The sequence below is a fragment of the Klebsiella sp. 2680 genome (genome assembly GCF_900198535.1).
Classification (GTDB): Bacteria; Pseudomonadota; Gammaproteobacteria; order Enterobacterales; family Enterobacteriaceae; genus Klebsiella; species Klebsiella indica.
Genome location: NZ_FZNJ01000003.1, coordinates 691,228 through 805,473 on the forward strand (window position 1 = coordinate 691,228; position 114,246 = coordinate 805,473).

Below are 114,246 nucleotides of genomic sequence, written 5' to 3' on the forward strand. Positions count from 1 at the left end.
CCTGGCGGATCTCCGGCAGTTTGTGCGAGATAAAAACGATACCGACGCCGAGATCCTGTAAGGAACGGATCTGGCGAAACAGACGTTCCGTTTCGCCAGGCGTTAACGAAGCGGTCGGTTCATCAAGGATCAGGATCTGCGCGTCGCGCATCAGCCCGCGCAGGATCTCTACCATTTGCTGATCGGCAACTTCCAGAGTGCTGGCCGTCGCATCAAGGGGAAGCTGGCAGTTGAGCTGCTGCAGTTTTTCCTGCAGGTAAACCTCGCTATCCACGCGTTTTGGTAAACGGAACAAAATATTTTCCCGCACCGTCAGATTGGGGAATAACATCGGTTCCTGCGGCACCAGATAAATACCCTGCTGATGGGCCTGTGCGGGATTGAGGCGCGCAAACGTGCGTCCGCCGAGAATTAGCTCGCCGCTGTCGGGCGTTTCCACCCCCGCGATGATTTTCATCAGCGTCGATTTCCCGGCTCCGTTGCCACCCATTAGCGCATGCACTTGTCCAGAAAGCAGCGTGAAATCAATACGCTTTAGCACGGTAACGCCGGAGAATTGTTTGCAAATTTGACGGGCTTCAAGCAGTGGCTTCATTATCGCGCCTCATTTTGAACAAAAGATTTTTTAAATTAATAATGTTCAAAAGCGTAGACGGTGAACTATATTTACAACCGTGCAAGGATCACAGTTTTATGCTTTAGATCGTTTGAATAAAAACGGAGCACAATGAAAGATCGGTTTTGCCAGTCGGTTCACATTTTCCGACCAGGCAAAAACGAACATATGATCTAAATTTTTATAAGAGTTCACTATATGAGCGAAAAACGCATTACGGAAGAGAGTCGCTACGCCGGTCTGGCGTTAGCCGAGGAAGAGCTGGTGGCGCGGGTGGCATGGTGTTACTACCACGATGGGCTGACGCAGAACGACATCGGCGAGCGTTTAGGGCTGCCACGGTTAAAGATCTCTCGTCTGCTGGAAAAAGGACGTCAGTCCGGGGTAATCAGGGTACAGATTAACTCGCGCTATGAAGGCTGCCTGGCGCTGGAAACTGAACTTCAGCAGCGTTTCGCCCTGAAAATCGCCCGCGTGCTGCCCGCGCTGAATACGCCGCCGATGAATACCCGTCTGGGGATCGGCGCGGCGCAATCGTTAATGGGCGTACTCGCGCCTGGGCAGTTGCTGGCAGTGGGCTTTGGCGAGGCGACCATGAGCTGTCTGCAACATCTGAGCGGATTTATCGGATCGCAGCAAATACGACTGGTCACGCTTTCCGGCGGCGTCGGCCCCTATATGACCGGTATTGGCCAACTGGATGCTGCCTGTAGCGTCAGCATGATCCCCGCGCCGTTGAGGGTGTCGTCTGCCGATGTCGCGGAGATCTTGCGTCGGGAATCGAGCGTACGCGACGTGATTCTGGCCGCCATGGCGGCAGACGCGGCAGTGGTAGGTATCGGCGCAATTGACCAGCGCCGCGACGCCACCATCCTGCGTTCCGGCTATATCAGCGAGGGCGAACAGCTAATGTATGCCCGCAAAGGCGCAGTGGGTGACATTTTGGGTTATTTCCTGCAGGCCGATGGCAAGCCCGTCGAAGGGCTGGAGATCCATCGGGAACTGCTGGGGGTGACCCTTGATGAACTGGCGCAATTGCCGACTATCGTTGGCGTCGCCGGAGGCACTGAAAAAGCGCAGGCGATTTACGCGGCCCTTATCGGCAAGCGGATTAATGGCCTGGTAACGGAAGAGACAACAGCACGCGCGGTGCTCACGCTGGCCTCATAACGGCCATGCGCCGCGCAACAATAGCGAGGCGCATGTCATGAGTTACCTGTTAGCGTTAGATGCCGGGACCGGCAGCATTCGGGCAGTGGTTTTCGATCTCAACGGACGCCAAATTGCGGTCGGTCAGGCCGAATGGAAACACCTGAGCGTGGACAATGTCCCAGGCTCAATGGAGTTCGATCTTAACACCAACTGGCTGCTGGCCTGCCAGTGTATCCGCCAGGCGCTGGCCGCCGCTCACCTCTCTTCGGTGGATATTCAGTCCGTTGCCTGCTGTTCGATGCGTGAGGGCATCGTGCTTTATGACCGCAACGGCGAGGCCATCTGGGCCTGCGCGAATGTTGATGCCCGCGCCAGCCGCGAAGTGGCGGAGCTAAAAGAGATCCACGACTACCGTTTCGAATCCGAAGTGTACAGCGTTTCCGGGCAGACCCTGGCGCTAAGCGCTATGCCGCGCCTGCTGTGGCTGGCTCACCACCGCCCGGATATCTACCGTAAAGCGGCAACCATCACGATGATCAGTGACTGGCTGGCGGCAAAACTTTCCGGCGAGCTGGCAGTGGATCCCTCTAACGCCGGAACGACCGGAATGCTCGACCTGTTCAGTCGCGACTGGCGTCCGGCGCTACTGGATATGGCCGGTCTGCGCGCCGATATTCTCTCGCCGGTAAAAGAGACCGGCACCTTGCTGGGCGTGGTCACCGATGGGGCGGCACAGCAGAGCGGTTTGCGGGCGGGCACGCCGGTAGTGATGGGAGGCGGCGATGTGCAACTCGGCTGTCTTGGGCTGGGAGTGGTGCGAGCCGGGCAGACTGCAGTGCTCGGCGGTACTTTCTGGCAACAGGTCGTTAATCTGCCGGAAGTCCGCACCGATCCAGAGATGAATATCCGCGTTAATCCACACGTCATCCCCGGCATGGCGCAAGCAGAGTCCATCAGCTTCTTTACCGGTCTGACAATGCGCTGGTTCCGCGACGCCTTCTGCGCGGAAGAGAAACTGATTGCCGAACGACTCGGCGTTGATGCTTATACTCTGCTGGAAGAGATGGCCAGCCGCGTTCCGGCAGGTTCTCACGGCGTGATGCCCATTTTCTCCGACGCGATGCATTTTAAGCAGTGGTACCACGCCGCGCCATCGTTTATTAACCTCTCCATCGACCCGGAAAAATGCAATAAAGCCACGCTCTTTCGCGCGCTGGAAGAAAATGCAGCCATTGTTTCCGCCTGCAATCTGGTGCAGATTTCACAATTTTCCGGGGTACAGTTCGATAGTCTGGTGTTTGCTGGCGGTGGTTCGAAGGGCGCGCTATGGAGCCAGATCCTGAGCGATGTGACCGGCTTACCGGTACGAGTGCCGGAAGTTCGTGAAGCGACCGCTTTAGGTTGCGCTATCGCCGCCGGGACCGGTGCCGGATTGTATAGCGATATGGCGACGACGGGCGAGAAGCTGGTGAGCTGGCATCGGGTGTTTACACCCAATCCAGCGCATCAAGAGCTGTATCAGGAGATGATGGCAAAATGGCAGTCAGTGTACGCCGAGCAGCTTGGTCTGGTCGATAGCGGGTTGACGACATCGATGTGGCAGGCGCCGGGGCTGGCGCGCCGTGCGCCTGTTGTCCCCTAACCCTCTCCCCGGAGGGGAGAGAGGATAGTCCAGTTCCGCTTTTTAATTCGAAGCACAGACTCGCCTTTCTCCTCTCCTTTGGGAGAGGGCCAGGGTGAGGGGAACCTTCCGCCGCCGTTCTTTGAATCCCATCACAATCATCGCATTCCCCTTTTCCCTTTTACGCCGTGACGGCTAAATTAGTAACTCATCCGACCACATAACAATAATTTTACATACTGGACACACTTATGAGCTATCCGTCGCTTTTCGCCCCGCTCGATCTGGGCTTTACACGGCTTAAAAACCGTGTGTTGATGGGCTCGATGCATACGGGCCTGGAGGAGCGCCCGGACGGTGCGGAGAGACTGGCGGCCTTTTACGCCGAGCGCGCCCGCCACGGGGTGGCGCTGATCGTCACCGGTGGTATTGCGCCTGCGGCTTCCGGCGTCACCATGGCGGGCGGCGCGCTGCTTAACGACGCCAGTCAACTGGCTCACCACCGCCACATTACCGACGCGGTGCATCGGGAAGGCGGCAAAATCGCGCTGCAAATTCTGCACACCGGTCGCTACAGCTACCAGCCAAAACTGGTCGCGCCTTCCGCACGCCAGGCGCCGATCAACCCCTTTACGCCGCATGAGCTGACCCATGACGAGATCTTGCAGCTGATCAAAAATTTCGCCCACTGTGCCCAGCTGGCGCGGGAAGCGGGTTACGACGGCGTCGAGGTGATGGGTTCGGAAGGCTATCTGATCAACGAATTTCTTACCGTGCGCACGAACCAGCGCGACGATGAATGGGGCGGCGATTACGCCAGGCGTATGCGCTTCGCGGTGGAAGTGGTGCGGGCGGTACGCCAGCGCGTGGGCAGCGATTTTATCATTATCTACCGCCTGTCGATGCTCGACCTGGTGGAAAACGGCGGGACGTTCGACGAAACCGTACAGCTGGCGCAGGCCATTGAAGCGGCTGGCGCGACGATCATCAACACCGGTATTGGCTGGCACGAAGCGCGTATCCCGACGATCGCCACGCCGGTTCCGCGCGGCGCCTTTAGCTGGGTAACGCGCAAACTGAAAGGCCACGTCACCGTTCCGCTGGTCACGACCAACCGGATCAACGATCCGCAAGTAGCAAACGATATTCTGGCGCGCGGCGATGCGGATATGGTGTCGATGGCGCGCCCGTTCCTGGCGGATGCCGAGCTGCTGTCGAAAGCGCAATCAGGGCGGGCGGATGAGATCAACACCTGTATCGGCTGCAACCAGGCCTGTCTGGATCAGATCTTCGTGGGTAAAGTCACCTCTTGCCTGGTGAATCCACGCGCCTGTCACGAAACCAAAATGCCGATAGTTCCGGCTGAGCATAAGAAAAGCCTGGCCGTCGTCGGCGCAGGCCCGGCGGGTCTCGCATTTGCCATTAACGCGGCGGCGCGCGGGCACGACGTTACGCTGTTTGATGCCCTGGCCGAGATCGGCGGGCAGTTCAACATCGCTAAACAGATCCCCGGCAAAGAAGAATTTTATGAAACGCTGCGCTATTACCGCCGGATGATCGAAGTGACCGGCGTGACACTGAAGCTCAACCGGTTTGTCACCGCAGACGATCTGCAACCGTTTGATGAAGCGATCCTCGCTTGCGGGATCGAGCCGCGTAAACCGTCGATCGAGGGCATCGATCACCCGAAAGTGCTGACCTATCTTGAGGTGCTGCGCGATAAAACTCCCGTCGGGAAACGTGTCGCGATTATCGGCTGCGGCGGGATTGGTTTTGATACCGCGATGTACCTCAGCCAGCCAGGCGATCCCAGCAGCCAGAGCATTGCCGAGTTCTGCGTGGAATGGGGGATCGACACCAGCCTGCAACAGCCCGGCGGGTTACGCCCGGAAGGGCCGCATCTGTCTCGCAGCCCACGTCAGATTGTGATGCTACAGCGTAAAGCCAGTAAACCCGGTCAGGGGCTGGGAAAAACCACCGGCTGGGTCCATCGCGCAACGCTGTTGTCCCGCGGCGTAAAAATGATCCCGGCGGTCAGTTATCAGAAGATCGACGATGACGGATTGCACGTATTGATCAACGGCGAACCGCAGCTTCTGAACGTCGATCATGTCGTGATCTGCGCGGGGCAGGAGCCACGGCGCGAACTGGCGGAGCCGCTGCGCGCGTCAGGGAAAACGGTACACCTGATTGGCGGATGCGACGTGGCGATGGAGCTGGATGCGCGGCGGGCAATTGCGCAGGGGACAACATTGGCGCTGGCGATTTAAGGGCATTGCCTGATGGCGCTACGCTTATCAGGCCTACGGGGTAGCACGTTGTAGGCCGGATAAGGCGTTAGCCGTCATCCGGCACACGCTATTAGCGGCGGCGACCGGTTTTGACCGCTTTCAACACCACGAATTTGTTACTGGTGGCGATGGTGGTGCAGTTACCGAAAATCTTCTTCAGCTTGTGAAAATAATCCAGGTGACGGTTAGCCACAATGTACAGCTCGCCGTTGATCTTCAGGCAACGGCGCGCATGGTGGAACATCTCCCAGGCAACGTTATCCGTCAGCGCATGTTTCTGATGGAACGGCGGGTTGCACAGCACGGCGTTAAAGCGGAAAGGTTCCACGCCGGACAAAGCGTTGTTAATCATAAACTCGCAGCGATCCAACGCTTCCGGCATGTTGGTTTCCACATTCAAACGGCTGGACGCGACCGCCATCGGCGATTCATCGACAAACACGACGCTCGCCTGAGGGTTCTTCGCCAGCAGCGTCAGGCCAATCACGCCATTGCCGCAGCCGAGATCGACGATCTCCCCTTCCAGATTTTCCGGTAAATGCTGCATAAAGAAGCGCGCGCCGATATCCAGGCCGGTACGCGAGAAAACGTTCGCATGATTGTGGATAGTCCAGTCGGTGCCGTCCAGTTTCCAGCTCAGCGTCTGCGGCGCATCCGCCAGTTCAGGCTTACTGAAGGTACAGTTGATCAGGCGCGCCTTTTTCCAGGCCAGCGTCGTGGTCGTGGGGCCGAGCACTTTTTCGAACAGTTCCAGCGTGGAGGTATGAATGTCACGCGCCTTTGCTCCCGCAATAATACGGGTCTGCGGAGTCACGACCTGGCGCAACGCGCGCAATTGTTGCTCCAGCAGCGCCAGCGTTTTCGGCACCTTAATCAACACGACGCCCGGCGCTGGCGGGTACGCGGCGGTGCTGTCGAGAAACTTCACGCTGGATTCGGCGATATCGTTGTGGCGTAAATTTTCGCGCGTCGCCAGCTCGCTTAAATACGAGTCGCCGATGCTGTATGGTGTATGCTCAGCCAGCGCGCAGCTTAATGCGCCAAAGGCATCATTCAGGATCAGCAGCGGGCCGCTGATTTCCGTGTCGTCTAACTGTTGCAGCAGATATTCATCCGCCGCTTCCCACGCCTGAAGCGGGTTAACGTCATCCGTTTCCGGGAAACGTTTCAGTGTCAGTGAACGGAAACCGTTGTCTACGTGGCTCATCGGCCCTCCTGAATGGTAAAATTTCGCTGTTATCCCTGAAAGGGTGCGTGAGTATACTCTTTTTTTAGATTTAATTTGGGGCTTTGATGGGTCAACTTACTTATCTCCACGGCTACCCGGAGAATTTACTGTCTCAGGTACGCACGCTTATTGCTGAACAGCGTCTGGGCGCAGTGCTGGAAAAACGCTATCCGGGAACGCATGATTTCACGACCGATAAAGCGCTCTGGCAGTATACCCAGGATCTGAAAAACCAGTTTCTGCGTAACGCCCCGCCGATCAACAAAGTGATGTATGACAACAAGATCCATGTGCTGAACAATGCACTGGGGCTGCATACCGCCGTTTCGCGCGTACAGGGCGGCAAGCTGAAGGCCAAAGCCGAGATCCGCGTCGCCACCGTCTTTCGTGATGCGCCGGAACCTTTTCTGCGAATGATCGTGGTTCACGAACTGGCGCATCTGAAGGAAAAAGAACACAACAAAGCGTTTTATCAGTTGTGCTGTTACATGGAACCGCAATACCACCAGCTTGAGTTTGATACCCGCCTGTGGCTGACGCAGCTTTCGTTAAACCGTTCTGCGCAGTAGCGCACTGGTTTTGTTATGATGGCGTGTTACAGTGACGAAAGATCCCTTTTTATGGAGTTCGTCAACGTTTATGATACGTTTCGCAGTTGTTGGCACAAACTGGATCACTAAGCAGTTTGTCGATGCCGCCCATGAAACCGGCAAATATAAACTTACCGCCATTTACTCCCGCAGCCTTGAACAAGCCCAGGCTTTCGCCAACGATTATCCCGTCGAACATCTGTTCACTTCACTGGAAGCGCTGGCGCAAAGCGCCGATGTTGACGCCGTCTATATCGCCAGCCCTAACGCGTTGCACTTCCCGCAAACGCGCCTGTTTCTGAGCCATAAAAAGCATGTGATTTGCGAAAAACCGCTGGCATCAAATCTGCAGGAAGTGGAAGCCGCCATAAAGGTGGCGCGGGAACATAACGTGGTGCTTTTCGAAGCGTTCAAGACCGCCAGCCTGCCAAATTTCCTGCTGCTGAAGCAGTCGCTGGATAAAATCGGTAAGCTGCGCAAAGCCTTTATTAACTACTGCCAGTATTCTTCGCGCTACCAGCGCTATCTGGATGGTGAAAACCCCAATACCTTTAATCCGGCCTTCTCGAATGGCTCGATTATGGATATCGGTTTTTACTGTCTGGCGTCGGCGGTTGCGCTGTGGGGCGAACCGCGCGCAGTCCACGCCAGCGCCAGCCTGCTGGAGAGCGGGGTCGATGGTCAGGGGACCGTCGTGCTGAGCTACGGTGATTTTGATGTCACTCTGCATCATTCGAAAGTGAGTGATTCCGCGATCCCGAGCGAAATTCAGGGCGAATCTGGCGCGTTGGTTATTGAGAAAATATCTGAATGCCAGAAGATCTGCCTGGTGCCGCGCGGCGGCAAAGCCCAGGATCTGAGTCAACCGCAGCATATTAATACAATGCTGTATGAAGCGGAGACATTTGCTGGTCTGGTTGAAAGCAATGCGGTTGTTCATCCGGCTCTGGAAGTTAGCCGTATCACGGCAAAACTGCTGAGCGAGATTCGTCGCCAGACCGGCGTGGTCTTCCCGGCGGATAGCCAGTCGGTGGCGTAAAGGAGTGTAAAGGGACCACCAGACGCCATTGACCCTATTTATAAGTTGTAATAGTTTGTGACACGCAAAGGGGAGTAACTTCCTTGCCGGTCGATCGTCATTACGATGCGTGAAAAACCGCATCCGGTCGCCGGGCAACAAGCTTCTTGTTGTAAGTGAGACCTTGCCGGAAGGCGAGGTCTCTGCATAAAAGCGCAGCGGCTGCCGTCTTCCGACGTCAGCCGTTTTGTTTTTATGTAAGGAATATCGTAATGAATAGTGTCGGCACACCGTTGTTATGGGGCGGATTCGCCGTGGTGGTGGTCATCATGCTGGCTATCGATCTGCTGCTGCAAGGACGGCGCGGCGCGCATAGCATGACCATGAAGCAAGCTGCAGGCTGGTCTGTTCTCTGGGTTACCCTCTCACTGCTGTTTAACGCCGCTTTCTGGTGGTATCTGGTGCAGACCGAAGGTCGCGCTGTAGCCGACCCGCAAGCGCTGGCGTTCCTTACCGGTTATCTCATTGAGAAAGCACTGGCTGTGGATAATGTCTTCGTCTGGCTGATGCTGTTCAGCTACTTTTCCGTCCCGCCTGCGCTACAGCGCCGGGTGCTGGTCTATGGCGTGTTAGGCGCGATCGTGCTGCGTACGATTATGATCTTCACCGGTAGCTGGCTGATCTCCCAGTTCGAATGGCTGCTCTACGTCTTCGGCGCGTTCCTGCTGTTTACCGGCGTGAAAATGGCGCTGGCGAAAGAAGATGAGTCCGGTATCGGCGACAAACCGCTGGTGCGCTGGCTCCGCAATCATCTGCGCATGACGGATAAGATCGAGGGCGAGCGCTTCTTTATCCGCCAGAATAGCGCGCTTTACGCTACGCCGCTGCTGTTGGTGCTGATCCTCGTCGAACTGAGCGATGTTATCTTCGCCGTTGACAGTATTCCGGCCATTTTCGCCGTCACCACCGATCCCTTTATCGTGCTGACCTCAAATCTGTTCGCTATCCTCGGCCTGCGCGCAATGTATTTCCTGCTGGCAGGCGTCGCCGAGCGTTTCTCCATGCTGAAGTATGGCCTGTCGGTCATTCTGGTGTTTATCGGTATCAAGATGTTGATTGTCGATTTCTTCCACATACCAATCGGGTTCTCGCTTGGCATCGTGGGCGGCATTCTGGTATTGACGTTAATTATTAATGCCTGGGTCAATCAGCAACACGACAAGAAAAAACGGCTGCCATAAGTCATAGCTGACCGGGTGAAATCCCCTTTCATCCGGTCAACAACATGCCCTACGCTATATAAGCGTTAACACAATGCTAAAAATATGTTCTTAGCACCAAAAACGATATTTTACCCTTTCCCAATGCCAATCTTTCCGTATACTCAACCAGGCAAACATCTATTTACATCCGGACATAAACGTTACAAATAATACGTAGCCGGAACAGATCGCGACTTCACTGGAAGGAATAAACATGGTAAGCCAATCACCCCGTTCAACCCTGCTGCGCCGCATGGCTCAGGGTAGTCTGGTCAAACAAATTTTAATCGGTCTGGTACTCGGCGTACTGCTGGCGATGGTTTCAAAACCCGCCGCAATCGCCGTGGGACTGTTGGGAACGCTATTCGTCGGCGCGCTGAAAGCGGTCGCGCCGGTGCTGGTTCTGATGCTGGTGATGGCCTCAATCGCTAACCATCAGCAGGGGCAAAAGACCCGTATCCGCCCGATTCTGTTCCTCTACCTGCTGGGTACGTTTAGTGCGGCGTTAACCGCCGTGCTGTTTAGCTTTATCTTCCCCTCAACGCTGCACCTTACCTCGGCGGCAGACAGCATCACGCCACCGTCGGGGATTGTCGAAGTCCTGCGCGGACTATTGATGAGCATGGTTTCCAATCCGATTAACGCTCTGCTGAACGCCAATTATATCGGCATTCTGGTGTGGGCCGTGGGTCTTGGGTTCGCGCTGCGTCACGGAAACGAAACCACCAAAAACCTGATTAACGACGTTTCCCATGCGGTGACTTTTATCGTTAAAGTGGTAATCCGCTTCGCGCCGCTGGGGATCTTTGGCCTGGTCTCCTCAACGCTGGCGACCACCGGTTTTGAAACCCTTTGGAGCTACGCCCATCTGCTTCTGGTGCTGGTTGGCTGTATGCTGCTGGTGGCGCTGGTCATTAACCCGCTGCTGGTGTTCTGGAAAATTCGCCGCAACCCCTATCCGCTGGTGCTACTCTGCCTGCGCGAAAGCGGCGTTTACGCCTTTTTTACCCGCAGCTCCGCCGCCAATATTCCGGTGAATATGGCGCTGAGTGAAAAGCTGAATCTGGATCGCGATACTTACTCGGTGTCTATTCCGCTGGGGGCGACCATCAATATGGCCGGTGCGGCGATCACCATTACGGTACTCACCCTGGCAGCCGTCCATACGCTGAATATCCCGGTTGACCTGCTGACCGCGCTGCTGCTTAGCGTCGTGGCGTCGCTGTGCGCCTGCGGCGCTTCCGGCGTGGCGGGCGGTTCACTGCTGTTAATTCCGCTGGCCTGTAATATGTTTGGCATCCCGAACGATGTTGCCATGCAGGTGGTGGCCGTTGGCTTTATCATCGGCGTCTTGCAGGACTCCTGCGAAACCGCGCTGAACTCTTCTACCGACGTTCTCTTTACTGCGGCAGCCTGTATGGCCGAAGACCAGCAGCTGGCGAAAGAGCCGCTGCGCAGCTAATCCTCCCCCTCCGCTAACCTGCGGAGGGGTTCTCTTTCTGTATCCTCTTTTCCATTTTAAACGGGTCAATACCACGCTTTTGCATCCGCCGAAAGCGGATAATGTTCAGACCATTCATCACCAGAAAGCTGCCTTCAATCATCGTGCCGCCAATCGATCCCAGCCAGAAGTTGTGGATCACCCAGCAGGCTGTCGCACACCACATCACGCAGCGAACGGTTAATCCCGTGCAGCGAAATAGCGCCCAGGTGCTGGCCAGGGTGCCAACAATCGGCAGCAGTTCCATGGCATGCTGCAGCTTCGCCAGTCCCAGCACCAGCGTAAGCACAATAAACACGGTCATCACCCAGAGCTTGCGGGTACGCATTGAGATAAGGGTTCGTACGGTATTCAGCTCGGCGCTCATTCCCGCCGGATACGCCCCCATCAAAAAAAAGTGCACGCCAATGGTGGCGCTATAGACGGCAAGCTGCAGCCTGAAGCGGCGCTCGTCCCGGTTGATAAAAGTGGTAATGCCGATCAGAAAGGCGAGAACACCAACGCCCTGGGCAAGCCAATACGCGGTCATGGGGAGTCCTTATAAAACAAAACGGCGCATCATACTCTGAAACGCCGTTTTTGAAACGCCTTCCTTTTATAACTCACCAGATTTCACGCCACAGCAAGGCGGCAAGCTCAGACATCCCCGGTAGCTTACTGAAGTAAGTCACCGGGATGATGTGGTGTGAAAAATGACGGGTAATTAAAGGGTAACGCCGCTTTTGAATATAGCCAGTTCGCGGAAATCATTACGTTCGTTACAGGTCTGCTTGCCGTTAGCAAACGCCACAATGGTATCGACAAACTCTTCCAGTAATTGCGGCATCGCTTTACCGTGAATCAGTTGCCCGGCATCAAAGTCGATCCAGTGTTTTTTCCTGGTCGCCAGCTCGCTGTTGGTGGCAATTTTCACCGTGGGAACAAAACCGCCGTAGGGCGTGCCACGGCCGGTGCTGAACAGCACCATATGGCAGCCCGCCCCGGCCAGCGCACTGGTTGCCACCGCGTCGTTACCCGGAGCACTCAGCAGGTTAAGACCGCGAACTTTCAGGCGCTCGCCGTAACGTAGCACGTCAACTACCTGACTGGATCCCGCTTTCTGCGTACAGCCCAGCGACTTATCTTCCAGCGTTGTAATACCGCCCGCTTTGTTGCCCGGCGATGGATTCTCATAAATCGGCTGGTTGTGGGCGATAAAGTACTGTTTGAAATCATTGACCATCGTTACCAGCTTGCCGAAAGTTTCTTCGTCACGACAGTGGCTCATCAGCAGTCGCTCAGCACCGAACATTTCCGGTACTTCAGTCAGTACCGTGGTCCCACCGTTGGCAACCAGATAATCCGAGAAGCGGCCCAGCATCGGGTTAGCGGTAATACCGGACAGACCATCAGAACCGCCGCACTCAAGGCCAAATTTCAGTTCGCTTAGTTTTCCCGGTTCACGCCTGTCGTGACGCATTACGTTGTACAACTGGTGGAGATGTTCTATTCCCGCTTCCACTTCGTCATCCTGGTGCTGGCAGACCATAAAATGGACGCGCTCAGGATCGATGTCGCCGAGCGTTTCTCGGAAAGCATCAACCTGATTGTTCTCGCAACCCAGGCCAATCACCAGCACGGCCCCGGCATTCGGGTGACGCACCATATTTTGCAACATGGTTCGGGTGTTGATGTGATCGTCGCCCAACTGTGAACAGCCGTAGGTATGGCTGAAAAGAAAGACGCCGTCTGTGCCTTCAGCCTGATTCGTTTCCTGCAAAAAACGGTTTTGGATCTGGCGCGCAATACCATTGACGCAGCCGACGGTCGGCAGGATCCACAGCTCATTACGCACCCCGACTTCACCGTTAGCGCGACGATAAATTTGCACCGCGCGATCCGCAGGCTGCGCCGCTGGCGCAATCAGATCCGGTTGATAACTATACGCGTCAAGATCGCTTAAGTTAGTGCGCGTATTGTGGAAGTGGATATGTTCCCCCGGCACAATATCCGCCAGCGCATGTCCTATCGGCAGACCATATTTAATGACGTTATTTCCCTTCGCAATGCCGTGTAGCGCAAACTTATGCCCGCGTGCAACATCCTGCATCAACGTGACCGTATCGCCGTCAATGGTGACTACCGTGCCTGCCGCCATATCCGCCAGCGCTACCGCGACGTTATCTTGCGAATGGATTTTAATGTATTGCATATCAACCGACCTCTGGCCTTAGTTCAATTCAATAGCGAAGTAGTCACGCGCATTGTTAAAGCAAATGTTTTTCACCATCTCGCCCAACAGTTGAATATCCTCAGGGGCTTCACCCGCGCTCACCCAACGGCCAATCATCTGGCACAGGATGCGACGGAAGTATTCATGGCGAGTATAGGAGAGGAAGCTACGGCTATCGGTCAGCATACCGATAAAACGGCTCAGCAGACCAAGCTGCGCCAGTTGGGTCATCTGACGTTCCATGCCGTCTTTCTGATCGTTGAACCACCAGCCGGAACCAAACTGCATCTTGCCCGGCATACCTTCGCCCTGGAAGTTGCCAGTCATGGTGCCCAACACTTCGTTGTCGCGCGGATTCAGGCAGTAGAGGATGGTTTTCGGCAGCAGGTTTTCTTCGTTCTGTTTACTGAGCAGTTTGGATAACTCTTCCGCCATCGGGCGGTCGTTGATGGAGTCAAAACCAACATCCGGCCCTAACAGTTTGAACTGACGCAGGTTGTTGTTGCGCAGCGCGCCAATATGATACTGCTGCACCCAGCCGCGACGAGCGTATTCCGCGCCGAGGAAAACCAGAACGGCGGTTTTGAACTGAGCCACTTCATGCTCGCTCAGGGTTTCTCCCCCCAGGCGACGTGCCAGAATGCTATCCAGCTGGCTTTCGTTGGCTTCAGCAAACAGCACCACATCCAGCGCATGGTCAGAAACTTTGCACCCATGAGCGGCGAAATGATCCAGACGTTTAGTCAACGCGGTTTGCAGGTCGGCAAAGCGGCGAATGTCGGTATCCGACACGGCGCCCAGTTTCGCCATGTAGTCGTTGAACGTCGCCTGTTCAATGTTGAAGGCTTTGTCCGGACGCCAGCTCGGCAGCACTTTCACCGGGAAGTCGCGCTCTTTGGCAATAGCAGCGTGATACGCCAGTGAATCGATCGGATCGTCAGTAGTGCCGACCATTTTCACGTTCATCTGCTGCATGATGCCACGGGCGGAAAAGCGATCCTGCGCCAGCAGCTCGTTGCACTGCGCCCAAATTTCATCGGCGGTTGCCGGAGAAAGGAGTTTACCTGTAATACCAAAAGGACGGCGTAATTCAAGATGCGTCCAGTGGTATAACGGGTTGCCAATAGTATGTGGTACGGTGGCCGCCCAGGCGTCAAATTTCTCGCGGTCAGAGGCATCACCCGTACATAAACGCTCGGCCACGCCGTTAGTTCGCATAGCGCGCCATTTATAATGATCGCCTTTCAGCCAGATATCATACAGATTTTTGAAGCGGTAATTGTCAGCAATCTGCTGTGGCGGCAGGTGGCAGTGATAGTCGAAAATCGGCTGATCTTTAGCGTAATCGTGGTACAGACGGCGGGAAAACTCGGTATCAAGCAGAAAATCCTCGGTCATAAACGGTGTCATTTTCGTGTCCTCTTCACCCTTCAGCGGGAGCCCATCAGATGATTGACTGTCATGCCGATAAAGTTATCACACCAATTCGCGCAAGCCGAAGTATTTTTCGTGAGTTAGATCAATAAACGTCGACAAAAAAACCGCCGCTATTAATGTAAACGCCCCTCCAGCGCGCGCCAAATCTGGGCTTCATCGCAGAAAATCATATCCACACAAACTTTCCTCCTTTTGTGACGTCACTCAACTTTTCAAGTTGTATGACAAGTTATCTTGCTCCCGTCGAAACTTATATACCAATGGAATGCATTACCGATGAATTATCACGTCGGATTAACCGGTATGGACACCGAATCAGACACAACAGTTGATGGCAAGGTTCGGACCATATGAGGTTTCCTCTCCTGAACCCTCCGTTTCACCTTCTGCGCTTCAATGACAGAGCCGGAAGATAGCCGCATATGCTGCGGATATATAATAAAACGATGAGGTTTTACATGCGTAAAATTAAAGGGTTACGTTGGTATATGATCGGACTGGTGACACTAGGCACTGTTCTGGGGTACCTGACGCGTAACACGGTGGCGGCAGCCGCACCAACGATAATGGAAGAGTTGCATATCTCCACACAACAATATTCCTATATCATCGCAGCCTATTCCGCTGCTTACACCGTTATGCAACCTGTTGCCGGTTATATCCTTGATATTCTGGGCACCAAAGTCGGTTATGCCTTCTTTGCTGTCACATGGGCGCTCTTCTGTGGTTCTACGGCGCTGGCGGGGAGCTGGGGGGGCCTTGCGCTGGCCCGCGGTGCGGTCGGCGCCGCTGAAGCCGCGATGATCCCCGCCGGTTTGAAGGCCAGTTCTGAATGGTTCCCGGCAAAAGAACGTTCTATTGCCGTTGGCTACTTCAACGTGGGCTCCTCTATTGGCGCGATGATTGCTCCCCCGCTGGTGGTATGGGCTATCGTGATGCACAGCTGGCAAATGGCATTTATCATTTCCGGCGTTCTGAGCTTCATCTGGGCAATGGCGTGGTTAATTTTCTACAAACACCCGCGCGATCAGAAAAAATTAACAGAAGAAGAACGCAACTACATTATTAGTGGCCAGGAATCTCAGCACCAGACCAACAACGGCAAGAAAATGTCGCCGTGGCAAATTCTGCGTAACCGCCAGTTCTGGGGTATTGCTTTGCCGCGTTTTCTTGCGGAACCCGCATGGGGAACGTTCAACGCCTGGATCCCGCTGTTCATGTTTAAAGTCTACGGCTTTAACCTGAAAGAGATTGCCATGTTCGCCTGGATGCCAATGCTGTTCGCGGATCTCGGTTGTATCGTCGGTGGTTATCTGCCGCCGCTGTTCCAGCGCTGGTTTGGCGTGAATCTGATTGTTTCCCGCAAAATGGTGGTGACCATGGGTGCGCTACTGATGATCGGCCCAGGGACGATTGGTTTATTTACAAGCCCGTACGTAGCTATCGCTCTGCTGTGCGTCGGGGGCTTCGCTCACCAGGCGCTGTCCGGCGCGCTGATCACCCTCTCTTCCGACGTATTTGGTCGTAACGAAGTGGCAACGGCAAACGGGATGACCGGGATGGCTGCATGGCTGGCAAGCACCCTCTTTGCTCTGGTGGTCGGTGCGCTGGCGGATACCATCGGCTTCAGCCCGCTGTTCGCCGTGCTGGCGGTATTCGATCTGCTGGGCGCCGTGGTGATCTGGACGGTGCTGAAAAATAAATCGGCGGATGATAACGCTACGCCGGTAAACGCCACCAACCCGGCAACACAAAGCTAGCCGTCTCCGCTCATTGTCATACGAAAGCCGCCCTGGTTAAGGCGGCTTTTTCGTCTCTTCTTGTGGTGGCTGGCGTGTAAAAGTGGTATAACAAATCCAATATTGTCGCCATTTCCCGGGAGCGAATATGGAATTCACTGAATCACGTCGTTTGTATCAGCAGCTTGCCGCGGAGCTGAAGACGCGTATTGAGCAAGGTGTTTACCTTGTGGGCGATAAACTCCCTGCTGAGCGGTTTATTGCTGACGAAAAAAGCGTGAGTCGCACCGTCGTTCGCGAAGCGATCATTATGCTGGAAGTCGAAGGCTACGTTGAAGTTCGCAAAGGCTCTGGCATCCACGTTATTTCCAACCATCCGAAGCATCAGCAAATTCCCGATGAATCCCTGGAGTTCGCCAGCTACGGTCCCTTCGAGCTATTGCAGGCCCGCCAGCTGATAGAAAGCAATATTGCCGAATTCGCAGCGACGCAGGTGACCAAGCAGGACATTATGAAGCTGATGGAAATCCAGGAAAACGCGCGCAAAGAGAAATGCTTCCGCGATTCGGAATGGGATCTGCAGTTTCACGTACAGGTCGCGCTGGCGACGCAAAACAGCGCGTTAGCCGCCATCGTTGAAAAAATGTGGACTCAACGGGTGCATAATCCGTACTGGAAAAAGTTGCATGATCATATCGATCTGCGCACCGTTGATAACTGGTGCGACGATCATGACCAAATTCTTAAGGCGCTGATTCGTAAAGATCCGCATGCGGCAAAACTGGCCATGTGGCAGCATCTGGAAAACACTAAACAGATGTTGTTCAACGAAACCAGCGATGATTTTGAATTCAATGCCGATCGCTATCTGTTTGCCGAAAATCCGGTCGTTCATCTCGATACCGCCGCCAACGGCACAAAATAGACCGTTTTCTTCTCCCCGGGCAGTAACGCCGCCGCTGCCCGCCCCCCCGCAGGGTAAGCAAAGCATATATAATGTCAGCCTGTGTAAATACACTCGCCTCCCTTCTCCACAATCAGCACAATCAGAATGCAACAAACTGCAATTTCTATGACGTAAAGACGGTGGGTTTGTTACAATTAGATGCACTTTGTCGTTCTGAGAGTTTGCTTTGGCTTGCTCCACTTTTAAACAGGGACCCGTTCAGAGCGCAGTAGCGGCCATAATCCAATAAAAAACAATGTCGCCATCTAAACACCGCGTTCAGACGTGCCGTTAACCGATGTACCAGGAACCATGAATGGAACTATTAACCCAATTATTGAATGCGTTATGGGCTCAGGATTACGAAACGCTTGCGAATCCATCCATGATTGGCATGCTGTATTTTGTCTTATTTATGATTTTGTTCCTTGAGAACGGTTTGTTGCCCGCCGCTTTTTTGCCCGGTGACAGCCTGTTAGTGCTGGTTGGCGTCCTGATCGCGAAAGGCGCGATGGGTTTTCCTGAAACGTTATTATTACTCACCGCGGCGGCCAGTCTCGGCTGCTGGCTAAGTTATATTCAGGGCCGTTGGCTCGGCAATACGCGCATCGTACAAAACTGGCTTTCTCATCTTCCGTCACATTACCACCAGCGCGCCCACCATCTGTTTCATAAACACGGGCTTTCCGCGCTGCTGATTGGTCGCTTTATTGCTTTCGTCCGTACGCTGCTGCCGACCATCGCCGGGCTTTCTGGTCTGAGCAGCGCCCGTTTCCAGTTTTTTAACTGGATGAGCGCGCTGTTGTGGGTGCTGATTCTTAGCTCTCTGGGCTACCTGCTGGGAAAAACGCCCGTATTCCTGAAATATGAAGATCAGCTGATGTCCTGCCTGATGCTGCTGCCTGTCGCGCTGCTGGTATTTGGCCTGATAGGCTCGCTGATTGTCCTGTGGAAGAAAAAATACAGAAGCCGGAGCTAACAATGGCGATAACACGATCCTCTCTGCGTCAGACAGGCTGGGTGCTGGGCGGCTCGCTACTCCTGTGCGGTTTATTCTGGCTCTGGATCGCCATGCAACAGCAGGAATCCACCCTGGCTATCCGCCCCATCAATCACGGTGTCAGCATGCCGGACGGCTTTTCCGTCTGGCACCATCTCGACGCCAACGGCATCCGCTTTAAAAGCATTACCCCGCAGAAAGATGGTCTGATCATCAAATTTGATTCCAGCGCTCAGGGCGCGGCGGCAAAAGAAGTGCTGGGCCGCGCCCTGCCGCACGGCTATGTTATCGCTTTACAGGAAGACGATAACTCACCGATCGCGTGGATTGCCCGTCTGCGCGACACCCCGCACAGGTTCGGGTAATCAACGAAAATTCCGAATATTTTCACCCTGTTTGGTGATTTCCCGGTTTACTTACTATGCTTACGTTACGGGAGTCATCGGGCTCTCATTTATCAACTGGATCGGGTATATCCTCAGGTATGCCCTCACACAATGGAAGGTAATATCCATGAAACACCGCGTCGCGTTGATTCTGGTTCTGACGTCACTGAGTGCCAGCGCCTTTGCCATCTCCCCTTGTCAGGAAAAAGAGCAGGATATCCAGCGGGAGATTAGCTACGCAGAAAAACATCATAATCAGAACCGTATTGATGGCCTGAAACGGGCGCTTAGCGAAGTCAGGGCAAACTGTAGCGACAGCAAGCTCAAAGCTGAACATCAACGCAAAATTGCCAAACAACAAGCGGAGATAGCCGAACGGCAGAACGATCTGCGCGAAGCCAAACAGAAAGGCGATGCTGACAAAATCAACAAGCGCCAACGTAAACTTGATGAAGCGCAGCGTGAATTGAAAACGCTGCAATCTCGTGAGTATTAATCTATCGCGCAACCCCATATGGACCACTTTAACAGGAGATAAACATGGCTAAAGATAACGTTGCAGAAGACCTGCGTGCGGAACTGAAGACGCTGGCGGATACCCTGGAAGAAGTGCTGAACTCCTCCGCGTATAAGTCGAAGGAAGAGATTGGTAAATTGCGCAGTAAAGCCGAAAGCGTGCTGAAAGAAAGCCGCGTTCGCATGGGCGAAACCGGCGACGCCATCGTAAAACAAACGCGCGAAACCGCCGCCCGCGCGGATGAATACGTTCGTGAAAACCCGTGGACCGGCGTGGGAATTGGCGCAGCCGTCGGGCTGGTGCTGGGTGTTCTGTTGACACGCCGCTAATTATGGCGAATTCTCAACACACGCAAGGGCCGGGGCAAAGCATTTTCGGCATCGGGCAACGGATCGTTACGCTGTTGGTTGAAATGGTGGAAACGCGCCTTCGCCTGGTGGTCGTGGAGCTGGAAGAGGAAAAAGCCAATCTCTTTCAGCTGTTTCTGATGCTCGGGCTGACCCTGCTGTTTGCCGCGTTCGGCCTGATGAGCCTGTTAGTCCTTATTATCTGGGCTGTCGATGCCCAGTATCGGCTGAACGTGATGATCGCCACCACCGTGACGCTGTTGCTGGCGGCGATTATCGGCGGCATCTGGACGTTACGTAAGGCCCGACGTTCAACATTTCTGCGTCTTACGCGTCAGGAACTGGCTAACGACCGGGCGTTGCTGGAGGACGATAAGTCATGAGCCGCGGCCAACAGGAACGTGAAAGGCAAAAAGCGCGCCTGCTGCGCGAAATCCAACAGCAGCGGCTGGATCTCAACGCCAGCCGCCGGCGCTGGCTGGAAGCGACCGCGCCGATAGACCGCGGCTGGCATACTTTGCTTAACCTGCGTTCATGGGCAATGGTCGGCAGCGGCCTCTTCGCCGTATGGTCAGTGCGTCATCCACGTTTTTTGCTGCGCTGGGCGAAACGCGGCGTGGGTCTCTGGAGCACCTGGCGCATGGCCCGACGGCTGCTGCCTCAGCGCTCATCTCACTGAGGCCGAATTGCGTGGGCAGGTGCACCTTCCGGGTATGACCGACCTGTCTGCCTTGTCTGGGCCTGCAGGCAATCGCGGATTGCGCAGGCCAGCTCTTCTGTTAGTCTCAGGCATATCAGAACCACATCTCAGTTAACCTTCTACGGCCACCGCTATACAACCTGCTATATCGGTTCAGTCATTCATTATCTTTTTCAATTGTTACTCAGAATCTTTGAAAAAGATCTACAGTTTTCCTTGCTAACAATTCCCTCTCAGCCTCGCTAATATTCTCTCCATCGACAGCAACCCCGCGTCATACGCTGGATTGCGCTAAAAACAAAATCGCCGCCCTTTGGGTTTTCTGGAGTAGAAAATGAAAAAATTAGAAGATGTTGGTGTACTGGTAGCGCGCATTCTGATGCCCATTCTGTTTATCACCGCAGGTTGGGGAAAAATCACCGGTTATGCGGGTACTCAACAATATATGGAAGCCATGGGCGTGCCCGGATTCATGTTGCCACTGGTTATTCTGCTTGAGCTTGGCGGTGGTCTGGCTATTCTGTTCGGTTTCCTGACCCGTACTACCGCGCTGTTCACCGCGGGCTTCTCTCTGCTGGCCGCATTCCTGTTCCACAGCAACTTTGCTGAAGGCATGAACTCGCTGATGTTCATGAAAAACCTGACCATCGCAGGCGGCTACCTGCTGCTGGCTATCACCGGCCCGGGCGCATTTAGTCTCGACCGGGTGCTGAATAAAAAGTGGTAAGCTCACTATACTGATACAAAAGCGAGGGGAGATCTCCTCGCTTTTACTATCTGAAGGAGGAGATGATGGGACAATTAATTGACGGCGTCTGGCACGATACCTGGTATGACACCCAATCCACCGGAGGGCGTTTTAAACGTTCTGTTTCCGCGTTTCGCCACTGGATAACCGCCGATGGTACGCCTGGCCCGGGCGGCGAGGGAGGATTCGCAGCAGAAAAAGACCGCTATCATCTGTACGTTTCTCTTGCCTGTCCCTGGGCCCATCGCACTTTAATTTTTCGCAAGATAAAGGGACTGGAACCTTTTATTCCCGTTTCAGTGGTCAATCCCTTAATGTTCGAAAACGGCTGGACCTTTGACGACAGTTTCCCGGCCGCCACGGGCGACACGCTCTATCAGCACGAGTTTCTTTATCAACTGTATCTGCATGCCGATCCGCACTACAGCGGACGCGTCACGGTGCCGGTATTATGGGATAAAAAACAGCAAACCATCGTCAGTAATGAGTCGGCGGAAATCATCCGCATGTTTAATACCGCCTTCGACGCACTGGGCGCCAGGGCCGGCGATTACTACCCGCCAGAACTGCGTGAACAAATTGATGAACTGAATGGCTGGATTTACAACAATGTCAACAACGGCGTCTATAAAGCCGGATTCGCCACCAGCCAGCAGGCCTATGATGAGGCGGTCGAGGCGGTATTTAGCGCCCTGGAACGCCTGGAACAAATCCTGGGTCAACATCGCTTCCTGACCGGTAATCAATTGACGGAAGCGGATATTCGCCTGTGGACCACGCTGGTTCGTTTCGATCCTGTATATGTGACCCACTTTAAATGCGACAAGCGCCGCATCAGCGATTATCTCAACCTTTATGGCTTCCTGCGCGATATCTACCAGATACCGGGCATCGCTGAAACAGTGAACTTTGCCCATATCCGCAACCACTACTACCGTAGCCATAAGACCATTAATCCAACCGGAATTATCTCCGTCGGCCCACATCAGGATCTTAACGAACCGCACGGCCGCGATCTTCGCTTTCGCTAAGAGATTGGGTGCCGTTTCAGGCACCCAACAATTCACATCATAAATATTTACCTGTATTTCATTCACGTCTATTCTTATTAAGATCGCTTTAAAAACAAGTGATTGATGATTAATTGAGGCATAAAAATGGACTGGTACCTTAAAGTCATAAAAAATTATATTGGATTTAGCGGCCGCGCCCGACGCAAAGAGTACTGGATGTTTATTCTGATCAACATCATCCTGACCGTCGTACTCAGCATGATTGATAAAATGCTCGGCTGGCAGCGTGCGGGCGATGAAGGCATTCTGACGACCATTTATGGCGTGCTGGTATTTTTACCCTGGTGGGCAGTACAGTTTCGTCGTCTGCATGACACCGACCGATCGGCATGGTGGCTGTTATTGCTGCTGATACCCGTGATCGGCTGGCTGGTGATCATTATTTTCAATTGTCAGAACGGCACTCCCGGCAATAACCGTTTTGGGCCGGATCCAAAACTGATCTCTGACTAAACAATGTGCCCCTCGTCAAAAAGGGACACATTGTGTTTTATCTACCCATAAACAGCTTCGGGATCTCCCGCAGGCACCATGACTTCGCTTCACCCATGCTGTCGCGACGCCAGGCCATAATAATATCGATCTCGTTGCTGTATTCCGGGCTGACCACCCGTAAGCGTCCTTCGGCAATATCCTGCTCAACCAGCGGATACGGCATCGTGGCGACGCCTAAACCTGCCAGCAGCGCCTGGCGTTTATCTTCAATCGTACTTACCGTTAGTCGCGGCTGTTTGTCGAGCAGTTGCACCGTCAGCACCGGGCGTTCACGGGCGGTATCGGCCACCGCGATGCCGCGATACTTCACGCGGGTCACTTCAGAAAGCGGCTCCGGCTCATGGTGAATCGGATGATCTGGCGCGGCGACATAGACGTTCATCACCGAATAGAGTTTGCGGGAGTTGATTTCCGACGATGAGCGAAAATGCATATCCGGGGCGACGACAATATCCGCCCGCCCCTGTTCAAGACGCTCCCAGGCACCGGCCAGCACTTCGGTAATAATCGATAACTGAGTGTTGGATTTGGTCGCCAGCTTTTCAATTAGCGGAAACAGGTCGGTGGTGGGCACCAGCGCTTCGGTAACAATGGTCAGATGCGTTTCCCAACCGCGCGACAACGCCTCAGCGTCAGTCGTCAGCTTATCTGCCGCTTCAAGCAAAATACGCCCGCGCTCCAGCAGCATTCGGCCAACGTTGGTGAACTTTGTTCGATGGCCTGAGCGGTCAAATAATACGACATCAAGTTCCTCTTCCAGCTTTTGCATGGTATAGCTCAGCGCTGAGGGCACACGACCAAGCTCATCGGCCGCCGCGGCAAAACTTCCGCGGCGATCAATCGCATCCATTACGCGTAACGCCTCCAGCGTTAATGCTCTCTCTTTCGCCATCACAGTCTCATTCAGGAAATTTGAACATACCGGGCAGAATATCTGGCTAACAATACAGCGTCCATACCTTTACCATTGATTTAGTGTAAAGAGAGGTCAAGAAAATGATTACAACCCGAACAGCCAAACAGTGCGGTCAAGCAGACTTCGGCTGGCTGCAGGCCCGCTATACCTTTTCCTTTGGCCACTACTTCGACCCCAAATTGTTAGGTTACGCATCGTTACGCGTGCTTAACCAGGAAGTCCTGGCCCCCGGTGCCTCATTCCAGCCACGCACCTACCCGAAAGTCGATATTCTGAACCTGATTCTGGAAGGTGAAGCAGAGTATCGCGACAGCGACGGCAACCATATCCAGGCAAAAGCCGGCGAGGCGCTACTACTCTCGACGCAAGCCGGCGTCAGCTATAGCGAACACAACCTGAGCAAAGAGACGTCACTGACGCGAATGCAGCTGTGGCTGGACGCCTGTCCGCAGCACGAAAATCCGCTGGTGCAAAAAGTCGCTATCGCCGCCGGAACGCGGCAGCTGCTGGCTTCGCCAGACGGTAGCCAGAATAGTCTCCAGTTGCGCCAGCAGGTATGGATTCACCATATCAACCTGACGAAAGGTGAACAGCTCAATGTACAGCTTCACGGCCCGCGAGCCTACCTGCAGTCGATTCACGGGACGGTACACGCGCTTGCGCATGAAGAAGAGAAACAGTCCCTGACCTGCGGTGATGGTGCATTTATTCGTGATGAAGCTAACATTACCCTTGTCGCCGATACCCCGCTGCGCGCTTTGCTGATAGATTTACCCGTATAATAACGGCAGCAAGGGAGTTTGCCTGTGAGCAAGAAGAAAGCGAAAAAAACGGTGATACCGGCGCAACAACCTCAACCGGAAGACAAGATCGCAGTCAATTTTGGTTATGAAGAGATGTTAAGTGAACTGGAAGCGATCGTTGCGGAAGCTGAGATCCGGCTCCAGGATGAAGAAAGCGTAGCCTGATCCCCACCATGGCCCCTTCCGGGGCCGATGGTCAACTCACTGAATTCCTGGAATGAAATCTTTATCCCCTAAATAATTCACGTTGCAGGGCAATAATGGCAAGTGAACTCGCCCTGATGAACCAGACGCTTAACTGAATTGCCTCATTTGATGGGCCTTTTTCGCAGATCATGCGGTGCGACCAGCCTCATACCCATATTCCCCCTCCCACAACCCGCACATTCCCACGATTTCTGAACAGCGCTTATCATGCCGCCCCGGAAATCAGCAACTCTCATGGATTGATCAAGCCAACTGTAGTATCGGTATGTACCCTGCACCCCACGGATATCACGATGTTCGTCTTTTCCCTGGCGCCTTACGCGCCGAATAAAGCGTGAGATTGTCTATCGATTAACCACTTGATTGATCGTTTTTTACGATCAATAATTAATTTTCAATTAAATTAATCGATCGGTCTAATGTGGCATTCAGGCGTCAGTCCGGGAGCTGAAAAATTAAAGTGGGCAGCCATTCATGTTTAAAATCATGTTATTGATGCTTCTTACATGCGGAATCCCTGCCTGTGCTGATGCGACAGAGAACATTAGCCCGGAAAAGATACAGTCTGAGATTCGCTACGTTGGTTACGAATGCGACAAAGTAGACGATATCAGGCCCTCTTTCTCTGGCAATGAGATTACCGTAACTTGCGACAAAGTATATAAATTCCTTATCAGATATGAACGAGGCGGCGCCACAGTTGATGTCATCAGCTGAAATTCCCGCCTCAGACGGACTCATTCATCCTTCAACGTGCTGTAAACTGACTAGCAGAAAAACGGACAACCGATAAAACAAGAATCGACACAATCAGACTGTGTGCGGGGGAATGTGACAACCGTTGGCGTATCCCATTTGTATCTGAGATACACCAACGTATTGTTTTTAAAGAAGTTGAAGCTGACCGTTAAGCCGGGTTCTGTCGTGGACAGTCATTCATCTAGGCCAGCAATCGCTCACTGGCTCAAGCAGCCTACCCGGGTTCAGTACGGGCCGTACCTTATGAACCCCTATTTGGCCTTGCTCCGGGTGGAGTTTACCGTGCCGCGAACTGTTACCAGACGCGCGGTGCGCTCTTACCGCACCCTTTCACCCTTACCTGATCCTGCTTACGCAGGCCATCGGCGGTTTGCTCTCTGTTGCACTGGTCGTGGGCTTACGCCCCCCAGGCGTTACCTGGCACCCTGCCCTATGGAGCCCGGACTTTCCTCCCCTCCGCCTGTCTCCTCCGAAGAGGACGACGACGAAGCGGCGACTGTCTGGTCAGCTTCGGCGCGCAGTATAGAGGGTTTACCGCCGATTGTCATCCTTCCGTCGCCATCCCGACCTGCAATGTCGCCGCAATATTACGCGACGCATGATAAATGTTATCCGCCGCGCCGCGAAATGCCTCTTCCAGAGTCGTTACGCAAGTCAACACGCTAAATACCGCGTCAATACCATGTTGATGAACCACGCCGACATCGCGAGTCAGACTACCGGCGATGCCGATCACCGGTTTACGATACTTTTTCGCTACGCTCGCAACGCCAACCGGGACTTTACCGTGAATGCTCTGGCTATCCAGTCGGCCTTCTCCGGTGACCACCAGCGAACAATCGAGAATATGTTCTTCCAGATTCAACGCCTGGGTCACGATTTCGATCCCACTGCGCAATTCAGCGTTGAGAAATGCCATTAGCGCCGCGCCCATACCGCCTGCGGCGCCTGCGCCGGCAACCTGCTTAACGTCAACGTGTAAATCAGTTTTGATCACGTCAGCATAATGCTCAAGATTGCGATCCAGTTCGCGGATCATCGCCTCAGTAGCCCCTTTTTGTGGACCAAATATCCGTGAAGCACCGTTGTCGCCGAGCAGCGGATTAGTCACGTCACAAGCCACACGGATAGTACAATCATGCAGGCGCGCATCAAGAGCGGAAATATCGATCGAACTGAGGTTATACAGACAACCGCCGCCGTTGCCGATCTCCGCACCATCGGCATCGCAAAGACGTGCGCCCAGCGCCTGCATCATCCCCGCGCCGCCGTCATTGGTGGCGCTGCCGCCAATACCAATGATGATGTTTTTCGCCCCATGATCCAGCGCGTGTAAAATCAGTTCGCCAGTACCGCGCGATGTGGTCAACAACGGATTGCGCTGTGCAGGCGGCACCAGCCCCAACCCGCTGGCCGCCGCCATCTCAATAAATGCCGTTTTGCCATCACCGGAAAGCCCCCAACTGGCATCAACCGGTACGCCCAGCGGCCCCGTCACACAAACGCTCATCCGGGTTCCCTGCGTCGCGGCAATCATCGCCTCAACGGTACCTTCTCCACCATCGGCGAGCGGGACTTTCACGTAGAGCGCATCGGGGAATATTTCCCGAAAACCTTTTTCTATAGCCTGGGCAACCTCGGTGGCCGAGAGGCTTTCTTTATAAGAGTCTGGGGCGATTACGATTTTCATAGTTATGTAGCCTGACAGTGCCGCGCAAGGCAAGAATGACAGGGCGCATATCCGCGCCCTTCTTGTTAACGTGTGACTTCCACTTTCGCCAGTTTTTCGTAGTAACATGCAAGAGCACTATGGTCGGCAGTCCCCAGACCGTCGGCGCGCAGCGCCTGCATCATTTCCATTACCGCCGCCGTCAACGGCAGCTGTGCGCCCACGCCGTGGGAAGTGTCCAGCGCATTTGCCAGATCTTTGATATGCAGATCGATACGGAAACCCGGTTTGAAGTTACGATCCATCACCATTGGCGCTTTTGCATCCAGCACAGTACTTCCAGCCAGCCCGCCGCGGATTGCCTGATACACCAGATCCGGGTTAACACCGGCTTTGGTCGCCAGGGTCAGTGCTTCAGACATCGCGGCAATATTGAGCGCCACAATGACCTGATTGGCCAGCTTAGTCACGTTACCCGCCCCGATATCACCGGTATGTACCACTGAACCTGCCATTGCTTTCATCAGATCATAATATTTGTCAAAAATCGCTTTATCGCCGCCGACCATTACCGACAGGGTTCCATCAATGGCTTTCGGTTCACCGCCGCTGACCGGCGCGTCCAGCATATCCACGCCTTTTACTTTCAGCGCATCGCTGATTTCACGGCTGGCCAGCGGAGCGATGGAACTCATGTCGATCAGAACAGTTCCCGGCTTCGCACCTTCAATGATGCCGCCTTCACCCAACGCGACCTCTTTCACATGCGGAGAGTTCGGCAACATGGTGATGATCACCTCACACTGTTCGGCGATCTCTTTCGCCGAAGTGGCCTTTTCAGCGCCTGCGGCGACCACTTCTGCAACCGCTTCCGGGTTACGGTCAGTAACCACCAACGAGTAACCTGCCTTGAGGAGGTTTTTACTCATTGGTTTACCCATGATACCGAGGCCAATAAAACCAACTTTCACTGTCATGTCTTTATCTCTCTAGTTTCGGTGGTGGTTATACCCTTCACCTTTCAAGCAGCCTCTTCGTTGGCGGCCTTTGCTCATCCCAGTCTTACTCATGTGAGATCCTGGGGATTGGCTTAGTTGCCGCCTTGATGCAGCTCGAAATTTATTGGGCATTATTTCTTAAAGGAATCAGCCAGTTTTTGCGTAGCAGAACGGAATACCCCCAGGTCGCTGCCGACGGCGACAAAGGTCGCCCCCCATTCCAGATAGCGACGCGCATCCGCTTCTACAGGCGCCAGAATACCGCTCGGCTTACCGTGCTTTTTGGCGCTCGCAAAGATGTACTGGATAGCTTTCTGCACTTCCGGGTGAGATGCGTTGCCAAGATGGCCTAAGGAGGCAGCCAGATCGCTTGGACCGACAAAAATACCGTCAACGCCTTCCGTGGCCGCAATCGCCTCGACGTTATCTACGCCCTGCTGACTTTCGATTTGCACCAGGATGGTGATATTTTTGTTGGACTGGGCGAAATAATCCGCTACGGTGCCAAACATATTGGCGCGGTGCGACACGGAAACCCCGCGAATGCCTTCTGGGGGATAACGTGTTGATGCTACAGCATTAACCGCTTCTTTTTCAGTCTCCACAAATGGGATCAGGAAGTTATAGAAGCCGATATCCAGCAGGCGCTTAATGATCACCGGCTCATTGGTTGGCACACGCACTACCGGTGCGCTGGCGCTCCCTTTCAGCGCCATCAGTTGCGGGATAAAGGTGGAAATATCGTTCGGCGCATGTTCACCGTCCAGCACCAGCCAGTCGAAACCCGCGAGGCCTAGAACTTCAGTGCTAATAGGGCTGGCCAGCGCTGACCAGCAGCCAATCTGAACCTGATGAGCCGCCAGGGCCGCCTTAAATTTATTCGGGAAGATATCGTTTTTCATTACTTATACCTTGTCACTTAGCCGTGAGTTATTTCTGCAGTTCCATACGTTTGATGTCGCCGACGACGAACAGATAGCAAATCATCGCCATCAGAGCCGAGCACCCAACGAAGACCAGGGCTGCATTGAATGAATGCAGTTCGCTCACCAGGTAACCAATCACCAGCGGCGTTACGATGGAAGCGACATTACCAAATACATTGAATACACCGCCGCACAGGCCAACAATCTCTTTCGGCGCGGTATCGGAAATCACCGACCAGCCCAGTGCGCCAAAACCTTTACCGAAAAAGGCCAATGCCATCAGCATCACCACCAGCGTGGTATTATTGGTGTAGTTGCACAGAATGATGGTCGATGCGAGCAGCATTCCGAGAACAATCGGCAGTTTGCGCGCCACCGTGATTGAAAGGCCGCGTTTAATCAGAGAGTCCGAAAACACGCCGCCCAGAACGCCGCCGGCAAAACCGCACAGCGCCGGAATCGAGGCCATCAGACCCACTTTCAGAATCGACATCCCCTTTTCCTGCACCAGATAAATCGGGAACCAGGTCAGGAAAAACCAGGTAATGGTATTGATAAAATATTGGCCGAAGAACACGCCAAGCATCATGCGATTAGTCAACAGCTGTTTGATATAGTTAAGTTTAGGACCCCTGGCCGCTGTACTGCCCGGCTTTTTATGGTCCATATCGACCACCGCGCCGTTCGCGGAGATAAACGTCAACTCTTCTTTGCTCATACGCGGATGGTCGGTCGGGTTATGAATCAGTTTGATCCACACGCCGGTCAGAATAAAACCAATCACCCCCATCACGGTAAAAACGTGTTCCCAGCCCCAGGCGAAGGTCAGCCAGCCCAGGAGAGGAGAAAACAGCGCGAGAGAGAAATACTGTGCGGAATTAAAGATAGCTGATGCTGTACCACGCTCTTTGGTCGGGAACCAGGCTGCCACAATACGGGCATTAGCCGGGAAAGAAGGTGCTTCCGAGAAGCCCAGCATGAATCGCATGAAGAACATCGAAATCCCGGCCCAGGCCAGCGGGAACATATCCACAAAGCCTTGCAGGAAAGTAAACAACGACCAGAAAAACAGACTGCATGAGTAGACTTTCTTCGAGCCAAATTTATCGAGCAACCAGCCGCCGGGGATCTGCATCAGCAAATAGGCCCAGCCGAATGCGGAGAAAATATAACCTATTGATACCGCATTCAACTGCAAATCTTTCGCCACTGCCGAACCGGCGATAGAGAGTGTTGCGCGGTCGGCATAGTTAACAGCGGTAACAATAAAAATGAGTAGCAAAATTAAATATCGGGTTGGCACACCTTTTTTGTGTTCTATTTCTTTCTGTTCTATTTCTTCTTTATGTTCTATCGTTACATCCAGACTCATTTTATACTCCTCAGGTACGACACACCCTCTATTTATTTAGGTACGCTTTTAGTTATTCAGAAACCAATATCAGATAGTGTCGATATACTCATCCGGCGCATAGCAAGTAAGATTTAGTATAATCAGCTCACGGCCATTGAGCACTGTGCATATAAACCATAAATAATGTATAAAAATCATTATTAATGTGCATATGCCACAAACAGTGGGCGCTGATGCACAATTCCAGTGATTTCTCTCCTGGGTACGTCCTCTCCCGCCCGATGGGTGATTTAGATCACATTTTTAAATCTGAACACCTGACATTCTTTATTTCACAAAGCTGCACATCATGAATTGAATAACTTATTTTTTATTATTCGCACCTTTCCTGGAGAATACTGGACAATGGCTGACGTTGAAATTAAACAACAATCACCGGCGGCGTTTTATATAAAAGTGCACGAAACAGATAACGTGGCAATTATTGTTAACGATCGGGGTTTAAAAGCCGGTACGCGTTTTCCTGACGGGCTCACGCTCGTCGAACATATTCCACAAGGCCACAAAGTCGCTCTGAGTGATATTCCCGAGCACGGAGAAATTATTCGCTATGGAGAAGTAATTGGCTATGCTGTACGCGATATCCCACAGGGCAGTTGGATTGATGAATCGCTGGTCGAACTGCCAAAAGCACCACCGCTGCATACCTTGCCCCTGGCCACCAAAGTCCCTGCGCCTCTGCCGCCGCTGGAAGGTTATACCTTCGAAGGGTATCGTAATGCCGACGGTAGCGTCGGAACCAAAAATCTGCTCGGGATTAGCACCAGCGTACACTGCGTGGCAGGCGTTGTGGATTATGTGGTTAAAATTATCGGACGTGACCTTCTGCCGAAATACCCTAATGTCGATGGTGTCGTGGGTCTGAACCACCTCTATGGCTGCGGCGTAGCAATTAATGCCCCGGCCGCCGTTGTGCCAATCCGCACGATTCATAACCTTGCGCTTAACCCGAATTTTGGCGGCGAAGTGATGGTTATCGGTCTCGGCTGCGAAAAACTTCAGCCGGAACGCCTGTTAAAAGGCACCGATGATGTGAAAAGCATTCCTGTGGACAGCGCCAGCATCGTCAGTCTGCAGGATGAGAAACACGTCGGTTTTAAATCAATGGTTGAGGACATTCTGCAGGTCGCCGAGCGTCATCTGCAGAAACTGAATCAGCGTCAGCGCGAAACCTGCCCGGCGTCCGAACTGGTCGTCGGTATGCAGTGCGGCGGCAGCGATGCATTTTCTGGCGTAACCGCCAACCCGGCTGTGGGCTACGCGTCCGATCTGCTCGTCCGCTGCGGGGCGACGGTCATGTTCTCAGAGGTAACCGAAGTGCGCGATGCAATCCATCTTCTGACACCGCGCGCCATCAACGAAGAGGTGGGTAAACGCCTGCTGGAAGAGATGGCCTGGTACGATGACTATCTCGATATGGGCAAAACCGATCGCAGCGCCAACCCCTCCCCCGGTAACAAAAAAGGCGGCCTGGCAAACGTGGTGGAGAAAGCGCTGGGGTCCATCGCCAAATCCGGGAAGAGCGCAATTGTTGAGGTGCTCTCCCCAGGACAGCGGCCAACTAAACGCGGCCTGATTTACGCCGCTACGCCAGCCAGCGACTTTGTCTGTGGCACCCAGCAAGTGGCTTCCGGGATCACCGTGCAGGTCTTTACCACCGGCCGCGGTACGCCCTATGGCCTGGCGGCAGTGCCGGTCATTAAAATGGCGACACGTACCGAACTGGCGAATCGCTGGTATGATTTAATGGATATCAACGCCGGAACTATCGCCACCGGTGAAGAGACGATCGAAGAGGTGGGGCTGAAGCTGTTCGAGTTTATTCTTGATGTCGCCAGCGGCCGCAAGAAGACCTTCTCGGATCAATGGGGATTGCACAACCAGCTGTCAGTGTTTAACCCGGCGCCGGTGACGTAATTAATATCAGATCGTCATAATGCCGACCGGGGATGTATGGCCATCCCCGGTTTATACCTCTGCATCGACACCGCAGAAGCGAGGCTGAAAGCCAGGTAACACGCAGTGAAATGCATGCCGGATAAGCTCAGGCAAAAGGCTACGCGGTACCAGCCTTCAACATCCATAATGCCGAAACGATCCAGGCGATCCTTGAAGTATGCAGCGAAATGCAATTGCCGGGACACCCGGCACCTTTAAGCATATTGCCCTAGAAAAGATCTACGCGTTATGTAGCGCCTATTCCGCCAGTTTGCGGCTCGGCAAATAAAATTTTCGCGGACCAGAATTTAGGGTAAAAATCGTCTGAGTTCGCTGGTTTTGGTCAGAGGGCATCCCCTGACCAAACACCCCGGAAAAGATTATATCCGCGATTAACTCCGGCGGATAATAACAGGCGACGCCCGTTCTTACTCCCCCTGCTGCTCCAGCGCATACTTATACAACGCATTTTTCTTCACGCCATGAATCTCCGCAGCCAGCGCCGCAGCTTTTTTCAGCGGTAATTCAGCCTGCAGCAGCGCCAGCGTGCGCAAAGCCATCGCTGGCAACGCCTCTTCCTGCGCTTTAAAACCTTCGACGATCAGCACCATCTCGCCTTTGCGACGGTTTTCATCCTCTTTTACCCATGCCAGCAGCTCGCCAATCGGTGCGCCGTAGATAGATTCCCAGGTTTTCGTCAGCTCACGCGCCAGCACCACGTAGCGGGATTCGCCCAGCACCGTGCAGATATCTTCCAGACTCTCCAGAAGGCGGTGGGTTGACTCATAAAAGATAATTGTGCGCGGCTCTTCTTCCAGCGCCTTCAGCGTATCGCGGCGCCCTTTTGACTTTGCGGGCAAAAAACCTTCGTAGCAGAAACGATCCGAGGGCAGCCCCGCCGCACTCAACGCCGCGATGGCCGCGCAGGGGCCCGGCAGCGGCACCACGCGAATATTGGCCTCCCGACAGGTACGTACCAGATGATAACCGGGATCGTTAATCAGCGGCGTTCCGGCATCGGAAACCAGCGCGATGTTTTGCCCTTCTTTTAACTTTGCTACCAGCGTTTCAGCCTTTTGCTGCTCATTATGGTCATGAAGCGCAAATAAACGGGCGTTAATCGCAAAATGCTGCAACAGCATACCGGTATGGCGAGTGTCTTCCGCTGCAACTAAATCAACGGATTGCAACACTTCCAGCGCACGTTGCGTGATATCAGACAGATTTCCTATCGGAGTGGGCACAATATAGAGTTGCCCCTGAGAATTATCCGCTGATTCGTGTTGTTTCATTGTTTCGTCCGTATTGCCGAATTAATATTGAGCATTGAGCCAAAAAAATATCACTGGACACATATGGTACCGTCAACATTTCTTCGTTCTAAACCCGTGCGTTGTCTGCCCGTATTGCTGGCCGCTCTGATCTTTGCCGGCTGCGGCACCCATACCCCGGACCAAAGCACGGCGTATTTGCAGGGTACGACACAGGCAGACTCCAGTTACTACCTGGAACAGATGCAGCAAAGCTCGAATGATAGCAAGACCAACTGGCAATTACTCGCCATTCGTGCACTGCTTCAGGAAGGGAAGAAGGCGCAGGCTATAGACCTCTTCAATCAATTACCTTCCAGCCTCAACACGATCCAAAGCCGCGAACAATCTCTGCTGGCAGTTGAAGTGAAGCTGGCGCAGAACGATTTCCAGGGCGCGCAGGCGCTGCTGAATAAACTCTCCCCTGCGAGCCTTGAGCAAAATCAGCAGCCGCGCTACTGGCAGGCGCAAATTGACGCCAGCCAGGGGAAGCCATCGCTGAATCTGCTGCGGGCTTTGATTGCCCAACAGCCGTTGCTGGGCCAGGTCCAACAAAAACAGAAAAATATCGACGAGACCTGGAAGGCGCTCACCGCCATGACTCAGGAGCAGGCCAACGCGCTGGTGATCAACGCCGACGAGAACGTTCTGCAGGGCTGGCTGGATCTGCAGCATGTATGGTTTGACCACCGTAACGATCCAACAATGCTCAAAGCGGGTATTAAAGACTGGCAGATCCGTTACCCGCAGAACCCGGGCGCGAAAATGCTACCGACAGCACTGGTTCATATGGAAAATTACCAGGCCGCATCGACCAATAAAATCGCGCTGCTGCTGCCGCTCAACGGTCAGGCGGCGATTTTTGGCCGGACTATCCAGCAGGGCTTTGAAGCGGCGAAAAACGGCGTGCCTGCCGTCGCGGGAAGCGCTGTCCCCGTCCAGGTCGCCCAGGCGACGAATGTGGCTGATAGCGCAGTGGTAAGTCCGTCGCAGGCGGAAGTCACCGATCTCACCGCTACCAACAATGCCCCGGCCACGGCGCAAACATCCGCGCCAGTGACCGCGCCAACAACAGTGCAGGCTGCAACGCCAGAAACCACCAGCACTGACGTGGAAACCACCACCCCGTCGGCCGCGGTTCCACAGACTCAGGCGCTGGCCGCAGCCCCGGCCAACCCTTCCGCTGAACTGAAAATTTACGACACCACAACCCAGCCCATGAGTCAGTTGCTGGCTCAGGTGCAGCAGGACGGCGCAACGATCGTGGTGGGGCCGCTATTGAAAAATAACGTCGAAGAGGTCATCAAGAGCAATACCTCGCTGAACGTGCTGGCGCTCAATCAGCCGGAAAAAGTCGAAAGCCGCGCCAATCTCTGCTATTTCGCCCTCTCCCCGGAAGATGAAGCCCGCGATGCGGCGCATCACATTCACGATCAGGGCAAACAGACGCCGCTGCTCCTGGTCCCACGCGGCGCGCTTGGCGATCGCGTGGTTAACGCCTTTGCCAACGAGTGGCTCAAGCTAGGTGGCGGTACCGTGCTGCAACAGCGTCTGGGCTCAACCGCCGAGCTGCGCGCTAGCGTCAACAGCGGTATCTCGTTAAGCGGTACCCCGGTCTCCACCCTGCCATCAGCGCAGGATAGCGTGCAGCCAGGCCCAGGCGATGTGCCTGTCAGCAGCACAGGCAGCGTCGACGCCGCGTATATCCTGGCGACGCCGGAACAAATCGGATACATCAAGCCAATGATCGCCCTGCGTAACGGCAGCCAGAACGGCGTGACGCTGTACGCCAGTTCCCGTAGTGCCCAGGGAACCTTAGGGCCGGATTTCCGTCTGGAGATGGAAGGCCTGCAATACAGCGAGATCCCGATGCTGGCAGGCAGTAATCCGACGCTGCAACAGCAGGCGCTGGCCGCCGTACATAACGACTATTCGCTGGCGCGGCTGTATGCTATGGGCGCCGATGCCTGGTCGCTGGCCAACCATTTCTCGCAAATGCGTCAGGTTCCAGGTTTTGAGCTCCATGGTAATACCGGCGATCTTACGGCCACGCCGGAGTGCGTGATCAACAGGAAACTGTCATGGCTCAAATACCAGGGCGGGCAAATTGTCGCAGCCAACTAAGTAAGCAGACCGGTAATGCCCGGGAAATCCAGGCTCGCCGCTGGCTGGAGAGTCAGAGTCTGCGTTTTATCGCCGCTAACGTCCACGAGCATGGCGGTGAAATTGACCTCATCATGCGCGACGGGAGCGTCACTGTATTTGTGGAAGTGCGCTATCGTCGCAGCGCAAACTACGGCGATGCCGCCTCCAGCGTCACGCAACAAAAGCAACAAAGACTGCTCAAAGCCGCTCGTGGGTGGCTTTCCCGACATAATGGGAGTTTTGAGACTGTGGATTGCCGTTTCGATGTGGTAGCCTTCACCGGAGACGACATACAATGGCTAAAAAACGCCTTTGGCGAATAGCGTATCCCCAAAATAATTCGAGTTGCAGGACAAGGCACTTGTGCTTTGAACAGCGCTGGCGCTGGCCGGGTAACGCGGCAAGCGAGAAAGTCCCGATGAGCTTACTCAAATACGTGATTCGGGCGAACGAGCGTAGCCAACGCACAAGCAACTTGAAGTATGACGGGTATAAATGAATTAAGGGATCCCGTGCTCGACAGAATTAAAGCCTGCTTCACTGAAAGCATCCAAACCCAAATTGCAGCAGCAGAAGCGCTCCCTGACGCCATCTCCCGTGCCGCGATGACGATCGTGCAATCGCTGTTGAATGGCAACAAAATCCTCTGTTGTGGTAATGGCACTTCTGCCGCCAACGCACAGCATTTTGCTGCCAGCATGATTAATCGTTTTGAAACCGAGCGTCCTGGTTTACCCGCCATTGCACTAAATACCGATAATGTGGTCTTAACCGCAATTGCCAACGATCGCCTGCACGACGAAATTTACGCCAAGCAGGTGCGCGCATTAGGACACGCAGGCGATGTGCTGCTGGCAATTTCTACGCGCGGCAACAGCCGGGATATCGTGAAAGCCGTGGAAGCGGCGGTCACCCGTGATATGACTATCGTGGCGTTAACCGGTTATGACGGCGGTGAACTGGCGGGCCTTTTAGGCCAGCAGGATGTTGAAATCCGCATTCCTTCGCATCGCAGCGCGCGAATTCAGGAGATGCACATGCTCACTGTCAATTGTTTGTGTGATTTAATCGATAACACGCTTTTTCCACACCAGGACGACTAAGGAGAACACATGAAGGCTCTCTCGCCCCTCGCTATTCTGCTGTCTGCGCTACTGCTTCAGGGATGCGTCGCCGCAGCGGTAGTCGGCGCAGCAGCTGTCGGCACAAAAGCCGCGACAGATCCGCGTACCGTGGGAACCCAGGTTGATGACGGCACGCTGGAGCTGCGCGTCAACAACGCCCTGTCGAAAGACGAACAGATTAAGAAACAGGCCCGTATCAATGTTACCGCTTATCAGGGGAAAGTTCTGCTGACCGGGCAGTCCCCAACGTCAGCGCTTTCCGCGCGCGCGAAGCAAATCGCTTTGGGCGTAGAGGGAGCGGCGGAGGTGTATAACGAAGTGCGTCACGGCCAGCCAATCAGCTTAGGTACCGCCTCTTCTGATACCTGGATTACCACGAAGGTCCGTTCCCAACTGTTGGCTTCCGATTTGGTGAAATCATCCAATGTGAAGGTGACAACCGAAAACGGTGAGGTGTTCCTGATGGGGCTGGTAACCGAACGTGAAGGACGCGCGGCGGCGGATATCGCCAGTCGGGTCAGCGGCGTGTCTCGCGTGACGACCGCCTTTACCTATATCAAGTAAATAACTTTCTGCGGCGGCGCTTCGTCGGCCAGGCGAGACATTCAGTTCCTCTGAATGTCTCGCCCCCAACAGACGCACTGCGCCGTTTGCAGGAGGTAATCAGATTAACGCCAGCCCACCAACCACCGCGCCGCACAGCGCAACCAGCGCGCCAGTCAGCCACAGCGCTTTCGCTGGAAACGCTTTTCGCATCATAACCAGTGACGGTACACTGACCGCCGGAAGCGTAATCAGCAGCGCCAGCGCCGGTCCTATGCCCATCCCCGCCAGCATCATGGTCTGAACAATCGGGATCTCCGCCGCTGTCGGAATCACGAACAGACAGCCCGCAATGGCCATAGCAATCACCCAGAACAGCGTATTCGCCACGATGCCATCGGCATGCGGGAATAGCCAGACACGCGCAGCCCCCAACACCAGCACGGCCAGGATATAAACCGGGATGGTATTCCAGAACAGCGTCCACAGCACACGCAGCCAGCGGCGCAAGAAACCGTCCCCTGTCGTCTCCGGGGTAAATTCAGGGATCGCCGTAGACTGCACAGCCGCGTCCTTCACCCATCTCTGCACCAGCGTGGCGACCAGCAGAACGGTTACCAGCCCGGCAAGCAGACGAATCAACGCGAACTGCCAGCCCAGCACAAAGCCCATAAATACCAGGGTTGCCGGATTCAGCAACGGATTCCCCATCCAGAATGCCAGCGCGCCGCCCATCGATACCTGTTGCTTACGCATCCCCACCGCCACCGGCGCGGCGCAGCAGGTACACATCATGCCTGGCAATGAGAAAATAGTACCAAGCAGCGTACCGCGAAAACGCGATTCCCCTAGCGTACGCAGCAGCCAGTCGCGCGGGATCAAAACCTGAATGAGCGATCCGAGCAGCACGCCTAATACCGCCGCTTTCCAGACCGCCAGAAAGTAGACCAGCGCATAGTCCCATGCTGCCTGCAAAGGATGAGTATCACTATCGGCAAGAATAGATTTGCCGATACCGTGCGTCTCAGCGGCGGTAAACGCTTTGCCATAATAAGGCTGCCATTTGACAAACCACAGGCCGATGATAACCACGAGAAAAAAGAGTGCGGGCTTCCACCATTGAAATGGTGATGCCACCTGAGATGAAGACTGACCAGCCATAGCATTCCCCGGAGAGTGTCATGTTAAATTGAGCACATGAATAGTACGCCTTCGGGGAAATTTTGGAAATTGTTAATCCGCCAGCCGCCCCGCCTTTTCGCGTAGCTGCGACGAGCTGAGAATATGTACTCCCTGATGCATCGGTGATAGTGCTTCCGCCAGCAACGCACTTGCCACATCCCGCGCATCAATAGCTTTCCAGCGCCCCGGCAGCAGGCGGAAAAACGGCCCAAAGAGTATTTCGCTCATACGCTGTTGCTCCCGTTTCCCTGTCAGCATAGATGGACGCGCGATCGTCAAACGTGGCCATTGCTGCGCAATAAGCGCCTGTTCCATCTCACCTTTCACACGATGATAGAAAAAGGGGGAACGGGGATCCGCCCCCATCGCACTCACTACCAGCATATGCCGGGCACCCAGTCTTTTTCCCGTCAGGGCGGTATCGACGACCAGCGTATAATCGGCGTGCACGAACGCCTCTTTGCTTCCCGCTTGCCGCCGGGTGGTTCCCAGACAGCAAAACACGATATCTACCGGCTCAATCACCTGTGCCAGAGCATCTGTCAGTTGCGGATCGTGCGGATTAAATACGCCGGAGATATCGGCCAGAGGCCGACGGGTAGGAGCCGTAATGGATTTAATTCCCGGCTCATTAATCAGCATTCGAAGTAAGTGACCACCAACTAACCCGGTGGCGCCTGTTAACAATACCTGACTCATCAACGCTCCTTTACAGAATTTTCTACCTTGCGCTTCCGGCATCATGTTCCAGACTTGATACTCGACGAGGTAATTATCCATCATCAGCAAAGTAATGCCTCATTCCATACCAAAACACGGGAGGAAGAATGAGTAAGAAGATAGCCGTTTTAATTACCGACGACTTTGAAGATTCAGAATTCACTTCCCCTGCTGACGCCTACCGTCTGGCCGGACACAACGTGGTGACGATTGAAAAACAGGCGGGGAAAAAGGTAAAAGGCAAAAAAGGGACAGCCGAAATCGTTATTGATAAAGCCATTGATGACGTCAATCCTGCCGACTTCGACGCCTTACTGCTTCCGGGTGGCTATTCACCCGATTCTCTGCGGGGAGATGAGCGTTTCGTCACTTTTACTCGCGACTTTATCAGTAGCGGTAAACCGGTATTTGCCATCTGTCACGGCCCGCAGTTGTTAATTAGCGCCGATGCGATCCGCGGACGTAAACTCACGGCGGTAAAGCCCATTATTGTCGATGTTAAAAACGCAGGCGGCGAATTCTATGACCAGGAAGTGGTTATCGACAACGAGCAACTGGTGACCAGCAGGACGCCGGACGATCTTCCGGCGTTCAACCGCGAAGCCTTACGCCTGCTCGGCGCATGATTCACGCAGCCAGTGCAGTTTTTTGCCAAAACCCAGCGTGTTATCTGTGAACTTAAGCTCGTCGGGGCGAATTTCCCAGACGGATGCCGAGAGCATACGGGCAACCGGGAAGCGGCGAACGTAGCGTTTGCGCATCGCTGCTTCCTCTTCTCCGGCTAAGCGGCGAATTTCGCCTTTAAACTGTACGCCACGGATCAGCGCCACGCTTTTCGGCTGGCCATTGATCGTCCCGGCAACCTTAGCGCGTTCCCCGGTCATTTGACCATGGCGCGTTTTTTCATCGCTGAGCAGATAGAACGCAACCGCCTCCGGGTCATAAACGTAAAAAGCATTAGCGCACCACAGCTCACCATCGCGGGCAACGCACCAGGTCACGACATGCTGTTTGCTCAGCCAGCGGCTGATAGCAGCGAGCGTCTCCATCTTTACTCTCCAGTATGTTATGGTGCTCACACCTTAACATAGCGACCTTTATACCGTGTGCTGGTTTCTCTATCTGATTCGTACCGCTGATAATCGCCTTTATACGGGAATTACCACCGATGTTCCACGCCGCTTTTGCCAGCATCAGGCGGGGAATGGGGCAAAGGCACTGCGCGGCAAAGGAGAGCTTCAGTTGGCCTTTAGCCATGAAGTTGGTGAACGCTCACTTGCCCTACGACTGGAGTATCGTATTAAGCAACTCACGAAGCGCCAGAAAGAGCGCCTCGTTGCCGGAGACGGTTCGTTTGAAATTCTGCTGGAAAGCCTCAAAAACGATTAAAGTGGTCGCTATACTCGACCAGGCCATGCACGCCTTCCAGCGCATCATCGGCCAGGCGATGAAGCTGGAACGTCTTATCGCTATCCGGCCAACGGCAGCGCAGGTCAAAACGCGACGCCGGTTCAAATCCCAGATGGCCGTAGAAAGCCGGATCGCCAAGCGTGACGACAGCGGCATAGCCAAACTCATTCAGCGAATCCAGACCTTCATAAACCAGCTGACGCCCGATTCCCTGACCGCGATAGCTTTCGTCCACCGCCAGCGGGGCCAGTCCGACCCACTGCAGGTCTTCGCCTTCGATGGAGACCGGACTAAAGGCAACATAGCCAACGACCTGACCTTCGTCATCCGTCGCCACGAGGCCCAGCGTGATCATCCCATCCTCACGCAGACCATGCACCAGTTGCGCTTCCGCATCGCTGCTGAAAGTTCGACGCAGTAACGCATCAATTCCCGGCGCATCAATCCCAATTTCTACTCGAATCAGCATGCCTCACCTACCGATGTCTGTTCAGGTTTCTGCGGGCCTTTCAGACCTGCTTCAACAAAATCCGCCAGTTGCAAAAGCATGATACGCAGCGCGCTGGGCATCTGCTCCAGCTCAATAGCATCCATCAGGTTTTTTACATACAGTCCCAGTTCGGTATCACCCTCAATAATCAGACGGCGCTGGAAGAACAGCGTGTCCGGATCCTGTTTACGCGCCGCAATCATCAACAGATCGCTGGCATCGGCGCTAAAGCTGACGTCTGCGTCGGCCGTTGCGCTAACCACCAGACGGCCATCAACAACCGAGGTATACCACAGCAGGCCAATATCACGCACATTAATACTTAACCAGCGCCCTTCCAGAAAATCCAGTTCCCCCTCCGCCAGTGCCTGGCGAAACTGCCAGCTTAATACTTGTTCCAGCACCTGACGCTTGAGAGCAAAAGGCGCCAGCTTAACCGGCACGCTGATGATTGACGGGCCAAAATGCACCAGTTGGGAACGCAGTTTATCCAACACAAGCTTTACTCCATGAATGCAATCGTTCATCTATTGTGCCATATCAAATAAACGACATAGCGGCGTAAATCAACAAAATCACAACGACGAATACGGGGTATTGCGTCAGTCAATACGCGTTTAACTGCCTTAAATCAAAAATTGTCACCAGAAGGTTAACTAAAATCCCAACTCATTAACTATCCAGCGTCCCTGACAGGTCGCGTTGTTCAGGAAAAATTATGGAGCTGCTCTGCCCAGCCGGTAACCTTCCGGCGCTTAAGGCGGCCATCGAAAACGGCGCCGATGCTGTCTATATCGGGCTAAAAGATGACACGAATGCCCGTCACTTTGCCGGTCTTAACTTCACCGAGAAGAAACTACAGGAAGCCGTCAGCTATGTGCACCAGCATCACCGCAAACTGCATATCGCCATCAATACCTTTGCTCATCCTGAGGGTTATGCCCGCTGGCAGCGGGCGGTCGACATGGCTGCCCAACTGGGCGCCGATGCGCTGATCCTTGCCGATATCGCGATGCTGGAATACGCCGCCGAGCGCTATCCGCATATTGAACGCCATGTTTCCGTCCAGGCTTCAGCCACCAATGAAGAGGCGATCCGTTTTTATCAGCGCAATTTTGACGTTGCCCGCGTGGTCCTGCCGCGCGTCCTGTCGATTCATCAGGTCAAACAACTGGCGCGCGCCACGCCGGTACCGCTGGAGGTCTTCGCCTTCGGCAGCCTCTGCATCATGGCAGAAGGCCGCTGCTATCTCTCCTCTTATTTGACCGGTGAATCGCCAAATACCGTTGGCGCCTGCTCACCTGCGCGTTTCGTTCGCTGGCAGCAAACGCCGCAGGGGCTGGAGTCACGCCTCAATGAGGTGCTGATCGATCGCTATCAGGAAGGGGAAAACGCCGGTTATCCGACGCTATGTAAAGGCCGTTATCTGGTCAATGGCGAGCGCTATCACGCGCTGGAAGAGCCTACCAGTCTGAACACCCTGGAGCTATTGCCGGAACTGATGGCGGCAAACATTGCATCGGTGAAAATTGAAGGCCGTCAACGCAGCCCGGCGTATGTCACCCAGGTGGCGAAAGTCTGGCGTCAGGCAATCGATCGCTGCAAAGCCGACCCGCACAACTTCGTGCCGCAATCCGCGTGGATGGACACCCTCGGTTCCATGTCCGAAGGGACGCAAACCACCCTTGGCGCGTATCACCGTAAATGGCAGTGAGAACAGCAATGAAATATTCATTAGGGCCGGTGCTTTATTACTGGCCAAAAGAGACGCTGGAAGATTTTTACCAGCAGGCGGCGGGCTGTAGCGCGGATACGATTTATCTTGGCGAAGCGGTGTGCAGCAAACGCCGCGCCACCAAAGTCGGCGACTGGCTCGAGATGGCGAAAGCGCTGGCCAGCAGCGGCAAACAGGTGGTGCTTTCCACTCTCGCGCTGGTACAGGCTTCTTCGGAACTGGGCGAGCTGAAGCGCTATGTTGAGAACGGCGAGTTTCTGATTGAAGCCAGCGATTTCGGCGTCGTCAATATGTGCGCAGAGCGTAAACTGCCGTTTGTCGCCGGTCATGCGCTTAACTGCTATAACGCGGTAACGCTGCGTCTGCTGCTTAAACAAGGCATGGTGCGCTGGTGCATGCCGGTCGAGCTTTCCCGCGACTGGTTGGTGAATCTGCTGAACCAGTGCGATGAGCTCGGCATCCGCAATCAGTTTGAAGTGGAAGTGCTGAGCTACGGCCATCTGCCGCTGGCGTACTCCGCCCGCTGCTTTACCGCCCGCTCGGAAGATCGGCCAAAAGACGAGTGTGAAACCTGCTGCATCAAATACCCCAATGGGCGGGACGTGCTCTCGCAGGAAAGTCAGCAGGTGTTCGTTCTCAATGGCATTCAGACCATGAGCGGCTACGTCTATAACCTCGGGAATGAGCTGAGCACCATGCACGGGCTGGTGGATATGGTCCGCTTGTCGCCGCTGGGCAGCGAGACCTTTGCGATGCTGGACGCCTTCCGGGCAAATGAGAACGGCGCAGCGCCGCTACCGCTGACGGCGAACAGCGACTGCAACGGCTACTGGCGGCGGCTGGCCGGACTGGAACTGCAGAGCTGATTAACCGCTCACTTTGTTAATGGCTATCGCTGCTTTTTAATGCACTATTAAAGATGCAGCTTTTCTGGCAGGCGTATCGCGGATGCGCCAGGCTGGAAGAAGACCTTCAATCTGATGACTATGCTGTAGCAAAGTGAGCCTTTATGACTGACAAATCTGTTTCATTCTCGGTGCTCGACCTGGCGCCAATCCCGCAAGGATCTTCCGCAAAGGAAGCTTTCTCCCACTCTTTAGATCTGGCGCAGTTGGCGGAAAAACGCGGTTATCATCGCTACTGGCTGGCCGAGCATCATAATATGGTCGGTATTGCCAGCGCCGCGACCTCGGTGCTGATTGGCTATCTTGCCGCCAATACCACCACCCTGCATCTGGGTTCCGGCGGCGTGATGCTGCCAAACCATTCTCCGCTGGTGATTGCCGAGCAGTTCGGTACGCTGAATACGCTTTATCCTGGACGAATCGATCTCGGACTTGGCCGAGCGCCGGGCAGCGATCAGCCCACTATGCGCGCCCTGCGCCGCCATATGAGCGGCGACGTCGATAACTTCCCGCGAGATGTGGCGGAACTGGTGGACTGGTTTGACGCGCGCGATCCTGAGCCGCACGTACGCCCGGTTCCCGGCTATGGCGAAAGAATCCCGATCTGGCTGCTGGGTTCCAGCCTGTACAGCGCCCAACTGGCGGCGCAGCTTGGGTTACCGTTCGCTTTCGCCTCCCATTTCGCGCCGGATATGCTATTCCAGGCCCTGCATCTCTACCGCACCCATTTCAAACCATCAGAACGGCTGGCAACGCCATATGCCATGGTATGCATTAATATCATCGCCGCCGACAGCAACCGGGATGCCGAGTTCCTGTTTACCTCGATGCAGCAAGCGTTTGTCAAACTGCGTCGCGGCGAAGCCGGGCAACTACCGCCACCGGTGCAAAATATAGACTCACTATGGTCCGCCTCTGAACAGTATGGCGTCCAGCAGGCGCTGCACATGTCGCTGGTCGGCGATAAAGCCAAAGTGCGTCACGGGCTGGAATCCATCCTGCGGGAAACCCAAGCGGACGAGATCATGGTCAACGGGCAGATTTTCGATCATCAGGCGCGGCTGCATTCGTTTGACCTGGCGATGCAGGTGAAAGAAGAGTTGGCGGGCTAGTGCGTTGTTTTGCCCGGTGGCGTTTACCGGGCCTACGAGATCGTTCAGGCCGGATAAGGCGTAGCCGCCATCCGGCGCTAAAAAGTTACTGGTATACAGGTAACAGGTTCACGCTCGACAGAATATGCACCAGCGCGTTGCCGATACCGAATACCAGGATCACCGCAATCATCGGCTTTCCGCCCCAGACGCGGAATTTTGGGCTGCCGAAGCGTTTACGTGATGCCCGAGCCAGCAGCGCCGGTACAATGGCTGCCCAGATAGTTGCCGCCAGCCCCGCGTAGCCGATAGCGTAGAGAAAACCGTTTGGCCACAGCAGGCCTCCCACCATCGGCGGCGAAAAAGTGAGTATCGCGGTTTTAAACCGTCCCGTCGCGGAATCGTCAAAGCCAAACAGATCCGCCAGATAGTCAAACAGGCCGAGCGTCACGCCGAGGAACGAACTGGCCACCGCAAAGTTAGAGAACACAACCAGCAGCAGATCGAGACTGCGACTGTTCAGGACGCCGCTCAGCGCCTGTACCAGCACATCGATATTACCGCCTTTTTGCGCAATACCGATAAACGCTGGCCGCGGGATATTCCCCATCGTTACCAGCAGCCAAACCCCATACAACCCCAGCGCCAGCAGCGTGCCATAGATCAGGCATTTAACGATAGTACGCGGGTCCTTGCCGTAATATTTCATCAGGCTCGGCACATTACCGTGGTAACCAAAGGATGCCAGGCAGAACGGTAGCGTCATCAACAGATACGGCATATACGACGCATTGTGTTCGGCGACGTTAAACAGGGTCGTCGGCTGAACATGCCCCAGCAAGCTGCCAAAGGTCAGGAAAAAGGTAATCACCTTCGCCCCGAGCACAATAGCCGTCATACGACTAACCGCTTTCGTACTCAGCCAGACGATAAATGCCACCAGCAGCGCAAAAGCACATCCTGCTGCCCGTGCCGGAACATGCAGCGACATTTCACCGAAGGTATGGTGCAGGATTGAGCCGCTGGCGGAGATATAAGCGTAGGTAAGAATATAAAGGACAAAAGCAATAGACACGCCATTAATCAGATTCCAGCCCCTGCCAAGCAGATCTTTCGTGATAGTGTCAAAGCTGGCGCCAATCCGGTAATTGAGGTTCGCTTCAAGGATCATTAACCCGGAATGCAACATGCAAAACCAGGTGAAGACCAGCGCCGCCAGCGACCAAAAAAACCACGCGCCGGACATCACCACCGGCAACGAAAACATACCCGCGCCAATGATTGTTCCGCCGATAATCACTACGCCGCCAAATAAGGACGGTCGGGTTGCCGTAGTGGTAAGTGTCGCCATTTGCCGAAATCTCCAGTCAAAAAGACTTTTCTCGTTATTAACGCGATGCACTGTACCAGTACGCGAGTACAAAGAAAATAAAAAAAGCCCCAGTCATTCAGACCGGGGCTGTATCATTTACTTTACGTTAGCGGTAAATATTAATTACGCATCGCCACCGAAACGACGACGGCCTGCAGAATCATCGCGACGCGGCGCAGACGCATCGTCACGGCGCGGCGCGCGGCCACCTTCACGACGTTCACCGCTGAAACGACGACCATCGCTACGGCCAGCTTCGCGGCGCTCACCGCCAAAACCACGGCCGCCTTCACGGCGCTCACCACCAAAACCACGACCACCCTCACGACGCTCGCCACGACGTTCTGGACGCGGCTGAGCATCACCCAACAGTTGCATGTTCATCGGCTTGTTCAGGATACGGGTACGAGTAAAGTGCTGCAGCACTTCGCCCGGCATACCTTTCGGCAGTTCGATGGTTGAGTGAGAAGCGAACAGTTTGATGTTACCGATATAACGGCTGCTGATATCGCCTTCGTTAGCAATCGCGCCAACGATATGACGCACTTCAACGCCATCGTCACGACCCACTTCAATGCGATACAGTTCCATATCGCCAACGTCACGACGCTCACGACGCGGACGATCTTCACGCGGGCCACGATCGTTGCGATCGCGCGGACCACGATCATCACGATCGCGGAACTCACGACGCGGGCGCATCGGCGCATCCGGCGGTACGATCAGCGGACGTTCGCCCTGGGCCATTTTCAGCAGTGCCGCGGCCAGAGTTTCCACATCCAGCTCTTCGCCTTCGGCGGACGGCTGGATTTTCGCCAACAGCGCGCGGTACTGATCCAGATCGCTGCTTTCCAGCTGCTGCTGAACTTTCGCGGCAAATTTCTCCAGGCGACGTTTGCCCAGTAATTCTGCGTTCGGCAGTTCCACTTCCGGAATGGTCAGTTTCATGGTGCGTTCGATGTTACGCAGCAGACGACGCTCGCGGTTCTCAACGAACAGCAGCGCGCGGCCAGCGCGACCCGCACGACCAGTACGACCGATACGGTGAACGTAGGACTCTGAATCCATCGGGATGTCATAGTTAACCACCAGGCTGATACGCTCAACATCCAGACCGCGGGCGGCGACGTCGGTAGCGATCAGGATATCCAGACGGCCGTCTTTCAGACGTTCCAGAGTCTGCTCACGCAGAGACTGGTTCATGTCGCCGTTCAGGGCCGCGCTGTTATACCCGTTACGCTCCAGCGCTTCAGCAACTTCCAGAGTCGCGTTTTTGGTACGAACGAAGATAATCGCCGCATCAAAATCTTCTGCTTCAAGGAAACGCACCAGCGCTTCGTTTTTACGCATACCGTAAGCAGTCCAGTAGCTCTGGCTGATGTCCGGACGCGTGGTTACGCTTGACTGGATGCGGACTTCCTGCGGCTCTTTCATAAAGCGACGGGTAATGCGACGAATCGCTTCCGGCATAGTGGCAGAAAACAGAGCGGTCTGATGACCTTCCGGGATCTGCGCCATAATGGTTTCTACGTCTTCGATAAAGCCCATGCGCAGCATTTCATCAGCTTCATCAAGAACCAGACCGCTCAGTTTAGAGAGATCCAGGGTGCCGCGTTTCAGGTGGTCCAGCAGACGACCCGGAGTACCGACAACGATTTGCGGCCCCTGACGCAGCGCGCGCAGCTGCACGTCATAACGCTGGCCGCCATACAGGGCGACGACGTTTACGCCACGCATATGTTTGGAAAAATCGGTCATCGCTTCAGCAACCTGTACCGCCAGTTCGCGGGTCGGCGCCAGCACCAGAATCTGCGGTGCTCTCAGCTCAGGATCGATATTGTTGAGCAGCGGTAAAGAGAACGCTGCGGTTTTACCGCTACCGGTCTGGGCCATACCCAGAACGTCGCGGCCGCCCAGTAGATGCGGAATGCACTCAGCCTGGATCGGAGATGGTTTTTCGTAACCCAGATCGTTAAGCGCTTCAAGGATGGGAGCCTTCAGGCCCAGATCTGCAAAAGTGGTTTCGAATTCAGCCATGTAGTACGTGTGCCTCAAAATTAATGGCGGCCAGTCTACATAACTCATCGTGAAAATTTACGGTAATTTTCATTGAAAAGTGTGAACCGGCTCAAAGTAGGTGTATTAACGAACAACAACGCCCTCACCCGCAAAGGTGATAGCAAACAAAAAAGGGCTGATGTGTTCGTCAGCTATTGCTGGTCCGATTCTGCCAGGTCATCTTGCTCCTGGCCCAGGAGCGATAATTCCAACAATGCATATCGGTGCTCAACGTAGTTATGAACGTTGTTTGCGACCGCCAGTTTGAACAGTGCCGTAGCGCTGTCCTTGTCCCCCAGACTTAGGTAATACTTACCTAAATAGAAGTTGGTTTCACTGAGATGCTCAGCGAGCGAGGTGTTATCCGTTGCGTCTGCCTTGAGACGGTCCATCAGCTCATTTTCGCTAATGTCCCCAAGGTAGAACTCGACAATGTTCCATCCCCATTGCTCTTTGTCCGACTTGTTGAAGCGCTGTCTCAGTGCTTCAAGCGCCTGTTTCTCATTGAGCTTACGCTCAGCAAGATATAGCCACAGACTGCGGAAAGGATCGTTGGGGTCGTCTTGATAAAACGCCAGCAGATCATCTTGCGCTAACTTAGCACGGCCACCGTAATACAGCGCGATGCCGCGATTTAAGTACGCGTAGTTGTAAGTTGGATCAAGCTCAAGTACAGAATCAAACGCTTCATAGGCAGCATCATAATTGCCTGCCTGCGTTAAATAAATGCCTAAGTAATTGAATACTTCAGGCATATCCGGTCGGATTGCCAGCGCCTGTGAAAAATCATTTCGCGCTAATGCCCTCAGACCGAGACTATCATACAACACTCCGCGCTCATATAAAAGCTGTGCGCGTTCGTCATCGGTTAAAGCCCGACTGGCAAGAATTTGTTCCATGCGCGCCAGAATGACTTCCTGCTGCAAAGTCGGTTGCAATGGCACCGCGAGGACTGCCTCCTTACGCCAGGCAGAGTTGCTGCATCCTGCCAGCGTGAGAGCTGTCGCCACGAAACACCAGCGCAGAAAAGGCTTCATTTCCCACTCCCGAAGACAACGATTGGATGAACGTCCAGTTCCCCGGTTGCAAACACGGCATCCTGCCCGCAATACGCCCTCCGCGATGCGGAGGGCAAACGGCAACCTTACTCGCCCTGCTGCTCAGCGGCCGGCGCTTCCGGCGCAGCCGCAGGCTGAGTCTGTTCAGTTGCTTCTTTGATGCTCAGACGAACGCGGCCCTGACGGTCAACTTCCAGCACTTTAACCGGCACTTCCTGGCCCATCTGCAGATAGTCAGTCACCTTCTCAACGCGCTTATCGGCAATTTGAGAAATATGAACCAGACCTTCTTTACCGCCACCAATGGCAACAAACGCACCAAAGTCAACGATACGGGTCACTTTACCATTATAGATACGACCCACTTCAATCTCAGCGGTGATCTCTTCGATACGACGAATCGCGTGCTGCGCTTTGTCGCCATCGGTTGCTGCAATCTTCACGGTGCCGTCATCTTCGATTTCGATGGTGGTGCCGGTTTCTTCGGTCAGCGCACGAATAACGGAACCGCCTTTACCGATAACGTCTTTAATCTTGTCCGGGCTGATCTTGATGGTATGGATACGCGGCGCGAATTCAGAGATATCGCCGCGCGGCGCGTTGATCGCCTGTTCCATCACACCCAGGATATGCAGACGCGCGCCTTTCGCCTGATTCAGCGCAACCTGCATGATCTCTTTGGTGATACCTTCAATTTTGATATCCATCTGCAGCGCAGAGATACCTTCACGGGAACCCGCGACTTTAAAGTCCATATCGCCAAGGTGATCTTCATCGCCCAGAATGTCAGACAGTACGACAAAGTTGTCGCCTTCTTTCACCAGGCCCATCGCGATACCCGCGACGGCAGCTTTGATCGGCACACCCGCGTCCATCAGCGCCAGAGAAGCGCCACAGACGGAAGCCATAGAGGAAGAACCGTTAGATTCGGTAATCTCCGAAACCACGCGCACGGTGTACGGGAATTCTTCGATAGTCGGCATAACGGCCAGTACGCCACGCTTAGCCAGGCGACCGTGACCAATTTCACGACGTTTCGGCGAACCCACCATTCCAGTTTCACCTACAGAGTACGGAGGGAAGTTGTAGTGGAACAGGAAGGAATCAGTACGCTCGCCCATCAGTTCATCGATGTTCTGCGCATCGCGGGCGGTTCCCAGCGTCGCGGTAACCAGCGCCTGCGTTTCGCCACGGGTAAATAGCGCGGAACCGTGGGTACGCGGCAGCACGCCGGTACGGACGTCCAGCCCACGAATCATGTCTTTTTCGCGGCCATCAATACGCGGTTCACCAGCCAGCACGCGGCTACGCACCACGTTTTTCTCGATCGCGTGCAGGATTTCACCCAGTTCGTTAGCGTCCAGGGCTTCGTCTTCAGCAACCAGCGTGGCAATGGTTTCAGATTTGATCACATCAACCTGAGCATAACGCTCCTGTTTGTCAGTGATGCGGTAAGCATCGCTCAGGCGCGCTTCGGCAAGTTGAGCAACGCGCGCGTTCAGCGCTTCGTTGACGGCTTCCGGATGCCAGTCCCAACGCGGTTTACCGGCTTCTTTGACCAGGTCGTTGATCGCCTGGATAACCACCTGCTGCTGTTCGTGGCCGAACACGACTGCGCCCAGCATCTGGTCTTCACTCAGCAGTGCGGCTTCAGATTCCACCATCAACACAGCAGCCTCGGTACCTGCGACAACCAGGTCCAGCTTGCTGGATTTCAGCTCTTCCTGGGTTGGGTTCAGCACGTACTGGTCATTGATATAACCTACACGCGCGGCGCCGATTGGGCCGTTAAACGGAATACCGGACAGAGACAACGCGGCGGAAGCGCCAATCATAGACACGATATCCGGGTTAACCTGCGGGTTAACGGAAACCACGGTGGCAATAACCTGAACTTCGTTAACGAAACCTTCCGGGAACAGCGGGCGAACCGGACGGTCAATCAGACGCGCAATCAGGGTTTCGCCTTCGCTCGGACGGCCTTCACGACGGAAGAATCCCCCCGGGATTTTACCTGCCGCGTAAGTACGTTCTTGATAGTTAACAGTCAGTGGGAAGAAATCCTGGCCTGGCTTCGCTTTTTTCTGACCAACAACGGTAACGAATACCGCAGTGTCATCCATGCTAACCATAACGGCGGCCGTTGCCTGGCGCGCCATCATGCCGGTTTCCAGCGTTACGGTATGTTGGCCGTACTGGAATTTACGAACGATCGGATTAAGCAAAATTCTGTCCTTATATCTATAGATGATGTCATATCCATGATATGACATCTGATGACCCGATCTTCTGCATCCTCGCGACTAATGACAACCCTAACCCGCCCCTGCGAATCAAGCCTCTCATTAGCCGCGCGAACCTCTGCACGAAGATCATTAATAGCAACAATACATGAGTTTTTAGTGAATTGCTGCCGCCCGGTCGAAAAAAGGGGCCGTGAGGCCCCTTCTTCTGAAACTCGCAGAATTAGCGACGCAGACCCAGACGCTCGATCAGCGAAGAGTAACGTGCAACATCTTTACGTTTCAGGTAGTCGAGCAGTTTACGACGCTGAGAAACCATGCGCAGCAGACCACGACGGCTGTGGTGATCTTTTTTGTGCTCTGCAAAGTGGCCCTGCAGGTGGTTGATCTGCGCAGTCAGCAGTGCGACCTGAACTTCAGTTGAACCGCTGTCGTTTTCGCCACGACCAAACTCAGAAACGATTTTTGCTTTAGCTTCAACGCTTAGAGACATTTTAGAACTCCAAAATTAAAAGAAAGAAAGGGTGCCGATCTCTAATTCAGCAACCCCTGATATAACACCCGAAAATGTTGCAACACTTTAGCGGGCATTAAGCGGCAATATTCTACTCGCAGCGGCCTTTTATCGCAAGAAAAGCACTCATAGCGGGTATTCAACCACCAGACGACGAGGGGCCACACGGCCTTCGTCATCAATTTCCCCCATACCCAGAAACTTACCTTCTTCCCCCTCAGTGACACGAACCAGCCCCTGTAGCGGCGCCCCCGAGGTGCGAACCGGGTTACCATTCTTAAAGTAAACAGCCGAGGTTTGCGGAATATTAATCAGTGGATAATCCGCCGCCGGACTATCCATAGGCATCAGTAATGGATCCAGCAACTGCGCAGCCGGGATATCCAGCACACTGGCTTGCTCAACCAGCGCCTGCAGTTGTTCCAGCGTCACCATCCGTTCAACGGGATACTTACTGACCGCCAGACGGCGCAGGAAAATAACATGCGCTCCACATCCCAGTTTCTCACCTAAGTCATCGATAATCGTACGAATATAGGTGCCCTTAGAACAGTGAATTTCCAGTTCAAGCTCATCGCCTTCATGGCGGATAAACAACAACTCGTAGACCGTAATCGGCCGGGCTTCCCGCGGCACTTCAATCCCCTGACGGGCATATTCGTACAGCTTTTTCCCCTGGTATTTCAGTGCCGAATACATCGACGGCACCTGTTGGGTTTCCCCGCGAAAGCTATCTAACGCCGCGGCCAGTTGCTCCGCGCTAAAGGCCAGAGGACGCTCCTCCACCACGTGCCCGTCGGCATCAGAAGTATCGGTACGCTGGCCAAGTTTGGCTATCACCCGGTAGCGCTTGTCTGAATCCAGCAGATACTGAGAAAACTTCGTCGCTTCTCCCAGGCAAATCGGCAACATGCCCGTCGCCAGCGGATCCAGCGCACCGGTGTGCCCTGCCCGGTTAGCATTATAAATACGTTTAACTTTCTGTAGCACGTCGTTGCTGGATGCATCTTGGGGTTTATCCAGCAACAGAACGCCGTGAACATCGCGACCGCGACGACGAGGACGGCTCATCACTCCTCCTTGCTGTCGTCCGGATTCACGCGACGCTCATCATCATGTTTCACCACGCTGGTCACCAGGTTCGACATACGCATCCCTTCAACCAGTGAGTTATCGTAGAAGAACGTCAGTTCCGGTACGATGCGCAGGCGCATCGCTTTGCCCAACAGCGAACGGATAAAACCAGATGCTTCCTGTAATGCCTTGATGCCCGCTTTCACCGCGGCTTCATCGTTATCGTTCAGAAAAGTCACATACACTTTGGCATAGGCCAGGTCGCGCGACATTTCAACACCGGAAACGGTGGTCATCATTCCCAGACGCGGGTCTTTAATTTCGCGCTGCAGGATGATGGCGATCTCTTTTTGCATCTCCTGAGCCACGCGCTGCGGGCGACCAAATTCTTTCGCCATAATAAATTCTCCAGACAAATAAGGGGGCCACGCGGCCCCCTTTAATTTTGTATTACCGGGTGGCGCTGCGCTTCCCCAGTCTACCAGGCAATTAATCGATGGTACGTTGGATCTCGATAATTTCGAAGACTTCGATCATATCGCCAGCGCGGACATCGTTGTAGTTCTTAACGCCGATACCACACTCCATGCCGTTACGGACTTCGTTAACGTCATCTTTGAAGCGGCGCAGGGACTCCAGCTCACCTTCATAAATCACAACGTTGTCACGCAGAACGCGGATCGGGTTATGGCGTTTAACCACACCTTCGGTAACCATGCAGCCTGCGATAGCACCAAATTTCGGCGATTTGAAGACATCACGAACTTCAGCCAGGCCGATGATCTGCTGTTTCAGTTCCGGAGACAGCATGCCGCTCATTGCCGCCTTCACTTCGTCGATCAGGTTATAAATGACGGAGTAATAGCGCAGATCCAGACTTTCCGCTTCAATCACTTTACGCGCAGAGGCATCGGCACGCACGTTGAAGCCAACCAGGATCGCGTTGGATGCCGCAGCCAGGGTTGCGTCGGTTTCGGTGATACCACCTACGCCGGAACCGATGATCTTCACTTTCACTTCGTCGGTAGAGAGTTTCAGTAAGGAGTCGGAGATCGCTTCCACAGACCCCTGAACGTCCGCTTTGAGTACGATGTTCACTTCATGAACTTCGCCTTCGGTCATATTAGCGAACATGTTCTCAAGTTTAGATTTCTGCTGACGCGCCAGTTTGACTTCACGGAATTTGCCCTGACGATACAGCGCAACTTCACGGGCTTTTTTCTCGTCGCGAACGACGGTCACTTCATCACCGGCAGCCGGCACACCGGACAGGCCAAGGATTTCCACCGGAATGGACGGACCCGCTTCCAGCACTTCCTGACCCAGCTCGTTACGCATCGCACGAACGCGACCATATTCGAAGCCACACAGAACGATATCGCCCTTATGCAGAGTACCTTCGCGAACCAGAACAGTCGCAACCGGACCGCGACCTTTGTCGAGGAAGGATTCGATAACCGCGCCGCTCGCCATACCTTTACGCACCGCTTTCAGCTCCAGGACTTCAGCCTGCAACAGAATGGCGTCCAGCAGGTCATCAATACCGGTACCCGCTTTCGCCGATACGTGGACGAACTGGCTCTCGCCGCCCCACTCTTCCGGCAGGATGCCGTACTGGGACAGTTCGTTCTTAACGCGATCCGGATCGGCTTCCGGCTTATCGATTTTGTTCACTGCAACCACTACCGGCACACCGGCCGCTTTCGCGTGCTGGATAGCTTCAATGGTCTGCGGCATCACGCCGTCGTCAGCAGCAACAACCAGAACAACGATATCCGTTGCCTGCGCGCCACGGGCACGCATGGAGGTAAATGCCGCGTGGCCTGGGGTATCCAGGAAGGTGATCATACCGTTGTCGGTTTCAACGTGGTACGCACCGATATGCTGAGTAATACCGCCTGCTTCGCCGGAAGCGACTTTTGTGGAACGAATGTAGTCCAGCAGAGAGGTTTTACCGTGGTCAACGTGGCCCATGATGGTCACAACCGGCGCACGCGGTTCAGCCGCAGCGCCCGTATCACGGTCGCTCATTACCGCTTCTTCCAGTTCGTTCTCACGACGCAGGATGACTTTGTGGCCCATCTCTTCGGCCACCAGCTGTGCGGTTTCCTGATCGATAACCTGGTTGATGGTCGCCATCGCGCCCATCTTCATCATCGCTTTGATGACCTGAGAGCCTTTGACCGCCATCTTGTTCGCCAGATCGCCCACGGTGATGGTCTCACCGATGATGACATCGCGGTTAACGACCTGAGCAGGCTTCTGGAAGCCTTGCTGCAAGGCTGAACCTTTACGGTGTTTGCCGCCTTTACCGCCGCGAATCGCCGCGCGGGCTTCTTCACGATCGGCTTTTGATTCAGCGTGTTTATTGCCTTTCTTCGCCGGACGAGCGGCTTTGGCGTTACGCCCACGACCACGCCCACCTTCAACTTCACGATCGTTATCATCCTCTGCCTGGCGAGCATGCTGAGAGGTCGTTACATGATAATCGGCGGTTTCTTCTGGAGCTTCTGATGATTCAGTCCAGTTTTTTTCATTTTCTTGAGCCATACGGCGTGCTTCTTCCGCGACGCGACGCGCTTCTTCTTCAAGTTTACGGCGCGCTTCTTCTTCCGCTTTACGCTTCAGTTCTGCTGCTTCTTTCTCGCGGCGGAGCTTTTCAGCCTGGGCGGTTTTGGTCATATCGTCAGTTTGTTGATTGCTCACTTTGTTTTTTTCCGCGGCTTCACGTTTCGCTTTTTCAGCGAGTTCACGTTTAGCTTGTTCTGCGGCCTCACGTTCAGCTTTTAATTGCGCTTCGCGTTTGGCTGCTTCTTCTGCCTCACGTTGCGCCTGCTCTGCCGCTTCACGCTGCGCCTGCTCTTCCGCAGCGAGGCGTTCGGCCTCTTGCGGATCGCGTTTCACAAAAGTGCGTTTCTTGCGGACTTCGATTTGTACCGATTTACTCTTCCCACCGGTACCTGGAATATTTAACGTGCTGCGTGTTTTACGCTGCAGCGTCAACTTGTCGGGCCCTGAGCCGTGTTCACGGTTCAGATGCGTCAACAAGGTTTGCTTCTCTTGCGCGGTCACAGAATCATCAGCCGATTTGCGAATCCCTGCATCAGCAAATTGCTGTATCAGGCGATCCACAGAGGTCTGAATCTCCGAGGCCAGCGCTTTAATAGTCACATCTGTCATGCTGTTCCTTCCTGCTACAGTTTATTACGCTTCGTCGCCGAACCAACAAATATTTCGCGCGGCCATGATCAGCTCACCGGCTTTCTCGTCGGTCAAGCCTTCGATATCAGCCAGCTCATCAATGCCCTGCTCGGCGAGATCTTCCAGCGTACAAACACCACGGGCAGCCAGAGCGAATGCCAGAGTGCGATCCATACCCTGCAGATTCAACAGATCATCAGCAGGTTTGCTGTCCCCCAGGCTTTCTTCTTTGGCCAGCGCCAGCGTGGTCAGCGCGTTTTTCGCACGCTCACGAAGTGCTTCAACGGTGGCTTCATCCAGACCGTCAATTTCCAGCAGCTCTTTCATTGGCACATAGGCCAGTTCTTCCAGCGTCGCGAAACCTTCCTCAACCAGCAGTGTGGCGAAATCTTCATCAATATCAAGATACTTAGTAAACGTATCGATAGCTGCATGGGCTTCAGCCTGATGCTTAGCCTGTAGATCGTCCACGGTCATGACGTTGAGTTCCCAGCCGCTCAGTTGCGAAGCCAGACGCACGTTCTGACCGTTACGACCAATCGCCTGCGCCAGGTTGCCCGCTTCTACCGCAATATCCATCGTGTGTTTGTCTTCATCCACTACGATAGACGCGACGTCAGCCGGCGCCATGGCGTTAATCACGAACTGCGCCGGGTTATCATCCCAAAGAACGATATCAATACGCTCGCCGCCCAGTTCAGTAGAGACGGCCTGCACGCGCGCGCCGCGCATACCGACGCATGCGCCAACCGGGTCAATGCGCTTGTCATTGGTTTTCACGGCGATTTTGGCACGGGAGCCGGGATCGCGAGCCGCCGCTTTAATTTCGATAACTTCTTCGCCAATTTCCGGTACTTCAATACGGAACAGTTCAACCAGCATTTCCGGTTTAGAGCGCGTCACGAACAGTTGAGCGCCACGCGCTTCCGGACGAACGGCATACAGTACACCACGAATGCGATCGCCAGGACGGAAGTTTTCACGCGGCAGCATATCTTCGCGCAGAATAACGGCTTCCGCATTGTTACCAAGATCCAGGGTAATGTTGTCGCGGTTCACTTTCTTCACCACGCCAGTGATAATTTCGCCTTCGTGCTCGCGGAATTGATCAACGACCATGGCGCGCTCGGCTTCACGTACTTTTTGTACGATAACCTGTTTCGCCGTCTGGGTCGTGATACGGTCAAAGGTGACAGATTCAATCTGGTCTTCAACGTAATCGCCAGGATTCATGCTTTCGTCTTCGAAGCGCGCAGCTTCCAGCGTGATTTCACGCGTCGGTTGAGTGACTTCTTCAACGACCAGCCAGCGACGGAAGGTGTCAAAATCACCGCTCTTACGATCGATCTCTACGCGAACGTCGATTTCTTGCTCGTATTTTTTCTTGGTAGCCGTTGCCAGCGCACTTTCCAACGCTTCGAAAATCTTCTCACGCGGCAGCGCCTTTTCGTTGGAAACGGCTTCAACAACAGCCAAAATTTCTTTGTTCATCGGGGCCTTTCACCTCAATCCAGACTGTTAAAAGTGGGGAACCAGGTTCGCCTTCTGGATGTTACTCAGCGCGAACACTTCATCTTTGTCTTCGACGGTTACCGTGATCATCTCACCGTCTACCGCTTTGATAATGCCCTGCCATTTGCGTCGATTTTGTACCGCCATACGCAGAACCAGCGACACTTCCTCACCGATAAAACGCGTATAGTGCTCTGCGGTAAACATAGGACGGTCAAGACCAGGCGAAGACACCTCCAGGTTATAAGCGACGGTAATCGGATCTTCGACATCCATGACAGCACTGACCTGGTGGCTCACATCAGCACAATCATCAACATTGATGCCATCTTCACTATCAATATAGATGCGCAGTGTGGATGTGCGACCGCGAATAAATTCGATGCCGACCAGCTCAAAGCCAAGCGCTTCAACTGGCGCAGTGAGCATCTCTGTCAATTTTTGCTCTAATGTGGACAAACCCACCCCCAAGACATAAAAAAAGGGCGTATAGCCCAGTTATTCTGCAGTCAGATAACAAAAAACCCCGATAAATCGGGGCTTTAGATAACTGAACCCTGAGATCGCAGTCGCGATCTGGAACACTTTCCAGAAGAATTCTTTCAAATTCGGCTACGAAGGACCCGGTCCTCACAGTATATTTGAAAAAGTACTTAATGGGAAAGTGGTTGCGGGGGCCGGATTTGAACCGACGACCTTCGGGTTATGAGCCCGACGAGCTACCAGGCTGCTCCACCCCGCGCCTGAAACAAACGTGGCGCATTCTACTCGTTTTGAGCAAAAAACGCAAATACTGCTGGGATTTGGTACCGAGAGACGGGACATAAAATCGTGGTGTATTGTATTGATACAGCATATATTTTGTCAACATGAATTTCACAGCGCAGGTTTCAGTCACGCGGGTATCTCAGGGGATTTTTAGCAAAAAGATCATCCTCCTCTTCCTGTTGCCAGCAAAAAATGATTAAATGAAAACTCACAATTAATGCATAAAAATGCAATAAAGATTGTTGAGTCGAACTCACCACAGTCTATCTAGCAGGGTTTTATTTTATGACGACGATTCTCAAACATCTCCCGGTTGGCCAACGTATTGGTATCGCTTTTTCTGGTGGACTGGATACCAGCGCCGCCCTGTTGTGGATGCGTAAAAAAGGCGCAGTTCCTTATGCATATACCGCTAATCTGGGCCAGCCGGACGAAGACGATTACGACGCCATTCCTCGTCGCGCCAAAGAGTATGGTGCCGAAGGGGCTCGTCTCATCGACTGCCGTAAGCAACTGGTTGCGGAAGGTATTGCCGCCATCCAATGCGGCGCGTTTCATAACACCACCGGCGGCTTGACTTACTTTAACACCACTCCGCTGGGCCGCGCCGTGACCGGTACCATGCTGGTCGCCGCCATGAAAGAAGATGGTGTCAATATCTGGGGTGATGGCAGTACCTATAAAGGTAACGATATTGAACGTTTCTATCGTTACGGCCTGCTGACTAACGCCGAACTGAAAATTTACAAACCCTGGCTGGATAGCGACTTTATTAACGAGTTAGGCGGCCGTCAGGAAATGTCCGAGTTTATGATTTCCTGCGGATTTGATTACAAAATGTCCGTAGAAAAAGCCTACTCCACCGATTCCAATATGCTCGGCGCGACCCATGAAGCAAAAGATCTGGAATTCCTGAACTCCAGCGTCAAGATTGTGAACCCGATCATGGGCGTCAAATTCTGGGATGAGAACGTCAAAATCCCTGCTGAGGAAGTCACCGTGCGTTTTGAACAGGGTCACCCGGTTGCGCTGAACGGACAAACCTTCAGCGACGACGTTGAGCTGATGATGGAAGCTAACCGCATCGGCGGTCGTCACGGTCTGGGGATGAGCGACCAGATTGAAAACCGTATTATCGAAGCGAAAAGCCGCGGTATTTATGAAGCCCCGGGGATGGCACTGCTGCATATCGCTTACGAACGTCTGCTGACCGGTATTCACAACGAAGATACTATCGAGCAATACCATGCGCATGGCCGCCAGCTTGGGCGTCTGTTGTATCAGGGCCGCTGGTTCGACTCCCAGGCATTAATGCTGCGTGACAGCCTGCAGCGCTGGGTCGCCAGCCAAATCACCGGTGAGGTCACGCTTGAACTGCGTCGCGGCAACGACTACTCCATCCTGAATACCGTCTCTGACAATCTGACCTACAAAGCAGAGCGTCTGACAATGGAGAAAGGTGATTCGATGTTCTCCGCGGAAGACCGTATCGGTCAACTGACCATGCGTAATCTGGATATTACCGATACCCGCGAGAAGCTGTTTGGCTACGCGCAGTCTGGCCTGTTGACCGCCTCTTCCGCCACGGGTTTACCTCAGGTGGAAAATCTGGAAAACAAAGACAAATAACGCTCCGAATAAATCGCAGGCCGCGTAAGCGACCGCGGATTGTGACCCTCGCGTAAAAACGTGAGGGTTTTCTTTTACGGCAAAAACAGATTGCATGAGCGATTTTGCCGATTACCACTCAACGCGATTACCTGACCTTCCTCTCCCCGCCTCAACGCAGATCAAACAAACATAAACATTTGAATTAAAAGTAATTTTTACACATAGTCATCACAGACAACATGTGCAGCCCATCGTTTATTGACGATGTGATCAATCTAAAGGAATTTAAATTTCATTAATATATATAATGAATTAAATATTTCAAAATCAATGCAAGATTTTGTCCTCGCTGTTCGTGGTTCCTGAGCATTAGATCGGTTAAATCTCACTAGAGAGTTTAAAATTAACAAACTGAATTTTAGGAAAAAAAATGAAAACAGCACTACATGGTGTCTCAGTATGGTACAGCAATGCCGTCACCCAGCTAAGCATTGCAAAAGAGAGCGGATTCGATGCGCTGGAGATCCTGCCGGAACATCTTTTTCGTTACCTCGATAATGGCGGGACATTCGAGGCATACCGACATTTGATGCAGCACTATGACATTGAAGTCAGTTGCATTAATGCCCTGAAACGCATCGGGCGGTATCAGCCCGGTGAACGGGAAGAGATGCTGAGGGAGGCCGAAAAAATTAGCCATGCCGCTCAGGAACTGAAATGCCCGGTAGTGCAGATTATGGCGCTGACCGAACTGGATCATCTCAGCGAGGATGAACGTAACGATATCCTGGTCAGGAACATTCGTGATATTGCGGATATTGGTAAACAATACGGTGTCAAATACCAGATTGAGATTGTTGCTTTCACTCGTTTCAATACGCTGCGCCAGGCGCTGGAGATTATTAAACGTGTTGGCCGCGACAATATTGGCCTGGTCATTGACTTCTGGCACCTGCATGCCGGCGGCGGTACGACCCCAGATGAAGTGGCCAACATGGACGTAAATCTTATTTATGGCGTTCATTTCTGCGACGGACGCGCCGCGAAGCCAGGTGAAGCCTGGGACGAGTGGGTGCAACGCGACTACCAGCCAGGCGAAGGCGATGTGGATATTGCCGCATGGATTAAGGCTGTTAAAGCTACCGGCTACAACGGCGTATGGGCGCCAGAGCAATTGAGTCCCACGCACTGGGAGGATGATTTATATCAGATTGGTAAAGATAATTACCAAAGCTTAATTGAATACACGGCATAAGGAAGAAGACCGCTAACAGACGAACCGTGTGTGAAACATATTACTGAATCGTCAGTCAGAGACTGTCATTTAAATTGAGTCATCGGCGTTGTCGTCCGTTTCATTGGCCAACGGCAATCGCATTATCGGTGGTTTAAACGAAAATCTGATTCAGTTTATTCGCTTACTGAGCTGATACGGGCTGAATGAAATATAAAGGATATAACTTTTTATGACTTTCAGCCTCTGAAAAGCCACTGACGAATAACGGACTCACCGCATGGGGGTTGGGCGCATCAAGGAAACCTGGCGAGAACGCAGGCGCGCATCCAGGACGGCGGCCAGAGGGCGGGTCGAGACAGGGACAAAATTGCCGGGAGCAATTTTGAACAGCGCTTGCGCTGGCCCTGGAAGGGCGAGTCCCAGGGATGGGACGAGTAGCGTCGAGTCCCAGGGATGGGACGAGTAGCGTCGAGTCCCAGGGATGGGACGAGTAGCGTCGAGTCCCGCCCGGTCCGCCAGATGAAGCCGGAGTGGAGCGGACCGCGCAGCGGCAGGTTTCCAGCGCAATGCCGGGGGTGCAGGGGGACGGGCGAAACGTCCTCCTGCCCGTTCACACGCTGTGGATATAACGAATATCCGCGTATTTATCGTGAACGGAACAGGCCACGGAATCTGAATGGGCGAAAATAAAAAATGCGCCATTTTCGCCAGAACCACCGATTAACGGAACCGCGCAGCCAGCCATAAACACGGCTGACCGCCCTCTGACTGACCAGCATTAGGATCATTGCCTGATTTTAAGCTATTCAATCCAGTATCAAAAACAGGTTAATTTTGAGACTGTTATTCCAGCGTATTCTTATAGATGACTCCATCCTTCACTATCAGCTTAAAAGCCTGTTCAGGTTGTGCAATCAGTTGAATATCGTTCAAAGGATCGCCATCAACAAGGAGCAGATCCGCCAGCGCACCCGCTTCTACCACTCCCAGTTTTCCCGGATACGGGTTGCGAGGGCCAGACATGGCACACAGTTCAGCATTGACGCTAGTGGCCATTTTCAAAATTTCCAGGGGGGTATACCAGCGGATAAGCTTAGCCAACTGTGCCCCCTGCCGCGTCGCCAGGCGAGCATCAAACAACGTGTCCGTGCCCCAGGCCGTTTTAATGTTATGCTTCTTCGCCAGTTGATAAGCCGTATCGGTGCCAGCCGACATCAACAATTGCTTGGCCCGCGAGGCGGGGGTAGCCATAGGAACGGCATCCGCATCATCAAGGAAAGGTTGCAGGCACCACCATAGCTTTTTCTCAGCCATGAGCCGCACAGTTTCCTCGTCAACCAGTTGCCCATGTTCGATACACTTCACGCCTCCTTCAATCGCCATCGTGACAGCACGCGCGGTATAGGCATGAACGGTAACATAGGTTCCCCAGTTTTCAGCTGCCGTTACCGCCGCCTGGATTTCGGGCACAGAGCCCTCGGTAACATCAATACCGTCATACATCGACGCCACGCCGCCGCCCGCCATAAATTTGACCTGCGATGCGCCACGCATCAGTTGTTCCCTGGCGCGTAACAACACCTGATCCGGACCATCTGCAATCGCGGTAATGCCGACGCGTTCGATATAACTTAAATTATCAGCAGGCGCGCGAGGAATGTCACTCAGCATACGAAAGTCGCCATGACCGCCAGTTTGCGAGATAAAAGCGCCCGATGGATAAATACGTGGACCGCTGGTGATTTGCTCATCAATGGCGCGTTTAAGGCCGAATACCGGGCCGCCCATATCACGTACTGTCGTAAAACCACGCAGCAATGTCGCCTGTGCCTCGGCAATTGCCAGCGCCTGTATATAATTAAAATCAGACGTCATGGCTGTCATCATCGACGGTCGCGCCATGATCGCGTGCCAATGGGCGTCAATCAACCCCGGCATCAGTACGCCGCCCTTCCCGTCGATAATCACGGCTTCGTCAGGAAAAGCCTGACCTTCCGCCTCAATCGCCTTAATGAGATGTCCTTCGACAATCACCTGCAGGCCATCACGCAGATGATCCGATATACCGTCAAAAATACGGACATTGGTAAATACTTTTACATGAGACGCATTCGCCGTTGCGGTGCCATGCGGTGAGTTCTTTCCAGGAAGCGCTGAAGCCACGGTTGCAGGCGTGATCGGCGGCGCTTTTGCCGCTTCCCGGGTTAACACCGTATTTATCCGAACAAAGGCGGGACTATGGCAGAGACAGGCTTCGGCATGCTCAGGGGGATTCTCACGGATTTGAATTTTATGCTGCATAGAATAAGACTCCATACTTTGCCGGGACATAAACTGTATACCCGGAAAAATTTATGAACTTTATAATTTTTATATTAAATACATTCAGCCCAAAGATATCTTTATGCCCTAAATAATTCGGGTCGCTGGACGAAACGGCTACTCGCTTTTCACTGCGCTTGCGCCGACTCCGAAGAAGTGAGGCCAAAGGCCAAATCACATGGCAAGAGAGTAAATCCCAGGAGTATCAATAGCGAGGTGACTGGGGTGAACACAAATCTGTCAGTCACCGATTTAAACACCGTAAGGCGGCAGCCCGCCGGGGGCGTCCTATGGATGAATCGAACACGCCACGGCCAACGTCCCCGTCACTTGACGTATGAAGAAAACAGATAATCTTACACAACGTATTTAAATCGCGGATAAATACATTTAAAAAATATACACCAGCCCTGTCGAAAATAATATTGAAAGTATCGTAGCAATTAACCCAGGAATAACAAATGGATGATCGATAATCCGATGCCCTATGCGAGTACATCCCGTGTCATCCATAGCGACGGCAGCCAATAACGTTGGATAATTTGGTAGAATAAAAAGCGAGGCAGTAGCCGGAAAACAAGCAATTAATGTAGTTGGCGCAATGCCTATGCTTAATGCCATCGGAAATAAAATTTTCGTTGATGCCGCCTGAGAATAAAGAAAGCAGGATACCAACATAATAATTATTGCCAGTGTCAGCGGCGAGTCTGACAGATACTCGAACACCATATTTTGCAACCAAACTTTATTGCTATCCATAAATGTAGATCCTAACCAGGCAACGCCCAGTATACAGATACAGGAAGTCATTCCCGTTTTAAATACCGTCGTCGAAGGAATATTATGGACATTCACACGACAAAATAAGACAATTAAAAGTGCGACCGCCATCATAACGGAAATACGTACCTGCCCGCTGTTGAGTACAGGATGTTGTATAAAACCAATTCTTGGGCTACTCATGATGGCGTACAAAAGCACTGCAATCAGACCAATAATAAAGAACAGTACGGAACGTTTCGCCTCTGGCGGGACAGTAATTTTATTATCTGTCGATTGAGAATATACTGCAGTGAGGGGTAACTTGTCTGTTTGCCGGGCACGATCCCAGAACAAATAAAATACAGATGTACACATCAATGCCAGAAATGTTGAGGGTATCGTCACTGAAATAAGCTCCAGATACCCCCAGCCTTGGTTATTTTTCTCCAGTATTCCTGAGAAAAAAATGACTGCTGCGGAGATTGGCGAGGCGACAATCCCCAAAAGAGAAGCGGCTACCGAAATAGCCAGGGCTCTTGTTGGGCGAAGTTGATTATCTTTAGCCACACCCACAATCACCGGCATGCATGCAAATGAAACCTGGCCGGTACTCGCCATCATTGTCAACAACCACGTGGACAAAGGTGCAGTAATGACAAGCAAACGAGGATAACTACGTAACATCCTTTCGGTTAACCTGACCAGATAGTCTATGCCTCCGGCCTCCTGCATGGCAGAAATGGCGATAATGACCACCATGATAAAAACAATGACCAGCATCGGTAGATCGCCCGGTGTTGCGCCCATCATGCACAATACGATGACACCGGCACCACCGGAAAATCCCACCCCAATTCCGCCTACCCGCATGCCAAGGAAAATAAATAACAGAACGACGCAAAATTGCAGCAATATCATGTGTGTATCCTCCACTGGTGGGATGTTTCCTTTTGCTGTAGCCGGGTTATATCAGGAACCTCCCGATATTGCCGCGACGGAGGTCGCTATGTTCTCGCTATCCTCGCTTATTACCGGATTCATCAAACAACCTATCTGCGATATTTCGACCTCAACCATATCGCCAGGCCACAGGTAAAGTGGTGGATGTCGTTTTTTCCCAACCCCGCCAGGAGAACCAGTCAGAATGACATCACCGGGAGAAAGTGCACTGAATGTACTGATATAAGAGATTAATTTAGCAATTTTATGGATCATGTTATAAGTATTATCACGCTGAACTTCCCGACCATTAAGGCGTGTAACAATTTCCAGGTTTTGCGGATCGGATATTTCATCAGTCGTAACCAGCCACGGTCCAAATCCCCCCGTTGAAGGCCAGTTTTTCCCGGCGGTAAACCAGGTGTGCTGCCAGTCCCTGACGGAGCCATCCATATAACAACTGTATCCGGCAATATACTGAAGCGCCTGTTCCTCCGGAATATGTGAGCCGTAACGGCCTATCACCAACGCCAGCTCTCCTTCATAGTCGAACTCGTTACTATCCGAAGGTTTAACTAAACCGCACAAATGCCCTGTTTGCGTATCGGCAAAACGAATAAACAGCGTAGGATCCGGATCCTGCTCGTTAAATTCAACTCTTTTTTCCTGATAATTCATACCAGCACAAATAATTTTATTAGGCCGGGTTATAACAGGTAAAAAGGTGACCTGATTAATCTGATAGTCCGCCTTCTTACCCAATAAAATATTATTTTTTAGCTTATTAACATTGGGAAGAAAAGCGCGAAGATCGGGACACTCCGGGAAGAATGACTGTAGATCTATTATCCCATCGGGTGCGACCAGGCCATATTTTTCATTTCCGTCAACAGAAAAACTCAGTAGTTTCATTATTCACCTTCAATCTTCAGTCAGAAATATCACTCCTGAACTGTTGAGACAAAGAGTCTTGTGACTCCTGATTTGTACACGTGGATACGCGCGTTTATGGCGAAAGTTCTTCCAGAATTGCCCCACGGGTTTCAATACCAAAACTCATCGTAATGAGTCCGCCAATCAGTGCCATCGCGGCAAACAAAAAGAAGACATATTCAACCCCTGCGCCTGCGACAATCAACCCAACCAGCAGCGTTCCCAGAGACGATCCCGCTCTCAGCCAGGCGCTACCAAAACCCGTTCCTATCGCCCGTAGTCGTGTCGGGTAAAGTTCAGCAGAATAGAGATAAAGGGAGAAGGTGACGGTTTGCATCACGGCATAAGCGATACTGGCAAAAATAAGCACCATCACCGCACTGGATGCCCCACTTTCCCCCAGAATCAGTAACGCCAGGGATGACAGAATAAAAGCGGTTCCGTACCAGCGTTTTCTGCCCGTTTTGTCAATAAGCAGCGCACAGGCCAGGGATGCGGCGACCCCCGCAGCGGATGTTATCCAGCCATATGCAAGGCTGAGTGGGACTGAAAGATGGAATGCGCTACGATAAAGCGTCGGCAGCCAGGTTATCATGCCGTTATTGACCATATAAGCGCTTATCCATAGCCCCCAGAGCATCAGCGTACGCTTGAGATAAATACCTGAAAACAGTTCACGCCATCCATTTGCCGTCTGGGGAGGGGCCTTAAACGTCTTCACTACGGGCTCTTCAAGGCTACCGCCCCGGCGGATAACCTCATTTTCCAGACTGGAGACGATACGGTTCGCATCTTCCAGGCGTCCTTTGCTAATCAACCAGCGGGGAGATTCCGGCATCAACCAGCGCAGAGGGGCGGCAATCATTGGCGGGATAAGCCCCACCCAGAACATCGCTTTCCAGCCATACTCCGGAACCAGAAAATAACCAATAATACCGGCGAACATCAGTCCCACCGGGAAAATGACTTCGTATAACAGAAAGAAACGACCGCGTTTACGGGAACCAATAAACTCGTTGATATAAGCGCTGGCAACGGGAACCTCCGCACCAATACCGATGCCCTGTAAAAAGCGGATGAGCAATAACGACCATCCATTCCAGGCAAACAGACACGCTGCGCTCATGGTGACAAATATGATTATGGTTATTTTCAGGACCGTCAGACGTCCCTTTTTCTCTGCCAGTGAACCGAAGAATACCGCACCAAAAAGTTGGCCGACATAACTCGCCGCGATAATAAGCCCGACAAACAGCGGCGTCAGGCTCCATTCACTGATTAGTTCTGGCATAGCAAAAGCAATAGCCAGAACGGTGTAGGAATCAAAAAAAGTGGAAATACCTGTTACCAGGCGGATAAATATTAATTTTCGGGTAACAGGAATACGTTCTATACGTGCAACCAGTTCAGCTGAGTTTGTTGTTATACTGGTTGCAGCGTTACTGGCATTCAGAACTAATGTAGTCATGGTATACCATTCCTGAATGGACGGGAGCGGCAGGAGCATTGCTCTCCCGGTTATACAGTAATATTGTCTGAAAATTATTTATTGTTTGTCTGCGGAACCTGGCAATCAAAAATAACACTGCCACCTTAATCGGAAAATAGTGACAGTCACAGGCAAGTGATATTTGAGAACAGAATAACTATCTTAAGAAAGCAGCATCTATCCGCGATGCAGAGATGCTGCCCTTCTTAATAAGTCTTGTTATTTAGTTACGCGGCCCAGTTCAGCAGCACGAATAGCTGCATGAATTTCTTCTTCTGCACCGTGTTCAAGCGGTAACAGAGGAGAACGTACTGTCGCATGTTCCAGAATACCACGGGCAACCAACGCGTGTTTCAGAGCCACGGTACCTTCCATATGGGAACCACGGTGGTAAACGCTTTTGGTTACAGGCATCAGGCGGTCATGTACTTCGCGAGCTTTTTTGTAATCCCCGGCTTTACCCGCATTAATCATTTCAAGCAGTTCTACCGGCGCAATGTTGCCATAACCGACCAGGAAACCGTCTACGTCAAATGCAGTGTGCAACAGGTATTCATCGTGGCAGCTCAGGATCTGCAGGTCAGGACGTTCACGACGGATAACAGGAATCTCAGTGTCCCAACGGCGCATATTACGCACACCATTCTTCATCGCGAAGACACCTGGCTGTGCTGAAATATCCAGCATGGTTTTCAGGTTGTAGGTGGCTTTGGTGACATCCGGATACTGGAACAGGATAAGCGGCAGGCCACTTTCTTCATAGACCACACGATAACGGTCCTGCGGGGCACCGTCCTGATAGCCGAAGCGTAACCAGCCGTGGGACGGATAGAGCAGACCAGCGGAAGCGCCCGCGGCAACGGCCCGTTTGGCTTCAAGGGCTGCAACCTCAGTGCCTTCACCGGTGATACCAGCAATAATAGGCAGTTTGCCGTCTACCGATTTTACAAAAGCGCGGATAACTGCAGCCTGTTCGTCCTGCGTGAGGAAGGTACCTTCACCGGCATGGCCAAGCACAACCAGACCTTTAACACCGTCAATACTGCCCAGCCAGCTTCCCAGACGCTGAATCGCGTCAAAATCAATGCTGCCATCACGGTTAAATGGGGTAACCGGTGCCGGGGTCAAACCTCTCAGGTCGATATTAATCATGACTGTCTCCTTGGTGGACAATAGTCGCTTTCAGCGATGGGTTTTGAAATGATATGAAATCGTTTCTGCAATCGTTTTCACGTGATTAAATTTGGACCTGGCTGGTGAGCAAGTCAACAGGGGTATAATGAGAAATGAAATTGAGGTCACAAAAACAAAGGGGTTATGCCGTATTTATGAGACATATATCGCAAATTACTCGCCGTCATGTCGACCGGGACACCAGTACGGCGAGCAAGGATTAGCGAGGAGAAGACGTGGACTTACGAGGAATGAGGGTTGGACTAACAGTTCGAATCAGGCGGTTTTCATCTGCATTAAGAAGCATGTCAACGGCGTTTGCAGCAATATGTTCAAGCGGCGTACGGACCGACGTCAGGGCGACCGGTAGCCGACTGACCAGTGGAATATCGTTGTATCCTACGAGGGACAAATCCTGCCCGATGACCATTCCCCGGTGGTGCGCTGCAGCCACAATCCCGATAGCCAATTCATCATTGACAGCAAAAATAGCCGTTGGCGGCGTAGAGGAGTTCAATATCTTCATACCGGCCTCCTCTCCGGAACGAATATCAAAGTCTGATGAAGAGCACCAGGAAGGATTAATTTCTAACCCGGCTTCGCTCATTGCCCGTTCAAACCCTTTTCTTCGGTTAAGAGCATTCGATGCAAAATCAGGCCCACCGACCAGACCAATATTTTTGTGCCCCAAATCAATAAGATGACGTGTTGCAAGATACCCCCCCAGTTCATCGTCACTGACTGAAGACAAACTGATTCCGTCAGTTCTTAATACCAGGACGTGCGGTACATCTCTTTTACGCAATTCCCTGGGAAGCGGATCATCAAGCCGGCACGTGGACATAATTAACCCATCCACTCTTCTGTCAAGTAGTGACTCAACTGACTTGCGTTCTTCCAGAGGATCGTCTCCACATGTTGCGACGATCGCAAAATATCCTCGGCGCGCGGCCGCTCTGGCGATTTCCTCAAACAGCATGGCGGTTACCGCATCGGTCAGACGTGGCACAAGCACCCCGAGGGTACCGGTTCCCCCCCGGCGAAGACTGGATGCGACATAGTCGCGTCGATATCCAAGCTCTCGTGCTACCTGACGAACTTTCTCTGCGGATGCGCTTTTTGAGGGAGGGAGCCTTTCATCCAGAATGCGGGAAACCGTCGACACACTCACTCCGGCCGCATTCGCTACGTCACGCATGGTTATCAGTCTTTTTTCCATCTGATCATTTTCTGTATTTTCCTGACCCATGTCTGACTCCGGATATTAAAAATTGATAAAAGTTTCGTTCGCCACAGCTCAAGGGGCACATGGCATCATAGCGGAATGGTACGGTAAATTTCCGTATCCCAAAAGAAAAGGGTTTGTTTTATGTCATCTTACCTGTCTTTAACAGCATGCTTGTCATTACTGGCCTCAGAAGAAAACATTTAATTAACATTTTTATATTCACTGTCAGACTTTCTGATTAGTGTCACATTTTTCCATTTGATTATGCTTGTTATGTGAGCAGGTTAACAATTGTACACCAGCCAGAATTGACTGCACCTGGAATTATGCCAACCATTATCGCGAAGTGAAAACGATTGCAGAAACGTTATCACATTATTTTGTTGAAGCCGATTTGTACCCAGTACCGCAAGTGATCGCCTGCCAGTCTGCTGGTCCGCGGTCAGTAATCTTGCATGTATACCCAAAAACTCAATCAACAGGGTGTCAATATGTCAACTCAGGTTATTACTTCTGGTAATGTCATGACCAGTAACACCGGGATGAAGTCGTCGGAGTTACTGGCAAGGCTCGAAAGGTTGCCCATCACACGTCGACTTCTTGCTATCCGTGTGGTGGTGGGATTGTCTACGTTCTTTGATGCATACACCATCATTGCTATTGCCTTTGCGCTCCCTCAACTCACTCAGGAATGGGGACTCACGCCAACATTCGTTGGTCTCATCATTGCGGCCAGTTATGTGGGTCAACTTTGTGGCGCCTTATTCTTCGGTTCACTGGCGGAAAAGATAGGCCGTATTGGTGTATTACGTATCACTATTATTATGTTTGTCGTCATGGATGCAGCTTGCTTATTTGCATGGAACGGGTGGTCTATTCTTGTCATTCGTTTCCTGCAGGGGCTGGGAATCGGGGCGGAGGTCCCTGTCGCCAGCGCTTATATCAACGAATTTGTTGGTGCAAAAAAACGCGGCCGCTTTTTCTTGTTGTACGAAGTTATCTTCCCAATAGGAATGATGTTTGCTGGTCTCATAGGGTTTTTCCTTGTCCCGATTTATGGCTGGAAGGTGATGTTTTTAATCGGGTTGGTTCCGTCTGCACTGACGGTCCCTCTGCGCTGGTTAATGCCGGAATCGCCCCGCTGGCTGGAATCTAAAGGTCGCCGACAGGAGGCGGAGAAAGTCGTCGCCAAATTTGAAGCTGAAGCTATTCGTCGTGGTATGGAATTGCCTGAGCCAATAATTAAGCCTGTTATTGTGCAACAAACATCAACTAGCGGAGTAAAAGAACTCTTCTCAGGTATGTATAAATCCCGGACATTTATGCTGTGGGGACTTTGGTTGACCGTTTATACCGTGAATAACGGGATGATCACCTGGTTTCCGACAATGTATAAAACCTGGTTTCACCTGCCTCTGGGGACGAGCCTGGCATATGGATGGATTACGTCCTCCTGCGGGGTTGTTGCTTCCATAATTTGTGCTCTTCTGATTGATAAAGTAGGCCGCAAACGTTGGTATTCCTGGGCATTTTTACTGGCTATCGTGCCGCTCATCACGTTGTGCACATTGGGCGCCAAATCTGCGACTGAAGTCTTGATTTTCGGCAGTATGACATACGCTATCCTGCAAACAATTGCATTTTCTCTGTATCTCTACTCAGCGGAACTCTACCCAACCCGACTGCGTGCGATAGGAACAGCATTCTCCAGCGCCTGGCTACGAGCCGGTTCTTCTATCGGACCATTGCTCGTTGGTTTCATTGTCTCTGGATTTGGTGTTCGCTTTGTCTTTATTGTGTTTGCCGTTATCGCCCTGATTGGCGGGCTCATAACACTTCTTTTTGCCATTGAGACAAAAGGGAAATCACTGGAGGAACTGTCGCCTTAGTTAAAACAGGTCTGTCAAACAGACCTTATTTTTAATAATTAAAAGTTTATTTCCAGGCCCTCTCCATAATTTATATTCAGGTTTTTCATAAACCAGCTCATAAATTAATTCTGGAGAGGATGATTTTGTCCAATCTATAAGCACCCTGAAATTCTCAGGCCGGGACAATAAAATGAAATATACAAGGCAAGGTTTGTGTTATTTACTGATGACGGCATGTGTGTCTATCCCTTTACACGCTGCCGAACAACCATTTTCAGCTAACGGGAAATATATGTCAGGCGACTGGGGAGGGCTCAGAAGCGATCTCAAGAAAAAAGGGTACAACTTTACATTAGAATACGGTTCAATAGTCGCGACTAATGTCGCCGGTGGCTATAACAGAAATAAGACAGCCCGCTATAGCGATCAATATACTATTGGCTTCGATTTAGATCTGGAAAAGATCGCCGGTATTACCGATGGTGAATTTAAAGCATCGGTAGTCGATCGTAATGGACGCGATTTGACGAAAGACAGGATTCAGGATCCCCGAGCTCCCATTATTGGTTCAACCGTTAACAGTAACTACGGACGGGGACAAACATGGCATGCTGCCCAATTTTGGTATCGCCAGTCATGGCTGGATAAAATGTTTGATCTCAAAATCGGGCTGATGCCAGTCGGTGAAGATTTTGACAATATTGGTTGTAACTTCCAGAACCTGGCGTTGTGTGGTTCCCTTGCAGGACATGGCGCCGGAGTCTGGTATAACACCCCGATTGGGCAATGGGGAACTCGCATTCGTTATAATATAACACCACAGGTTTATTTTCAGGTTGGTGCATTTATGTATAACCCCAATTATGCGACGCGCAGTGGCAGTTTCAAGTTAGATAATACGGGGCGTACAGGGAATATGTATCTGGCTGAAATGGGGGGCACGCCGACTTTTGGCCAGAATAAACTCCCGGGAAGCTGGAAAATAGGCGCATGGTATAATACCGCAGATGCTAAAGATGTACTCAATGACAGCGATGGTAACGCCTATGTTCTGAGTAAACACACCGCTGAGGTTCACGACGGCCGTTATGGTGGATGGATCTATTTACAGCAACAGATTACTGCCGCAGCAGATAATCCAAAACGTGGATTAGCGCTATTCGGGCATCTGGCTATGAACGACCGCGACACCGCGACAATGGATTACCAAACCCAGATTGGTGCCATTTATAAAGGCCCCTTTGCCAGCCGTGCCCAGGATTCTATAGGACTGGGGTTCAGTAAAATGCATGTAAACAGTAAAGTTGCCGAGCGAGCCCGGTTATCAAATCAGCTTAAAGGTATCGACGATTATGATAATCCATCGTGGACTCCTGTTCGCGGTTCGGAATATGTTGCAGAATTGAATTATAACTATGTTGTAACTCCATGGCTTAAACTTCGCCCCAATGTCCAGCTATTGATTCATCCGGGTGGAGTCAGTGAAATAAAAAATGCGTGGGTTTTCGGTAGTCAGATTAGTATTAGCCTGTAATTAAATATTCAAACTGAAAAGTTATTATGACTCTTCACAAAAGCAGCAACCATCACAGAGCTATTTAAGATCATCTGCACATCACTGCGCGATGTTTCCATCCGGGGACGGTCTGTGTAACGCCTTATTGACCGTCCCTTCACTCAACGGCTTTAATCAGTAAATCAGCCTCTGGTTGTGAGAGCGGCTAAACAGCACTTATCTCAAATAGCGAAAAGATATTCTTCAAGCCTATTCAGAATACGTTCGCGGTGCAACGCTGCATATTTCTTTCTTCCCGCGAGCCTGTCTCTGACGGCTGCTTCAAATGCTTTCTCTGCATCTCGCTCCTGGGATTTTACCATCTCGTTATGCTCTTTTAGCCCTTTGCAGAAATCAGCTTTTGTTCGCTTAGGTTCATCACAGCATTCTGGGGAGAGTGTAAATCGGGGAGCAAGGCGCAGTTACGTGAATTTCAGATACAAAAATGGACGTCTGTTGACGTCCATTGTTTAAATATTGGTACCGAGGACGGGACTTGAACCCGTAAGCCCAATCGGGCACTACCACCTCAAGGTAGCGTGTCTACCAATTCCACCACCTCGGCACGGATACGACTTATTAGTGCGGGATATCGCTGCTCGGCTGCGCCGGCGCTGTCGGCTGAGTTTGCTCGGTTTTCGGCGCGCTCAGGTTATCCCACTCACTTCCTTTATTGGTTTTATTGCTGTTGATATTGCCCAGCGCCAGACTGATGATGAAGAACAGCGCAGCCAGGATACCTGTCATACGGGTCATAAAATTACCCGAACCACTGGAACCAAATAATGTGCCAGAAGCGCCTGCTCCGAAGGAGGCTCCCATATCAGCGCCTTTACCTTGCTGCAGCATAATCAGACCAACAAGGCCTATCGCCACAATAAGGAAAACAACTAAAAGAGCTTCGTACATAATCAACCTGTTCCTTGCGGATTCGCCGCATGCCAAGTGCTTCAACCAATAAAGCGGGACGTTTTAACGTTTCCCACTGAAGCGGGTGTGAATACTAACCAAAGCGAATGACCTTCGCAAGGGCAATTTCAGTCCATTGTATCAAGTGCGGAAAAAAACAGCAAAAATCGATTATTTGTCGATTAAAAAGGCGACAAGCATCGCCTTTTTAATCACTTAGCGGGATGAATTAAACGCTTTTCACGGCATCGGCGATGCGATGGGCGAATTCATGGACCTGTTCTTCATGCTCGCCTTCCACCATAACGCGAATCAGCGGCTCAGTTCCTGATTTACGCAGTAACACTCGCCCCCGATTCCCCAACGCAGTTTCAACTTCCGCCGTGACGGCCTTCACATGTTCATGTTCCAGCGGATCGCCGCTTCCCTCGGTAAAGCGAACGTTGACCAGAATCTGCGGAAACATTTTCATCCCACTGCATAAATCCTGCAGGTTCATATGATTCCGCGCCATCGCGGCCACCACCTGCAGGCTGGCGACAATCCCATCGCCAGTGGTGGTTTTGTCCAGTAAGATCACATGACCGGAATTTTCTGCGCCGATCCGCCAGCCTTTCTCCTGGAGCTTCTCCAGAACATAACGGTCACCAACTTTGGCACGGACAAAAGGAATACCCAATTGTTTGAGCGCCAGCTCCAGACCCATGTTGCTCATCAGTGTGCCAACGGCCCCACCGCGCAACTGTCCCTGGCGTAGCCCCTCACGGGCAATAATATAGAGGATCTGGTCGCCATCAACTTTGTTGCCCTCATGGTCAACCATAATAACCCGATCGCCATCGCCGTCGTAGGCGATCCCCAGGTCAGCTTTTTCCGCCAGTACCCGGGCCTGCAGAGCACGAACGTCGGTCGCACCAACTTCTTCATTAATGTTGAGACCATCGGGCTCGCAGCCCATCGTAATAACCTGCGCCCCCAGTTCGCGGAAAACGCTTGGCGCAATATGATAAGTTGCCCCATGAGCACAATCGACCACGACTTTCAGCGCATTGAGGCTCAGTTCATTCGGGAAAGTGCCTTTGCAAAACTCAATATAGCGACCTGCCGCATCCACAATGCGGCTGGCTTTACCCAGTTCCGCGGAATCAACGCAGGTAAGCGCTTTTTCCATTTCGGCTTCAATGGCCTCTTCAACTTCATCCGGCAATTTAGTGCCTTCAATAGAGAAGAATTTAATGCCATTGTCATAAAAGGGATTATGGGAAGCAGAAATCACAATTCCGGCTTCAGCGCGGAACGTACGAGTCAGATAAGCGATTGCCGGAGTCGGCATTGGCCCGGTAAAAGAGGCTGATAACCCCGCGGCAGCAAGACCGGCCTCAAGCGCGGACTCCAGCATATAGCCAGAAATACGCGTATCTTTACCAATAATAATTTTACGCGACCCATGGCGCGCCAGGACCTTACCAGCCGCCCAACCCAGCTTCAATACAAATTCTGGCGTAATGGGCGCATCACCCACCCGACCACGAATACCATCAGTCCCAAAATATTTGCGGTTACTCATAACGTTTATTTTCCTTAGCGGCCAGAGTCGCTTCCACCACGCGCAGCGCTTCTACCGTTTCTTTAACATCATGGACGCGAATAATCTGCGCGCCCTGCATTGCAGCAATGACTGCGCAAGCCAGGCTGCCATTCAGACGCTCCGTCGGCCCGACGTTAAGCAACTGACCCACCATCGACTTGCGCGACATACCGACCAGCAACGGAAGACCGAAATGGTGAAATTTGCCAAGCTGTGCAAGCAATTCATAATTATGGGAAAGATTTTTACCGAAACCGAACCCCGGGTCGAGCAACAATTTCTCTTTTGCGATGCCTGCCCGTTCGCATCGCGCAATATGGTCGACAAAAAACCTCTCGACATCCGCAACCACATCGGTATACCTCGGTGCCTCCTGCATCGTTTTCGGCTGCCCTTGCATATGCATCAGGCATACAGGTAAGTCGGTTTCAGCCGCGGCTTCCAGCGCGCCCGGCTCAGTAAGCGAACGGATATCATTGATAATATGCGCTCCGACCCGCGCTGATTCGCGGATGACCTCTGGTTTTGAGGTATCTACGGAAATCCACACTTCAAAACGCTGCGCAATCGCTTCTACCGTCGGGATCACCCGCGCCAGTTCCTCCTCAACGCTAACATCCTCTGCCCCCGGGCGCGTCGATTCCCCGCCGATATCGATGATAGTCGCCCCGGCATTGATCATCAGGTTGGCATGTTTAACGGCGTCTACCAGCGTATTGTGAGCCCCGCCGTCAGAAAACGAATCCGGCGTAACGTTAAGAATACCCATCACATGTGGGTGAGAGAGATCGAGGGTTGAGCCCTGGGCTACGAGTTTCATCACTAAATCCCTGAGTCAGAGAAAGATTGAAAAAGAAAAACCCCGGAGCAAGCGCCCTGGGGTTTTAGAAAAATACAACAGCATCAACAACGGCTAACTTATTTGTCGCCCAGTTGTTCTGACATAGTATTACCCGGGTTTGGCGTACGCGGTTCATCGACCGGACGCGGCGCACTCGGCGTACCATTATTGCCAGAATTATTGGTCGAGCCCGGTTCTTCCCAGCCAGCAGGCGGGCGAACGTCGCGTCGTGCCATCAGGTCATCAATCTGCGGCGCATCAATGGTCTCATACTTCATGAGCGCATCTTTCATCGCGTGCAGGATGTCCATGTTGTCGTTCAGCAACTGACGCGCACGATTGTAGTTACGCTCAATCAGGGATTTTACTTCCTGGTCGATAATACGCGCCGTTTCATCAGACATATGCTTCGCTTTCGCGACGCTGCGGCCCAGGAACACTTCCCCCTCTTCCTCTGCATACAGCAGCGGACCGAGTTTGTCGGAGAAGCCCCACTGAGTGACCATGTTACGCGCCAGGTTAGTCGCGACTTTAATGTCGTTCGACGCACCGGTAGAAACATGCTCTACGCCGTAAATGATCTCTTCCGCCAGACGACCGCCGTACAGCGTGGAGATCTGGCTTTCCAGTTTCTGACGGCTGGCGCTGATTGCGTCGCCTTCAGGCAAGAAGAAGGTCACACCCAATGCCCGACCACGCGGAATAATCGTTACTTTGTGTACCGGATCGTGTTCCGGTACCAGGCGGCCAATAATCGCATGGCCTGCTTCGTGGTAAGCGGTAGATTCTTTCTGCGCTTCGGTCATCACCATGGAGCGACGTTCCGCACCCATCATGATTTTGTCTTTCGCCTTCTCGAACTCGACCATCGAAACGACACGCTTGTTGCCACGGGCGGCAAACAGCGCCGCTTCGTTCACCAGGTTCGCCAGGTCGGCGCCTGAAAAGCCTGGCGTACCGCGCGCAATAATTGCCGCATCAATATCCGGCGCCAGCGGTACGCGACGCATATGCACTTTCAGAATCTGCTCGCGACCGCGAACATCCGGCAGCCCAACCACGACCTGACGGTCGAAACGGCCAGGACGCAGCAGCGCCGGGTCAAGTACGTCCGGACGGTTAGTCGCCGCGATAACGATGATACCTTCGTTACCTTCGAAGCCGTCCATTTCAACCAGCATCTGGTTCAGCGTCTGTTCGCGTTCATCATGACCGCCGCCGAGACCCGCGCCACGCTGACGGCCGACAGCATCAATTTCATCGATGAAGATAATGCACGGCGCCGCTTTCTTGGCCTGCTCGAACATGTCACGCACACGAGATGCGCCCACACCGACGAACATTTCCACGAAGTCAGAACCGGAAATGGTAAAGAACGGGACTTTCGCTTCGCCTGCGATAGCTTTCGCCAGCAGGGTTTTACCGGTACCCGGAGGACCGACCATCAGGACGCCTTTCGGTATTTTTCCGCCCAGCTTCTGGAAACGGCTCGGTTCGCGCAGGTATTCAACCAGCTCCCCCACTTCTTCTTTCGCTTCATCGCAACCCGCGACATCAGCAAAAGTGGTTTTAATCTGATCTTCCGTCAGCATGCGCGCTTTGCTCTTACCGAACGACATGGCGCCTTTGCCACCGCCGCCCTGCATCTGGCGCATAAAGAAGATCCAGACCCCGATTAGCAACAGCATCGGGAACCAGGAAATGAAGATAGAAGCCAGCAGGCTCGGTTCTTCCGGCGGCTCGCCAACCACTTTGACGTTTTTCGTCAACAGGTTATCAAGCAGCTTCGGATCATTAACCGGAATGTAAGTCGTGTAACGGTTACTATCTTTCTTGGTAACGTTGATCTCACGTCCGTTGATACGCGCTTCGCGAACCTGGTCCTGATTGACCTCTTGCAGGAAGGTTGAATAATCTACCTTTCGGCCATTAGACTCGCTGGGCCCAAAGCTCTGGAATACTGACATCAGCACAACGGCTATGACCAGCCAGAGTATTAGGTTTTTCGCCATGTCACTCAAGGGATTAACCTCTTATTACAACTGTGTTAAAAACAGCGTCAGGATACTCTATATCCAGCGTCTTTCAAACTTTCGTCTGAAATCTACCGGTTATGGTTTACGCCCGGTCGCTACAATATACACTTCACGCGAACGGGCGCGGGAAGAGTCCGGCTTACGAACTTTGACCTTCGTAAACAGGGAGCGAATCTCTCTTAGATACTCATCGAAACCTTCGCCCTGGAACACCTTCACTACAAAACTACCACCTGGCGCTAATACATCACGAGCCATTTCAAGCGCCAGTTCCACCAGATACATGGCCCGGGGAATATCCACCGCCGGTGTTCCACACATATTTGGCGCCATATCGGACATGACCACTTGTACTTTACTGTCACCGACACGTTCAAGTAACGCTTTCAGGACTAATTCATCACGAAAATCGCCCTGAAGAAAGTCCACTCCAACGATTGGATCCATAGGTAAAAGATCGCAAGCAATAATGCGACCGCTGTTACCGATTTGAGTCACCGCGTATTGCGACCACCCCCCCGGTGCAGCGCCGAGGTCAACAATCGTCATCCCCGGTTTAAAAATTTTGTCACTTTGCTGTATTTCATCAAGTTTAAACCAGGCTCGGGAACGTAGCCCCTTTTTCTGCGCCTGTTGAACATATTTATCGCTAAAGTGTTCCTGAAGCCAGCGACTCGAGCTGGCAGAACGCTTTTTACCTGTCATTTAACATTCCCATTTCGGGTTCATCATACTTTGCGGTGTAAAAATCGGCGCAGTAGTTTGGCGATATATGGGAGATGGCGGTAGAATGACCCGTTTTCAATCCCAACGTAAGCAAAAAATACGATGAATCTGAGTACTAAACAAAAACAGCACCTGAAAGGTCTGGCTCATCCGCTCAAGCCGGTAGTTATGCTTGGCAACAATGGTTTGACCGAAGGGGTACTGGCCGAGATTGAACAAGCGTTAGAGCACCATGAACTTATCAAGGTGAAGATCGCCTCGGAAGATCGCGAAACTAAAATCTTGATCGTGGATGCTATCGTGCGTGAAACCGGTGCCTGTAATGTACAGGTCATCGGTAAAACGCTGGTTCTGTATCGCCCGACTAAAGAGCGTAAAATCCCGCTGCCACGCTAAGAATATCCTGGTTATCAACACAATGCTGTGTAAATCGAGGGTTTTCTGCGGGTAGACGAGCAAAATGCCATGCTCCGGACGTTGATAAAAGGCCGCTAAGCGGCCTTTTTCCTTTCTTTACAATCCATCAACATCGTAGCGTTGAATTCGGATTACAGGTATTCAACCTTAATAATTTCGAATTCTACGTCGCCGCCAGGCGTACGGATGACGACGACATCATCCTGCTCTTTACCGATCAAACCACGTGCTATCGGCGAATTCACAGAAATCAGATTTTGCTTAAAATCGGCCTCATCATCACCAACGATACGATAGGTTTGCTCTTCCTCGGTATCGAGATTCAACACGCTCACCGTCGCCCCAAAAATGACTCGCCCGTTGTTTGGCATTTTGGTGATATCAATGACCTGAGCATTCGACAGCTTCGCTTCAATATCCTTAATGCGCCCCTCGCAGAAGCCTTGCTGTTCACGAGCGGCATGATACTCGGCATTCTCTTTCAGGTCGCCGTGTTCGCGTGCTTCAGCAATAGCGGCAATAATTTCAGGACGACGCACGGACTTGAGGAAATCCAGTTCTTCGCGCAGTTTTTCAGCGCCACGTAAGGTCATCGGAATAGCTTGCATTTTTATACCTCTTTATCATTCAGCCACAGAGCAAACTTCACTACGCTATGACCGGTCAAGACTTATGCAGAACTTGAGCAAAAAGAAAACCGACCCGGAAAGGACTCTCCAGATCAGCAGCAATTTTCAATTTGATACGTATTTTACCCTGAAGTTCACTATGGGTCATCGTTTACTTTACAGGGCGTTGCGCCGTAGTATGACGTCCTGGTTTCAGGTTGTTAGCGCGAGATTATGCGATTTCCCAGATTTATCATCGGATTGACTGCCGGTATAGCGATTAGCGCTCAGGCAGCGAATATTGACGAATACATTACTCAGCTGCCTGCTGGGGCAAACCTGGCCTTTATGGCACAGAAAGTAGGTTCTCCAACGCCAGTAATAGACTATCACAGCCAGCAAATGGCGCTACCAGCCAGCACCCAAAAAGTCATCACCGCCCTGGCCGCCCTACTGCAACTGGGGCCGAACTTCCGCTTTACCACGACGCTGGAAACGAAAGGCAGCATTGATGGCGGTACAATAAAAGGCGATCTCATTGCGCGCTTCGGCGGCGACCCTACGCTTACCCGCCAGGATATCCGCAATATGGTTGCTACGCTGAAAAAAGCGGGCGTCCAGCGTATTGAGGGCAATGTGCTGATCGATACCTCCATATTCGCCAGCCATGACAAAGCACCAGGCTGGCCGTGGAATGATCTGACCCAGTGCTTTAGCGCCCCACCGGCGGCGGCGATTGTTGACCGTAACTGCTTCTCCATCTCGCTCTATAGTGCGCAAAAGCCAGGCGATCTGGCGTTTATTCGCGTGGCATCTTACTACCCGGTGACCATGTTTAGCCAGGTGCGCACTCTGGCTCCCGGCGCCTCTGAAGCACAATATTGTGAACTGGACGTCGTTCCCGGCGATCTCAACCGCTACACCCTGACCGGCTGTCTACCGCAACGTAGCGAGCCGCTGCCACTGGCTTTCGCCATTCAGGATGGCGCCAGCTATGCCGGTGCGATTCTGAAAGCCGAGCTGACTGATGCCGGCATCACCTGGAGCGGCACGCTGCTGCGGCAAACGCTGGCGAACGCAGCGGGTACCGTTCTGGCAAGCACACAATCTGCGCCGCTGCATGACCTGTTACGAATTATGTTGAAAAAATCAGACAACATGATTGCCGATACGGTATTCCGCACCATTGGCCATGCGCGTTTCGGTGTGCCGGGTACCTGGCGAGCCGGTTCCGATGCGGTGCGGCAAATTCTACGCCAGCAGGCCGGTATTGACCTGGGAAACACCATTATCGTTGATGGTTCGGGCCTGTCGCGCCATGACCTCATCGCCCCGACCACAATGATGAAAGTGCTTCAGTACATTGCCCAACACGATAATGAGCTCAACTTCATCTCAATGCTGCCTCTGGCTGGCCATGATGGTTCGCTGCAGTACCGGGCTGGGCTTCATGAGGCGGGCGTTGATGGCAAAGTTTCGGCCAAAACGGGTTCACTGCAAGGGGTGTATAACCTGGCCGGTTTCATCACCACCGCCAGCGGGCAGAAGCTTGCTTTTGTCCAGTATTTGTCAGGATATGCCGTAGAACCCGCCGATCAGCGTAACCGCCGTATTCCACTGGTACGGTTCGAAAGCCGGTTGTACAAAGACTTATATCAGAATTACTAAAGCAAAAGGGCCGCATCATATGCGGCCCTTGAGATTTTAGGGGATTAACGCTTGTAGATGAATTCAACGCCTTCTTCGTCGTCTTCATCCCAGTCATCGTCCCAGTCTTCATCATCTTCCGCCGCGAGCTCTGCTTCTTCAAGCTGCTGACGGTGGTAGTCATCCCACATAAACTCGACTTTTTCCGCAGCTTTCTCTTCTTCCACAGCCACAATCGGGTTTTCTATGATAAAGGTCATCACGTCCCAGCACAGCTCTTTCACGCCCTGCTGACTGGCGGCCGAAATCAGATAGAACTTCTCTTCCCAGCCCAGTGCTTCAGCGATGGCTTTTGCTTTGGCTTCCGCCTCAGCTTTATCCATCAGGTCAATCTTATTAAAGACCAGCCAGCGTGGCTTAGAAGCCAGTTTTTCACTGTATTTCTCCAGCTCGCCGATAATAATCCGCGCGTTTTCAACCGGATCGGAACCGTCAATCGGCTCAATATCAATAAGGTGCAGTAATACCCGGCAACGCTCAAGATGCTTCAGGAAGCGAATACCAAGGCCTGCGCCTTCCGCTGCGCCTTCAATCAGCCCGGGAATATCGGCAACGACAAAGCTCTTCTCACTATCCATACGCACCACACCGAGGCTCGGTACCAGCGTCGTAAACGGATAGTCAGCGACTTTTGGCTTCGCAGCCGAAACCGCGCGAATAAACGTGGATTTACCGGCATTTGGCATCCCCAGCATGCCGACATCTGCCAGCAGCATCAGCTCCAGCAACAGATCGCGCTTATCGCCAGGCGTCCCCATCGTCTTCTGACGCGGCGTACGGTTAACGGAGGATTTAAACCGAGTATTACCCAGACCATGCCAGCCGCCTTTAGCCACCATCAGCCGCTGACCATGCCTGGTCATATCGCCCAAGGTCTCGCCGGTTCCCTGATCGATAACACGGGTCCCCACCGGCACCTTCACCGTCACGTCTTTACCACGTTTCCCGGTACAATCGCGGCTCTGACCGTTCTGCCCGCGCTCCGCGCGGAAGGACTTCTCAAAACGGTAGTCAATCAGCGTATTCAGGTTTTCATCCGCTTCCAGCCAGACATCACCGCCATCGCCGCCATCGCCGCCGTCCGGGCCGCCTTTGGGAATATATTTTTCGCGGCGGAAGCTAACGCAGCCATTGCCGCCATCGCCTGCTACGACCAGGATCGTTGCTTCATCAACAAACTTCATTTTACTCTCCGTAAATCATTCGCCTGAGCGGGGCAGCGGCACAGCCGCTTCTCGCTTGCGCCATCGTCCCCAAAGACGATGACCTATGGCGGAATACATCGCGCCCGCAACCACGACAAACGCACCGAGATAACCTAACAGGTTCAACAACGGTCTGGCGAAAACGTCGGGCCAGGCCAGTGATAATAAATCTGAAAACAGCAGCGTAAATAGCGGCGTTAAGGTAATCAACGCGCTCACCTGCGCCGCCTGCCAGCGCGCCATCGCTTCTGCCAGCGCGCCGTAACCCACCAGGGTGTTCAGCCCGCAAAAAATCAGGCAGGCCAGTTGCCAGTTGCTTAGCGCCAACACACGAGATGGCGTCGCTAACGGCAGTAGCGCTATCGTACATAAAGTGTACAGCAAAAAAAGGATCTGCTGTGATGCCAGGCGACGTAATAACACCTTTTGTGCAACACCGTAGCTAACCCATACTGCCGCCGCCCCTACGCCGAAAATAACCCCCCACGTGTAATCCGTCAGGCGGGTAAAAATCTCAAGCAGGCTGGTGTTAAAGAACATAACCAGACCGCTAATTAGCATTATCGCGCCTATAATCTGGGTGCCGCGCATTTTCTCTTTAAGGACCAAAACGCTGGCGACCATCATACCGACCGGGGACAACTGACCGATGACCTGGGAGGCGGTGGGGCTGAGATATTGCAGGGAAGAACTAAACAGAATGAAGTTACCGAACAAGCCACCTGTCGCAATGGCCAGCAGTATCAACCAACGCGGCTTGCGAAAAATTCGCATTGGTGGCAGCTTTTTTTTAACGGTCAGGATGACCCCGAGGCCAAAACTTGCCATCAAAAAGCGATAAAAAACCACCGTCGGCGGGTCCATCACTGCCAGAACCTGCTTCATTGCGATCGGCAAAGCGCCCCAACACATCGCCGTGGTGAGCGCTAAGAGAATGCCGATGCCGGCCTGCTGTTTCATACCCGTTTTCCCTGCAGAAAAATATCCGGGATTCTAATGTAAAAAGCCCCGCAACGTGTGCGGGGCTTCAATCCGTTACCGGACCACGAAAACTTACTCAGCAACGATGCTGATGTATTTACGGTTGTTCGGGCCTTTAACTTCAAATTTCACTTTACCGTCTGCTTTTGCAAACAGCGTGTGGTCACGACCGCAACCTACGTTAGCACCAGCGTGGAACTTGGTACCACGCTGACGAACGATAATGCTACCCGCCAGAACGGATTCGCCACCGAAACGCTTAACGCCCAGACGTTTAGCTTCTGAATCGCGACCGTTACGAGTTGAGCCGCCAGCCTTTTTATGTGCCATTTAAATCTCTCCTCAGGTCTTAGGCGCTGATGCCAGTAATTTTCACATCAGTGAACCACTGACGATGGCCCTGCTGCTTACGGTAGTGTTTACGACGACGAAACTTAACAATTTTAACTTTCTCGCCACGACCATGCGCAACAACTTCAGCTTTGATCACGCCGCCCTCAACGAAAGGAACGCCGATCTTAATTTCTTCACCGTTTGCGATCATCAGCACTTCAGCGAACTCAACAGCTTCGCCAGTTGCGATGTCCAGCTTTTCCAGGCGAATGGTTTGACCTTCGCTTACTCGGTGTTGTTTACCACCACTTTGGAAAACCGCGTACATATAGAACTCCGCTTCCGCGCACCTCTTCGTATGATTCAGAGTGCGCTATAAATATTCACAATAGGGCGCGAATATTACGCAAAACGCGAGCCTTTGACAAGAGCGATTAGCAAATCAACGCTGAAAAAAACACAACTTTCACGCCAACGTTTATCTACGGCAAATTTTCAGTACAATCACGTATTCTTGTAATTTTATCTTCTCCTTCTGTGATCCCATTCGGATACGCGGTAACAGGACATTTGGCCCGGCTTTTGCGATGAATTTAGAAAAAATCAATGAGTTAACCGCGCAGGATATGGCGGGCGTTAATGCGGCAATCCTTGAGCAACTCAACTCAAATGTTCAGCTTATCAATCAGTTAGGCTATTACATCGTCAGTGGAGGCGGCAAGCGTATTCGCCCGATGATTGCCGTGCTGGCCGCGCGAGCTGTCGGTTACCACGGGAACGCGCATGTCGCTATAGCGGCGCTGATCGAATTTATCCACACCGCCACTCTGCTACATGATGATGTCGTGGATGAATCAGACATGCGCCGAGGAAAAGCCACAGCAAACGCCGCCTTTGGCAACGCAGCCAGCGTGTTGGTTGGGGATTTTATCTATACGCGGGCCTTTCAAATGATGACCCGTCTTGGCTCATTGAGAGTTCTGGAGGTGATGTCAGAAGCCGTTAACGTCATTGCAGAAGGTGAAGTTCTGCAGTTAATGAACGTCAATGACCCCGATATCACTGAAGAAAACTACATGCGGGTGATTTACAGCAAAACCGCGCGCTTGTTTGAGGCCGCCGCCCAGTGTTCAGGCATCCTGGCCAACTGCACCGCTGACCAAGAAAAGGCGCTCCAGGATTACGGTCGCTATCTGGGCACCGCCTTCCAGCTGATCGATGATTTACTCGACTATAGCTCAGATGGCGCGCGTCTCGGCAAAAACGTCGGTGATGATCTGAACGAAGGTAAACCCACGCTTCCGCTGCTGCACGCAATGCGACACGGTACGGCAGAACAGGCCGCCATGATCCGCGAGGCGATAGAGCAAGGTAATGGCCGCCACCTGCTGGAAGCCGTACTGGAAACCATGGCGACCTGTGGCTCACTCGAATGGACCCAAAAACGCGCGGAAGAAGAGGCCGATAAAGCGATTAACGCACTGCAGGTTCTTCCTGACTCCCAGTGGCGTGAAGCGCTGATTGGTCTCGCCCATATCGCGGTACAACGCGATCATTAACCCTCCCCACTTTCCCGTGCAAAATCGCGGGAAAGTTCCAATAAAATCCAACAAACTCCTTAAAACCCTGGCACATTGATATATTCCTAAATATAAGACCCATTTAAAAGAACTTGTTAGAACAATACTGGAACTCAAGGTATGATTGACTCGTCGTCCAGTAAGGACGAAAAGTTTTTTCTTACCAGGAGGAATTTATGGATAAGTTCACCGACTGGCACCCAGCGGATATTATTGCCGGATTACACAAAAGAGGGACATCTCTGGCGGCTGAATCGCGGCGTAATGGTTTAAGTTCTTCAACCCTGGCAAATGCATTAACCCGACCATGGCCTAAAGGCGAGCTGATCATTGCCAATGCGCTGGAAACCGTTCCCTGGGTGATATGGCCGTCGCGCTATCACGACCCTGATACCCATCAGTTCATCGACAGGACGCAGATGATGCGTCAGAGAAAGAAGAGTAAGTAACGTACGGTTATAAACAGCAGCCCTTGAACCTACGCCAGAGGGCTGCTGCCGCTACCGATTTATTCGCCTTTGACGCGCTCAATATTCGCGCCCAGCGCCTGCAGTTTGTCTTCAATACGTTCATAACCGCGGTCAATATGATAGATACGATCGACAATCGTCGTACCTTCCGCGATACAGCCCGCCAGCACCAGGCTGGCAGACGCACGTAAATCCGTCGCCATCACCTGCGCCCCAGAAAGCTGTTTCACGCCATGGCAAATGGCGGTATTGCTTTCAATTTCAGCATGAGCGCCCATGCGGATCAGTTCCGGTATGTGCATAAAACGGTTTTCAAAGATGGTCTCGGTAATCACACCGGTGCCTTCTGCCACCAGATTCAGCAACGTGAACTGGGCCTGCATATCCGTCGGGAAGCCAGGATGTGGTGCGGTACGCACGTTCACGGCTTTTGGACGGTTACCATGCATATCCAGGCTAATCCAGTCCTCGCCCGTTTCGATATCCGCGCCGGCGTCACGAAGCTTCGCCAGCACGGCATCCAGCGTGTCAGGCTGGGCATTGCGGCAGAGGATCTTACCGCCAGAAATCGCCGCTGCCACCAGGAACGTACCGGTTTCGATACGATCCGGCAGCACGCGGTATACGCCGCCGCCGAGGCGTGCGACGCCTTCGATGGTGATACGATCGGTTCCCTGACCTGTAATTTTCGCGCCCAGCGTATTGAGGAAGTTGGCGGTATCGACAATTTCCGGCTCGCGCGCGGCATTTTCAATAACAGTCGTCCCTTCCGCCAGCGTCGCTGCGCTCATAATGGTCACGGTCGCGCCAACGCTAACCTTATCCATCACGATATTCGCACCCTTCAGACGTCCATTAACCGACGCCTTAACATAGCCCTCTTCCAGTTTAATTTCCGCGCCCAGTTGCTCAAGGCCGGAAATGTGCAAATCAACCGGACGCGCACCGATAGCACAGCCGCCAGGAAGTGACACCTGACCCTGGCCGAAACGGGCGACCAGCGGTCCCAGCGCCCAAATAGAAGCACGCATGGTTTTGACAAGATCATATGGAGCACAGAAAACGTCAACCGGGCCAGCATCAATCCATACGGAGCCATTGCGCTTAACATTCGCGCCCAGTTGGCTCAGTAGCTTCATGGTGGTATCAATATCTTTCAGCTTCGGTACGTTTTGGATCTCAATCGGCTCTTCAGCCAGTAACGCAGCAAAGAGGATTGGCAGGGCGGCGTTTTTGGCGCCGGAAATGGTGACCTCGCCCTGAAGACGAGTGGGCCCCTGAACACGGAATTTATCCATTGATTCTGTTCTCTGTTAAGAATTCACATACGCTGCGGGGAACATCCCCACAGCTTAAAAGCCATTAAGTTTGCGGTCTCGCACCCACTCCTGCGGGGTAAACGCTTTAATTGACAGAGCATGAATGCGATTATCGGCAATATATTCCATCAGCGGGGCGTAGATCGTCTGCTGCTTCTTGACCCGGCTCATGCCGTCGAACATCTCACCCACAGCAATAACCTGAAAATGGCTACCATCTCCAGAGACGTGGACTTCCTGAAGGGAGAGTGCGTTCATCAGCACGGTCTGAATTTCATGATTTTCCATGGGCTAACATTTATCTGATAGTGAAAACAGCCCAACATCTTAGAGGAAAGTGGCGCTGTCTTAAACAAGCAAAAAGCCCCATCAAAAAGTTTGACGGGGCTTTCAGAATAGCTTCAGCAATAACTCATTGAAAAAATTATGGGATCATATCGGCAGGAAGGTTATATAACCGGACCAGCGTCTGCAGATTTTCACTCTGGCCAATCACGTTCGCTTCCCGGCCCTGCCGGCGAACCAGCGCGATAAAATGCACTAATAGCGCCAGTCCGGCAGTATCCACACGTGTCACTGCACTGAGGTCAATTGCCGATACGCCAACCGTTGCCTGAGCGCGCGCCTGCCAGAGCGGGAGCAGGAAATCCTGATCCAGTTCTCCGCGTAGCGTCAGCGTCTCGCCGTCACGGTCCCAGCTCAGTTGCCCGGCCATTATTTTTTCTGTTCCAGAGTAATTGGCTGTGCGGAAATTAACTTCAGTTGCGCCGTCAGGCCATCAATCCCTTTAGTACGCAGCAGATCGCTCCACTCGTTCTGCTTGGTGGTGATCATGCTTACCCCTTCCGCAATCATATCGTAAGCCTGCCAGTTACCGGTTTGGGTATTTTTACGCCACTGAAAATCAAGACGAACCGGTGGGCGACCATTCGGATCAAGAATGGTTACGCGGATAGGAATAATGGTCGCATCGCCCAACGGCCTCTCCGGCTCAATCTGATAGGTCTGACCATGATACATCGCCAGGGCCTGACCATAGGCCTGTTTCAGGTATTCGCGGAAGGCGGCGAAATAGGCTTCACGTTGCGCCGGCGTGGCCTCCTTGTAGTAACGTCCCAACACCAGTGCGCCGGCATATTTAACCTGAACATACGGCAACAGTTCCTGATCGACGATATCGCGCAGGTAGTTCGGGTTGGCCTGAATTTTCGGCTGTTCGTTCTTCAGGCGATCAAAGGTTTTCTGCGCCGCTTCGTTCATCAGCTTATATGGATTGGATTGATCCGCAGCGGCGGCCGCGGTCAAAGGAGCAATCACCAGCATGGCGACCATTAGTAAGCGTTTAAACATGTCTCATCTCTCCTGAAATTAATGCGTCGTGCCGGCTGGCTGCGTGGCATCAGTATGCCCCTCGCTCGCAGCCCGATCATCGCCAGAATTCTTATTGTCACCGCCTTTACTGTTGTAAAGGAACTGACCGATCAGATCTTCCAGCACCATTGCAGATTTGGTGTCCTGGATAGTGCCGCCATCTTTAAGGATAGAGGTTCCCAGGTCAGGATCTTCAAAACCAATATTCATCGCCAGATACTGTTCCCCTAGCAGGCCGGAAGTTCTGATTGCCAGCGAGCTGGTGTCCGGAATGTGGTTATAGCGTTTATCAATATCGAGAGTCACCCGCGGCAGATAAGTTTGCGGGTCAAGCGAAATATCCTCAACGCGTCCCACCACGACACCGCCGATACGCACCGGAGAACGCACTTTCAGGCCGCCGATATTGTCAAAGGTGGCATAGAGCCGATAGGTCGGTTCCGTACGCAAGGAAGTCACGTTCGCCGCTTTCAGGCAGACAAACAACGCGGCCAGCAGCGCGACCAGCAAGAACACACCGACCCAAATTTCATTTTTTCTCGTTTGCATGAACTCAATTCCCAAACATCAGCGCAGTCAGCACAAAATCCAGCCCCAGAACCGCCAGCGACGCATGCACCACGGTACGCGTCGTCGCCCGGCTAATCCCGGCGGAAGTGGGGATAGCGTCATAACCATTAAATAACGCAATCCATGTCACCGTAATGGCAAAAACCAGGCTCTTGATCAGGCAGTTAACCAGATCCATCCGCCAGTCGACGGCATTTTGCATCGCAGTCCAGAAGAATCCACTGTCGATACCCTTCCAGCTAACACCAACCAGCGCCCCTCCCCAGATGCCCACCGCCACAAAAATAATGGTTAACAGTGGGAGTGAGATCACCCCCGCCCAGAAACGCGGAGAAATAACGCGGCGCAGTGGGTCAACAGCCATCATCTCCATGCTGGAGATTTGTTCAGTCGCCCGCATCAGGCCGATTTCAGCGGTCAACGCGGAACCCGCGCGCCCGGCGAACAGCAGCGCGGCGACCACTGGCCCCAACTCACGCAACAGCGATAACGCCACCAGCATGCCGAGGCTGGTTTCTGCGCTGTAAGTGGTCAATACCAGATAGCCCTGCAGGCCCAGCACCATACCGATAAACAGCCCCGATACAATAATGATCAGCATTGACAGCACACCAACGTTATACAGCTGACGCACCAGCAGCGGCGCATGCTTACGCAATTCGGGCTTGCCCACAACGGCGTTGAAGAGCATTAATCCAGCACGTCCGAACGTCGCGATAGTTTTTATACCCCGATGTCCGAGCGCGCCTAGCGCATTTAACAACATGAGTCGCTTAACTCCCTTTGGCCAATAAATCATGATGATAATCGCCCGCCGGATAGCGGAACGGCACCGGGCCGTCGGCAATACCATCAATGAACTGACGAACCCGAGGATCGGTATTTTCACGCAGCGACTGCGCGCTGCCATACGCCACAACTTTTTTGTCCGCCACGATATACGCAAAGTCCGCAATGCTGAGCACTTCCGGTACATCATGGGAAACCACAATACACGTGACACCGAGGGAACTGTTGAGTTCAGAAATCAACTTCACCAGCACCCCCATCGTGATGGGATCCTGACCGACAAAGGGCTCATCAAACATGATTAAATCAGGTTCCAGCGCAATAGCCCTCGCCAGTGCGGCGCGGCGCGCCATACCACCGGAGAGTTCAGAAGGCATCAGTTTCGCGGCTCCGCGTAGGCCGACGGCTTCCAGTTTCATCATCACCGTGGTGTGCAACAGCGCCTCCGGCAAACGCGTATGCTCACGTAACGGATATGCGACGTTATCAAACACATTCATATCAGTGAACAGCGCGCCGGACTGAAATAGCATGCTCATACGCTTGCGGACGGTATACAAGCGCGAACGCGACATTTGCGGTACGTTTTCACCATCAAACAGGATCTCGCCCTTATCGGGTGGGATCTGGCCGCCTATCAGGCGCAACAGGGTAGTTTTGCCGATCCCTGATGGGCCCATGATCGCAGTGATCTTACCGCGAGGGACCGACAGCGAGATATCATCAAAGATCACACGTTCGCCCCGCGAGAAGCGAATACCGCGCACTTCGACTAAATTCGCCAAACTCTGGCTCATAAAATCATCCTTACTAGACACCCATCGGGATAAGCATGGCGCTTTCTTTCACCACAAACCCAACATTTTTACAGAAACTTACCCGCCCCGGTTAACCAAAACTGGCATTTGTTTTACTTTTTCCGCACATATTCCCTAAATAACGCGCACCGCAGAGTCACCGCCCATAAGGATAAATCCCATGAATAAAACGAGTCACTCAGCGTCAATGCACATGCAACTTGAAGTATGACGGGTATAAAGTCAAAATTAAGAATTCGTTACGCTGCCTACGGACGGCCAGCGAGGCGACGATTATACCTGAAGAAAGGACGTTAGATGCTCTTAGCGACGGCTCTGTTAATTATTGGTTTATTGCTGGTTGTCTACAGCGCCGATCGTCTGGTCTACGCCGCTTCAATACTTTGCCGTCTCCTGGGGATCCCCCCGCTTATTATTGGCATGACGGTGGTCAGCATCGGTACCAGTTTACCGGAAATCATCGTCTCCACCGCCGCCTCCCTCCACGGGCAAACCGAGCTGGCGATTGGCACCGCGCTCGGATCGAATATCACCAATATTCTGTTGATTCTCGGTATCACTGCGCTGTTTCAGCCTTTTACCGTGCATTCTGATATCCTGCGTCGTGAATTACCGCTAATGTTGCTGGTCAGTTTACTGGCGGGGGTTGTGCTATATGACGGGCAGCTCACGAGGATGGATGGCTTTTTTTTACTGACGCTGGCCGTACTCTGGCTACTGTTCACCCTTAAAATCGCCCGTCTCGCGGAACGCCAGGGTAGCGATAGCCTGACCCGCGAACAGCTGGCGGAGCTGCCACGTGAAGGGTCGCTTCCCGTCGCCTTGCTTTGGCTGGGCGTTGCGTTGATTGTGATGCCAATGGCCGCGCGAATGGTCGTTGATAACGCCACGGTACTGGCAAACTTTTTTGCCATCAGCGAGCTGAGCGTTGGCTTAACGGTGGTGGCCATAGGCACCAGCTTACCGGAACTGGCAACCGCTATCGCCGGGGCGCGAAAAGGTGAAAATGATATTGCTATCGGGAATATCATTGGCGCGAATATTCTTAACATTGTGCTCGTCCTCGGCCTCCCCGCGCTAATTGCCCCTGGCGCCTTCACCGCAGAGGCCTTCACCCGCGACTATGGCGTCATGCTGCTGGTCAGCCTGGTGTTTGCCCTACTGTGCTGGCGTCGTAAACAGCAACCAGGCAGGCTTGTCGGTGCCCTGTTAGTTTGCGGTTTTGTGCTTTGGTTGGCGATGCTGTACTGGACAGCGCCGCTCTTCGTTGAATGATTCGGGATAACATTATGTCGCAAACAGATTTGCCAGCGGATTTTGACTTTCAACGGGCAGGCCGTGAGGTTCTGGAAATTGAACGTGAAGGTCTGACGCAGCTCGATCAATACATTAATGAAGATTTTACCCGCGCCTGTGAGACCATTTTTCGCTGTAGCGGAAAAGTGGTGGTGATGGGGATGGGCAAATCCGGCCACATCGGACGTAAAATGGCGGCCACCTTTGCCAGCACCGGCACACCGTCATTTTTTGTTCATCCAGGCGAAGCCGCGCACGGTGATTTAGGCATGGTCACCTCACATGACGTGGTTATCGCACTGTCTAACTCCGGTGAATCCAATGAAATTCTCGCCCTGATCCCTGTCCTCAAGCGTCAGCAGGTTTCATTAATTTGCATGACCAGTCGCCCTGAAAGCAGCATGGCGCGCGCAGCGGATATTCATTTATGCGTCAAGGTCCCTAAAGAGGCGTGTCCACTGGGGCTGGCGCCAACAACAAGCACGACCGCCGCGCTGGTTATGGGCGATGCGCTCGCGGTGGCACTGCTGGAAGCACGCGGTTTTACCGCTGAAGATTTTGCGTTGTCGCATCCCGGCGGCGCGCTGGGACGTAAACTGCTCCTGCGAGTTAATGATATTATGCACACCGGCGATGAGATTCCGCACGTTAGCCTGCGCGCCACGCTGCGCGATGCGTTACTGGAGATCACACGTAAAAATCTGGGCATGACCGCGATCTGCGATGATGAAATGAACATCATCGGCATTTTCACCGATGGCGATCTACGCCGGGTATTTGATACTGGCATCGATATGCGCAATGCCAGTATTGCCGAGGTAATGACGCGAGGCGGTATCCGCATCCGTCCCGGCACGCTGGCCGTCGATGCGCTGAACCTGATGCAATCTCGTCACATCACCTGCGTACTGGTTGCCGATGGCGACCGTCTACTGGGTGTGGTACATATGCACGATCTCCTGCGCGCAGGTGTAGTGTAAGTAAGGAAAAAATAATGAATAATACTGATGCCCTGTTGACGACCTGCTATGGGCCAGTAAGCCAGGAGTTTATCGACCGGGCGGCGAAGATCCGTTTATTGATCCTGGATGTGGACGGCGTCCTGTCTGATGGCCTTATCTACATGGGCAACAATGGCGAAGAGCTGAAAGCGTTTAATGTCCGTGATGGCTACGGGCTCCGCTGTGTCCTGACCTCAGGTATTGAAGTGGCGATAATTACCGGGCGAAAAGCTAAACTGGTGGAAGACCGTTGTCAGACGCTGGGCATCACGCATCTGTACCAGGGGCAATCTGATAAGCTTTTGGCGTTTCATGAATTACTCAACAAGCTGGCTGTTCATGCAGATGAAGCGGCCTATATTGGTGACGATCTTATTGACTGGCCGGTTATGGCTGAAGTCGGTTTAAGCGTCGCGGTAGCCGATGCTCACCCCCTGCTGATCCCACGTGCGGATTACGTCACGCGTATCAACGGTGGTCGCGGAGCGGTACGGGAAGTGTGCGATTTGCTACTATTGGCGCAAGGCAAGCTGGATGAGGCCAAAGGGCAATCGATATGAGTAAAACCAGACGTTGGGTTATCATTTTACTGTCGCTGGCCGCGCTGATCCTGATTGGTCTTAACCTGGCGAGTACGGACGATACCTCCCAACAGGCGGTCAATCCTGATGAGCCAACGTATACCAGCGAGCATACCGATACTGTAGTTTATAGCCCGGAAGGCGCGCTTAGTTACCGGTTGACCGCTGAACATGTGGCGTATTTTTCCGCGCAGCAAATCTCGTGGTTTACTAAACCCGTGATGACCACCTTTGATACGAACAAAGTACCGACCTGGTCCGTCACGGCTGATAAAGCGAAGTTAACGAACGACCGCATGCTGTATCTTTACGGGCACGTTGAAGTCAATGCGCTAACAGCGGATGCTCAACTGCGCAAAATTACGACGGATAACGCCCAGATAAACCTGGTGACACAGGATGTTACCTCCGATGACATGGTGACATTGTACGGGACAACATTTAATTCCAGCGGCCTGAAAATGCGCGGGAACCTACGCAGCAAAAATGCCGAGCTGATTGAAAAGGTTAGAACCTCTTATGAAATTCAGAACAAACAAACTCAGCCTTAAGATTGCGCTCGCCAGCGCCTTACTGGCCGCCAGCTTGCCGGCACTGGCAAAAACGGGTGATACCGATCAGCCGATTCATATTGAATCCGATCAGCAGTCGCTGGATATGCAGGGCAACGTCGTGACCTTTACCGGTAATGTTGTCGTCACGCAGGGAACGATCAAAATCAATGCTGATAAAGTTGTCGTCACCCGTCCCGGCGGAGAGAAAGGCAAAGAAGTGATCGACGGTTACGGTAACCCGGCAACCTTCTACCAGATGCAGGACAATGGCAAACCAGTAAAAGGCCGCGCATCAAAGATGCATTATGAACTGCAAAATGACTTTGTCGTTCTGACCGGTAATGCCCATCTGGAACAGCTTGATAGCAATATTCAGGGTGACAAAATCACCTATCTGGTGAAAGAGCAAAAAATGCAGGCGTTCAGCAATAAAGGTGGACGTGTAACCACGGTACTGGTTCCTTCGCAGTTGCAGGACAAAGGCAACGATCAGTCAAAGAAGGGTAAGTAATTCGTTATGGCAACATTAACTGCAAAGAATCTCGCCAAAGCCTATAAAGGCCGCCGGGTGGTGGAAGATGTCAGTCTGACCGTCAACTCCGGGGAGATTGTCGGCCTGCTGGGCCCGAACGGCGCCGGTAAGACAACCACTTTCTATATGGTGGTCGGTATTGTACCGCGCGACGCGGGCAACATTATTATTGATGATGAAGACATCAGCTTGCTGCCTCTGCATGCCCGCGCCCGCCGCGGTATCGGCTACCTGCCGCAGGAAGCGTCTATTTTCCGTCGCCTGAGCGTTTACGATAACCTGATGGCCGTATTGCAGATTCGCGACGATCTCAGCAATGAGCAGCGTGAAGACCGGGCAAAAGAGCTTATGGAAGAGTTTCATATTGAGCACCTGCGCGATAACATCGGCCAGGCGCTCTCCGGCGGTGAACGTCGCCGGGTAGAAATCGCCCGCGCGCTGGCCGCTAACCCGAAGTTTATCCTGCTGGATGAACCTTTCGCCGGCGTTGACCCGATTTCCGTTATCGATATCAAACGCATTATTGAACACCTGCGCGACAGCGGACTTGGCGTACTGATCACCGACCATAACGTCAGAGAGACGCTGGCCGTTTGTGAGCGCGCCTATATCGTCAGCCAGGGGCACCTGATTGCCCACGGTACGCCGCAACAAATCCTTGAAGACGAGCAGGTTAAGCGCGTGTATCTTGGGGAAGACTTCAGACTCTGATAGGGTAGAGGTTACAGACGTTTTAGCCGGAGATATTAGCTCTGAATATGAAGCAAGGTTTGCAATTAAGGTTAAGCCAACAGCTTGCCATGACGCCACAACTACAGCAGGCAATTCGCCTGTTGCAGTTGTCCACGTTAGAACTCCAGCAAGAACTCCAGCAGGCGCTGGAGAGTAACCCGTTGCTCGAGCAAACCGATCTTCACGATGAGGTAGAAACCAAAGAGACAGAGGATCGCGAATCTCTGGATAGCGTTGACGCTCTTGAGCAGAAAGATATGCCGGAAGAGTTACCGCTTGACGCCAGTTGGGATGAGATTTACACCGCAGGTACCCCGTCAGGCAACGGGGTGGATTATCAGGATGATGAACTGCCGATTTATCAGGGGGAAACCACCCAGAGCCTGCAGGATTATCTGATGTGGCAGGTGGAACTCACCCCTTTCACTGACACCGATCGCGCTATCGCCACATCGATCGTCGATGCCGTTGATGATACTGGCTACCTGACCGTTTCTGTTGAAGAGATCGTGGAAAGCATCGGCGATGATGAAATCGGGCTTGAAGAGGTCGAAGCCGTTCTCAAACGTGTTCAGCGTTTCGATCCCGTCGGCGTAGCGGCAAAAGATCTGCGCGACTGCCTGCTGGTCCAGCTTTCTCAGTTTGCCAAAGAGACGCCATGGATTGATGAAGCGCGACAGATCATTAGCGATCATCTCGATCTGCTGGCCAATCATGATTTCCGCACATTGATGCGCGTCACCCGTCTCAAAGAAGACGTCCTCAAAGAAGCAGTAAATCTGATCCAGTCGCTGGATCCGCGCCCTGGCCAGTCCATTCAGACCGGTGAACCCGAATATGTTATTCCTGATGTTCTGGTGCGCAAAGTGAACGGTCGCTGGGTGGTCGAACTCAATTCAGACAGCCTTCCGCGCCTGAAGATCAATCAGCACTATGCAGCCATGGGTAACAGCGCACGCAACGATGCGGACGGTCAGTTTATCCGCAGTAATCTACAGGAAGCCCGCTGGCTTATCAAAAGTCTGGAAAGCCGTAACGATACACTGTTACGCGTCAGTCGCTGTATCGTTGAACAGCAGCAGGCCTTCTTTGAACAGGGTGAAGAGTTTATGAAGCCGATGGTTCTGGCAGATATTGCCCAGGCCGTCGAAATGCATGAATCCACTATCTCACGCGTTACCACGCAAAAATACCTGCACAGTCCACGCGGTATTTTTGAGCTGAAGTATTTCTTCTCCAGCCATGTCAACACCGAAGGCGGCGGCGAAGCATCGTCGACAGCCATTCGTGCGCTGGTGAAGAAGTTAATCGCCGCGGAGAACCCCGCGAAGCCATTGAGCGACAGTAAACTCACCACCATGTTATCCGAGCAGGGTATTATGGTGGCGCGCCGTACCGTCGCTAAGTACCGAGAATCTTTATCTATTCCGCCGTCAAACCAGCGTAAACAGTTAGTTTGACCCAACCGATAAGGAAGACACTATGCAGCTCAACATTACAGGGCAAAACGTCGAAATAACCCCCGCAATGCGTGATTTCGTGAATGCGAAATTTAGCAAACTGGAGCAGTTTTTCGACAGGATCAACCAGGTCTATATAGTGTTAAAAGTAGAGAAGGTGACGCAAATTGCGGATGCCAATCTGCATGTCAATGGTGGTGAAATCCATGCCAGTGCGGAAGGGCAGGATATGTACGCCGCCATCGATGGTCTTATTGATAAGCTGGCGAGACAGTTAACAAAACATAAAGATAAACTGAAACAACACTAATTGTCCGGGCAATAGCCTGTGCCAACCGCTTACCGGCGGTTGGCAAGGAAGAGCTCAGGTGAAATTATGACAAATAACGATTCGGCTCTACAACTGAGCAACGTCCTTAACCAGGAATGTACCCGTAGCCAGGTTCACTGCCAAAGCAAAAAACGCGCGCTGGAAATCATCAGCGAGCTGGCGGCAAAACAGCTAAGCTTACCGCCCCAGGTGGTGTTCGAAGCCATTCTCACCCGTGAAAAAATGGGCAGTACCGGGATTGGTAACGGTATTGCGATTCCACATGGCAAACTTGAAGAGGATACGCTACGGGCTGTGGGCGTTTTTGTTCAGTTGGAAACCCCCATCGCATTCGATGCTATCGACAATCAACCCGTCGATCTCCTGTTTGCTCTTCTCGTTCCCGCCGATCAAACAAAAACGCATCTGCATACGCTGTCGCTGGTCGCAAAACGTCTGGCGGATAAAACCATTTGCCGTCGCCTGCGCGCCGCACAAAGTGATGAAGAGCTATATGACATCATCACCGGTTCAGGAAGCAATGATGAAGCATAACAGGAATCGCACCTTACTCTTTATCGTACTGAGGAGAAACGGTACATGGTACTGATGATCGTCAGCGGCCGTTCAGGGTCGGGGAAATCCGTCGCCCTGCGAGCGCTGGAAGATATGGGCTTTTACTGCGTGGATAACCTGCCAGTTGTACTGCTGCCCGAACTGGCGCGCACCCTTGCGGACAGAAATATTTCGGCGGCCGTCAGCATTGATGTGCGTAATATGCCCGAGTCGCCGGAAGTCTTTGAGCAGGCGATGAAAAACCTGCCCGCCGAATTTTCGCCTCAGTTGTTGTTCCTTGATGCCGATCGTAACACCTTAATTCGCCGCTATAGCGATACGCGGCGCCTGCACCCGCTCTCGAGTAAAAACCTGTCGCTGGAAAGCGCTATTGATGAAGAGAGCGATCTGCTGGAGCCTTTGCGTTCCCGCGCCGACCTGATTGTCGATACTTCCGAAATGTCAGTGCATGAGCTGGCTGAAATGCTGCGCACGCGTTTGTTAGGTAAACGCGAACGCGAACTGACAATGGTCTTCGAATCCTTTGGCTTTAAGCACGGCATCCCCATCGACGCTGACTACGTCTTTGATGTGCGCTTCCTGCCAAACCCGCACTGGGATCCAAAGCTGCGTCCAATGACTGGCCTCGATAAACCGGTCGCCGCCTTCCTCGATCGACACACAGAAGTTCACAATTTTATCTACCAGACCCGCAGCTATCTTGAGCTATGGTTACCCATGCTGGAGACCAATAACCGCAGCTATCTGACGGTGGCGATTGGTTGTACCGGGGGTAAACACCGTTCAGTTTACGTCGCCGAACAGCTGGCGGACTACTTCCGCTCGCGCGGTAAAAACGTGCAGTCTCGTCACCGGACGCTGGAAAAACGTAAATCATGACCGTGAAGCAAACCGTTGAGATCACCAATAAGCTGGGCATGCACGCTCGTCCGGCAATGAAATTATTCGAATTAATGCAGAACTATGATGCTGAGGTGCTGTTGCGCAATGACGAAGGGATTGAAGCTGAAGCCAATAGCGTGATAGCCCTGCTGATGCTCGACTCGGCCAAAGGGCGTCAGATTGAGATTGAAGCCAACGGTCCGCAAGAAGCTGAGGCGCTGGCGGCGGTTATCGCGCTCTTCAATGCCGGATTTGATGAAGACTAAACCCTTCGCGGTCGTTCTATGCTTACCGGGGCTGAAAGAAAATGAGAACACGGCAAGCATCAATGTAGCTTATGCTCCCGCATAAACCCCTCCCCGCCTAACTGGCGCATCTGCCGCAAAATCCACGCCTGACGGCTGCGGACGTACCCTGACGGCGCATCGACGCGAAAACGAATCGGATTTGGCAAAACCGCAGCCAACAGCGCCGCTTCAGATGCCGTCAACTTACTCGCCGGCTTATGAAAATAGCGCTGCGACGCGGCCTCCACGCCAAACGTTCCATGACCAAACTCAGCGATATTCAAATAAACGGTAAGAATGCGTTTTTTGCTCCACACCACCTCAATACCGACGGTCAGCCCCGCTTCCAGACCTTTTCTTAGCCAACTGCGCCCTTCCCACAGGAACAGGTTTTTCGCCGTCTGCTGTGACAGGGTCGATGCGCCGCGAATCCGGTTCTCATGACGCTCATTATGGGCTAACGCCTTCTCAATCGCCGGGATATCAAATCCCCAATGTTCCGGGAATTTCTGATCTTCTGCGGCAATAACCGCCAGCCCCATCCAGGGCGAAATCTGATCCATTCCCACCCAGTCGGAATGGGCAACGTACTGAAAATCGCCGGAGAGCCAGGCGCCAGCTTGCCGCTCCAGCATCACCGCAGAAAAAGGCACCGGCAGAATGCTAAACAACGCAATTCCTCCGCACCATACCGCTACACACACCAACAACAGCCGCAGCAAAAAGCGCTTAATCATCGGCAGTGGTGAAAAGCGGTATTTCATGCAGCCAGAACCAGCACGCGCGCAACCAGTTTTTCAATGCCGCTTGCCGCTTCGGCAATATTCTGCGCCAGCATATACGCCGGAGTCGTCACGACTTTGTTATCTTCATCAACCACAATATCATCGACCGGGCAAGGTACATGTTCAGCTCCCATCTCTTCTATCGCATCGGCGGTATCAAGATCGGTACCGATAGTCACGCGCAGCGGGATGGTGAAAATTTTAGCTAACAGAGCCGGAGCGATACAAATAAAGCCCAGTGGTTTACCGGCCTGATGCATTGCCAGCGCCAGCGCTTTCAGATCGCTATCAACCTCACAATGACTGCCCTGTGAGGCGAAATTGCTGAGATTCTTCGCCGCGCCAAAACCGCCTGGCACGATCAGCGCATCCAGCTCATCCGCCCTGGCAGCCGCCAGAGGCCGAATCTGTCCACGCGCAATACGCGCTGCTTCCACGAGCACATTGCGGCTTTCAGCCTGCACTTCACCGGTCAAATGATTGATGACATCGGTTTGTACTTTATCAGGCGCGAAACAGATGGCCTCGGCACCGTTGCGGACGATAGCCAGTATGGTGATGACCGCTTCATTAATTTCGCTTCCGTCATAAACACCGCAACCGCTCAACACGACACCAATTCTCTTCATCACATCAGCCCCTTAGTACAAGTCTATGAAACCAGTAAAAAATTTTGATTTACTCGCTATGCTTCACATATTTTACCGATTCACGTAACAAATTATTTAAGGTTTGCTATCTTAATGAGCGAGCAAACCAAATTCTCAGGTTGCGCCGCGTAAAAAATCACTCAAATGATTCTGGCCCAACAACCCGTTCCCTGGTGTTGGCGCAGTATTCGCGCACCCCGGTTTATCCGGGGTCATTTTTTCTCCGCCGCCGCGACCCATGCTTTTAGCACGGCTACATCGCTTTGCCACTCGGATTTCATCTCTTCAACCCATTCAGCAACATTATCTGACCATGCGGGCAGATCCGGTGTTTGAATCTGCTGACCAAGCTGCTGAATGTGACGTAAGCCGATTGAGCCCGCAGCCCCCTTTATCTTATGTCCTTCATCGACAATCCCTTTTTGGTCACGCGCGGTCAGATTTGATTCGAGTACAGCCAGATAACCCGGCATCATTCTCTCAAAAACCGCCAGACCATCATTAATCAACTTTGGTCCCACCAGCGAGATGTATTGCTCAAGCATGGGAATATCCAGCACAAAAGTCGATTTATCGACATCTATAGAGGGCATCTCGTTCTCTTCCTCTTCCGGTGAATCCCAGTATTTCTTGATAATCGCGGTTAACGCCGGAACAGAGAGTGGCTTACTGAGCACATCGTCCATCCCTGCCTCCAGATACTCTTTTTTATCCTTCAGTACGTTAGCCGTGAGCGCCACCAACGGCGGAAGTTGATCAGCAGTGAAACGTTGCTTCAACTGACGAGAGATATCCAGGCCCGTCATATCCGGCAATTGAATATCCAGCAGCACCAGATCATATTCACCGGGGGTAAACATCTCCAGCGCGGCTTTCCCGGTCATCGCCACATCCACGCTGTTACCCAGTTTCTCCAGCACCGAGCGCGCGACAACCACGTTTAATTCGATATCCTCCACCAGCAGCACATTCAGTGCGGGTAATGGCATATCATCTTGCGCCAGAGTATCTTCCACTTCTTCCGCAACGGCAGGCGCATGTACGGTGAGAGTGAAGATCGCTCCCTTACCTGGCTGACTGGAAACGCAAATATCGCCCCCCATATTCCGCGCCAGGCGACGTGATACGGCGAGGCCGATGCCGGTACCGGTTGCCGGTTTGCCACCATGGCTATCTTTAACCTGATAATACATCGCGAAAATCTTATCCTGCTCCGCTTCAGGAATGCCGATCCCCGAATCTTCCACTTCAAAGTGCAGGATATCGCCTGCATCATAGCGCACGCGAACGTTCACACACCCGCCTTGCGGGGTAAACTTCACGGCATTACTGATAAGATTCCACAAAATTTGACGCAGACGCGTACCATCGGTGATCACTTTATGCGGCAGCGGCAAGGTAGGTTCCAGCACAAATTGCAGACCTTTCTGCTGCGTCTGAAGGCCAGAGAGGTTTTCCAGATCGGCGAGGAAACCGGTGAAATCAACCGGCTGGTTGTCCAGCTGAATTTTACGCCGTTCCATCTTATCCATCTCAATAATATCGTTGAAGATATTACCCAGCGTTACTGCAGAAACATGGATAGTTTTCAGGTATTTTTCCTGTTCGTCAGTCAGTTCGGTATCCAGCAGGATCCGGCTAAGCCCCACGATGCCATTAAGCGGCGTACGCAGCTCGTGACTGATTGTTGAGATGAAGGTGGTCTTATCCCGGCTGGCCCGCTCCAGCGCATCCTGGTAGCGCTTACGTTCGGTAATATCGCGACCAAACCCCATCAGCCCACGCCGTTTACCAACACGGTCATAGTACGGCACTTTACGGATTTCAAAGCAGGCTTTCCGCCCGTCCGGGTAATCCAGCCACTGTTCATAGGTCAACGAAATGTTATGGCGGAAGACTTTCTCATCCGTCTCCAGCACCTTATCCGCCGCCTCTTCGCTGTATACATCCTGTGGCTTCAGGTGAATAAGCTGTTTTTCACTTTTGCCCGTCAATAGCTCCACGGCGCGGTTACAGCCGGAAAACTCTTTATCTTCATTGCGATAGAAGACCAAATCCGGTGATGCATCAAGGAAAGAACGCAGAAAGGAGGACTGCTGTTCAAGCTGAATTTGCGTCTCTTCACGCTCCTTCATTTCTATTTTCAGTTGCTCAAGCGTCGTTTCACGCTCCGCCTCGGCTTTTTCACGCTCACCGATTTCCTGATTCAGTTGAGCGATGTTGTCTTTAAGCTTGACGTTAAGATTGAGATCGCGCTCGCGCATCTCCTCCAGTTTCTCCACCAACCGCGAGAGACGCTGTCTGGACTCTTCCAGTTGCTCAACCACCACCGAGAGGAAATAGACCGCCCACGGGGTGATCAGCAGGCCAAAGAAAATGGAGCGGATAACATCAATGCTTTCCACCTGGCCATGCAGCACCATCGTAACGGCCATCTGCACAACAATCGCCAGTACCACCAGCGCCAGAGCCAGCAGCATTGAAAAACGCACCAGACCCAGCTTCATCATCAGGTCAACATAATACTGCGCCAGCATACGAATTTGCTTCATAAGGAATTCCTTAGCGACAACTCCGCACAATAATACTCAATTCTGAGCAAGACGCTGTAAGTTGTGCAAAAAATGCAGAGACCCTTCATACTTCACGCGACAGGCTGGCGCCACGGCAATCCCAGCGCCGCCCCCTGAACGCCATGTTCGCGGAGATATTTATCCAGCTCAACCATTCCGGTCCAGCGATTCTCACACCATAAAGGGGCCAACAGCGTCGGACGACGGGCGCTGGCGGAAATACGGTGATAAATCACCTCAGGTGGAGTATGGCGGATCATCTCTCCAGCGATGGTCGTATAGTCGTCCAGCTCAATCCCCTTCAACCGTCCGGCCTGCCACGCCTTCGCCATGATGCTTCCCTTCACAATATGAAGCGGGTGCAGCTTAATGCCATCCACACCGGTTTCCACCACCTGTTCTAACGTCTCCAGGCATTCTGCCTGCCCTTCCCCCGGCAGGCCGACGATAAGGTGGCAGCATACCTTCAGCCCTCGCTCACGCGCCAGACGCGCAGTACGCTGGTAGCAGGCAAAATCATGGCCGCGATTAATTCGATGCAGCGTCTTATCGTGGGCGGTTTGCAGCCCCAGCTCAAGCCATACCTCGTAACCCTGTTGCCGATATTCGCAAAGCAGATCCACGACGGCGCCTGGGACGCAATCCGGGCGCGTACCGACACACAATCCGACGATACTGGCCTGGCTGACCGCCTGTTGATACAGGGCGCGCAGCACCTGTACCTCAGCAAAGGTGCTGGTATAAGCCTGAAAATAGGCCAGATAGCGCTTAGCCCGATTAACCAACTGCGCCTGATGCGCCAGTTGTTCGACAATAGAGCGATGCTGCTGTTCTTCGTCGGCAAAGGAGGCGACATTGCAGAAAGTACAGCCGCCGCGGCCAATGGTGCCATCACGATTCGGGCAGCTAAAGCCGCCATGCAGCGTCAGTTTATGGACCTTTTCGCCATAGCGACGCGCAAGATCCCCGCCAAACATATTGACTAATTTTTGTAACTGCATAATCTGGTAGACCGGCCTTAAGAAAGGGGCCAAGCCTGCCATTTTTAGCCGCTGACGACGATGACCTGGATCAATCGTCAACGTGGCCGTTTATCCCGTTGCATAAAAAATCAAGATAACTGCAATTAAATTCACCTTTAAGGTAATGAGTTTTCCTTATATATAGCCGCAAATTTACCATTATCTTTATCAGGGCACAAAACAGTGTTAAAAACCAAAAAACAGAAAAAAACAAGAAAAAAAATCCAAAAATAAAAAATAATTAAGCATATAAATACAATATCATGCCATTGATATAGTGAGACAGATCACACTCGATTATGCCCCCCGATACGTTTCAATGGCATTTAAAATGCGATTATTTTAATAAAAATCATCACGTTAAATGTTGTATAGTACATTTTTGTATAAATAAGATTGCCATTTGACGTATGTGTGGATTCCCGATAAGTTGGGAATCCGCTGGAAGCTTTCTGGATGAGCGTTCTGCTCATCATATTTATGCAGTAATTGAGATTCCCTCTTAATAGCAAGTCCTCAAACTTGTGTTCCGATGCGAAAAGGATTTAAAGAGGGCGAATGCGAGGTGTAAACCCCGTCGCCATGCTCTTTCTGTGCCCGTGCGCAATCGGTATCGGAGGGCGTCCCGTAGAGCCTGGGGAGGTTCACTGATATGTTGTACGATAAATCCCTTGAGAGGGATAACTGTGGTTTCGGCCTGATCGCCCACATAGAAGGCGAACCTAGCCACAAGGTGGTGCGAACCGCTATACACGCACTGGCCCGAATGCAGCACCGCGGTGCGATCCTTGCCGATGGAAAAACCGGCGACGGTTGTGGCCTGTTGCTACAAAAACCCGATCGCTTTTTCCGGATTGTTGCGGAAGAGCGCGGCTGGCGTTTAGCCAAGAATTATGCCGTTGGGATGTTATTCCTTAATAAAGATCCTGAACTGGCCAAAGCGGCGCGCCGTATCGTCGAAGAAGAACTTCAGCGTGAAACGCTGTCTATTGTCGGCTGGCGCGAAGTGCCTACCAACGATGGCGTTCTCGGTGAAATCGCCCTCTCCTCGCTGCCACGTATTGAGCAAATCTTTGTTAACGCCCCGGCAGGCTGGCGTCCGCGCGACATGGAGCGCCGTTTATTCATCGCCCGTCGCCGTATCGAAAAACGTCTGCAGGATGATAAAGATTTTTACGTTTGCAGCCTGTCGAATCTGGTCAATATTTATAAAGGTCTGTGTATGCCGGCGGATCTGCCGCGCTTCTACCTGGATCTCGCGGATCTGCGCCTGGAATCAGCCATTTGCCTGTTCCATCAGCGCTTTTCCACTAACACCGTGCCACGCTGGCCGCTGGCGCAGCCGTTCCGCTATCTGGCGCACAACGGCGAAATCAATACCATCACCGGTAACCGCCAGTGGGCTCGCGCCCGTACCTATAAATTCCAGACGCCGCTGATCCCGGATCTCCACGATGCCGCGCCATTTGTCAATGAAACCGGCTCCGACTCCAGCTCCATGGATAATATGCTGGAGCTGCTGCTGGCGGGCGGGATGGACATTATCCGCGCCATGCGCCTGCTGGTTCCGCCAGCCTGGCAGAACAACCCGGATATGGATCCCGAGCTGCGCGCGTTCTTTGACTTTAACTCCATGCACATGGAGCCGTGGGACGGCCCGGCGGGCATCGTGATGTCCGATGGTCGTTTCGCCGCCTGTAATCTTGACCGTAACGGCCTGCGCCCGGCGCGCTACGTGATCACTAGCGACAAACTCATCACCTGCGCCTCCGAAGTCGGTATCTGGGATTACCAGCCGGATGAAGTGGTGGAAAAAGGCCGCGTCGGCCCCGGCGAGCTGATGGTTATCGATACCCGTGAGGGGCGCATCCTGCACTCTGCGGAAACCGACAACGATCTGCAAAGCCGCCATCCGTATAAAGAGTGGATGGAGAAAAACGTCCGTCGCCTGGTGCCATTCGAAGAGCTGCCCGATGAAGAGGTCGGTAATCGTCAGTTGGATGATGATACCCTCGCCAGCTACCAGAAACAGTTCAACTACAGCGCTGAAGAGCTGGACTCCGTCCTGCGGGTATTGGGTGAAAACGGCCAGGAGGCAGTCGGTTCAATGGGTGACGATACCCCATTCGCCGTTCTTTCCAGCCAGCCGCGTATCATTTACGACTATTTCCGCCAGCAATTTGCGCAGGTGACCAACCCGCCGATCGATCCGCTGCGTGAAGCGCACGTCATGTCGCTGGCCACCAGCATTGGCCGTGAAATGAACGTCTTCTGCGAAGCGGAAGGCCAGGCTCACCGCCTGAGCTTCAAGTCGCCGATTCTGCTGTACTCTGATTTTAAACAGCTGACCACCATGGAAGAAGAGCACTATCGTGCCGACATCCTGGATATCACCTTTGATGCCAGCGAAACCACGCTGGCTGAAACGGTCAAAGTGCTGTGCGATAAAGCCGAACAGATGGTGCGTAATGGTACCGTCCTGCTGGTGCTGTCCGATCGCAACATCGGTAAAAACCGCCTGCCGGTACCGGCCCCAATGGCCGTGGGAGCGATTCAGACCCGTCTGGTGGATAAGAGCCTGCGTTGCGACGCTAACATTATTGTTGAAACGGCCAGCGCCCGCGATCCGCACCACTTTGCTGTGCTGCTGGGCTTCGGCGCGACGGCTATCTACCCGTTCCTCGCCTATGAAAGCCTGGCGAAACTGGTGGATAACAACACGATTGACAAAGCGTACCGTACGGTGATGCTGAACTACCGTAACGGTATCAACAAAGGTCTGTATAAGATCATGTCGAAGATGGGTATTTCGACCGTCGCATCCTATCGCTGCTCGAAGTTGTTCGAAGCTGTGGGCCTGCATCGCGAAGTATCCGACCTGTGCTTCCAGGGCGTGGTCAGCCGTATCGGCGGTGCCGGTTTCGACGACTTCCAGCAAGACCTGCTGAACCTGTCGAAACGCGCCTGGCTGATGCGTAAACCGCTGGCCCAGGGCGGACTGTTGAAATATGTCCATGGCGGCGAATATCACGCCTATAACCCGGATGTGGTGCGTACCCTGCAGCAAGCGGTACAAAGCGGCGAATACAGTGATTATCAGCAGTACGCCAGGCTGGTCAATGAGCGCCCGGCGGCAACGCTGCGCGATTTGTTAGCGGTGACCCCTGACGGGGCCACCGTCAGCCTGGACGACGTTGAACCGGCAAGCGAGTTGTTTAAACGTTTCGACACGGCGGCGATGTCTATCGGCGCGCTAAGCCCGGAAGCGCACGAAGCACTGGCAGAAGCGATGAACGGCATCGGCGGTAACTCTAACTCCGGCGAAGGGGGTGAAGATCCGGCACGCTATGGCACCAATAAAGTGTCGCGCATCAAGCAGGTAGCCTCCGGTCGTTTCGGTGTCACCCCTGCTTACCTGGTCAACGCTGATGTGATCCAGATTAAAGTTGCTCAGGGCGCGAAGCCTGGCGAAGGCGGTCAGTTGCCGGGCGATAAAGTTACGCCATATATCGCCAGACTGCGTTATTCCGTACCTGGCGTGACGCTGATCTCTCCGCCGCCGCACCACGATATCTACTCTATCGAGGATCTGGCGCAGCTGATTTTCGACCTGAAACAGGTCAACCCGAAAGCGATGATCTCCGTGAAGCTGGTTTCTGAACCGGGCGTCGGCACCATCGCGACCGGCGTGGCGAAAGCCTATGCTGATCTGATCACCATCGCCGGTTACGACGGCGGTACTGGCGCCAGCCCGCTATCTTCAGTGAAATACGCGGGTTGTCCGTGGGAACTGGGGCTGGTGGAAACCCAGCAGGCGCTGGTGGCCAACGGCCTGCGTCACAAGATTCGTCTGCAGGTGGATGGCGGTCTGAAAACCGGCCTCGATATCATCAAAGCGGCAATTCTTGGTGCGGAAAGCTTCGGCTTCGGCACCGGCCCGATGGTAGCGCTGGGCTGTAAATATCTGCGTATTTGCCATCTGAACAACTGCGCAACCGGCGTCGCAACCCAGGATGATAAGCTGCGGAAAAACCACTACCACGGCTTACCGTTCAAAGTGACCAACTACTTTGAATTTATCGCCCGTGAAACTCGCGAGCTGATGGCATCGCTTGGCGTGAAGCGTCTGGTGGATCTGATTGGTCGTACCGACTTGCTGAAAGAACTGGAAGGGTTTACGGCTAAGCAGCAGAAGCTGGAACTGTCCCGACTGCTGGAAACCGCGGAACCGCATCCAGGTAAGGCGCTGTATTGCACCGAGAACAACCCGCCGTTCGACAACGGCGTGCTCAATGCGCAACTGCTGCAACAGGCAAAACCCTTTGTTGACAGCAAGCAGAGTAAAACGTTCTGGTTCGATATCCGTAACACCGACCGCTCCGTTGGGGCCTCGCTGTCCGGTTATATCGCCCAGACCCACGGCGACCAGGGGCTGGCTGCTGACCCGATTATCGCCCACTTCAGCGGGACGGCCGGCCAAAGCTTCGGTGTCTGGAACGCGGGCGGCGTTGAACTGCATCTTACCGGCGACGCTAACGATTATGTGGGTAAAGGTATGGCTGGCGGCCTGATCGCCATTCGCCCTCCGGTTGGTTCAGCCTTCCGGAGCCACGAAGCCAGCATCATCGGCAACACCTGCCTGTACGGCGCAACTGGCGGTCGTCTGTATGCGGCTGGCCGCGCAGGCGAGCGCTTCGCGGTGCGTAACTCCGGCGCGATCACCATCGTCGAAGGCATTGGCGACAACGGCTGTGAATATATGACCGGCGGCATCGTCTGCGTGCTGGGCAAAACCGGTGTTAACTTCGGCGCGGGAATGACCGGCGGCTTTGCTTATGTTCTGGATGAAGACGGCGATTTCCGCAAACGCGTGAACCCGGAGCTGGTGGAAGTGCTGGACGTTGAGTCTCTGGCTATCCACGAAGAGCACTTGCGCGGTTTGATTACCGAGCACGTGCAGCTTACCGGTTCGCAGCGCGGCGAAGAGATCCTGGCCAACTGGCCGGCCTTCTCGGCGAAGTTCGCACTGGTTAAACCGAAGTCCAGCGATGTTAAAGCACTGTTGGGTCACCGTAGTCGTTCCGCAGCGGAGCTGCGGGTGCAGGCGCAGTAAGGGGTTAAGATGAGTCAGAATGTTTATCAATTTATCGACTTACAGCGCGTTGATCCGCCGAAAAAAGCGCTGAAGATCCGTAAAATTGAGTTTGTGGAAATTTATGAGCCGTTTTCAGAAGGCCAGGCTAAGGCACAGGCAGATCGCTGCCTGTCCTGCGGCAACCCGTACTGCGAATGGAAGTGCCCGGTGCACAACTACATCCCGAACTGGCTGAAGCTGGCGAATGAAGGGCGTATCTTCGAAGCGGCGGAACTGTCGCATCAGACCAACACGCTGCCGGAAGTCTGCGGGCGCGTTTGCCCGCAGGACCGCCTGTGCGAAGGTTCCTGTACCCTGAACGATGAGTTCGGCGCGGTAACCATCGGCAATATCGAGCGCTATATCAATGATAAAGCATTTGAAATGGGCTGGCGTCCAGACCTGTCTGGCGTAAAGCAAACCGGCAAAACCGTCGCGATTATTGGCGCCGGCCCGGCTGGCCTGGCCTGTGCGGATGTGCTGACCCGTAACGGCGTGAAAGCGGTGGTCTTTGATCGTCATCCGGAAATCGGCGGCCTGCTGACCTTCGGTATTCCGGCCTTTAAGCTGGAAAAAGAGGTGATGACTCGTCGTCGCGAGATCTTCACCGGCATGGGTATTGAATTCAGGCTCAACACCGAAGTGGGCCGTGATGTGCAGCTCGACGACCTGCTGAAAGATTACGATGCCGTATTCCTTGGCGTCGGCACCTATCAGTCAATGCGCGGTGGGTTGGAAAATGAAGACGCCTCTGGCGTGTTCGACGCGCTACCGTTCCTGATCGCCAATACCAGGCAGATTATGGGCTTTGGCGAAACGACTGAGCAACCATTTGTCAGCATGGAAGGTAAACGCGTGGTGGTCCTCGGCGGTGGCGATACCGCAATGGACTGTGTACGTACGTCTATTCGTCAAAACGCCTCTCACGTCATTTGCGCCTATCGCCGTGACGAAGAGAATATGCCGGGCTCTAAACGCGAAGTGAAAAACGCGCGTGAAGAGGGTGTCGAGTTCCAGTTCAACGTCCAGCCGTTAGGCATTGAAGTGAATGCTAACGGTAAAGTCTGCGGCGTGAAGATGGCGCGTACCGAAATGGGCCAGCCAGACGCGAAAGGCCGTCGGCGCGCGGAAATCGTCGCCGGTTCTGAACACGTCGTACCTGCTGATGCGGTTATTATGGCATTTGGTTTCCGTCCGCACAGCATGGAATGGCTGGCGAAACACAGCGTGGAGCTGGATTCCCAGGGGCGCGTCATTGCGCCGGAAGGCAGCGATAATGCCTTCCAGACCAGTAACCCAAAAATCTTCGCCGGTGGCGATATCGTGCGCGGTTCCGATCTGGTGGTGACGGCGATTGCCGAAGGCCGTAAGGCGGCGGATGGGATTCTGAACTACCTGGAAGTGTAATACTTCTGGCTCCCCTGCCACAGCCTGACGCTGATGGATGGGGAGCCAATATTTCTCTGCTAAATATATGCGAATTCGTTCTTCGAAAGCCGCTCGCAAATACGGCTGTAACTCAATGTAATACACCTCTCCTGGATTGACCGGGATATGCCTGAAGCGTATTGGTAGCGATATATTTTTCATTTCGAAACTATCACGTCAGGGATGACATGACTGTAACAACACCACCTCAACACGCTGATGATTATCAGCAAATCCATGACGGTATTATTCGATTAGTAGACACTGCCCATACCAAAGCCGTCCGCAGTATGAATGCTTTGATGACGGCAACCATTGGGAAATCGGCAGGAGAATTATCGAGTTTGAACAAGGTGGCGAAGCACGAGCGGCTTAGGGTATTTAACTCATTGAGCGGTTATCCGCAAATTTAAGCCAGCGCTATAAGCGTGAGTTCTCCACCAGGAATCTGTGGCAAATGAGAACATTTTATCTGTATTTTCAGTATATTAATATTCTGCAGACAGTGTCTGCGGAATCTCCACGTTTGATACAACTCACTAAAGTTTTTCCGCTACCCTGGTCAGCTCACGTGAGTTTACTATCGGCAAAAAATCCCGACGCCAGCACTTTTTACGAGTATGCACTATCTGAAGAGATAAAACGTTACACCGGATGGCTATAAACCATCCGGTATTTTCATGCCTCTAATAAGCTGGCGCGCACCTTCACCACAGCTTTCTTAATCTCCCCTGGCTCGCCAGCCATACACCCGGGCTTATGGGGTTCCCCCGGCATAAACACGGAGAACATCCCCGGTGTCAGCGTAATGGACTGCTGTTCATGGATGCGGCGGCAAAGCTGGTAATCCTCTTCATCATGCAGCTCCTCGCATTCGCGCGCTGACCCGACGACGCCGAACAGAATGCGCTCCTCACCCGTCAATAACAGCTGAATGTCGATGTACTGCACATGCAGCTCCGCTTTTTTCTCCTGCGGCGACTGCGTGGCAAACTGCATCACATTCATAAACACATCGTCGCCCTGTAATTCGTAGCGCCCGGGCGTTTTCTCCTGCGGCCTTGCTGCCAGCGCCAGGGTTAACGCATCCAGCAATACCGGATGCAGTCCGGCAGACGGTAACGACTGAATTTCTCCCATCAACATCATTTATCTCCCTGAACTAACAACGCGGCGCCCAGTAGCCCTGCATCATGTCGGTAATGCGCTGCGCTCAACGCCACCTGATAAACCGCCGGTTCCTGCGCCAGAAAGTGGCGTACCTGCGCCAGATATCCCTCAGCTAACCCTACACTGCCGCCAATAACCACCTGCTGGCAATCCGTTGTCGCTTTAACATCGGCAATTAACCGCGCGACAACCTGCGCGGAGTGCTGAACCAGACGCACGGCCTGTTCGTTCCCGGCCGCCGCATGTGCAAAGACAGTTCTGGCATCGCACCCGGCCAGGGCCCCCTGCGCCGCTGCCGCGATGCCGCGTCCAGAGGCGATAGCCTCCACACAGCCGCGTCGTCCGCAACCGCAAACCGGCCCCTGCGGATCGGCCAGCGTATGCCCCAGATGCCCGGCCAGACCGCTCATCCCGGTGAGCAATCTGCCATCGCTCACCACACCGCCGCCAACGCCGGTCGACACGGTAATAAACACCATATCGCGGACATCAGACGTAAGGGCATGGTATTCCGCCCATGCCGCCGCCTGCGCATCATTCACCGCCAGCGTCGGCAGACCGGTAAGATCTTCTAACGTCGGCACCAACGGAAAATGCAGCAGACCGCCCAGGTTATGCGGATTTATCGCCAGTAGCGCGCCTTCTCTGATAATGCCGGTAGAGGCTATCGCCACCCGCTGCGCGGTCGTTTGCAGCGGTTCAACCAGCGCTTTTAGCGCCTCTCGCAGCGCATCCGGCGTTTTGCTGGCGGGGGTCGGCAATTCACGTCGTTCGCGGATGCGTAAATCATCATCCACCCGCGCGGCAGCCAGCTTGGTGCCGCCAATATCGATCGCCAGCGTGCTCATGACGTCGCCTTTTTCAATGCCGTGTTGTACCACTGACAAATATGTTCCAGCCGCGTAATGGCAGATCCCACCG

Annotated in this window: 108 protein-coding genes, 2 tRNA genes, 1 other RNA gene and 2 pseudogenes (2 of these 113 cut by a window edge); 53 read left to right on the forward strand and 60 right to left on the reverse strand. The window is 53.0% G+C overall.

Translation table 11 applies throughout. From position 1 onward, the window contains the following. Positions 1–595, reverse strand: partial view of an autoinducer 2 ABC transporter ATP-binding protein LsrA gene (lsrA, locus tag FN037_RS16390; protein WP_142502719.1) — the beginning only. It extends 893 nt beyond the left edge of the window; the window shows 595 of its 1,488 coding nt (coding positions 1–595); the start codon lies at positions 593–595; its stop codon lies off the left edge, out of view. 219 nt (positions 596–814) lie between these two features. Between lsrA and lsrR the strand changes: the two genes are divergently transcribed. From lsrR to FN037_RS16405, 3 genes are all read left to right on the forward strand, one after another. Beyond that, positions 815–1,786 (forward strand): transcriptional regulator LsrR, encoded by a 972-nt coding sequence (lsrR, locus tag FN037_RS16395; protein ID WP_142502720.1) that lies wholly within the window; start codon positions 815–817, stop codon positions 1,784–1,786. Between the two features lie 37 nt (positions 1,787–1,823). Beyond that, positions 1,824–3,410 carry an autoinducer-2 kinase gene (gene lsrK, locus FN037_RS16400; protein WP_142502721.1) on the forward strand — a complete coding sequence of 529 codons (1,587 nt, stop codon included), beginning with the start codon at positions 1,824–1,826 and terminating at the stop codon, positions 3,408–3,410. A 230-nt stretch (positions 3,411–3,640) separates the two neighbouring features. After that, entirely contained in the window at positions 3,641–5,659 is a 2,019-nt protein-coding gene (locus tag FN037_RS16405; protein WP_142502722.1) for an NADPH-dependent 2,4-dienoyl-CoA reductase, read from the forward strand. A 91-nt stretch (positions 5,660–5,750) separates the two neighbouring features. On the opposite strand, the gene rlmG is transcribed toward FN037_RS16405, so the two are convergent. Beyond that, on the reverse strand, positions 5,751–6,887 hold the full coding sequence (rlmG, locus tag FN037_RS16410) for a 23S rRNA (guanine(1835)-N(2))-methyltransferase RlmG (RefSeq protein ID WP_142502723.1): 1,137 nt from the start codon (positions 6,885–6,887) through the stop codon (positions 5,751–5,753). 86 nt (positions 6,888–6,973) lie between these two features. Between rlmG and FN037_RS16415 the strand changes: the two genes are divergently transcribed. The 4 genes from FN037_RS16415 to sstT all read left to right on the forward strand — a co-directional run bounded on the left by FN037_RS16415 (position 6,974) and on the right by sstT (position 11,240). After that, positions 6,974–7,477, forward strand: a complete 504-nt coding sequence (locus FN037_RS16415) for a M48 family metallopeptidase (RefSeq protein WP_142502724.1) — start codon at positions 6,974–6,976, stop codon at positions 7,475–7,477. Between the two features lie 70 nt (positions 7,478–7,547). Then, entirely contained in the window at positions 7,548–8,537 is a 990-nt protein-coding gene (locus FN037_RS16420) for a Gfo/Idh/MocA family protein (protein WP_142502725.1), read from the forward strand. A 251-nt stretch (positions 8,538–8,788) separates the two neighbouring features. Continuing rightward, positions 8,789–9,757 (forward strand): TerC family protein, encoded by a 969-nt coding sequence (locus FN037_RS16425; protein ID WP_138362464.1) that lies wholly within the window; start codon positions 8,789–8,791, stop codon positions 9,755–9,757. A gap of 235 nt (positions 9,758–9,992) precedes the next feature. Further along, on the forward strand, positions 9,993–11,240 hold the full coding sequence (gene sstT, locus FN037_RS16430) for a serine/threonine transporter SstT (protein ID WP_142502726.1): 1,248 nt from the start codon (positions 9,993–9,995) through the stop codon (positions 11,238–11,240). 13 nt (positions 11,241–11,253) lie between these two features. Here sstT and FN037_RS16435 read toward each other — a convergent pair whose 3' ends face one another. The 3 genes from FN037_RS16435 to uxaC all read right to left on the reverse strand — a co-directional run bounded on the left by FN037_RS16435 (position 11,254) and on the right by uxaC (position 14,901). Further along, positions 11,254–11,808 carry a YgjV family protein gene (locus FN037_RS16435; protein WP_142502727.1) on the reverse strand — a complete coding sequence of 185 codons (555 nt, stop codon included), beginning with the start codon at positions 11,806–11,808 and terminating at the stop codon, positions 11,254–11,256. A gap of 174 nt (positions 11,809–11,982) precedes the next feature. Beyond that, a complete protein-coding gene (locus FN037_RS16440; RefSeq protein WP_138362461.1) occupies positions 11,983–13,470 on the reverse strand; it encodes a UxaA family hydrolase in 1,488 nt (495 codons plus the stop codon). A gap of 18 nt (positions 13,471–13,488) precedes the next feature. Further along, the gene (gene uxaC / locus FN037_RS16445; RefSeq protein WP_142502728.1) at positions 13,489–14,901 is read right to left on the reverse strand and encodes a glucuronate isomerase; all 1,413 of its coding nucleotides are present in this window, start codon (positions 14,899–14,901) and stop codon (positions 13,489–13,491) included. Positions 14,902–15,386: 485 nt separating this feature from the next. On the opposite strand from uxaC, the gene FN037_RS16450 reads away from it, so the two are divergent. From FN037_RS16450 to FN037_RS16500, 11 genes are all read left to right on the forward strand, one after another. After that, positions 15,387–16,688, forward strand: a complete 1,302-nt coding sequence (locus FN037_RS16450) for an MFS transporter (protein WP_142502729.1) — start codon at positions 15,387–15,389, stop codon at positions 16,686–16,688. A gap of 127 nt (positions 16,689–16,815) precedes the next feature. Then, positions 16,816–17,592 (forward strand): transcriptional regulator ExuR, encoded by a 777-nt coding sequence (gene exuR, locus FN037_RS16455; protein WP_138362458.1) that lies wholly within the window; start codon positions 16,816–16,818, stop codon positions 17,590–17,592. Positions 17,593–17,929: 337 nt separating this feature from the next. Next, positions 17,930–18,592 (forward strand): DedA family general envelope maintenance protein YqjA, encoded by a 663-nt coding sequence (yqjA, locus tag FN037_RS16460; protein ID WP_138362457.1) that lies wholly within the window; start codon positions 17,930–17,932, stop codon positions 18,590–18,592. Between the two features lie 8 nt (positions 18,593–18,600). Then, positions 18,601–18,978, forward strand: coding sequence for an EnvZ/OmpR regulon moderator MzrA (gene mzrA, locus FN037_RS16465; RefSeq protein WP_171034932.1), 378 nt, complete (start codon positions 18,601–18,603; stop codon positions 18,976–18,978). 148 nt (positions 18,979–19,126) lie between these two features. Further along, positions 19,127–19,495 (forward strand): DUF1090 domain-containing protein, encoded by a 369-nt coding sequence (locus FN037_RS16470; RefSeq protein WP_138362455.1) that lies wholly within the window; start codon positions 19,127–19,129, stop codon positions 19,493–19,495. A gap of 44 nt (positions 19,496–19,539) precedes the next feature. Continuing rightward, positions 19,540–19,845, forward strand: coding sequence for a YqjD family protein (locus FN037_RS16475; protein WP_142502730.1), 306 nt, complete (start codon positions 19,540–19,542; stop codon positions 19,843–19,845). Between the two features lie 2 nt (positions 19,846–19,847). Next, a complete protein-coding gene (locus FN037_RS16480; protein ID WP_138362453.1) occupies positions 19,848–20,246 on the forward strand; it encodes a phage holin family protein in 399 nt (132 codons plus the stop codon). Next, entirely contained in the window at positions 20,243–20,542 is a 300-nt protein-coding gene (locus tag FN037_RS16485) for a YqjK-like family protein (protein WP_138362452.1), read from the forward strand. The genes FN037_RS16480 and FN037_RS16485 overlap by 4 nt, the downstream gene beginning before the upstream one ends. 355 nt (positions 20,543–20,897) lie before the next feature. Further along, positions 20,898–21,290: a DoxX family protein gene (locus FN037_RS16490; RefSeq protein WP_138362451.1), complete on the forward strand. Its 393-nt coding sequence runs from the start codon at positions 20,898–20,900 to the stop codon at positions 21,288–21,290. A 65-nt stretch (positions 21,291–21,355) separates the two neighbouring features. After that, on the forward strand, positions 21,356–22,342 hold the full coding sequence (locus FN037_RS16495) for a glutathione S-transferase family protein (RefSeq protein ID WP_138362569.1): 987 nt from the start codon (positions 21,356–21,358) through the stop codon (positions 22,340–22,342). A 126-nt stretch (positions 22,343–22,468) separates the two neighbouring features. Then, on the forward strand, positions 22,469–22,837 hold the full coding sequence (locus FN037_RS16500) for a DUF805 domain-containing protein (RefSeq protein ID WP_138362450.1): 369 nt from the start codon (positions 22,469–22,471) through the stop codon (positions 22,835–22,837). A 37-nt stretch (positions 22,838–22,874) separates the two neighbouring features. Here the strand turns inward: FN037_RS16500 and FN037_RS16505 are convergent, their stop codons facing one another. After that, the gene (locus FN037_RS16505) at positions 22,875–23,771 is read right to left on the reverse strand and encodes a LysR family transcriptional regulator (protein ID WP_138362449.1); all 897 of its coding nucleotides are present in this window, start codon (positions 23,769–23,771) and stop codon (positions 22,875–22,877) included. A 104-nt stretch (positions 23,772–23,875) separates the two neighbouring features. On the opposite strand from FN037_RS16505, the gene FN037_RS16510 reads away from it, so the two are divergent. Beyond that, positions 23,876–24,577 carry a pirin family protein gene (locus FN037_RS16510; protein ID WP_138362448.1) on the forward strand — a complete coding sequence of 234 codons (702 nt, stop codon included), beginning with the start codon at positions 23,876–23,878 and terminating at the stop codon, positions 24,575–24,577. Between the two features lie 24 nt (positions 24,578–24,601). Further along, positions 24,602–24,763 carry a hypothetical protein gene (locus tag FN037_RS24400; protein WP_185929277.1) on the forward strand — a complete coding sequence of 54 codons (162 nt, stop codon included), beginning with the start codon at positions 24,602–24,604 and terminating at the stop codon, positions 24,761–24,763. Positions 24,764–25,697: 934 nt separating this feature from the next. Here FN037_RS24400 and rnpB read toward each other — a convergent pair. The 5 genes from rnpB to garP form a co-directional block, all read right to left on the reverse strand. After that, positions 25,698–26,076: RNase P RNA component class A (gene rnpB, locus FN037_RS16515), an RNA gene on the reverse strand. A 32-nt stretch (positions 26,077–26,108) separates the two neighbouring features. Then, positions 26,109–27,254 (reverse strand): glycerate 2-kinase, encoded by a 1,146-nt coding sequence (gene garK, locus FN037_RS16520; protein ID WP_142502731.1) that lies wholly within the window; start codon positions 27,252–27,254, stop codon positions 26,109–26,111. A gap of 65 nt (positions 27,255–27,319) precedes the next feature. Next, positions 27,320–28,210, reverse strand: a complete 891-nt coding sequence (garR, locus tag FN037_RS16525) for a 2-hydroxy-3-oxopropionate reductase (protein ID WP_142502732.1) — start codon at positions 28,208–28,210, stop codon at positions 27,320–27,322. A 152-nt stretch (positions 28,211–28,362) separates the two neighbouring features. Beyond that, positions 28,363–29,133, reverse strand: a complete 771-nt coding sequence (gene garL, locus FN037_RS16530; protein ID WP_142502733.1) for a 2-dehydro-3-deoxyglucarate aldolase — start codon at positions 29,131–29,133, stop codon at positions 28,363–28,365. Positions 29,134–29,161: 28 nt separating this feature from the next. Continuing rightward, positions 29,162–30,529: a galactarate/glucarate/glycerate transporter GarP gene (gene garP / locus FN037_RS16535; RefSeq protein WP_142502734.1), complete on the reverse strand. Its 1,368-nt coding sequence runs from the start codon at positions 30,527–30,529 to the stop codon at positions 29,162–29,164. Between the two features lie 387 nt (positions 30,530–30,916). Here garP and garD point away from each other — a divergent pair, with 387 nt between their 5' ends. Further along, a complete protein-coding gene (gene garD, locus FN037_RS16540) occupies positions 30,917–32,488 on the forward strand; it encodes a galactarate dehydratase (RefSeq protein ID WP_142502735.1) in 1,572 nt (523 codons plus the stop codon). Positions 32,489–32,613: 125 nt separating this feature from the next. After that, positions 32,614–32,789, forward strand: a pseudogene (locus FN037_RS16545) (class II fructose-bisphosphate aldolase); the annotation flags it as partial. A 148-nt stretch (positions 32,790–32,937) separates the two neighbouring features. Here FN037_RS16545 and rsmI read toward each other — a convergent pair. Then, positions 32,938–33,801 (reverse strand): 16S rRNA (cytidine(1402)-2'-O)-methyltransferase, encoded by an 864-nt coding sequence (gene rsmI, locus FN037_RS16550; protein ID WP_142502736.1) that lies wholly within the window; start codon positions 33,799–33,801, stop codon positions 32,938–32,940. A 63-nt stretch (positions 33,802–33,864) separates the two neighbouring features. Between rsmI and FN037_RS16555 the strand changes: the two genes are divergently transcribed. From FN037_RS16555 to dolP, 4 genes are all read left to right on the forward strand, one after another. Continuing rightward, complete coding sequence (locus FN037_RS16555; protein WP_138362426.1) at positions 33,865–35,943, forward strand: penicillin-binding protein activator; 2,079 nt, start codon at positions 33,865–33,867, stop codon at positions 35,941–35,943. Further along, positions 35,901–36,287: a YraN family protein gene (locus FN037_RS16560; protein ID WP_138362425.1), complete on the forward strand. Its 387-nt coding sequence runs from the start codon at positions 35,901–35,903 to the stop codon at positions 36,285–36,287. Before FN037_RS16555 ends, FN037_RS16560 begins: the two co-directional genes overlap by 43 nt. A gap of 189 nt (positions 36,288–36,476) precedes the next feature. Beyond that, a complete protein-coding gene (diaA, locus tag FN037_RS16565; protein ID WP_138362424.1) occupies positions 36,477–37,067 on the forward strand; it encodes a DnaA initiator-associating protein DiaA in 591 nt (196 codons plus the stop codon). Between the two features lie 9 nt (positions 37,068–37,076). Continuing rightward, complete coding sequence (gene dolP, locus FN037_RS16570) at positions 37,077–37,652, forward strand: division/outer membrane stress-associated lipid-binding lipoprotein (RefSeq protein WP_142502737.1); 576 nt, start codon at positions 37,077–37,079, stop codon at positions 37,650–37,652. 99 nt (positions 37,653–37,751) lie between these two features. Here dolP and FN037_RS16575 read toward each other — a convergent pair whose 3' ends face one another. Together FN037_RS16575 and FN037_RS16580 are read right to left on the reverse strand one after the other, a co-directional pair. Continuing rightward, a complete protein-coding gene (locus FN037_RS16575) occupies positions 37,752–38,792 on the reverse strand; it encodes a permease (protein ID WP_142502738.1) in 1,041 nt (346 codons plus the stop codon). A gap of 72 nt (positions 38,793–38,864) precedes the next feature. Beyond that, positions 38,865–39,512, reverse strand: a complete 648-nt coding sequence (locus FN037_RS16580; protein ID WP_138362421.1) for an NAD(P)H-binding protein — start codon at positions 39,510–39,512, stop codon at positions 38,865–38,867. A gap of 128 nt (positions 39,513–39,640) precedes the next feature. On the opposite strand from FN037_RS16580, the gene FN037_RS16585 reads away from it, so the two are divergent. Then, positions 39,641–40,159, forward strand: a complete 519-nt coding sequence (locus tag FN037_RS16585) for a type 1 glutamine amidotransferase domain-containing protein (RefSeq protein ID WP_138362420.1) — start codon at positions 39,641–39,643, stop codon at positions 40,157–40,159. Here FN037_RS16585 and FN037_RS16590 read toward each other — a convergent pair. Next, positions 40,139–40,582, reverse strand: coding sequence for a YhbP family protein (locus FN037_RS16590; RefSeq protein WP_142502739.1), 444 nt, complete (start codon positions 40,580–40,582; stop codon positions 40,139–40,141). The two genes, FN037_RS16585 and FN037_RS16590, sit on opposite strands and share 21 nt — an antisense overlap. A 55-nt stretch (positions 40,583–40,637) precedes the next feature. Between FN037_RS16590 and FN037_RS16595 the strand changes: the two genes are divergently transcribed. Continuing rightward, entirely contained in the window at positions 40,638–40,922 is a 285-nt protein-coding gene (locus tag FN037_RS16595) for a GIY-YIG nuclease family protein (protein WP_138362418.1), read from the forward strand. Here the strand turns inward: FN037_RS16595 and FN037_RS16600 are convergent. Together FN037_RS16600 and FN037_RS16605 are read right to left on the reverse strand one after the other, a co-directional pair. Next, positions 40,909–41,412, reverse strand: a complete 504-nt coding sequence (locus FN037_RS16600) for a GNAT family N-acetyltransferase (protein ID WP_138362417.1) — start codon at positions 41,410–41,412, stop codon at positions 40,909–40,911. The two genes, FN037_RS16595 and FN037_RS16600, sit on opposite strands and share 14 nt — an antisense overlap. Further along, a complete protein-coding gene (locus FN037_RS16605; protein WP_138362416.1) occupies positions 41,406–41,930 on the reverse strand; it encodes an SCP2 domain-containing protein in 525 nt (174 codons plus the stop codon). Before FN037_RS16605 ends, FN037_RS16600 begins: the two co-directional genes overlap by 7 nt. A 221-nt stretch (positions 41,931–42,151) precedes the next feature. Here FN037_RS16605 and FN037_RS16610 point away from each other — a divergent pair, with 221 nt between their 5' ends. From FN037_RS16610 to FN037_RS16620, 3 genes are all read left to right on the forward strand, one after another. Continuing rightward, on the forward strand, positions 42,152–43,147 hold the full coding sequence (locus FN037_RS16610) for a peptidase U32 family protein (RefSeq protein ID WP_138362415.1): 996 nt from the start codon (positions 42,152–42,154) through the stop codon (positions 43,145–43,147). A gap of 8 nt (positions 43,148–43,155) precedes the next feature. Then, entirely contained in the window at positions 43,156–44,034 is an 879-nt protein-coding gene (locus FN037_RS16615; protein ID WP_142502740.1) for a U32 family peptidase, read from the forward strand. Positions 44,035–44,177: 143 nt separating this feature from the next. Next, positions 44,178–45,185, forward strand: coding sequence for a luciferase-like monooxygenase (locus tag FN037_RS16620; RefSeq protein WP_142502741.1), 1,008 nt, complete (start codon positions 44,178–44,180; stop codon positions 45,183–45,185). 85 nt (positions 45,186–45,270) lie between these two features. Here FN037_RS16620 and mtr read toward each other — a convergent pair whose 3' ends face one another. From mtr to FN037_RS16680, 12 genes are all read right to left on the reverse strand, one after another. Continuing rightward, on the reverse strand, positions 45,271–46,515 hold the full coding sequence (mtr, locus tag FN037_RS16625; RefSeq protein WP_142502742.1) for a tryptophan permease: 1,245 nt from the start codon (positions 46,513–46,515) through the stop codon (positions 45,271–45,273). 144 nt (positions 46,516–46,659) lie between these two features. Continuing rightward, positions 46,660–48,573: an ATP-dependent RNA helicase DeaD gene (deaD, locus tag FN037_RS16630; RefSeq protein WP_142502743.1), complete on the reverse strand. Its 1,914-nt coding sequence runs from the start codon at positions 48,571–48,573 to the stop codon at positions 46,660–46,662. Further along, entirely contained in the window at positions 48,566–48,646 is an 81-nt protein-coding gene (gene yrbN, locus FN037_RS16635) for a protein YrbN (protein ID WP_085903200.1), read from the reverse strand. The genes deaD and yrbN overlap by 8 nt, the downstream gene beginning before the upstream one ends. A gap of 100 nt (positions 48,647–48,746) precedes the next feature. Beyond that, a complete protein-coding gene (gene nlpI, locus FN037_RS16640; RefSeq protein WP_138362410.1) occupies positions 48,747–49,631 on the reverse strand; it encodes a lipoprotein NlpI in 885 nt (294 codons plus the stop codon). Positions 49,632–49,738: 107 nt separating this feature from the next. Then, a complete protein-coding gene (gene pnp, locus FN037_RS16645; protein ID WP_138362409.1) occupies positions 49,739–51,877 on the reverse strand; it encodes a polyribonucleotide nucleotidyltransferase in 2,139 nt (712 codons plus the stop codon). A gap of 241 nt (positions 51,878–52,118) precedes the next feature. Further along, complete coding sequence (gene rpsO, locus FN037_RS16650; RefSeq protein WP_004106090.1) at positions 52,119–52,388, reverse strand: 30S ribosomal protein S15; 270 nt, start codon at positions 52,386–52,388, stop codon at positions 52,119–52,121. 147 nt (positions 52,389–52,535) lie between these two features. Next, positions 52,536–53,480, reverse strand: coding sequence for a tRNA pseudouridine(55) synthase TruB (gene truB / locus FN037_RS16655; protein ID WP_138362408.1), 945 nt, complete (start codon positions 53,478–53,480; stop codon positions 52,536–52,538). After that, positions 53,480–53,881, reverse strand: a complete 402-nt coding sequence (gene rbfA, locus FN037_RS16660; RefSeq protein WP_138362407.1) for a 30S ribosome-binding factor RbfA — start codon at positions 53,879–53,881, stop codon at positions 53,480–53,482. Before rbfA ends, truB begins: the two co-directional genes overlap by 1 nt. A 91-nt stretch (positions 53,882–53,972) precedes the next feature. Beyond that, entirely contained in the window at positions 53,973–56,663 is a 2,691-nt protein-coding gene (gene infB / locus FN037_RS16665) for a translation initiation factor IF-2 (protein WP_138362406.1), read from the reverse strand. Between the two features lie 24 nt (positions 56,664–56,687). Beyond that, positions 56,688–58,175 carry a transcription termination factor NusA gene (gene nusA / locus FN037_RS16670; protein WP_138362405.1) on the reverse strand — a complete coding sequence of 496 codons (1,488 nt, stop codon included), beginning with the start codon at positions 58,173–58,175 and terminating at the stop codon, positions 56,688–56,690. Between the two features lie 27 nt (positions 58,176–58,202). Continuing rightward, positions 58,203–58,655 carry a ribosome maturation factor RimP gene (rimP, locus tag FN037_RS16675; protein WP_138362404.1) on the reverse strand — a complete coding sequence of 151 codons (453 nt, stop codon included), beginning with the start codon at positions 58,653–58,655 and terminating at the stop codon, positions 58,203–58,205. A 206-nt stretch (positions 58,656–58,861) separates the two neighbouring features. After that, a tRNA-Met gene (locus tag FN037_RS16680) sits at positions 58,862–58,938 on the reverse strand. Positions 58,939–59,249: 311 nt separating this feature from the next. On the opposite strand from FN037_RS16680, the gene argG reads away from it, so the two are divergent. Then, a complete protein-coding gene (gene argG / locus FN037_RS16685; RefSeq protein ID WP_138362403.1) occupies positions 59,250–60,593 on the forward strand; it encodes an argininosuccinate synthase in 1,344 nt (447 codons plus the stop codon). A 412-nt stretch (positions 60,594–61,005) separates the two neighbouring features. Next, complete coding sequence (locus FN037_RS16690) at positions 61,006–61,830, forward strand: sugar phosphate isomerase/epimerase family protein (protein ID WP_138362402.1); 825 nt, start codon at positions 61,006–61,008, stop codon at positions 61,828–61,830. A gap of 825 nt (positions 61,831–62,655) precedes the next feature. On the opposite strand, the gene FN037_RS16700 is transcribed toward FN037_RS16690, so the two are convergent. The 6 genes from FN037_RS16700 to FN037_RS16725 form a co-directional block, all read right to left on the reverse strand. Next, positions 62,656–64,113, reverse strand: a complete 1,458-nt coding sequence (locus FN037_RS16700; protein ID WP_142502745.1) for an amidohydrolase family protein — start codon at positions 64,111–64,113, stop codon at positions 62,656–62,658. A 411-nt stretch (positions 64,114–64,524) separates the two neighbouring features. Beyond that, positions 64,525–65,814, reverse strand: coding sequence for an anaerobic C4-dicarboxylate transporter family protein (locus tag FN037_RS16705; RefSeq protein ID WP_138362949.1), 1,290 nt, complete (start codon positions 65,812–65,814; stop codon positions 64,525–64,527). A 51-nt stretch (positions 65,815–65,865) separates the two neighbouring features. Continuing rightward, the gene (locus tag FN037_RS16710; RefSeq protein ID WP_138362948.1) at positions 65,866–66,747 is read right to left on the reverse strand and encodes a fumarylacetoacetate hydrolase family protein; all 882 of its coding nucleotides are present in this window, start codon (positions 66,745–66,747) and stop codon (positions 65,866–65,868) included. Between the two features lie 94 nt (positions 66,748–66,841). Then, on the reverse strand, positions 66,842–68,236 hold the full coding sequence (locus FN037_RS16715) for an MFS transporter (RefSeq protein ID WP_138362947.1): 1,395 nt from the start codon (positions 68,234–68,236) through the stop codon (positions 66,842–66,844). Between the two features lie 240 nt (positions 68,237–68,476). Beyond that, positions 68,477–69,409, reverse strand: a complete 933-nt coding sequence (locus tag FN037_RS16720; RefSeq protein ID WP_206665981.1) for a dihydrodipicolinate synthase family protein — start codon at positions 69,407–69,409, stop codon at positions 68,477–68,479. Between the two features lie 241 nt (positions 69,410–69,650). Next, positions 69,651–70,679 carry a LacI family DNA-binding transcriptional regulator gene (locus tag FN037_RS16725; protein WP_138362946.1) on the reverse strand — a complete coding sequence of 343 codons (1,029 nt, stop codon included), beginning with the start codon at positions 70,677–70,679 and terminating at the stop codon, positions 69,651–69,653. Between the two features lie 470 nt (positions 70,680–71,149). Here FN037_RS16725 and FN037_RS16730 point away from each other — a divergent pair, with 470 nt between their 5' ends. Both FN037_RS16730 and FN037_RS16735 read left to right on the forward strand, forming a co-directional pair. Beyond that, the gene (locus FN037_RS16730) at positions 71,150–72,547 is read left to right on the forward strand and encodes an MFS transporter (protein WP_138362955.1); all 1,398 of its coding nucleotides are present in this window, start codon (positions 71,150–71,152) and stop codon (positions 72,545–72,547) included. Positions 72,548–72,755: 208 nt separating this feature from the next. After that, positions 72,756–74,063 (forward strand): carbohydrate porin, encoded by a 1,308-nt coding sequence (locus FN037_RS16735; RefSeq protein ID WP_138362954.1) that lies wholly within the window; start codon positions 72,756–72,758, stop codon positions 74,061–74,063. A gap of 499 nt (positions 74,064–74,562) precedes the next feature. Here FN037_RS16735 and FN037_RS16740 read toward each other — a convergent pair. From FN037_RS16740 to rlmE, 6 genes are all read right to left on the reverse strand, one after another. Then, positions 74,563–74,649, reverse strand: a tRNA-Leu gene (locus tag FN037_RS16740). Between the two features lie 14 nt (positions 74,650–74,663). Continuing rightward, entirely contained in the window at positions 74,664–74,993 is a 330-nt protein-coding gene (secG, locus tag FN037_RS16745; protein WP_004106103.1) for a preprotein translocase subunit SecG, read from the reverse strand. A 229-nt stretch (positions 74,994–75,222) separates the two neighbouring features. Next, positions 75,223–76,560: a phosphoglucosamine mutase gene (gene glmM / locus FN037_RS16750; RefSeq protein ID WP_138362945.1), complete on the reverse strand. Its 1,338-nt coding sequence runs from the start codon at positions 76,558–76,560 to the stop codon at positions 75,223–75,225. Continuing rightward, the gene (folP, locus tag FN037_RS16755) at positions 76,553–77,401 is read right to left on the reverse strand and encodes a dihydropteroate synthase (RefSeq protein ID WP_138362944.1); all 849 of its coding nucleotides are present in this window, start codon (positions 77,399–77,401) and stop codon (positions 76,553–76,555) included. The genes glmM and folP overlap by 8 nt, the downstream gene beginning before the upstream one ends. A gap of 98 nt (positions 77,402–77,499) precedes the next feature. Next, a complete protein-coding gene (gene ftsH, locus FN037_RS16760) occupies positions 77,500–79,434 on the reverse strand; it encodes an ATP-dependent zinc metalloprotease FtsH (protein ID WP_138362943.1) in 1,935 nt (644 codons plus the stop codon). A 99-nt stretch (positions 79,435–79,533) separates the two neighbouring features. Beyond that, the gene (gene rlmE / locus FN037_RS16765) at positions 79,534–80,163 is read right to left on the reverse strand and encodes a 23S rRNA (uridine(2552)-2'-O)-methyltransferase RlmE (RefSeq protein ID WP_138362942.1); all 630 of its coding nucleotides are present in this window, start codon (positions 80,161–80,163) and stop codon (positions 79,534–79,536) included. 123 nt (positions 80,164–80,286) lie between these two features. Between rlmE and yhbY the strand changes: the two genes are divergently transcribed. Continuing rightward, a complete protein-coding gene (gene yhbY, locus FN037_RS16770; RefSeq protein WP_138362941.1) occupies positions 80,287–80,580 on the forward strand; it encodes a ribosome assembly RNA-binding protein YhbY in 294 nt (97 codons plus the stop codon). 152 nt (positions 80,581–80,732) lie between these two features. Here yhbY and greA read toward each other — a convergent pair whose 3' ends face one another. Beyond that, complete coding sequence (greA, locus tag FN037_RS16775) at positions 80,733–81,209, reverse strand: transcription elongation factor GreA (protein WP_138362940.1); 477 nt, start codon at positions 81,207–81,209, stop codon at positions 80,733–80,735. 234 nt (positions 81,210–81,443) lie between these two features. Between greA and dacB the strand changes: the two genes are divergently transcribed. Continuing rightward, the gene (gene dacB, locus FN037_RS16780) at positions 81,444–82,877 is read left to right on the forward strand and encodes a serine-type D-Ala-D-Ala carboxypeptidase (protein WP_138362939.1); all 1,434 of its coding nucleotides are present in this window, start codon (positions 81,444–81,446) and stop codon (positions 82,875–82,877) included. Between the two features lie 44 nt (positions 82,878–82,921). On the opposite strand, the gene cgtA is transcribed toward dacB, so the two are convergent. The 4 genes from cgtA to rplU form a co-directional block, all read right to left on the reverse strand. Then, positions 82,922–84,100: an Obg family GTPase CgtA gene (gene cgtA, locus FN037_RS16785; protein WP_138362938.1), complete on the reverse strand. Its 1,179-nt coding sequence runs from the start codon at positions 84,098–84,100 to the stop codon at positions 82,922–82,924. Positions 84,101–84,115: 15 nt separating this feature from the next. Beyond that, a complete protein-coding gene (locus FN037_RS16790) occupies positions 84,116–85,081 on the reverse strand; it encodes a DMT family transporter (RefSeq protein WP_142502746.1) in 966 nt (321 codons plus the stop codon). A gap of 93 nt (positions 85,082–85,174) precedes the next feature. Then, positions 85,175–85,432: a 50S ribosomal protein L27 gene (rpmA, locus tag FN037_RS16795; protein ID WP_138362936.1), complete on the reverse strand. Its 258-nt coding sequence runs from the start codon at positions 85,430–85,432 to the stop codon at positions 85,175–85,177. A gap of 19 nt (positions 85,433–85,451) precedes the next feature. Then, positions 85,452–85,763, reverse strand: coding sequence for a 50S ribosomal protein L21 (rplU, locus tag FN037_RS16800; RefSeq protein ID WP_004106123.1), 312 nt, complete (start codon positions 85,761–85,763; stop codon positions 85,452–85,454). 259 nt (positions 85,764–86,022) lie between these two features. Here rplU and ispB point away from each other — a divergent pair, with 259 nt between their 5' ends. Together ispB and sfsB are read left to right on the forward strand one after the other, a co-directional pair. Next, on the forward strand, positions 86,023–86,994 hold the full coding sequence (ispB, locus tag FN037_RS16805) for an octaprenyl diphosphate synthase (protein WP_138362935.1): 972 nt from the start codon (positions 86,023–86,025) through the stop codon (positions 86,992–86,994). A gap of 197 nt (positions 86,995–87,191) precedes the next feature. Beyond that, positions 87,192–87,464: a DNA-binding transcriptional regulator SfsB gene (gene sfsB, locus FN037_RS16810; protein ID WP_138362934.1), complete on the forward strand. Its 273-nt coding sequence runs from the start codon at positions 87,192–87,194 to the stop codon at positions 87,462–87,464. A 59-nt stretch (positions 87,465–87,523) separates the two neighbouring features. Here the strand turns inward: sfsB and murA are convergent, their stop codons facing one another. The 7 genes from murA to mlaF form a co-directional block, all read right to left on the reverse strand. Then, complete coding sequence (murA, locus tag FN037_RS16815; RefSeq protein ID WP_138362933.1) at positions 87,524–88,783, reverse strand: UDP-N-acetylglucosamine 1-carboxyvinyltransferase; 1,260 nt, start codon at positions 88,781–88,783, stop codon at positions 87,524–87,526. A gap of 54 nt (positions 88,784–88,837) precedes the next feature. Continuing rightward, positions 88,838–89,092: a BolA family iron metabolism protein IbaG gene (ibaG, locus tag FN037_RS16820; RefSeq protein WP_142502747.1), complete on the reverse strand. Its 255-nt coding sequence runs from the start codon at positions 89,090–89,092 to the stop codon at positions 88,838–88,840. Positions 89,093–89,228: 136 nt separating this feature from the next. Further along, entirely contained in the window at positions 89,229–89,519 is a 291-nt protein-coding gene (mlaB, locus tag FN037_RS16825; RefSeq protein ID WP_138362931.1) for a lipid asymmetry maintenance protein MlaB, read from the reverse strand. Next, entirely contained in the window at positions 89,519–90,154 is a 636-nt protein-coding gene (gene mlaC / locus FN037_RS16830; RefSeq protein WP_138362930.1) for a phospholipid-binding protein MlaC, read from the reverse strand. The genes mlaB and mlaC overlap by 1 nt, the downstream gene beginning before the upstream one ends. Before the next feature lie 18 nt (positions 90,155–90,172). Next, positions 90,173–90,724 carry an outer membrane lipid asymmetry maintenance protein MlaD gene (gene mlaD / locus FN037_RS16835; protein ID WP_138362929.1) on the reverse strand — a complete coding sequence of 184 codons (552 nt, stop codon included), beginning with the start codon at positions 90,722–90,724 and terminating at the stop codon, positions 90,173–90,175. Positions 90,725–90,728: 4 nt separating this feature from the next. Further along, complete coding sequence (gene mlaE, locus FN037_RS16840) at positions 90,729–91,511, reverse strand: lipid asymmetry maintenance ABC transporter permease subunit MlaE (RefSeq protein WP_138362928.1); 783 nt, start codon at positions 91,509–91,511, stop codon at positions 90,729–90,731. Positions 91,512–91,518: 7 nt separating this feature from the next. After that, positions 91,519–92,331, reverse strand: a complete 813-nt coding sequence (gene mlaF, locus FN037_RS16845) for a phospholipid ABC transporter ATP-binding protein MlaF (protein ID WP_138362927.1) — start codon at positions 92,329–92,331, stop codon at positions 91,519–91,521. Positions 92,332–92,649: 318 nt separating this feature from the next. On the opposite strand from mlaF, the gene FN037_RS16850 reads away from it, so the two are divergent. The 11 genes from FN037_RS16850 (at position 92,650) to npr (ending at position 100,542) form a co-directional block, all read left to right on the forward strand. After that, positions 92,650–93,627, forward strand: a complete 978-nt coding sequence (locus FN037_RS16850) for a calcium/sodium antiporter (RefSeq protein WP_138362926.1) — start codon at positions 92,650–92,652, stop codon at positions 93,625–93,627. Then, complete coding sequence (gene kdsD / locus FN037_RS16855) at positions 93,624–94,628, forward strand: arabinose-5-phosphate isomerase KdsD (RefSeq protein ID WP_171034945.1); 1,005 nt, start codon at positions 93,624–93,626, stop codon at positions 94,626–94,628. Before FN037_RS16850 ends, kdsD begins: the two co-directional genes overlap by 4 nt. Positions 94,629–94,642: 14 nt before the next feature. Then, positions 94,643–95,209, forward strand: coding sequence for a 3-deoxy-manno-octulosonate-8-phosphatase KdsC (gene kdsC / locus FN037_RS16860; RefSeq protein WP_138362924.1), 567 nt, complete (start codon positions 94,643–94,645; stop codon positions 95,207–95,209). Next, positions 95,206–95,781 (forward strand): LPS export ABC transporter periplasmic protein LptC, encoded by a 576-nt coding sequence (lptC, locus tag FN037_RS16865; protein WP_138362923.1) that lies wholly within the window; start codon positions 95,206–95,208, stop codon positions 95,779–95,781. The genes kdsC and lptC overlap by 4 nt, the downstream gene beginning before the upstream one ends. Continuing rightward, positions 95,750–96,295, forward strand: a complete 546-nt coding sequence (lptA, locus tag FN037_RS16870; protein WP_138362922.1) for a lipopolysaccharide ABC transporter substrate-binding protein LptA — start codon at positions 95,750–95,752, stop codon at positions 96,293–96,295. Before lptC ends, lptA begins: the two co-directional genes overlap by 32 nt. A 6-nt stretch (positions 96,296–96,301) precedes the next feature. After that, positions 96,302–97,027 carry an LPS export ABC transporter ATP-binding protein gene (gene lptB, locus FN037_RS16875; protein ID WP_138362921.1) on the forward strand — a complete coding sequence of 242 codons (726 nt, stop codon included), beginning with the start codon at positions 96,302–96,304 and terminating at the stop codon, positions 97,025–97,027. Positions 97,028–97,074: 47 nt separating this feature from the next. Continuing rightward, positions 97,075–98,508, forward strand: coding sequence for an RNA polymerase factor sigma-54 (rpoN, locus tag FN037_RS16880; protein ID WP_138362920.1), 1,434 nt, complete (start codon positions 97,075–97,077; stop codon positions 98,506–98,508). A gap of 22 nt (positions 98,509–98,530) precedes the next feature. Next, positions 98,531–98,818 carry a ribosome hibernation promoting factor gene (hpf, locus tag FN037_RS16885; RefSeq protein WP_138362919.1) on the forward strand — a complete coding sequence of 96 codons (288 nt, stop codon included), beginning with the start codon at positions 98,531–98,533 and terminating at the stop codon, positions 98,816–98,818. 66 nt (positions 98,819–98,884) lie between these two features. Further along, entirely contained in the window at positions 98,885–99,373 is a 489-nt protein-coding gene (gene ptsN / locus FN037_RS16890; protein WP_138362918.1) for a PTS IIA-like nitrogen regulatory protein PtsN, read from the forward strand. A gap of 45 nt (positions 99,374–99,418) precedes the next feature. After that, the gene (gene rapZ, locus FN037_RS16895) at positions 99,419–100,273 is read left to right on the forward strand and encodes an RNase adapter RapZ (RefSeq protein WP_138362917.1); all 855 of its coding nucleotides are present in this window, start codon (positions 99,419–99,421) and stop codon (positions 100,271–100,273) included. Further along, positions 100,270–100,542, forward strand: a complete 273-nt coding sequence (npr, locus tag FN037_RS16900) for a PTS phosphocarrier protein NPr (protein WP_138362916.1) — start codon at positions 100,270–100,272, stop codon at positions 100,540–100,542. The genes rapZ and npr overlap by 4 nt, the downstream gene beginning before the upstream one ends. Before the next feature lie 59 nt (positions 100,543–100,601). On the opposite strand, the gene mtgA is transcribed toward npr, so the two are convergent. The 4 genes from mtgA to FN037_RS16920 all read right to left on the reverse strand — a co-directional run bounded on the left by mtgA (position 100,602) and on the right by FN037_RS16920 (position 105,572). Continuing rightward, positions 100,602–101,327 (reverse strand): monofunctional biosynthetic peptidoglycan transglycosylase, encoded by a 726-nt coding sequence (gene mtgA, locus FN037_RS16905; protein WP_142502748.1) that lies wholly within the window; start codon positions 101,325–101,327, stop codon positions 100,602–100,604. Then, positions 101,324–101,977 (reverse strand): isoprenoid biosynthesis glyoxalase ElbB, encoded by a 654-nt coding sequence (gene elbB, locus FN037_RS16910; RefSeq protein WP_142502749.1) that lies wholly within the window; start codon positions 101,975–101,977, stop codon positions 101,324–101,326. Before elbB ends, mtgA begins: the two co-directional genes overlap by 4 nt. A 233-nt stretch (positions 101,978–102,210) precedes the next feature. Beyond that, positions 102,211–104,550 (reverse strand): aerobic respiration two-component sensor histidine kinase ArcB, encoded by a 2,340-nt coding sequence (gene arcB, locus FN037_RS16915; protein WP_142502750.1) that lies wholly within the window; start codon positions 104,548–104,550, stop codon positions 102,211–102,213. A gap of 92 nt (positions 104,551–104,642) precedes the next feature. Continuing rightward, positions 104,643–105,572: a TIGR01212 family radical SAM protein gene (locus FN037_RS16920; RefSeq protein WP_138362913.1), complete on the reverse strand. Its 930-nt coding sequence runs from the start codon at positions 105,570–105,572 to the stop codon at positions 104,643–104,645. Between the two features lie 673 nt (positions 105,573–106,245). On the opposite strand from FN037_RS16920, the gene gltB reads away from it, so the two are divergent. The 3 genes and pseudogenes from gltB to FN037_RS16935 form a co-directional block, all read left to right on the forward strand. Next, on the forward strand, positions 106,246–110,706 hold the full coding sequence (gene gltB / locus FN037_RS16925) for a glutamate synthase large subunit (protein ID WP_142502751.1): 4,461 nt from the start codon (positions 106,246–106,248) through the stop codon (positions 110,704–110,706). Positions 110,707–110,715: 9 nt separating this feature from the next. Then, the gene (gene gltD / locus FN037_RS16930; RefSeq protein ID WP_138362911.1) at positions 110,716–112,134 is read left to right on the forward strand and encodes a glutamate synthase subunit GltD; all 1,419 of its coding nucleotides are present in this window, start codon (positions 110,716–110,718) and stop codon (positions 112,132–112,134) included. A 209-nt stretch (positions 112,135–112,343) separates the two neighbouring features. Next, a pseudogene (locus tag FN037_RS16935) lies at positions 112,344–112,774 on the forward strand (DUF1016 N-terminal domain-containing protein); the annotation flags it as partial. 59 nt (positions 112,775–112,833) lie between these two features. On the opposite strand, the gene nanQ reads toward FN037_RS16935, so the two are convergent. The 3 genes in view from nanQ to FN037_RS16950 are tightly spaced (each overlapping or abutting the next) and all read right to left on the reverse strand, a layout consistent with a single transcriptional unit that may run on beyond the window. Further along, on the reverse strand, positions 112,834–113,301 hold the full coding sequence (gene nanQ, locus FN037_RS16940; protein WP_142502781.1) for an N-acetylneuraminate anomerase: 468 nt from the start codon (positions 113,299–113,301) through the stop codon (positions 112,834–112,836). Next, positions 113,301–114,173 (reverse strand): N-acetylmannosamine kinase, encoded by an 873-nt coding sequence (nanK, locus tag FN037_RS16945; RefSeq protein WP_142502782.1) that lies wholly within the window; start codon positions 114,171–114,173, stop codon positions 113,301–113,303. Before nanK ends, nanQ begins: the two co-directional genes overlap by 1 nt. Beyond that, a protein-coding gene (locus FN037_RS16950; RefSeq protein WP_142502752.1) for an N-acetylmannosamine-6-phosphate 2-epimerase crosses the window boundary here: on the reverse strand, positions 114,170–114,246 show its end. It continues 613 nt past the right edge of the window; 77 of the gene's 690 nt are visible here — the last part of the coding sequence; its start codon lies beyond the right edge, outside the window; its stop codon occupies positions 114,170–114,172. The genes nanK and FN037_RS16950 overlap by 4 nt, the downstream gene beginning before the upstream one ends.

What these genes read in the sequence shown, in the direction of transcription:
- uxaC (WP_142502728.1), bottom strand. Translation starts at nt 14,901, where the DNA reads ATGACACCGTTTATGACCGAGGATTTTCTGCTTGATACCGAGTTTTCC.
- yqjA (WP_138362457.1), top strand. Translation starts at nt 17,930, where the DNA reads ATGGAACTATTAACCCAATTATTGAATGCGTTATGGGCTCAGGATTAC.
- mlaE (WP_138362928.1), bottom strand. Translation starts at nt 91,511, where the DNA reads ATGTTGTTAAATGCGCTAGGCGCGCTCGGACATCGGGGTATAAAAACT.
- FN037_RS16610 (WP_138362415.1), top strand. Translation starts at nt 42,152, where the DNA reads ATGGAGCTGCTCTGCCCAGCCGGTAACCTTCCGGCGCTTAAGGCGGCC.
- deaD (WP_142502743.1), bottom strand. Translation starts at nt 48,573, where the DNA reads ATGGCTGAATTCGAAACCACTTTTGCAGATCTGGGCCTGAAGGCTCCC.
- mlaD (WP_138362929.1), bottom strand. Translation starts at nt 90,724, where the DNA reads ATGCAAACGAGAAAAAATGAAATTTGGGTCGGTGTGTTCTTGCTGGTC.
- FN037_RS16420 (WP_142502725.1), top strand. Translation starts at nt 7,548, where the DNA reads ATGATACGTTTCGCAGTTGTTGGCACAAACTGGATCACTAAGCAGTTT.
- secG (WP_004106103.1), bottom strand. Translation starts at nt 74,993, where the DNA reads ATGTACGAAGCTCTTTTAGTTGTTTTCCTTATTGTGGCGATAGGCCTT.
- FN037_RS16730 (WP_138362955.1), top strand. Translation starts at nt 71,150, where the DNA reads ATGTCAACTCAGGTTATTACTTCTGGTAATGTCATGACCAGTAACACC.
- FN037_RS16620 (WP_142502741.1), top strand. Translation starts at nt 44,178, where the DNA reads ATGACTGACAAATCTGTTTCATTCTCGGTGCTCGACCTGGCGCCAATC.
- FN037_RS16590 (WP_142502739.1), bottom strand. Translation starts at nt 40,582, where the DNA reads ATGGAGACGCTCGCTGCTATCAGCCGCTGGCTGAGCAAACAGCATGTC.
- dacB (WP_138362939.1), top strand. Translation starts at nt 81,444, where the DNA reads ATGCGATTTCCCAGATTTATCATCGGATTGACTGCCGGTATAGCGATT.
- ptsN (WP_138362918.1), top strand. Translation starts at nt 98,885, where the DNA reads ATGACAAATAACGATTCGGCTCTACAACTGAGCAACGTCCTTAACCAG.
- FN037_RS16720 (WP_206665981.1), bottom strand. Translation starts at nt 69,409, where the DNA reads ATGATTAATATCGACCTGAGAGGTTTGACCCCGGCACCGGTTACCCCA.
- garK (WP_142502731.1), bottom strand. Translation starts at nt 27,254, where the DNA reads ATGAAAATCGTAATCGCCCCAGACTCTTATAAAGAAAGCCTCTCGGCC.
- FN037_RS16415 (WP_142502724.1), top strand. Translation starts at nt 6,974, where the DNA reads ATGGGTCAACTTACTTATCTCCACGGCTACCCGGAGAATTTACTGTCT.
- mlaB (WP_138362931.1), bottom strand. Translation starts at nt 89,519, where the DNA reads ATGGCCGGGCAACTGAGCTGGGACCGTGACGGCGAGACGCTGACGCTA.
- lsrK (WP_142502721.1), top strand. Translation starts at nt 1,824, where the DNA reads ATGAGTTACCTGTTAGCGTTAGATGCCGGGACCGGCAGCATTCGGGCA.
- rplU (WP_004106123.1), bottom strand. Translation starts at nt 85,763, where the DNA reads ATGTACGCGGTTTTCCAAAGTGGTGGTAAACAACACCGAGTAAGCGAA.
- FN037_RS16480 (WP_138362453.1), top strand. Translation starts at nt 19,848, where the DNA reads ATGGCGAATTCTCAACACACGCAAGGGCCGGGGCAAAGCATTTTCGGC.
- kdsC (WP_138362924.1), top strand. Translation starts at nt 94,643, where the DNA reads ATGAATAATACTGATGCCCTGTTGACGACCTGCTATGGGCCAGTAAGC.
- FN037_RS16600 (WP_138362417.1), bottom strand. Translation starts at nt 41,412, where the DNA reads ATGCTGATTCGAGTAGAAATTGGGATTGATGCGCCGGGAATTGATGCG.
- FN037_RS16735 (WP_138362954.1), top strand. Translation starts at nt 72,756, where the DNA reads ATGACGGCATGTGTGTCTATCCCTTTACACGCTGCCGAACAACCATTT.
- ftsH (WP_138362943.1), bottom strand. Translation starts at nt 79,434, where the DNA reads ATGGCGAAAAACCTAATACTCTGGCTGGTCATAGCCGTTGTGCTGATG.
- rlmG (WP_142502723.1), bottom strand. Translation starts at nt 6,887, where the DNA reads ATGAGCCACGTAGACAACGGTTTCCGTTCACTGACACTGAAACGTTTC.
- FN037_RS16510 (WP_138362448.1), top strand. Translation starts at nt 23,876, where the DNA reads ATGATTACAACCCGAACAGCCAAACAGTGCGGTCAAGCAGACTTCGGC.
- nlpI (WP_138362410.1), bottom strand. Translation starts at nt 49,631, where the DNA reads ATGAAGCCTTTTCTGCGCTGGTGTTTCGTGGCGACAGCTCTCACGCTG.
- rpmA (WP_138362936.1), bottom strand. Translation starts at nt 85,432, where the DNA reads ATGGCACATAAAAAGGCTGGCGGCTCAACTCGTAACGGTCGCGATTCA.
- dolP (WP_142502737.1), top strand. Translation starts at nt 37,077, where the DNA reads ATGAAGGCTCTCTCGCCCCTCGCTATTCTGCTGTCTGCGCTACTGCTT.
- FN037_RS16485 (WP_138362452.1), top strand. Translation starts at nt 20,243, where the DNA reads ATGAGCCGCGGCCAACAGGAACGTGAAAGGCAAAAAGCGCGCCTGCTG.
- garL (WP_142502733.1), bottom strand. Translation starts at nt 29,133, where the DNA reads ATGAAAAACGATATCTTCCCGAATAAATTTAAGGCGGCCCTGGCGGCT.
- garR (WP_142502732.1), bottom strand. Translation starts at nt 28,210, where the DNA reads ATGACAGTGAAAGTTGGTTTTATTGGCCTCGGTATCATGGGTAAACCA.
- FN037_RS16575 (WP_142502738.1), bottom strand. Translation starts at nt 38,792, where the DNA reads ATGGCTGGTCAGTCTTCATCTCAGGTGGCATCACCATTTCAATGGTGG.
- mtgA (WP_142502748.1), bottom strand. Translation starts at nt 101,327, where the DNA reads ATGAAATACCGCTTTTCACCACTGCCGATGATTAAGCGCTTTTTGCTG.
- FN037_RS16560 (WP_138362425.1), top strand. Translation starts at nt 35,901, where the DNA reads ATGGCTCAAATACCAGGGCGGGCAAATTGTCGCAGCCAACTAAGTAAG.
- FN037_RS16725 (WP_138362946.1), bottom strand. Translation starts at nt 70,679, where the DNA reads ATGGGTCAGGAAAATACAGAAAATGATCAGATGGAAAAAAGACTGATA.
- arcB (WP_142502750.1), bottom strand. Translation starts at nt 104,550, where the DNA reads ATGAAGCAAATTCGTATGCTGGCGCAGTATTATGTTGACCTGATGATG.
- FN037_RS16555 (WP_138362426.1), top strand. Translation starts at nt 33,865, where the DNA reads ATGGTACCGTCAACATTTCTTCGTTCTAAACCCGTGCGTTGTCTGCCC.
- lptA (WP_138362922.1), top strand. Translation starts at nt 95,750, where the DNA reads ATGAAATTCAGAACAAACAAACTCAGCCTTAAGATTGCGCTCGCCAGC.
- FN037_RS16490 (WP_138362451.1), top strand. Translation starts at nt 20,898, where the DNA reads ATGAAAAAATTAGAAGATGTTGGTGTACTGGTAGCGCGCATTCTGATG.
- lsrR (WP_142502720.1), top strand. Translation starts at nt 815, where the DNA reads ATGAGCGAAAAACGCATTACGGAAGAGAGTCGCTACGCCGGTCTGGCG.
- gltB (WP_142502751.1), top strand. Translation starts at nt 106,246, where the DNA reads ATGTTGTACGATAAATCCCTTGAGAGGGATAACTGTGGTTTCGGCCTG.
- FN037_RS16450 (WP_142502729.1), top strand. Translation starts at nt 15,387, where the DNA reads ATGCGTAAAATTAAAGGGTTACGTTGGTATATGATCGGACTGGTGACA.
- FN037_RS16715 (WP_138362947.1), bottom strand. Translation starts at nt 68,236, where the DNA reads ATGACTACATTAGTTCTGAATGCCAGTAACGCTGCAACCAGTATAACA.
- rsmI (WP_142502736.1), bottom strand. Translation starts at nt 33,801, where the DNA reads ATGAAACAACACGAATCAGCGGATAATTCTCAGGGGCAACTCTATATT.
- FN037_RS16425 (WP_138362464.1), top strand. Translation starts at nt 8,789, where the DNA reads ATGAATAGTGTCGGCACACCGTTGTTATGGGGCGGATTCGCCGTGGTG.
- FN037_RS16405 (WP_142502722.1), top strand. Translation starts at nt 3,641, where the DNA reads ATGAGCTATCCGTCGCTTTTCGCCCCGCTCGATCTGGGCTTTACACGG.
- hpf (WP_138362919.1), top strand. Translation starts at nt 98,531, where the DNA reads ATGCAGCTCAACATTACAGGGCAAAACGTCGAAATAACCCCCGCAATG.
- murA (WP_138362933.1), bottom strand. Translation starts at nt 88,783, where the DNA reads ATGGATAAATTCCGTGTTCAGGGGCCCACTCGTCTTCAGGGCGAGGTC.
- FN037_RS16790 (WP_142502746.1), bottom strand. Translation starts at nt 85,081, where the DNA reads ATGAAACAGCAGGCCGGCATCGGCATTCTCTTAGCGCTCACCACGGCG.
- FN037_RS16850 (WP_138362926.1), top strand. Translation starts at nt 92,650, where the DNA reads ATGCTCTTAGCGACGGCTCTGTTAATTATTGGTTTATTGCTGGTTGTC.
- FN037_RS16580 (WP_138362421.1), bottom strand. Translation starts at nt 39,512, where the DNA reads ATGAGTCAGGTATTGTTAACAGGCGCCACCGGGTTAGTTGGTGGTCAC.
- FN037_RS16920 (WP_138362913.1), bottom strand. Translation starts at nt 105,572, where the DNA reads ATGCAGTTACAAAAATTAGTCAATATGTTTGGCGGGGATCTTGCGCGT.
- FN037_RS16435 (WP_142502727.1), bottom strand. Translation starts at nt 11,808, where the DNA reads ATGACCGCGTATTGGCTTGCCCAGGGCGTTGGTGTTCTCGCCTTTCTG.
- rbfA (WP_138362407.1), bottom strand. Translation starts at nt 53,881, where the DNA reads ATGGCGAAAGAATTTGGTCGCCCGCAGCGCGTGGCTCAGGAGATGCAA.
- FN037_RS16470 (WP_138362455.1), top strand. Translation starts at nt 19,127, where the DNA reads ATGAAACACCGCGTCGCGTTGATTCTGGTTCTGACGTCACTGAGTGCC.
- lptB (WP_138362921.1), top strand. Translation starts at nt 96,302, where the DNA reads ATGGCAACATTAACTGCAAAGAATCTCGCCAAAGCCTATAAAGGCCGC.
- mlaF (WP_138362927.1), bottom strand. Translation starts at nt 92,331, where the DNA reads ATGAGCCAGAGTTTGGCGAATTTAGTCGAAGTGCGCGGTATTCGCTTC.
- nusA (WP_138362405.1), bottom strand. Translation starts at nt 58,175, where the DNA reads ATGAACAAAGAAATTTTGGCTGTTGTTGAAGCCGTTTCCAACGAAAAG.
- nanK (WP_142502782.1), bottom strand. Translation starts at nt 114,173, where the DNA reads ATGAGCACGCTGGCGATCGATATTGGCGGCACCAAGCTGGCTGCCGCG.
- nanQ (WP_142502781.1), bottom strand. Translation starts at nt 113,301, where the DNA reads ATGTTGATGGGAGAAATTCAGTCGTTACCGTCTGCCGGACTGCATCCG.
- infB (WP_138362406.1), bottom strand. Translation starts at nt 56,663, where the DNA reads ATGACAGATGTGACTATTAAAGCGCTGGCCTCGGAGATTCAGACCTCT.
- truB (WP_138362408.1), bottom strand. Translation starts at nt 53,480, where the DNA reads ATGAGCCGTCCTCGTCGTCGCGGTCGCGATGTTCACGGCGTTCTGTTG.
- rpsO (WP_004106090.1), bottom strand. Translation starts at nt 52,388, where the DNA reads ATGTCTCTAAGCGTTGAAGCTAAAGCAAAAATCGTTTCTGAGTTTGGT.
- rlmE (WP_138362942.1), bottom strand. Translation starts at nt 80,163, where the DNA reads ATGACAGGTAAAAAGCGTTCTGCCAGCTCGAGTCGCTGGCTTCAGGAA.
- FN037_RS16440 (WP_138362461.1), bottom strand. Translation starts at nt 13,470, where the DNA reads ATGCAATACATTAAAATCCATTCGCAAGATAACGTCGCGGTAGCGCTG.
- garD (WP_142502735.1), top strand. Translation starts at nt 30,917, where the DNA reads ATGGCTGACGTTGAAATTAAACAACAATCACCGGCGGCGTTTTATATA.
- elbB (WP_142502749.1), bottom strand. Translation starts at nt 101,977, where the DNA reads ATGAAGAGAATTGGTGTCGTGTTGAGCGGTTGCGGTGTTTATGACGGA.
- FN037_RS16495 (WP_138362569.1), top strand. Translation starts at nt 21,356, where the DNA reads ATGGGACAATTAATTGACGGCGTCTGGCACGATACCTGGTATGACACC.
- exuR (WP_138362458.1), top strand. Translation starts at nt 16,816, where the DNA reads ATGGAATTCACTGAATCACGTCGTTTGTATCAGCAGCTTGCCGCGGAG.
- sstT (WP_142502726.1), top strand. Translation starts at nt 9,993, where the DNA reads ATGGTAAGCCAATCACCCCGTTCAACCCTGCTGCGCCGCATGGCTCAG.
- mlaC (WP_138362930.1), bottom strand. Translation starts at nt 90,154, where the DNA reads ATGTTTAAACGCTTACTAATGGTCGCCATGCTGGTGATTGCTCCTTTG.
- glmM (WP_138362945.1), bottom strand. Translation starts at nt 76,560, where the DNA reads ATGAGTAACCGCAAATATTTTGGGACTGATGGTATTCGTGGTCGGGTG.
- rpoN (WP_138362920.1), top strand. Translation starts at nt 97,075, where the DNA reads ATGAAGCAAGGTTTGCAATTAAGGTTAAGCCAACAGCTTGCCATGACG.
- ispB (WP_138362935.1), top strand. Translation starts at nt 86,023, where the DNA reads ATGAATTTAGAAAAAATCAATGAGTTAACCGCGCAGGATATGGCGGGC.
- FN037_RS16500 (WP_138362450.1), top strand. Translation starts at nt 22,469, where the DNA reads ATGGACTGGTACCTTAAAGTCATAAAAAATTATATTGGATTTAGCGGC.
- FN037_RS16700 (WP_142502745.1), bottom strand. Translation starts at nt 64,113, where the DNA reads ATGCAGCATAAAATTCAAATCCGTGAGAATCCCCCTGAGCATGCCGAA.
- gltD (WP_138362911.1), top strand. Translation starts at nt 110,716, where the DNA reads ATGAGTCAGAATGTTTATCAATTTATCGACTTACAGCGCGTTGATCCG.
- FN037_RS16475 (WP_142502730.1), top strand. Translation starts at nt 19,540, where the DNA reads ATGGCTAAAGATAACGTTGCAGAAGACCTGCGTGCGGAACTGAAGACG.
- sfsB (WP_138362934.1), top strand. Translation starts at nt 87,192, where the DNA reads ATGGATAAGTTCACCGACTGGCACCCAGCGGATATTATTGCCGGATTA.
- FN037_RS16585 (WP_138362420.1), top strand. Translation starts at nt 39,641, where the DNA reads ATGAGTAAGAAGATAGCCGTTTTAATTACCGACGACTTTGAAGATTCA.
- FN037_RS16505 (WP_138362449.1), bottom strand. Translation starts at nt 23,771, where the DNA reads ATGGCGAAAGAGAGAGCATTAACGCTGGAGGCGTTACGCGTAATGGAT.
- greA (WP_138362940.1), bottom strand. Translation starts at nt 81,209, where the DNA reads ATGCAAGCTATTCCGATGACCTTACGTGGCGCTGAAAAACTGCGCGAA.
- kdsD (WP_171034945.1), top strand. Translation starts at nt 93,624, where the DNA reads ATGATTCGGGATAACATTATGTCGCAAACAGATTTGCCAGCGGATTTT.
- cgtA (WP_138362938.1), bottom strand. Translation starts at nt 84,100, where the DNA reads ATGAAGTTTGTTGATGAAGCAACGATCCTGGTCGTAGCAGGCGATGGC.
- garP (WP_142502734.1), bottom strand. Translation starts at nt 30,529, where the DNA reads ATGAGTCTGGATGTAACGATAGAACATAAAGAAGAAATAGAACAGAAA.
- argG (WP_138362403.1), top strand. Translation starts at nt 59,250, where the DNA reads ATGACGACGATTCTCAAACATCTCCCGGTTGGCCAACGTATTGGTATC.
- FN037_RS16705 (WP_138362949.1), bottom strand. Translation starts at nt 65,814, where the DNA reads ATGATATTGCTGCAATTTTGCGTCGTTCTGTTATTTATTTTCCTTGGC.
- ibaG (WP_142502747.1), bottom strand. Translation starts at nt 89,092, where the DNA reads ATGGAAAATCATGAAATTCAGACCGTGCTGATGAACGCACTCTCCCTT.
- folP (WP_138362944.1), bottom strand. Translation starts at nt 77,401, where the DNA reads ATGAAACTCGTAGCCCAGGGCTCAACCCTCGATCTCTCTCACCCACAT.
- npr (WP_138362916.1), top strand. Translation starts at nt 100,270, where the DNA reads ATGACCGTGAAGCAAACCGTTGAGATCACCAATAAGCTGGGCATGCAC.
- mtr (WP_142502742.1), bottom strand. Translation starts at nt 46,515, where the DNA reads ATGGCGACACTTACCACTACGGCAACCCGACCGTCCTTATTTGGCGGC.
- FN037_RS16690 (WP_138362402.1), top strand. Translation starts at nt 61,006, where the DNA reads ATGAAAACAGCACTACATGGTGTCTCAGTATGGTACAGCAATGCCGTC.
- FN037_RS16710 (WP_138362948.1), bottom strand. Translation starts at nt 66,747, where the DNA reads ATGAAACTACTGAGTTTTTCTGTTGACGGAAATGAAAAATATGGCCTG.
- lptC (WP_138362923.1), top strand. Translation starts at nt 95,206, where the DNA reads ATGAGTAAAACCAGACGTTGGGTTATCATTTTACTGTCGCTGGCCGCG.
- yrbN (WP_085903200.1), bottom strand. Translation starts at nt 48,646, where the DNA reads ATGAAAATTACCGTAAATTTTCACGATGAGTTATGTAGACTGGCCGCC.
- FN037_RS16615 (WP_142502740.1), top strand. Translation starts at nt 43,156, where the DNA reads ATGAAATATTCATTAGGGCCGGTGCTTTATTACTGGCCAAAAGAGACG.
- yhbY (WP_138362941.1), top strand. Translation starts at nt 80,287, where the DNA reads ATGAATCTGAGTACTAAACAAAAACAGCACCTGAAAGGTCTGGCTCAT.
- rapZ (WP_138362917.1), top strand. Translation starts at nt 99,419, where the DNA reads ATGGTACTGATGATCGTCAGCGGCCGTTCAGGGTCGGGGAAATCCGTC.